General features: G+C 41.2%; 106 protein-coding genes (1 of these 106 running past the window's edge). 24 read left to right on the top strand and 82 right to left on the bottom strand.

Translation table 11 applies throughout. The annotated features are described in order from the left end of the window. The 16 genes from ACYQ2C_RS06330 to ACYQ2C_RS06255 form a co-directional block, all read right to left on the bottom strand. Positions 1 to 143, bottom strand: the beginning of a protein-coding gene (locus ACYQ2C_RS06330) for a DegT/DnrJ/EryC1/StrS family aminotransferase (protein ID WP_460100873.1). The gene continues 1009 nt to the left of window position 1, outside the view; only the first 143 of its 1152 coding nucleotides appear in the window; the start codon lies at positions 141 to 143; its stop codon lies beyond the left edge, outside the window. Positions 144 to 835: 692 nt separating this feature from the next. After that, positions 836 to 2203, bottom strand: a complete 1368-nt coding sequence (gene flgL / locus ACYQ2C_RS06325) for a flagellar hook-associated protein FlgL (protein ID WP_460100871.1) — start codon at positions 2201 to 2203, stop codon at positions 836 to 838. Between the two features lie 16 nt (positions 2204 to 2219). Next, positions 2220 to 4217 carry a flagellar hook-associated protein FlgK gene (flgK, locus tag ACYQ2C_RS06320; protein ID WP_460100868.1) on the bottom strand — a complete coding sequence of 666 codons (1998 nt, stop codon included), beginning with the start codon at positions 4215 to 4217 and terminating at the stop codon, positions 2220 to 2222. 36 nt (positions 4218 to 4253) lie between these two features. Further along, the gene (gene flgJ, locus ACYQ2C_RS06315) at positions 4254 to 5186 is read right to left on the bottom strand and encodes a flagellar assembly peptidoglycan hydrolase FlgJ (protein WP_460051483.1); all 933 of its coding nucleotides are present in this window, start codon (positions 5184 to 5186) and stop codon (positions 4254 to 4256) included. A 2-nt stretch (positions 5187 to 5188) separates the two neighbouring features. Continuing rightward, positions 5189 to 6292, bottom strand: coding sequence for a flagellar basal body P-ring protein FlgI (locus ACYQ2C_RS06310; protein WP_460051481.1), 1104 nt, complete (start codon positions 6290 to 6292; stop codon positions 5189 to 5191). A gap of 11 nt (positions 6293 to 6303) precedes the next feature. Further along, positions 6304 to 7005, bottom strand: a complete 702-nt coding sequence (gene flgH / locus ACYQ2C_RS06305; protein ID WP_460051480.1) for a flagellar basal body L-ring protein FlgH — start codon at positions 7003 to 7005, stop codon at positions 6304 to 6306. Positions 7006 to 7122: 117 nt separating this feature from the next. After that, on the bottom strand, positions 7123 to 7908 hold the full coding sequence (flgG, locus tag ACYQ2C_RS06300; RefSeq protein WP_460051478.1) for a flagellar basal-body rod protein FlgG: 786 nt from the start codon (positions 7906 to 7908) through the stop codon (positions 7123 to 7125). 248 nt (positions 7909 to 8156) lie between these two features. Next, positions 8157 to 8900 carry a flagellar basal-body rod protein FlgF gene (gene flgF / locus ACYQ2C_RS06295; RefSeq protein WP_460051477.1) on the bottom strand — a complete coding sequence of 248 codons (744 nt, stop codon included), beginning with the start codon at positions 8898 to 8900 and terminating at the stop codon, positions 8157 to 8159. 172 nt (positions 8901 to 9072) lie between these two features. Next, positions 9073 to 10335, bottom strand: a complete 1263-nt coding sequence (gene flgE / locus ACYQ2C_RS06290; protein WP_460100861.1) for a flagellar hook protein FlgE — start codon at positions 10333 to 10335, stop codon at positions 9073 to 9075. A 34-nt stretch (positions 10336 to 10369) separates the two neighbouring features. Then, positions 10370 to 11083, bottom strand: a complete 714-nt coding sequence (locus ACYQ2C_RS06285; protein ID WP_460100858.1) for a flagellar hook assembly protein FlgD — start codon at positions 11081 to 11083, stop codon at positions 10370 to 10372. A gap of 22 nt (positions 11084 to 11105) precedes the next feature. After that, positions 11106 to 11546, bottom strand: a complete 441-nt coding sequence (flgC, locus tag ACYQ2C_RS06280; protein WP_460051471.1) for a flagellar basal body rod protein FlgC — start codon at positions 11544 to 11546, stop codon at positions 11106 to 11108. A gap of 15 nt (positions 11547 to 11561) precedes the next feature. Next, on the bottom strand, positions 11562 to 11966 hold the full coding sequence (gene flgB, locus ACYQ2C_RS06275; RefSeq protein WP_460051469.1) for a flagellar basal body rod protein FlgB: 405 nt from the start codon (positions 11964 to 11966) through the stop codon (positions 11562 to 11564). Between the two features lie 1154 nt (positions 11967 to 13120). Continuing rightward, positions 13121 to 13309, bottom strand: a complete 189-nt coding sequence (locus ACYQ2C_RS06270) for a PA3496 family putative envelope integrity protein (protein WP_460051467.1) — start codon at positions 13307 to 13309, stop codon at positions 13121 to 13123. Between the two features lie 926 nt (positions 13310 to 14235). Next, complete coding sequence (locus ACYQ2C_RS06265) at positions 14236 to 15951, bottom strand: sigma 54-interacting transcriptional regulator (protein ID WP_460100852.1); 1716 nt, start codon at positions 15949 to 15951, stop codon at positions 14236 to 14238. A gap of 222 nt (positions 15952 to 16173) precedes the next feature. Further along, positions 16174 to 17397 (bottom strand): sensor histidine kinase, encoded by a 1224-nt coding sequence (locus ACYQ2C_RS06260; protein ID WP_460100849.1) that lies wholly within the window; start codon positions 17395 to 17397, stop codon positions 16174 to 16176. A 708-nt stretch (positions 17398 to 18105) separates the two neighbouring features. After that, on the bottom strand, positions 18106 to 19533 hold the full coding sequence (locus ACYQ2C_RS06255; protein ID WP_460051462.1) for a sigma-54-dependent transcriptional regulator: 1428 nt from the start codon (positions 19531 to 19533) through the stop codon (positions 18106 to 18108). Between the two features lie 609 nt (positions 19534 to 20142). Between ACYQ2C_RS06255 and ACYQ2C_RS06250 the strand changes: the two genes are divergently transcribed. Next, the gene (locus ACYQ2C_RS06250) at positions 20143 to 21336 is read left to right on the top strand and encodes a hypothetical protein (RefSeq protein WP_460100845.1); all 1194 of its coding nucleotides are present in this window, start codon (positions 20143 to 20145) and stop codon (positions 21334 to 21336) included. 218 nt (positions 21337 to 21554) lie between these two features. Here the strand turns inward: ACYQ2C_RS06250 and ACYQ2C_RS06245 are convergent, their stop codons facing one another. From ACYQ2C_RS06245 to ACYQ2C_RS06190, 12 genes are all read right to left on the bottom strand, one after another. Next, entirely contained in the window at positions 21555 to 21872 is a 318-nt protein-coding gene (locus tag ACYQ2C_RS06245; RefSeq protein WP_460051459.1) for a hypothetical protein, read from the bottom strand. 5 nt (positions 21873 to 21877) lie between these two features. Further along, positions 21878 to 22279 carry a flagellar export chaperone FliS gene (gene fliS / locus ACYQ2C_RS06240; RefSeq protein ID WP_460051457.1) on the bottom strand — a complete coding sequence of 134 codons (402 nt, stop codon included), beginning with the start codon at positions 22277 to 22279 and terminating at the stop codon, positions 21878 to 21880. 131 nt (positions 22280 to 22410) lie between these two features. Further along, positions 22411 to 23871, bottom strand: a complete 1461-nt coding sequence (fliD, locus tag ACYQ2C_RS06235) for a flagellar filament capping protein FliD (RefSeq protein WP_460100841.1) — start codon at positions 23869 to 23871, stop codon at positions 22411 to 22413. 416 nt (positions 23872 to 24287) lie between these two features. Next, complete coding sequence (locus ACYQ2C_RS06230) at positions 24288 to 24665, bottom strand: flagellar protein FlaG (protein ID WP_460051454.1); 378 nt, start codon at positions 24663 to 24665, stop codon at positions 24288 to 24290. Positions 24666 to 24716: 51 nt separating this feature from the next. Further along, positions 24717 to 26252, bottom strand: coding sequence for a flagellin (locus ACYQ2C_RS06225; RefSeq protein WP_460100838.1), 1536 nt, complete (start codon positions 26250 to 26252; stop codon positions 24717 to 24719). A 796-nt stretch (positions 26253 to 27048) separates the two neighbouring features. Then, a complete protein-coding gene (locus tag ACYQ2C_RS06220; RefSeq protein ID WP_460100942.1) occupies positions 27049 to 27183 on the bottom strand; it encodes an energy transducer TonB in 135 nt (44 codons plus the stop codon). Continuing rightward, the gene (locus ACYQ2C_RS06215; protein ID WP_460100835.1) at positions 27177 to 27404 is read right to left on the bottom strand and encodes a hypothetical protein; all 228 of its coding nucleotides are present in this window, start codon (positions 27402 to 27404) and stop codon (positions 27177 to 27179) included. The genes ACYQ2C_RS06220 and ACYQ2C_RS06215 overlap by 7 nt, the downstream gene beginning before the upstream one ends. A gap of 153 nt (positions 27405 to 27557) precedes the next feature. Then, positions 27558 to 27734: a hypothetical protein gene (locus ACYQ2C_RS06210; RefSeq protein ID WP_460100832.1), complete on the bottom strand. Its 177-nt coding sequence runs from the start codon at positions 27732 to 27734 to the stop codon at positions 27558 to 27560. Next, the gene (locus tag ACYQ2C_RS06205; protein WP_460100830.1) at positions 27727 to 28155 is read right to left on the bottom strand and encodes a Tse2 family ADP-ribosyltransferase toxin; all 429 of its coding nucleotides are present in this window, start codon (positions 28153 to 28155) and stop codon (positions 27727 to 27729) included. The genes ACYQ2C_RS06210 and ACYQ2C_RS06205 overlap by 8 nt, the downstream gene beginning before the upstream one ends. A gap of 63 nt (positions 28156 to 28218) precedes the next feature. After that, the gene (locus tag ACYQ2C_RS06200) at positions 28219 to 28500 is read right to left on the bottom strand and encodes a hypothetical protein (protein ID WP_460100828.1); all 282 of its coding nucleotides are present in this window, start codon (positions 28498 to 28500) and stop codon (positions 28219 to 28221) included. Positions 28501 to 28659: 159 nt separating this feature from the next. Further along, positions 28660 to 29517 (bottom strand): hypothetical protein, encoded by an 858-nt coding sequence (locus tag ACYQ2C_RS06195; RefSeq protein WP_460100825.1) that lies wholly within the window; start codon positions 29515 to 29517, stop codon positions 28660 to 28662. A gap of 571 nt (positions 29518 to 30088) precedes the next feature. After that, positions 30089 to 31621, bottom strand: coding sequence for a flagellin (locus ACYQ2C_RS06190; protein WP_460051447.1), 1533 nt, complete (start codon positions 31619 to 31621; stop codon positions 30089 to 30091). A 439-nt stretch (positions 31622 to 32060) separates the two neighbouring features. Here ACYQ2C_RS06190 and ACYQ2C_RS06185 point away from each other — a divergent pair, with 439 nt between their 5' ends. From ACYQ2C_RS06185 to ACYQ2C_RS06165, 5 genes are all read left to right on the top strand, one after another. After that, positions 32061 to 33638: a hypothetical protein gene (locus tag ACYQ2C_RS06185; protein ID WP_460100822.1), complete on the top strand. Its 1578-nt coding sequence runs from the start codon at positions 32061 to 32063 to the stop codon at positions 33636 to 33638. 219 nt (positions 33639 to 33857) lie between these two features. After that, positions 33858 to 35780: a methyl-accepting chemotaxis protein gene (locus ACYQ2C_RS06180; protein WP_460100819.1), complete on the top strand. Its 1923-nt coding sequence runs from the start codon at positions 33858 to 33860 to the stop codon at positions 35778 to 35780. A 711-nt stretch (positions 35781 to 36491) separates the two neighbouring features. Next, positions 36492 to 37181: a CatA-like O-acetyltransferase gene (locus ACYQ2C_RS06175; RefSeq protein ID WP_460051442.1), complete on the top strand. Its 690-nt coding sequence runs from the start codon at positions 36492 to 36494 to the stop codon at positions 37179 to 37181. Between the two features lie 145 nt (positions 37182 to 37326). After that, complete coding sequence (locus tag ACYQ2C_RS06170) at positions 37327 to 38040, top strand: SDR family NAD(P)-dependent oxidoreductase (RefSeq protein ID WP_460100815.1); 714 nt, start codon at positions 37327 to 37329, stop codon at positions 38038 to 38040. A gap of 645 nt (positions 38041 to 38685) precedes the next feature. After that, on the top strand, positions 38686 to 39198 hold the full coding sequence (locus ACYQ2C_RS06165; protein ID WP_460051439.1) for a hypothetical protein: 513 nt from the start codon (positions 38686 to 38688) through the stop codon (positions 39196 to 39198). A 239-nt stretch (positions 39199 to 39437) separates the two neighbouring features. On the opposite strand, the gene cysN is transcribed toward ACYQ2C_RS06165, so the two are convergent. From cysN to gyrA, 6 genes are all read right to left on the bottom strand, one after another. Further along, positions 39438 to 40865: a sulfate adenylyltransferase subunit CysN gene (gene cysN / locus ACYQ2C_RS06160; RefSeq protein WP_460100811.1), complete on the bottom strand. Its 1428-nt coding sequence runs from the start codon at positions 40863 to 40865 to the stop codon at positions 39438 to 39440. After that, a complete protein-coding gene (gene cysD, locus ACYQ2C_RS06155; protein WP_460051435.1) occupies positions 40865 to 41776 on the bottom strand; it encodes a sulfate adenylyltransferase subunit CysD in 912 nt (303 codons plus the stop codon). Before cysD ends, cysN begins: the two co-directional genes overlap by 1 nt. A 96-nt stretch (positions 41777 to 41872) precedes the next feature. Continuing rightward, positions 41873 to 44131, bottom strand: coding sequence for a bifunctional prephenate dehydrogenase/3-phosphoshikimate 1-carboxyvinyltransferase (locus tag ACYQ2C_RS06150; protein WP_460100807.1), 2259 nt, complete (start codon positions 44129 to 44131; stop codon positions 41873 to 41875). Between the two features lie 100 nt (positions 44132 to 44231). Continuing rightward, entirely contained in the window at positions 44232 to 44840 is a 609-nt protein-coding gene (gene cysC / locus ACYQ2C_RS06145; protein ID WP_460100804.1) for an adenylyl-sulfate kinase, read from the bottom strand. Between the two features lie 136 nt (positions 44841 to 44976). Further along, positions 44977 to 46110 (bottom strand): prephenate dehydratase, encoded by a 1134-nt coding sequence (pheA, locus tag ACYQ2C_RS06140; protein ID WP_460100802.1) that lies wholly within the window; start codon positions 46108 to 46110, stop codon positions 44977 to 44979. 109 nt (positions 46111 to 46219) lie between these two features. Next, complete coding sequence (gene gyrA / locus ACYQ2C_RS06135) at positions 46220 to 48805, bottom strand: DNA gyrase subunit A (protein WP_460100799.1); 2586 nt, start codon at positions 48803 to 48805, stop codon at positions 46220 to 46222. A gap of 376 nt (positions 48806 to 49181) precedes the next feature. Here gyrA and ACYQ2C_RS06130 point away from each other — a divergent pair, with 376 nt between their 5' ends. The 4 genes from ACYQ2C_RS06130 to ACYQ2C_RS06115 all read left to right on the top strand — a co-directional run bounded on the left by ACYQ2C_RS06130 (position 49182) and on the right by ACYQ2C_RS06115 (position 52860). Further along, positions 49182 to 50525 carry a TRZ/ATZ family hydrolase gene (locus ACYQ2C_RS06130; RefSeq protein WP_460100797.1) on the top strand — a complete coding sequence of 448 codons (1344 nt, stop codon included), beginning with the start codon at positions 49182 to 49184 and terminating at the stop codon, positions 50523 to 50525. A gap of 108 nt (positions 50526 to 50633) precedes the next feature. Next, positions 50634 to 51332, top strand: coding sequence for a bifunctional 2-polyprenyl-6-hydroxyphenol methylase/3-demethylubiquinol 3-O-methyltransferase UbiG (gene ubiG / locus ACYQ2C_RS06125; RefSeq protein ID WP_460100794.1), 699 nt, complete (start codon positions 50634 to 50636; stop codon positions 51330 to 51332). Positions 51333 to 51346: 14 nt separating this feature from the next. Continuing rightward, positions 51347 to 52012: an HAD family hydrolase gene (locus ACYQ2C_RS06120; protein ID WP_460100791.1), complete on the top strand. Its 666-nt coding sequence runs from the start codon at positions 51347 to 51349 to the stop codon at positions 52010 to 52012. Positions 52013 to 52101: 89 nt separating this feature from the next. Continuing rightward, entirely contained in the window at positions 52102 to 52860 is a 759-nt protein-coding gene (locus tag ACYQ2C_RS06115) for a YciK family oxidoreductase (RefSeq protein WP_460051423.1), read from the top strand. 257 nt (positions 52861 to 53117) lie between these two features. Here ACYQ2C_RS06115 and ACYQ2C_RS06110 read toward each other — a convergent pair whose 3' ends face one another. The 15 genes from ACYQ2C_RS06110 to ACYQ2C_RS06040 all read right to left on the bottom strand — a co-directional run bounded on the left by ACYQ2C_RS06110 (position 53118) and on the right by ACYQ2C_RS06040 (position 63834). Continuing rightward, entirely contained in the window at positions 53118 to 54362 is a 1245-nt protein-coding gene (locus ACYQ2C_RS06110; RefSeq protein WP_460100940.1) for a TIGR03862 family flavoprotein, read from the bottom strand. 403 nt (positions 54363 to 54765) lie between these two features. Further along, on the bottom strand, positions 54766 to 55269 hold the full coding sequence (locus ACYQ2C_RS06105; RefSeq protein WP_460100788.1) for a GNAT family N-acetyltransferase: 504 nt from the start codon (positions 55267 to 55269) through the stop codon (positions 54766 to 54768). A 217-nt stretch (positions 55270 to 55486) separates the two neighbouring features. Beyond that, positions 55487 to 55879: a hypothetical protein gene (locus ACYQ2C_RS06100; protein WP_460100785.1), complete on the bottom strand. Its 393-nt coding sequence runs from the start codon at positions 55877 to 55879 to the stop codon at positions 55487 to 55489. After that, entirely contained in the window at positions 55876 to 56097 is a 222-nt protein-coding gene (locus ACYQ2C_RS06095; RefSeq protein WP_460100783.1) for a hypothetical protein, read from the bottom strand. Before ACYQ2C_RS06095 ends, ACYQ2C_RS06100 begins: the two co-directional genes overlap by 4 nt. Before the next feature lie 36 nt (positions 56098 to 56133). Beyond that, the gene (locus tag ACYQ2C_RS06090) at positions 56134 to 56493 is read right to left on the bottom strand and encodes a DUF4431 domain-containing protein (RefSeq protein ID WP_460100780.1); all 360 of its coding nucleotides are present in this window, start codon (positions 56491 to 56493) and stop codon (positions 56134 to 56136) included. A gap of 437 nt (positions 56494 to 56930) precedes the next feature. Further along, positions 56931 to 57368 carry a DUF695 domain-containing protein gene (locus ACYQ2C_RS06085; protein ID WP_460100778.1) on the bottom strand — a complete coding sequence of 146 codons (438 nt, stop codon included), beginning with the start codon at positions 57366 to 57368 and terminating at the stop codon, positions 56931 to 56933. Between the two features lie 527 nt (positions 57369 to 57895). Further along, complete coding sequence (locus ACYQ2C_RS06080; protein ID WP_460100775.1) at positions 57896 to 58198, bottom strand: hypothetical protein; 303 nt, start codon at positions 58196 to 58198, stop codon at positions 57896 to 57898. Between the two features lie 479 nt (positions 58199 to 58677). Further along, the gene (locus ACYQ2C_RS06075; protein ID WP_460100772.1) at positions 58678 to 59433 is read right to left on the bottom strand and encodes a class I SAM-dependent methyltransferase; all 756 of its coding nucleotides are present in this window, start codon (positions 59431 to 59433) and stop codon (positions 58678 to 58680) included. A gap of 257 nt (positions 59434 to 59690) precedes the next feature. Continuing rightward, positions 59691 to 60632 (bottom strand): hypothetical protein, encoded by a 942-nt coding sequence (locus tag ACYQ2C_RS06070; protein WP_460100769.1) that lies wholly within the window; start codon positions 60630 to 60632, stop codon positions 59691 to 59693. A 95-nt stretch (positions 60633 to 60727) separates the two neighbouring features. Continuing rightward, entirely contained in the window at positions 60728 to 60952 is a 225-nt protein-coding gene (locus ACYQ2C_RS06065) for a hypothetical protein (RefSeq protein WP_460100766.1), read from the bottom strand. Positions 60953 to 61012: 60 nt separating this feature from the next. After that, complete coding sequence (locus ACYQ2C_RS06060; RefSeq protein WP_460100763.1) at positions 61013 to 61294, bottom strand: hypothetical protein; 282 nt, start codon at positions 61292 to 61294, stop codon at positions 61013 to 61015. A 155-nt stretch (positions 61295 to 61449) separates the two neighbouring features. Continuing rightward, a complete protein-coding gene (locus tag ACYQ2C_RS06055; protein WP_460115648.1) occupies positions 61450 to 62010 on the bottom strand; it encodes a WG repeat-containing protein in 561 nt (186 codons plus the stop codon). A 114-nt stretch (positions 62011 to 62124) separates the two neighbouring features. Beyond that, a complete protein-coding gene (locus tag ACYQ2C_RS06050) occupies positions 62125 to 62514 on the bottom strand; it encodes a hypothetical protein (RefSeq protein WP_460100757.1) in 390 nt (129 codons plus the stop codon). 77 nt (positions 62515 to 62591) lie between these two features. Continuing rightward, positions 62592 to 63098 carry a hypothetical protein gene (locus ACYQ2C_RS06045; protein ID WP_460100755.1) on the bottom strand — a complete coding sequence of 169 codons (507 nt, stop codon included), beginning with the start codon at positions 63096 to 63098 and terminating at the stop codon, positions 62592 to 62594. Between the two features lie 124 nt (positions 63099 to 63222). Continuing rightward, positions 63223 to 63834, bottom strand: a complete 612-nt coding sequence (locus tag ACYQ2C_RS06040; RefSeq protein ID WP_460100752.1) for a hypothetical protein — start codon at positions 63832 to 63834, stop codon at positions 63223 to 63225. A gap of 685 nt (positions 63835 to 64519) precedes the next feature. Between ACYQ2C_RS06040 and zigA the strand changes: the two genes are divergently transcribed. The 7 genes from zigA (at position 64520) to ACYQ2C_RS06005 (ending at position 70712) form a co-directional block, all read left to right on the top strand. Beyond that, the gene (gene zigA, locus ACYQ2C_RS06035; RefSeq protein ID WP_460100750.1) at positions 64520 to 65731 is read left to right on the top strand and encodes a zinc metallochaperone GTPase ZigA; all 1212 of its coding nucleotides are present in this window, start codon (positions 64520 to 64522) and stop codon (positions 65729 to 65731) included. A gap of 74 nt (positions 65732 to 65805) precedes the next feature. Continuing rightward, positions 65806 to 66102, top strand: a complete 297-nt coding sequence (locus ACYQ2C_RS06030) for a DUF1826 domain-containing protein (protein ID WP_460100937.1) — start codon at positions 65806 to 65808, stop codon at positions 66100 to 66102. 94 nt (positions 66103 to 66196) lie between these two features. Continuing rightward, on the top strand, positions 66197 to 66403 hold the full coding sequence (locus tag ACYQ2C_RS06025; RefSeq protein ID WP_460100747.1) for a DUF1826 domain-containing protein: 207 nt from the start codon (positions 66197 to 66199) through the stop codon (positions 66401 to 66403). 252 nt (positions 66404 to 66655) lie between these two features. Then, positions 66656 to 67105, top strand: a complete 450-nt coding sequence (locus tag ACYQ2C_RS06020) for a Fur family transcriptional regulator (protein ID WP_460100744.1) — start codon at positions 66656 to 66658, stop codon at positions 67103 to 67105. A gap of 74 nt (positions 67106 to 67179) precedes the next feature. Then, positions 67180 to 68196 carry a CobW family GTP-binding protein gene (locus ACYQ2C_RS06015; RefSeq protein ID WP_460100742.1) on the top strand — a complete coding sequence of 339 codons (1017 nt, stop codon included), beginning with the start codon at positions 67180 to 67182 and terminating at the stop codon, positions 68194 to 68196. 269 nt (positions 68197 to 68465) lie between these two features. Beyond that, positions 68466 to 69449 carry a site-specific integrase gene (locus tag ACYQ2C_RS06010; protein WP_460100740.1) on the top strand — a complete coding sequence of 328 codons (984 nt, stop codon included), beginning with the start codon at positions 68466 to 68468 and terminating at the stop codon, positions 69447 to 69449. Positions 69450 to 69467: 18 nt separating this feature from the next. Beyond that, a complete protein-coding gene (locus tag ACYQ2C_RS06005; protein WP_460100738.1) occupies positions 69468 to 70712 on the top strand; it encodes a tyrosine-type recombinase/integrase in 1245 nt (414 codons plus the stop codon). Between the two features lie 154 nt (positions 70713 to 70866). On the opposite strand, the gene ACYQ2C_RS06000 is transcribed toward ACYQ2C_RS06005, so the two are convergent. The 7 genes from ACYQ2C_RS06000 to ACYQ2C_RS05970 form a co-directional block, all read right to left on the bottom strand. Continuing rightward, positions 70867 to 73044 (bottom strand): response regulator, encoded by a 2178-nt coding sequence (locus ACYQ2C_RS06000; protein WP_460100736.1) that lies wholly within the window; start codon positions 73042 to 73044, stop codon positions 70867 to 70869. A 33-nt stretch (positions 73045 to 73077) separates the two neighbouring features. Then, positions 73078 to 73278, bottom strand: a complete 201-nt coding sequence (locus tag ACYQ2C_RS05995) for a DUF2788 domain-containing protein (RefSeq protein ID WP_460051798.1) — start codon at positions 73276 to 73278, stop codon at positions 73078 to 73080. Between the two features lie 443 nt (positions 73279 to 73721). Next, the gene (trmH, locus tag ACYQ2C_RS05990) at positions 73722 to 74408 is read right to left on the bottom strand and encodes a tRNA (guanosine(18)-2'-O)-methyltransferase TrmH (protein ID WP_460100732.1); all 687 of its coding nucleotides are present in this window, start codon (positions 74406 to 74408) and stop codon (positions 73722 to 73724) included. A gap of 24 nt (positions 74409 to 74432) precedes the next feature. Then, complete coding sequence (gene sohB / locus ACYQ2C_RS05985) at positions 74433 to 75488, bottom strand: protease SohB (protein ID WP_460100730.1); 1056 nt, start codon at positions 75486 to 75488, stop codon at positions 74433 to 74435. Between the two features lie 16 nt (positions 75489 to 75504). Next, positions 75505 to 76158 (bottom strand): cation/multidrug efflux pump, encoded by a 654-nt coding sequence (locus tag ACYQ2C_RS05980; RefSeq protein ID WP_460051793.1) that lies wholly within the window; start codon positions 76156 to 76158, stop codon positions 75505 to 75507. A 10-nt stretch (positions 76159 to 76168) separates the two neighbouring features. Continuing rightward, entirely contained in the window at positions 76169 to 77038 is an 870-nt protein-coding gene (gene nudC / locus ACYQ2C_RS05975) for an NAD(+) diphosphatase (protein ID WP_460100727.1), read from the bottom strand. A gap of 15 nt (positions 77039 to 77053) precedes the next feature. Continuing rightward, a complete protein-coding gene (locus tag ACYQ2C_RS05970) occupies positions 77054 to 78751 on the bottom strand; it encodes a pilus assembly protein (protein WP_460051790.1) in 1698 nt (565 codons plus the stop codon). 609 nt (positions 78752 to 79360) lie between these two features. Between ACYQ2C_RS05970 and nhaB the strand changes: the two genes are divergently transcribed. Further along, a complete protein-coding gene (nhaB, locus tag ACYQ2C_RS05965) occupies positions 79361 to 80893 on the top strand; it encodes a sodium/proton antiporter NhaB (protein WP_460051788.1) in 1533 nt (510 codons plus the stop codon). A gap of 133 nt (positions 80894 to 81026) precedes the next feature. Here nhaB and sthA read toward each other — a convergent pair whose 3' ends face one another. The 10 genes from sthA to ACYQ2C_RS05915 form a co-directional block, all read right to left on the bottom strand. Beyond that, positions 81027 to 82430, bottom strand: coding sequence for a Si-specific NAD(P)(+) transhydrogenase (sthA, locus tag ACYQ2C_RS05960; protein WP_460051787.1), 1404 nt, complete (start codon positions 82428 to 82430; stop codon positions 81027 to 81029). 246 nt (positions 82431 to 82676) lie between these two features. Then, complete coding sequence (gene nqrM, locus ACYQ2C_RS05955; protein WP_460051785.1) at positions 82677 to 82904, bottom strand: (Na+)-NQR maturation NqrM; 228 nt, start codon at positions 82902 to 82904, stop codon at positions 82677 to 82679. Positions 82905 to 82915: 11 nt separating this feature from the next. Beyond that, positions 82916 to 83827, bottom strand: a complete 912-nt coding sequence (locus ACYQ2C_RS05950) for an FAD:protein FMN transferase (RefSeq protein ID WP_460100722.1) — start codon at positions 83825 to 83827, stop codon at positions 82916 to 82918. Positions 83828 to 83948: 121 nt separating this feature from the next. After that, positions 83949 to 85166 (bottom strand): NADH:ubiquinone reductase (Na(+)-transporting) subunit F, encoded by a 1218-nt coding sequence (gene nqrF, locus ACYQ2C_RS05945; RefSeq protein WP_460051782.1) that lies wholly within the window; start codon positions 85164 to 85166, stop codon positions 83949 to 83951. A gap of 12 nt (positions 85167 to 85178) precedes the next feature. Continuing rightward, positions 85179 to 85787 carry an NADH:ubiquinone reductase (Na(+)-transporting) subunit E gene (nqrE, locus tag ACYQ2C_RS05940; protein WP_460051780.1) on the bottom strand — a complete coding sequence of 203 codons (609 nt, stop codon included), beginning with the start codon at positions 85785 to 85787 and terminating at the stop codon, positions 85179 to 85181. Positions 85788 to 85789: 2 nt separating this feature from the next. Continuing rightward, positions 85790 to 86446, bottom strand: coding sequence for an NADH:ubiquinone reductase (Na(+)-transporting) subunit D (locus ACYQ2C_RS05935; RefSeq protein WP_460051779.1), 657 nt, complete (start codon positions 86444 to 86446; stop codon positions 85790 to 85792). A 2-nt stretch (positions 86447 to 86448) separates the two neighbouring features. Continuing rightward, positions 86449 to 87210: a Na(+)-translocating NADH-quinone reductase subunit C gene (locus ACYQ2C_RS05930; protein WP_460051778.1), complete on the bottom strand. Its 762-nt coding sequence runs from the start codon at positions 87208 to 87210 to the stop codon at positions 86449 to 86451. Next, positions 87203 to 88399: an NADH:ubiquinone reductase (Na(+)-transporting) subunit B gene (locus tag ACYQ2C_RS05925; protein WP_460100715.1), complete on the bottom strand. Its 1197-nt coding sequence runs from the start codon at positions 88397 to 88399 to the stop codon at positions 87203 to 87205. The genes ACYQ2C_RS05930 and ACYQ2C_RS05925 overlap by 8 nt, the downstream gene beginning before the upstream one ends. Before the next feature lie 4 nt (positions 88400 to 88403). Then, positions 88404 to 89747 carry a Na(+)-translocating NADH-quinone reductase subunit A gene (locus tag ACYQ2C_RS05920; protein WP_460051775.1) on the bottom strand — a complete coding sequence of 448 codons (1344 nt, stop codon included), beginning with the start codon at positions 89745 to 89747 and terminating at the stop codon, positions 88404 to 88406. 572 nt (positions 89748 to 90319) lie between these two features. Continuing rightward, positions 90320 to 91768, bottom strand: a complete 1449-nt coding sequence (locus ACYQ2C_RS05915; RefSeq protein WP_460100711.1) for a glyceraldehyde-3-phosphate dehydrogenase — start codon at positions 91766 to 91768, stop codon at positions 90320 to 90322. 266 nt (positions 91769 to 92034) lie between these two features. Between ACYQ2C_RS05915 and mfd the strand changes: the two genes are divergently transcribed. The 5 genes from mfd (at position 92035) to arsB (ending at position 99023) form a co-directional block, all read left to right on the top strand. Beyond that, positions 92035 to 95475 (top strand): transcription-repair coupling factor, encoded by a 3441-nt coding sequence (gene mfd / locus ACYQ2C_RS05910; RefSeq protein ID WP_460100708.1) that lies wholly within the window; start codon positions 92035 to 92037, stop codon positions 95473 to 95475. Positions 95476 to 95912: 437 nt separating this feature from the next. Then, entirely contained in the window at positions 95913 to 96980 is a 1068-nt protein-coding gene (locus tag ACYQ2C_RS05905; RefSeq protein WP_460100706.1) for a CsiV family protein, read from the top strand. Positions 96981 to 97105: 125 nt separating this feature from the next. After that, positions 97106 to 97453 carry a metalloregulator ArsR/SmtB family transcription factor gene (locus ACYQ2C_RS05900; protein WP_460051769.1) on the top strand — a complete coding sequence of 116 codons (348 nt, stop codon included), beginning with the start codon at positions 97106 to 97108 and terminating at the stop codon, positions 97451 to 97453. Positions 97454 to 97521: 68 nt separating this feature from the next. Further along, positions 97522 to 97995, top strand: a complete 474-nt coding sequence (locus tag ACYQ2C_RS05895) for an arsenate reductase ArsC (protein ID WP_460100703.1) — start codon at positions 97522 to 97524, stop codon at positions 97993 to 97995. Next, complete coding sequence (gene arsB / locus ACYQ2C_RS05890) at positions 97995 to 99023, top strand: ACR3 family arsenite efflux transporter (protein ID WP_460100699.1); 1029 nt, start codon at positions 97995 to 97997, stop codon at positions 99021 to 99023. The genes ACYQ2C_RS05895 and arsB overlap by 1 nt, the downstream gene beginning before the upstream one ends. A 115-nt stretch (positions 99024 to 99138) precedes the next feature. Here the strand turns inward: arsB and pepN are convergent, their stop codons facing one another. The 7 genes from pepN to ACYQ2C_RS05855 all read right to left on the bottom strand — a co-directional run bounded on the left by pepN (position 99139) and on the right by ACYQ2C_RS05855 (position 106561). Further along, complete coding sequence (gene pepN, locus ACYQ2C_RS05885; RefSeq protein ID WP_460100697.1) at positions 99139 to 101799, bottom strand: aminopeptidase N; 2661 nt, start codon at positions 101797 to 101799, stop codon at positions 99139 to 99141. Between the two features lie 132 nt (positions 101800 to 101931). Further along, on the bottom strand, positions 101932 to 102732 hold the full coding sequence (locus ACYQ2C_RS05880) for a DUF2797 domain-containing protein (RefSeq protein ID WP_460051823.1): 801 nt from the start codon (positions 102730 to 102732) through the stop codon (positions 101932 to 101934). Positions 102733 to 102770: 38 nt separating this feature from the next. Continuing rightward, positions 102771 to 103028, bottom strand: coding sequence for a YeaC family protein (locus tag ACYQ2C_RS05875; protein WP_460100695.1), 258 nt, complete (start codon positions 103026 to 103028; stop codon positions 102771 to 102773). Between the two features lie 58 nt (positions 103029 to 103086). Beyond that, a complete protein-coding gene (locus ACYQ2C_RS05870; RefSeq protein ID WP_460051761.1) occupies positions 103087 to 103995 on the bottom strand; it encodes a rhomboid family intramembrane serine protease in 909 nt (302 codons plus the stop codon). Between the two features lie 99 nt (positions 103996 to 104094). Then, positions 104095 to 105093: a metallophosphoesterase gene (locus ACYQ2C_RS05865; protein ID WP_460051760.1), complete on the bottom strand. Its 999-nt coding sequence runs from the start codon at positions 105091 to 105093 to the stop codon at positions 104095 to 104097. A gap of 398 nt (positions 105094 to 105491) precedes the next feature. After that, on the bottom strand, positions 105492 to 106403 hold the full coding sequence (locus ACYQ2C_RS05860; protein ID WP_460051758.1) for an NAD(+) kinase: 912 nt from the start codon (positions 106401 to 106403) through the stop codon (positions 105492 to 105494). Further along, on the bottom strand, positions 106400 to 106561 hold the full coding sequence (locus ACYQ2C_RS05855) for a hypothetical protein (protein WP_460100691.1): 162 nt from the start codon (positions 106559 to 106561) through the stop codon (positions 106400 to 106402). The genes ACYQ2C_RS05860 and ACYQ2C_RS05855 overlap by 4 nt, the downstream gene beginning before the upstream one ends. A gap of 99 nt (positions 106562 to 106660) precedes the next feature. Here ACYQ2C_RS05855 and ACYQ2C_RS05850 point away from each other — a divergent pair, with 99 nt between their 5' ends. Continuing rightward, positions 106661 to 107635 (top strand): DUF1853 family protein, encoded by a 975-nt coding sequence (locus ACYQ2C_RS05850; RefSeq protein WP_460100689.1) that lies wholly within the window; start codon positions 106661 to 106663, stop codon positions 107633 to 107635. Here the strand turns inward: ACYQ2C_RS05850 and ACYQ2C_RS05845 are convergent. From ACYQ2C_RS05845 to ACYQ2C_RS05805, 9 genes are all read right to left on the bottom strand, one after another. Then, positions 107596 to 108762 carry a cyclic nucleotide-binding domain-containing protein gene (locus ACYQ2C_RS05845; protein ID WP_460100688.1) on the bottom strand — a complete coding sequence of 389 codons (1167 nt, stop codon included), beginning with the start codon at positions 108760 to 108762 and terminating at the stop codon, positions 107596 to 107598. The two genes, ACYQ2C_RS05850 and ACYQ2C_RS05845, sit on opposite strands and share 40 nt — an antisense overlap. Before the next feature lie 95 nt (positions 108763 to 108857). Then, on the bottom strand, positions 108858 to 109817 hold the full coding sequence (locus tag ACYQ2C_RS05840) for a 1-aminocyclopropane-1-carboxylate deaminase/D-cysteine desulfhydrase (RefSeq protein ID WP_460100687.1): 960 nt from the start codon (positions 109815 to 109817) through the stop codon (positions 108858 to 108860). A gap of 1141 nt (positions 109818 to 110958) precedes the next feature. Beyond that, positions 110959 to 111093, bottom strand: a complete 135-nt coding sequence (locus ACYQ2C_RS05835; RefSeq protein ID WP_460100681.1) for a hypothetical protein — start codon at positions 111091 to 111093, stop codon at positions 110959 to 110961. A 92-nt stretch (positions 111094 to 111185) separates the two neighbouring features. Further along, positions 111186 to 111548: a hypothetical protein gene (locus ACYQ2C_RS05830; RefSeq protein ID WP_460100679.1), complete on the bottom strand. Its 363-nt coding sequence runs from the start codon at positions 111546 to 111548 to the stop codon at positions 111186 to 111188. Between the two features lie 65 nt (positions 111549 to 111613). Further along, the gene (locus ACYQ2C_RS05825) at positions 111614 to 111931 is read right to left on the bottom strand and encodes a hypothetical protein (protein ID WP_460100678.1); all 318 of its coding nucleotides are present in this window, start codon (positions 111929 to 111931) and stop codon (positions 111614 to 111616) included. Positions 111932 to 112260: 329 nt separating this feature from the next. Then, the gene (locus tag ACYQ2C_RS05820) at positions 112261 to 112764 is read right to left on the bottom strand and encodes a hypothetical protein (RefSeq protein WP_460100675.1); all 504 of its coding nucleotides are present in this window, start codon (positions 112762 to 112764) and stop codon (positions 112261 to 112263) included. Positions 112765 to 113157: 393 nt separating this feature from the next. Further along, on the bottom strand, positions 113158 to 113769 hold the full coding sequence (locus tag ACYQ2C_RS05815; RefSeq protein WP_460100672.1) for a LysE family translocator: 612 nt from the start codon (positions 113767 to 113769) through the stop codon (positions 113158 to 113160). 97 nt (positions 113770 to 113866) lie between these two features. Continuing rightward, positions 113867 to 114271: a hypothetical protein gene (locus ACYQ2C_RS05810; RefSeq protein WP_460100669.1), complete on the bottom strand. Its 405-nt coding sequence runs from the start codon at positions 114269 to 114271 to the stop codon at positions 113867 to 113869. Between the two features lie 83 nt (positions 114272 to 114354). After that, on the bottom strand, positions 114355 to 114756 hold the full coding sequence (locus ACYQ2C_RS05805) for a contact-dependent growth inhibition system immunity protein (RefSeq protein ID WP_460100667.1): 402 nt from the start codon (positions 114754 to 114756) through the stop codon (positions 114355 to 114357). Between the last annotated feature and the right edge of the window lie 587 nt (positions 114757 to 115343).

Genomic DNA, 115343 nt, shown 5'->3' with positions numbered 1-115343 from the left:
CTTTTTAAGAGACCGGTTATTTCGTGTTCAAATTTTTGGCACAATGGACCGTAATTAGAATACCAGCGATTTTCATCAATTTGCTTTAACCATGGCAATATATCGTGAACTGAAGGCAGATCTGGAACAAGCAAAGGTATCATAGTTATTACCTAATTTATGATAAAAATGGCTGAACTTCGATTAACAGGCACATTGGTGTCTAAAGGGAACTCTGATTAACTTTGAGTCTCCTGCGGCACAAGGATGTGTCCCCAATTTCAAGAACGGTAAGTGATTGAAATTGTGAAGAAATTGGAAATTACATTTTCAATTTCTACTCTCTGATTAGTTCATGGGTGAATTAATCAAAGGTTTCTATAGCTTTATTTCGGCAAATAATTGAAGACCTTTAGACTCTTGGCCCTACGAGTAATGTTAATAGAACTAAGAACACGTTTTGCAATTCGTAAGCTTGTTAACCGCGATAAAAACCCAGAAATACCTAGGCCAACATAAATATAACGGTATACAAGGAAAAAATAATAAGTGCCCGGACCTAAATGCTCTAAATACTAAAGAACAGCACTTGAAAAAAGAACTTCACACCCAGTTAATACAATTTGGAACTAATGCATACCTAAACAGCAATGAAAACGCCGAACACATTAGAATTTGCTATTATTTTATTCTTATAAATAATCTCTGATTAACTCTGCCATGATTTAATCCGAAAATAGACATTGAAAATAAGATTTCCAATTTTTCACAATTTCAATTATTTACCGCTCTTAAAATTGCCATCACATGTTAGTGTCGTGGCAAACCCTAGATTAATCAGAGCGTTGTAGAGTTACTACAAACGATCAAATAAGCTCAACTGGGTAACCTGTACATAGCTCGTTTGCGCGGCTTCTAAGATAGTTTGTTGTAAACTTAACTGACTTAACGCCGCCGCGTAGTCTAAGCCTTCAATTTGCGATAAGGCATCTTCATTAAAAATTTGAGAATCTTCGTGTAAAAAATCCGTAGATTCTAATATATTAATTCGTGCACCAATACTGGCGGTCACGTTGTCGATGTTTCGGCCAGCATTATTTAAATTAGAAATAATTGCACCTAATCGATCGGATAAATATTGGTTCGCCGAAGGGCTTTCTGCGGGTTGATTTAACAATTGCGTTAATTCGAACGCGGTTGCCAGTAGTCCACGCGATTCCTGACGTTGGATAGCGAATTGCGTGGTTTCGCCGACTCCAGGCCCGGCACCGTCCGCATCACCAGCACCACGAACAAATCCATCGCTGTCGGTTGGTATGTAAATGGAAAATTTTTGCCCAAAATCAGCTGTTAAATCGACTTCTATTTCGAGAAATCCATCGGCATCAACAGTGGTTTGATTCACCAAATTAAAATTTGTCACTGCCACAGGACCGCTGCCATCGGGACGGGTGTATTGCAAGGTGTAATTTAGAGGCACATCCGGGAAATTGGGATCAGTAGCATCGCGATTATCAATTAAGCTGAGATTGGTAATTTGTGGCGCTGGCAAGCCTGCAAACGCATCGTAGTAGTTATCAAACGCGGCTTCGTCGATCAATTCACCCGCGCCAATTTGAGCAAGCGCAGCATTACTGGATGAAGTAACGACTCGACTTTCATTACGGATATTTTGAAAAACATTGTAGCCGCTATCCCGAATTGAAATAAAACTGCCACCGGCAATTTCTACGTCTCTGCCGCTTTGGTCGCCTAAATAAAGAACGCTTCCGTCTGGTTGAATACGAAAGGGTTGTTGATCTGCTTGACTACCGGCAAATAGATATTCGCCTCTGGCGTTTTGGCTATTTGCGATCGCAGTTAATTGCTCGTAGATCTCTTGCGTTTCTAGAGCGATGGCGAGTCGATCTTGATTACTTAAAATACCGTCACCCGATTGAATAGCCAGTTCTTCCAGCCGTTGCGTTGCAATGGTGACTGAATTTAATAACGCTTCTTCTTCAGATAAATTGTTAATACCCAATGTAATATTAGATCGATATCGGTCAAGTAAGGCATTATCCTGCTGAATATTTAAAATACGTGTAGCTGCCACGGGGTCATCAGCCGGTGTTAAAACTCGCTTGCCAGTACTTATTTGTTCTTGTGTACGTAATAGATCCGAATAGACATCTTGAATACTGTTGATGCCACCGCTAAATGCTAAATTTGTTGAGACACGCATCTGATGATCGCCTCAGTTATATTTGTAGAATTCGATCGAACAATTGTCGAGCGACCGAAATAACTTGTGTAGCGGCGTTATAAGCTTGTTCAAAGCGAATTAGGTTTGACGCTTCTTCGTCTAGATTAACACCGGATATTTCTTCACGATTTGTAAATGATTGATCAAAAATACTTTGGTTTGCTTCCACTTCGATGGATTTTTGCGAAGTCACAACACCAATATTTTCGACAAGCTGCCCGTAACTATCGACCAGACTTTGAGAAACGGTGGTACTCGCTGCGGTTCCTCGAATAAGATTGGATGTTTGTAACGCAACCTGCGCTAATGCATTGCGGTTATCGGCAACGCCGTTTTCATTAAAACTGATGGTAAGTGTGTCTGCGTTTTCAGGTCGTCCTGAAATATCAATTTCAAAATCAACAGAATTACCGCCTGTGTCTGTAATATTAAACGTAAGTAAATTGCCAATTCCGCTGACAAATGGTGCGGCGGCCGGTGTTACGGTAAAACCAGCAGCAACGCCGGTAACATTGAATGTATTTGCAGCTTCATCAAATACAAGAGTTAACGGGAAGGTACCCGATGCCGTAGTTAAGATACTTTGATTTGATGGATCTAAGTCACTGACAATTCTTGGATCACTAATGGTGAATTCACCGCGATTATCTTCAGAAATTGTAGATCTTAAGGGCGCTGCAAATGCCAGTTGTGAGGTTTCGTTAAGTACCCTTTGAATATCATCAGCGGCGCGTCGTGTGGGTGAAATAAAAAATATGTCGCCATCACTTACGGCACCTGAATTTAATTGTATATCAAAACCTTCTCCGGCAATGGTCAAGGTACCCGGTAGAGGAGTTGCTCCCGAAGCAACCAGGGTTTCGTCTTCAAGTCGTAATAACTCATAGGTGCCGCCAATTATGCGTAGCTCATAATCACTGGCGGTAAGCTGTCCGGTCTCGGTGATATTAACCTGCAACCGAGCGGTACCTAGATTATCGGCACTGGCAGTCACACGATTTTCTGCCGATCTTTGGGTATTAATATCGTTGAAAATATTCACACCAAAATTGCCGTCTAAATCTAAACCACGGGCCTGTTGTTGATTTAATGCGTCGGCGGTCACTAATGCAAGACGCCCTAATTCATTTAACGATGTAGTAATTAGTCCGCGTTGAAAATCCAGCAAACCACCCAACTCGCCGCCGGTAATAATGCTGGTTAGAACCGTTCCGGACGTTGGTTGTATAACATCTAATTGAAAGTTGGAATCCAATGCCGGTCTTATCGCTAACTCGGTCACCTGTTCGCCAACAACCAAGGGTTGGCCGGTGCCAATAAATAAATTAACGACGCCATTACTCTGCTCTACCACACTTAAGCCAACCAAATTGCTTAAATCTCGAATAGCCTGATCGCGGCTATCTAAAAGATCATTGGGTTGTCTTCCATTGGCGAATGAAGTGGCAACCGCAGCGTTAATTCCCGATATATTATTAGCCAGCTGATTAACCTGTTCTATAATCGCCTCGGTTTGGTTATTTACAAAACTGTTCTGCTCATTGAGCTCTTGATACAAGATATTAAATCGCTCGGCCAAACCACTAGCTTCGCTCAAGACTAACTGACGAGTGGTTGTACTTTGAGGGTCTTCTGCGGCGGTAGATAAAGAACCAAAAAATCGTTCTAAGCTTGACGTTAAACTGGTATTGGAAGAAGCCAGCAACGAATCTAATTGTTGGACTTGATCTAAAAATGCTTCTGATTCTGCTAAATTCTCGCCAGCAGATCGCAATTCTTCGTTGATAAATTCATTGCTTAAGCGGTCGACCGATACTATACGTGTGCCTGTGCCCACAAAACCGCCGCCAGTAAAACGGGGTTGCTGTGTTTCTTGTTCGGTACGCTGACGGCTATAACCTTCTGTGTTGGTATTTGAGATGTTATGGCCTGTCGTTGCAAGAGATGTTTGCGACGATCGCAAGCCGGATAACGCAATGTTAATTAGCGACATAATTAACCTCTACCAATACCATTAACGTGAATTTTTTCATTTAAATTCGGGTTGATCCAACAACTGAATAATTTTTTCTGCGTAGTTAGGATCGGTTGCATAACCTGCTTTCTGTAACTCTTCTACGTATTGTTTTGGGTTTTCTGCAACTGCCAGTGCATTTTGATAACGTGGATTGCTTTGAATAAAACTTACATAGTCTTCAAAACTTTCTGAAAAACTCTGATACGATCGAAAATCTGCCTGTTCTTGATAAGCAACATTGCCGTTAAATTCTAACGTGTTAACACGAACAGCTTGTCCATTCCAGCGCGAGTCACTTTTAATATTAAAAAGGTTATAACTGTAGCCAGACTGATCTTGCGCTATGTGTTTTCCCCAACCGGTCTCTAAAGCTGCCTGCGCCAGTAAAACGTCTTCATTTATATTGAGTTGGCTTGCCGCCTTTTTCGCGTAGGGCTTTAGGGTTTCTATAAAATCGGCTTTGTTAGTAAAATCCGAAAAATCATTTTGCTTAATAGAATCCTGTGTGATTCCGTGAAAATTATTGGCCGGTATTATTTTTCGATACGCCAAAGAATCATTATTTAGCTGACGAGGTTCTAACCCAGCAGTCGTTGGTTGTTCTTTACCCCAATCCAACTGAAACTGATTGTTTAATTGCTGCTCCAGAATTTTTGCGATACCAACGCCGCCATTTTTAGAAAGCGCCAACGACAATTGTTGATCAAACATTTGTTGATGGTATTTCATCTCGTTACTGTTTAAAAAATTATCTTCACCCAAGGTGTCTGTAGTTTTTCGCATTTCTTTTAGCAGTTGGCTAATAAAAAACGATTCAAATTGTTTAGCGACCTCGGCGATTGCTTTTGGGTCTTGATCACGACCCAATGATTTTATGGAGTTTAATGAGTTCAAATCTGTATAAGCATTTGAATCTAAATTGGTTCGGCCTATTGAATATTCCATAATCAAATCACAATTAACTCGGCACGCAAGGCACCGGCTTGTTTAAGCGCTTCTAATATGGCCATTAAATCACCGGGTGCTGCGCCAACTTCATTAACGGCACGAACAATGTCATCCAATGAAGGGCCTGGTGAAAATCGAAACATTTGTCGCGGGCCGTCTTCCACAATAATCTCTGACTGTGGAATTACTACGGTTTGGCCTTGGGCTAACGGATTGGGTTGCACAGCGTCTGGAGTTTCACGCACAGTGACCGTTAAGCTGCCGTGGGTAATGGCAACAGGCTCTATACTCACGTGACTACCAACAACAATTGTACCGGTACGAGAATTAATAACGACTCGCGCGGGCGCTTCGCCGGGTTCTATTTCAAGATTTTCGATAAGTGATAAAAACTCAACTTTTTGCGCTGGATTTACCGGTGAACGCACCGATACCGATGCAGCATCCAACGGAAATGCGGTTTCTGGCCCAAGAGTAAAATTAATAATCTCGGCCATACGCTTGGCAGAGGTAAAATCTGGATGATGTAAGTTCAATACAATGGGGCCACCGTCGGTAAAACTTACCGCGACTTCGCGCTCAACCGATGCGCCATCGGGAATACGACCAACACTAGGCACGTTTACGGTTAAACGTGATCCGTCTGCACCTTCTACACCTAAACCACCCACCACTAAATTGCCTTGTGCAATGGCATATACTTGACCATCGATACCTCTTAAAGGAGTTAGCAATAAGCTTCCACCGCGTAGTGAACTCGAATTACCAATAGAAGAAACTGTTACGTCTATGGCGCTGCCGGGTTTTGCAAACGGCGGCAGTTGGGCGTGCACGGCCACAGCGGCGACATTCGCCAATTGAAATCGAGCACCTTCGGGTATGGCAATTCCGAATTGTTTTAACATTGAGCTAAAAGACTGCGCAGTAAAAGGTGTTTGGTTGGTTTGATCACCGGTGCCGTCTAGACCAACGACAAGACCGTAGCCAATTAATTGATTCGAACGAACACCCTGGATACTGGTTATGTCTTTTATGCGTTCAGCCACAGACACGTTGGATATTAAGATAAATAAACCGAAAATAATGCAACGTAAAATAATCATAATTACGCTCGCTAAAATGGCCAGAGAGGGCCGTTAAAAAATCGAGACAACCAACCTTGCCGATTAGTATTGGCAAGCTCACCTGTACCGCTGTAAGAAATTCGAGCGTTGGCGATACGCGTTGATACAACCGTATTATCGGTGGCAATATCACCCGGACGAATAATACCGCTCAAGCGAATGTATTCATCGCCACGATTAATGGTGATCCATTTTTCACCGCGAATCACAAGATTACCATTGGGCAGAATATCTGCCACAGTTACCGTGATATCACCAATTAAACTGTTACTTTGGTCTGCATCTGCTTCTCCGGTAAATTCTCTTTCTGCGACCAGATCGGTTAATAAACTCAGATTTTTTACACTTACTCCAGAACCTAATACCGTGCCCTCTTCTATATTAACGTCGTCATCTTTTACCAACGATACATTGGATGATTTACTGGAACTGGTTTCTTCCTCAAGAATAACGGTGATGATATCCCCAATGCGCATGGCTTTAGCATCGGTGTATAGAGAGATCGAATAATTTTCGCTGTACAAAGATCCATTACTCGGCGGAATTACCGGCGGCGGTGGTGCGATAACTGGCGCATAAAACGGATCAGAATCCGGTGTCGGCATTCTGGATTGACCCGCGCAGCCCGCCAGACTTATTAATGGAATTACGCAGAGAGATAAACGCTTGTAGAAATTAAATAATTGAGTCATTTTTTGTACTTCTTTGCTTTAGCATCCACAAACAGTCGCACCGTTATTCGTTATTATTTTCTGTTGTTTGCGAGAATGATGAATGCAACTATTTACTGCACGGTTATTAATGCCAAATTAAAGATTTTGACTAATAAACTGCAACATTTGATCGGCCGTAGTCACAACCTTTGAATTTAATTCGTAAACACGTTGCGTAGTAATCATATTTACCATTTCTTCGACAATATCCACGTTAGAGTTTTCGAGTGTACCTTGTAATAAATCCCCTAAACCATTTTGACCCGGCGTACCTGTTAGGGGATTACCACTTGCGGCGGTTTCATAAAATAAGTTGCCGCCAAAGGCTTCTAAACCCGATGGATTAATAAAGTCGACAATTTCAATCGTGCCAATTTGAGTTGGGTTAGTTTGCCCTCTGATATTGGCGGTCACAATTCCGTCTGTACCAATAGTTAATGTACTGGTATTTTCTGGAACGGTAATAGCAGGATCGAGTAATAAACCATTGGCATTTACCAAGTCACCATCGGAATTTAAATGAAATTGGCCGTTACGTGTGTATGCAGTTGTACCATCGGGTAACGCTATTTGAAAAAAACCGCGACCGCTAATGGCTACATCCAATGCTTGATCGGTAACTTGTAAACTGCCTTCTGTAAATTGTTTTTGCGTACTTACCACGCGCACACCAGTACCTAGCTGCAAACCCGACGGTAAGGTTGTATCTTGGGTTGATTGCGCACCGGGTTGACGAGTAATTTGATAAATTAGATCTTCAAATACTGCGGCATCACGCTTATAACCAACGGTCGATGCATTAGCCAGATTATTTGAAATGGTTGTTAGTTGGGTGTCTTGAGCACTTAAACCCGTTTTACTTACATACAGTGCTGCGTGCATAAATACCTCTGATGTTCAATATTTTTAATAAAAAATTGGGTCCGTTAAATTAGCTGGTATTTTTTGACAAAAAACTACCGAATTACTTTTTGGAACCTCTGATTAACTCATCCATGATTTAATCAGAGGACAGAAATTGAAAATGCGATTTCCAATTTCTTCACAATTTCGATCACTTATAGTTCTTGAAATTGGTGACACATCCTTGTGTCACCGGAAACTCTAGGTTAACCAGAGTTTCTTTTTATTTAAGAAAGCTGCAAAAGTTTAAGATTTGCATCGGCATTCTCTTCTACGGTTGACATTAATTTTATTTGTGTCTCGTATTGTCGAGCCAAAGCAATAACCGAGGTTAATTCACTGATGGTATTAACATTACTGGTTTCTAAAAATCCGGCAATTACCGTGACGGAAGGATCATCAACAAATTCACCACCATCTCGTAATCTAAATAAACCGTCTTCACCTTTTTCTACATTTTCAAGATCAGGATTAACCAATCGCAAACGATTAATATTGGCAAGCGCTTCTGGCCCTTGCCCCTGAATTTGCACACTGAGCGTACCATCCTTTGCAATTTGTAGTTTCTCAAGCGGTGGTAGAATAATTGGACCACCCTCGCCTAAAACCGGTAAACCATTACCGGTATGCAAAATACCTTCTGGGCTAATGACAAAATTACCGGCTCTTGTTAACGCCTCAGAACCGTCTGCCGTAGCAACCACCAAAAAACCATCACCCTCAATAGCAACGTCAAGATCGCGTCCGGTTAAATTTAAGGAGCCATGACTAAAATCGGTTGCGGGCCGCTCTGTTTGCGAATAGGCGCGAGTTGGAATGCCGTCACCGTAATAAACGCCCATGCTGCGCGCTTGCTCAAAGTCGGCTCTAAAGCCTGTTGTGTTGGCGTTCGCCAAATTATTGGCTCTGGCGGTTTGTGCTAACATATTATTTTTTGCACCCGTCATGGCGATATAAATTGCTCTATCCATATTCAAGGGCTCTCACAATACTAAAGAAAAAACATAAGCTGTCGAAAACATTAAAACCGGCTTATGACAAAAAATTACCGCTTTTTATTAAGTGAGCAAAGCCGATGCCATAGAAAAATAAAAACAAAAAAAAGGCGACTTTCGTCGCCCAAATCGCACAGTCAATTCTTTTTTAACGGATATTAATAATGGTTTGCGTGACCTGATCAGCCGTCTCAACCGTTTTAGAGTTTGCTTGATAATTACGTTGCGCAATAATCAATTGCACAAGCTGCTCGGTTAAATCGGTATTTGATTCCTCTAATACACCCGAGTTAACTAAGCCTAGCGCGGCAGAACCTGGAGCGCCAATATTTGCTTCGCCCGATTGAAAAGTTTGTGCCCAAGAATTATTGCCTACCGGTTGTAATCCTTGGTTGTTGGTGAATTCCGCGAGCGCAACTTGACCCACAACACTAGATTGTCCGTTGGTAAATCGGGCAAATATGATTCCAAACTCGTCAATTTCTAATCCCGATAATCGACCGGTGGTAAATCCGTCTTGTGAAACATCGGCAACACCAAAATTAGAGCCAAATTGAGTAGAACCGCGATAATTAATCGTCAGTGTTGCACGTGCAGGGTCCGTTGCCTGAGGGTCAGACCAATTTAGAATGTCAAATTCGGTTGCTCCGGCAACACCATCTACCGCGCTTAAATTACCGGTAGAATCAAACGTTAATAGGTTGGGAACTGGATTACCGGTGGCATCAACCGAAGCTGCGGCTCCGTCGATATAAGTGTAGGCTTGCCATTGTGAAGGGCCACCGGCTGGCGAGTTTTGTACGTAATATTGTGTCAGCGTATGCGATACGCCTAATGAATCAAATATTGTCACTGACGTAACGCTGTTATAGCTGGCCGCATCTGTTGAATCAAACGTAGTTACCAGCGGTGGTAATTCACCGGCATCGAGATTAATTCGCCAATCAACATCGACGGTTTGTTGGGGCGCAATATTATCGGTTGATAATTGAAGATCGGTTAATACACCGATGATGTTATTGTCATCGTCGGCTCCAAAACCTTGAACAATAGATCCTGAGTTATTGACCAAAAAACCACTCTCGTTAACACCGAAGGTTCCGTCGCGGGTATAATTTAATTCACCACCGGCATCAACAATAAAAAACCCTTCACCACTTATAGCAAGGTCTAATTCATTTTCGGTGTAAGCCAGATTACCTTGGTCAAATGATTGCGCCACCTCGGTGACTCGTACACCATCGCCAACTTCTAAAGAGCCTGATCCAAATAATGAGTTTGCGTAAATATCACCAAATTCGGTTCGACTTTCCTTAAACCCTATGGTTGAAGCGTTCGAAATATTATTACCCGTCACTTCAAGGTCAATATTTGCCGCACGAATTCCACTGAGACCAATATTAAATGACATAATTTACTCCATCGAACCGAATAAAACGGTGTTTTTATTGTTCATTAAACTGAATAACATCGTTAATGCTGTATGCGCCTATACCGGCAAGGTTTAGCGTGAGCTCTCCGTTTCCACCAACGGTGACACTGTTAACATTTGCGCTTAAGCCAGTATCCAATTGTGTCGTACTGCCATTAATATCTGCGGTTACCGTAATTCGGTATTCACCGCTGTCGATGTTAGATCTTGATGATTGCCAGTCGATAAGCTCGCCGTTAACTTCGGCAAAACTGCCATCCCAGCGGAAAACCAATTCCCCAGCGGCTTGAGTTCCTAATGGAATTCGATCGACAAAACTGCCTGCGCTGTCGAATATATCGATATTAACGTCGTTGCTGGAAGCAGGTAATTGCACTTGTCCAGAAACCACGCCACCGGGTGCTAATAAGGCGGTATTGGAAGGAACGGTTACCGAAGTTCCAACCAGCGACGAAGCGGCCAAAGCTTGGTTAGATAAAAATGAACTGCTAAAGTCTGTAAAATTATTGTTTAATTCACCCAGGCTTTCTAATTGTGAAAATTGCGCAAGTTGTGCGACGAATTCACTGTTTTCTTGGGGTTCTAATGGGTTTTGATTTTGCAATTGCGTTGTTAATAATTGCAAAAAAACATCTCTACCTAGATCGTCGCCGTCATCCGTTTCTTCTGTAGCGCGGTTTTCAAGTGAGAAACGACTTAGTACCGATTCAACATTGGAAATATCCATTATTTAATCTCCGCAAAAAGCCCTACTGACCAAGCGTTAATATTCTTTGCATCATTGATTTCGCTGAATTAAGCACTTCAACGTTCATTTGATAGGCCTTTGAGCTTGAGATCATGTTCGTCAATTCTTCTACGGCATTTACATTGGGGTAAAATACGTAACCGTCTTCGTTGGCGAGAGGATGGCCCGGCTCGTAACGTTGCTGCAACGGCGCATTTGATTCGACAACACCTAAAACTTGAACACCACTGGTTTCACTGGGTCCTGCATCAAGAGTATCAAAATTAATATCCAAGGCCTCCTTCGCCACCGCGGCAAAAACTGGGTGGCGAGCGCGATAGGTTTCGTCAATACTCGATGCAGCGGACTCAGCGTTAGCCAAATTACTTGCCGTGGTATTAATTCGAACCGTATTTGCGCTCAGTGCCGACGCAGATGTTCTAAAGACATCGCCTAATGACATAATTTTTTACCTCTATTATTCACCGCGTAATGCAGTTAACAGGCCGCTAAACCGACTTTTTAAGAATAAAAAACTGGATTCAAACGCTAATGAATTTTTCATAAACTCGGCATGTTCAATGTGCTCTTCTACGGTATTGCCATCAATAGAAGGCTGCAAAGGATTTCGATACAAAAGTTCGTCATCGTTTATAACTACAGCGCCGCCGGGTCTGTGACCGGATTGAGTGACGTCCATATTCAAACCTTCAGTTTGGTTTGAAAGATGCTGTTCAAAAACAGCCTGAAAATTAAGATCTCGTGCTTTGAACCCAGGTGTTTCTGCATTGGCAATATTATTTGCCAATATATTTGCACGCTCGGTACGTTTTTGTAATGCAAGTGGGTGGATACCTAATGCAGTGTCAAAATTAATAGCCACGATAATTACTCATTTCACAGATTGATTTTTTTGCAGAACAACCATCAACTCGTTAAAAATTCCAGCTTTATGGATAAACTAAAAATCTCTGCAATTTCATCCTTAGGAACCTCTGATTAAATCAGGGATAAGTTAATCGGAGGTTCCTTTGGTAAATCTATTTATTGCCGCTTTAACGGCAATGCATTCTCACAAATGGGTTAAAGCGAGAACTAGGCCAACAGCGTTATTGATTGAACATTTTGTGTTAGTCGCAGAATTTGATACAACATTCTGAAGAGTTATCAAAAACCATGGAATATGAGAATTTTTGATTCTCTCTAGAAAACTATGATCAAGTCTGAAAAAATTCCGCAAACCTAAAGCTTATTAGCGTTTACTTAATAAAACGCTGATTAACTCCGCCATATTTAAATAACGGTAAGAAATAGAAATATAATTTCTGAACTCTTCACAAACTCAAACAATTTCCGCTGATCAAGTCAGGGATGAGTTAAGCAGTGGTTCCAAAAGTCATTCGAGAGGAAATAGTTTGCCGTGTAATTTTACTTCAGCAAAAATTAGTGAAAAACACTCGTACTACAAAACGTAGAATTCAGGGGAATTTATCAATTGGAAGAGTTTATTAATTAGAAGAATCTATAGGAACCTCTGATTAACTCATCCATGATTTAATCAGAGGACAGAAATTGAAAATGCGATTTCCAATTTCTTCACAATTTCAATCACTTACCGTTCTTGAAATTGGCAACACATCCTTGTGTCGCGAGAAACTCTAGGTTAATCAGAGTTTCCTATAAATTATAAGATTTTGGAGATTAGAAGGCGTTGTAATTTAAAACAGTTTACGAATTGAAGGCATTTACTAATGAGACAGACAAACAACGAATGTTACCGCGTGGAGCGAAAGCAAATAAAAGCCTAGTAATACAGTGAGATATCAATCGAATCAATACCGAATATGCGGTATTCATAAAGATACAAGAGTAACGAAGGTTACCGTTTAAAGATCGCAATATTAAGCTAGAGCACTGATACAGGTACTCTGATTAATTCGCAAAGAGTTAACCAGAGTCCAATGCTGTTCGTGCTCTAACGAATTAGATGATGAGGATAATGTTCACCCGCGAACACCACAAATACAGCGGGCTCTATTAATCGTCTATGTCATCAAAATCAAATTCGCGCAGCTCTCGACTAAGCCTACGCTCTTCTAACGCGTCTTCTAATCTTCTACGGGCATCAATTTGCAAGTTTTTAGCGGTGAAGTTGTCCAGCTCATCACCGATGCTGTTAAGCACATCACTTGAATTGAAGTCGTCATTGGTTAGTTCGTCACGCATAAAATCATCCTCAACAATTCCAACAAAATTAATCGCTTGTAAGAATCACTGTGTTCTACCCGCAACTAGGAGGCTACAACAACCAGCCACCTTATTGGGATCGTTCCAACAGCTGACAATTGCAAAAATAACTATAGAATACCTTTTTCGTCAAGAATATTTTTTCACTAATGTGTGCTGCGCTTTTAAAGTGAGTCAAAATATACTTTACCGAAGCCGACACTTTTGCGGATTCAAACACAACCGACGCTGAACACAATTCCCACAAGGGTATAGATTGGTGTTTTTTAGTAAGCTCTTTTGCGTTTTGAATGCACCGGCATCATCGAGCTACTTGCTGCATTCAGCAAACCTCAAGCCAAAAAATGACCACGGTAGAAACTAAGGTTAACGAATAGTTGCTAATGCTACGAAAGTCTATAAAACAAGGTAAAAGCGGCCGTTATCTACTCTAATTGGATTAAAAACTCAGCGCGTTACAGGGGCTTTCAATCGCGGAACTGGTTAAAAATTGTTTGGTAATTATTAACCGTAATTTTTAATCCTGTTTGCACTAATCAGTAATGTTCGAAAACAAACAATCTTTCAAGCATTTTTTAATCAGCTGAATATCATATCGCCATGTACGAATCTCTAGGAACCCCTAAGTTAACGCATCCATGATTTAGTTAGAGGTTTCTGTAATTTAAACGGCTCGTTAAATATAGCAGGTGAACAAAATAAAGAATGGAATGGATACCTATCAGCTTAACCGAGAAACTTAAAAAATGTATCTATAAAGAACGTATCTATAAAGGCATTGTGTTTATAAAAGCACCGCGCTTTAGGGAGAAACCTCGGCAAGGCCCTATTTAATTAAACGTCAATTAACTCAAACTTCAATCAGCGTCATAAATACAATTTAATGTGTAAACTCAAAGTACGCTTTAAAGCTGTTCTTCAACAATTAATCCAACTTCACGAAATTTGGCAATTTTATACCTCAGTGTTCGCGGGCTAATTCCCAAACGCGCCGCGGCTCGCTTGCGGCTGCCACGCTCATCGCGAATGGTATCAACTATAAGCTCGAACTCGCGCTGCTTTAAATCGTTCCCCAGACTGCCTTTACCCATATCCGGTGTAGCTGGTGGTGTTTTTACGGTATCAACGGTGTCGAGATTAGCCTCACTAAACAGCTCAGAGACCGGCGAATACCGAACTGTGGGTGTACTTGGGGCAGATAGACTGGAATTCTGATCATCATGCCACAGTGAAGTTGACGACTCCGGTTGTGAGTGCGCAACAGTAGTTTCGTTTTGCATCCAACTCTCGAACACGTTTTCGTGGGAGCCGGAAACATTTGCTCGAAAACAATCTGTATTTTCATTCAAATTGGTTTTAGGGATAGTTATGGATGTAGTCATTACCTCAGGTGCTGAACTGTTTACCGTCGTGCTAGGTAACACATTATTTGAAGCTTCGTTGTAACTCAACGCCGATATCACCGGCAAGGCCATAGCTACGCCTTTTTCGTTTGGTAAGCCCAGATCACATGCATTGATGGTAAGCCCTTCCTGTAAGATCAACGCTCGTTGTATTACGTTGTCTAATTCCCGAACATTTCCCGGCCAAGAATAGTTAATTAGACCTTGCTTTGCGTCTATCGATAAACGCACGCCATTTCGATGTTGTTTTCTTGCATGTTTGCGTAAAAGCTTTTCAGCCAAAGGCACTATGTCGTCACGTCGCTCGCGTAAAGGTAACCAAGACAACGGTAAAACGCTAAGACGGTAGTAGAGATCTTCGCGAAAGCGCCCCGCCTTCACTTCATCCAGCATAGTGCGGTTAGACGTTGCAATAACGCGTACATCCAGACGGATGGTTTTACGCCCACCCAAACGCTCAACTTCGCGCTCTTGTAACACACGTAATAGCTTTGCCTGTAGCGCCATATCCATTTCAGAAATTTCATCAAGTAAAATGGTGCCGCCATTGGCCTGCTCAAATTTACCGGGCATACTGGCCGTAGCACCGGTAAATGCACCCTTCTCGTGGCCGAATAGAATAGACTCCAGCATGGTTTCAGGAATGGCGGCACAATTGATTGCCACAAAGGGCCCTTGGCTACGGTTAGAACAGTCGTGAACATAACGCGCTAAAACTTCTTTCCCGGTTCCCGATTCGCCTAAAATTAACGCCGTGGAATCCGACTTTGCAACGCGTTTTGCCAACTCCAACAATTGTAAACTGGAGCTCGCCACCGCAACCGGTGCATTTTTAAATTCTTCAGAAATACCTCCGGTATAGCGTTGTACCAGTTCTTGCAAAAGTGCCGGTTCAAAGGGTTTTACGAGGTAATCAACCGCACCTTCTTGCATCGCCTTTACCGATTGATGAATGGTACCGTAGGCGGTCATCAATACTACGGGAATGTGCGGGAAACGTTCTTTGGAAATTTTTAGCAGTTCGTAGCCATCAAGATTAGGCATGTTTACATCCGATACAACAATGCCAATATCATTACGCGATTGCAAAACTTGCAGGGCTTGATTACCGTCGGCAACCGCTTCAACCTCTAGATTGGCTATTTCTAATGTATCGACAATAGCTTCTCTTAAAGAAGGATCATCTTCTGCAACTAAGACTCGTAATTTAGATTTCATAGGACACTACTCACTGGCCAAAAATCATCAAATTGTTAACGCCACTTGAGAGATGAATAACTCAAAGACATCAATAACCAAAAGATTTTGCGTTAAATTAATTACCCGAATTTTTTGTGTATAACTTTTAGAATCCGTTGATTAGCTCATTCATGATTTAATCAGCGGTCAGAAGTTGACAATGCGATGTCCAACTTCTTCATAATTTTAATCACCTACCGTTCATGAAATTGGCAGCGTGATAACTGCCTCTACTCCCGGATTAGCGTTTTTCAAAATAAACTGCCCACCGTGAGCTTTAACCAGTGTACGTACAACGGCCAAACCCAACCCAGTGCCTTGGGGCTTGGTGGTAACAAAAGGCTCATCGATGCGAGCGAGAACTTCAGGCGTTATTCCAGGCCCAAAATCTCGAAAGACAATATTTAAAACACCTGAGTTATTTAAATGAATTAACATCTCTAAGCGAGTGCAATTTTTTGACTGTTTTTTTGAATCAAGCTCGTGTTCAATGGCTTGAATAGAATTATTAACAATATTAAGAAAAGCATTAATTAAAGCATCTTTATTGCAACGAATAAAATGAGGAGTAAATTCTTGCGCATTTGTTTTATAGACAATATCTAAGGTAAAACCACTGGCTGTAAGCGGTGCTTCAGCGGCTTCATAAAATTCGTTGATAAACTGTTGTACCGAAATACGATCCGTTAAAGGTAAATCCCCTTTAACGAACAGCAACATATCTTGAATTTGTTTTTCTAAATGGCGTAAACGCGATCTTAACTTTTCTGCAAATTTCTTCCGAACGGATAACGTTTGTTGCGTTGCGAGATCATTTTCGTCATTTGAAGAATATTTAAGATCTTCACACAAATGACCGGAATACAATAACGCGGCCGATAAAGGTGTTCGTAGTTGATGAGCTAATGCAGAAACCATTTTTCCCAGAGAAGATAAACGCTTCTGATGACTAAGCTGATCTTGCAGTTTTCGAGTTTCAGTTAAATCGGACAACAAAATAATTTGCCCTTCTTGGCCGCCACTTAAACCTTTGGTCGATACCGAAATTCGTCGTCCCTGTTTTGTTGATATTTCATGTCCGTCATCGAATCGGCGAACAAAACAATCCGTCATAACTTCACGCCAAAGTCGGTGTAACAAGGGTATACCCAATAAAAACTCTGCGGCCTCATTCGCGTAAATAATCTTGCCCTGTTCGTTCAATACCAATACCGCAGCAGGGACCTTTTCAAGAATTAAATCGAAAGGAATATGAGACCGTGTTAATGTGTTGTTAAGATCATTTTTAACGTTTACTTTTTCAAACGATTTTATAGAATCAAAGGCAACGACGCTATTTTTAGCGATTAACGCATTGAAGATTGCAGCTTTTTTATCGGATACGGCGGCATTTTTTTCTGCACCCAAGATCGCATTAAAAACCATAGCATACACCCTTTAATTTCCGTCAAAAAATCATGTAAATAAGGTTAAACGTTTTATACACATAGAATAATGCAACCTTAATACCAAAATTTTATCCATAGTTTTCAAGGTGTTACGAAAGTCTCCGTGTCAAATAATCGACCCATTTTAATGAACGTGCAGGAATATTTGTCGGTCGTACTGAAAAATCATAGCAATAAAATTCAAAAAATTTATTCATACTATTCATATAATGCACAAATTCTCGAATTTAACGTTTTTCAAAAACCGCATTTACTAGGAAACTCTGATTAACCTAATGTTGCTCGCAACACTAGGAAGTGTCACCAACGTCAAGAACGGCAAATGATTGAAGTTGTGAAAAAACTGAGAAATCGCATTATCAATGTCTGCCTTCCGATTAAATCATGAATGATTTAATCAGAGGTTCCATTAGTTAACATCAATATAAAAATGGCAAAGAGATTGTTCTAGGAATCGTTAGGTTAATGGCGGTTTGCGATGAATTATTGAGAGAGGACTCGAAGTAACAGACTTTACAGAGTACACGAATTCAGTAACACCTGATTTTGGTGCCACCCTAGATGTTTACATAAACATGAGTTTATACACGTTCACTTATATAAAAAAAGCCTTTTAAAAAGGCTAATAGAGGAAGCTTTTAGAAAATGACTCTTTAAAGGAGGAGCGACAAATAGCCGTCGAAATTTAAACTCGATGCAAACCGTACTTACGCATTTTCTCTACCAAAGTAGTTCGTCGTATTGCCAAGCGTGATGCGGCTCTAGCAACAACACCTCCGCAATCGTCTAATGCTTGTTGAATTAAATTACGCTCTAAATTGGTTAAATATTCTTTAAGGTCAATTCCATCATCGGGCAACAAGGTGGTATCACCCATTTTCACCATGGTGGTCTTAGCGTCGATGTCGTCGGTATCGGGCTCGAACTCTTCATCAATATCAACATGACGATATTTTTCAGGCAGGTCTTGAGCGCCAATAACACCGTAGGGATGCACAATTGCCATACGTTCAACTAAATTCGCCAACTCTCTTACATTACCTGGCCAAAGATGACGAGATAGCGAGAATATTGCTGCCGAATTAAATCGAATGGAACCGCGCTTTTCGCTCTCTAACCGAGCCACCAATTCATTAATCAATATTGGTATATCTTCGCAGCGTTCGCTCAAAGAAGGCATTTCAATGGGGAAAACGTTTAATCGATAAAACAAATCTTCACGAAAAGTACCGTCTTCTATCATTTGTTCAAGATTGCGATGCGTAGCCGCAATAACTCTGACATTGGTCGGTTGAGGACGGTTAGATCCTACGCGTTCGAATACTTTTTCCTGCAACACTCTGAGTAATTTAACTTGCATATTCAACGGCATATCGCCGATTTCATCTAAGAATAATGTGCCGCCCTCAGCCAACTCGAATCTTCCCGCGCGCGAATTAATGGCGCCGGTAAATGCGCCCTTCTCGTGCCCAAACAATTCACTTTCTAATAATTCCGCTGGAATAGCGCCACAATTAACTGGCACGAAAGGACCATTTCTACGTGCAGAACCGTAGTGAAGATTACGTGCTACAACTTCTTTACCCGTACCGGATTCTCCGGTTATTAACACGCTAACTTCTTTATCGGCAACCTGAGTCATGGCTTCGCGAACATGAACAATTTTACGACTGGTACCGACCAAACTTCTGAATAAATGCACAGGACGCTTTTGATTAATGCTACCGTGGGTTTTCGCTTCGCGGTATCGCTGTGCGCGGTGCAAAGTGTCCATTAAGGTGGCGTAAGACGGTGGCATTGAAAGTTGACCAATAACCGATTCACGTTGCAATAATTCAAGATCGATAGATTCATTTCTCGACATTAGGATAAACGGTAAAGATTTATCCCAATTTAGAACCTCGTCAATTAATCCATCTACAGAACAATTTACATCGCCAATAATGACGGCAACAAAATCTTGAGACTCAAATTGTGTATCGTGAATTACCTGTTTCCAGCTATCAGAGTTATAGACAACCGCAGGCTCACCCATAAAATCGAGAACAATTTTTAGATCGTGCTGCCTTTGCTGATTATCGTCTATCACTAAAACTTTTAATTCTGCCCACATATTAACAACCTAGCTATACACCTTGATATTTCAATCCGATATCAATATCAAACGATTATTGGTAAATGAGATCAATTATTACCTGCAAATTATTAATACAACTTCAGTATAATATTAGCAATTAATAATGGATTTTCGTTTTACGTTAATTGCATTCTCATCGTTGATAAAAAGATATAAACCGCGCAAATATAATAAGTCGTCAAAATCTTGGTTATTTGCCCAGCCAATACTCCGTCTATACTTAAAAAAAATTAGACTAGGTTAAAATCAAAGTCAATTTATTGTCTGGTGAAGGTGAAAGAAAACTGACAAATAAGAACGCTCTTATGCAGATCGTTAGAAAATTTCACAGTAAAAATTTAAAAAAGCTAAGTTTTATAGAACTAAAGCGCCTTTTTAAATTATGCGAATGCTTATCAAACAGATAGAAACGCCTATATTCAACAATTTTTGTAAGTTATTTTTACCTCAATACCGAAATCATCTGAAGCCATATAAGAGAATTTGAAGATGAATTTTACGGGATTTTACAATTAAGCGGATATGATTTCTCAAGACCCTACAGTGCCGTTAGTCGGTTTAAAAAACTATTGAATTCGGTAAGAAATGAATCAAATACACCCTTTCGCAATTGTTAGTAAAAAACTCACAACGTTAACGTATCTGCTAACGGCTACTTGTTTGATGGCAACTATCTCCTGTACTCATACCATGGTTTCATCCGTTGAAGTTGATCCTAGAAATTCATCAGATGATGAAATTAAGGTGATTGATAATTCAGAAATGATGCTGAAACAAGAAGATTCGGCAATGGATTCCATGAAACCTATTTCCGACGGTTCCAATGAAAAAGTTGTGGGATTATCGAATCAAGATCACTTAATGAGTGATTCACTAGAACATGAGTCCCAAATGCAGGAAAATACAAAAACCGACAATGTAATGGCTCCGCAAAATTCGTGTAAAAACGCCATTAATGAGCGTGTAAATAAGAAAGTTTCTGTTTTAGGTTTTAGTATTCAATCGCCTGCCAATGCCGTTGATTTATCGCCACTACACACATTGTTACCGAAAGAGTTAACCGGTAAATTATCCGAGTTAAATAGCTTGGTTGCTATTGATAGCACTACAACTCAACTACCCGGAAAATCTCATAGACAGGGTTTTGCAATCGCATTAAAAGATTTGCAGCTGAAAGATAACAGTCAATATTCTGTTATTGGTAATATTGTAAGTACCGCTTACAACACAGATGAGTCTATTTTCGACAAATTGAAAAACAAACAAATTCCCTGGAAACAAATTCGCGGTCAAAAACCACGAATTTTTTCCATCAGCTTAACCGTTATTGATAACTTTACCGGACTTGAAGTTGCGCACAAACAATTCTCTGGCAGTGCCTACGACAGCACTAGCCTTAAAAATAAACCTCAAGCCTTCTCAGCGGCTTTTTACGATACGGACTATGGTCAGGTTGTTTCTGAGATTGTTACACAAGCTGCGCACTGGATTAATGACTCATTGCTGTGCTTACCCACGAAAGCACGCATCACTCAAATCAGTAATAATGGGGTAACGCTCAATATTGGTCGCGATGTTAATGTTGAAACAGGTATGATTTTTAAAGTAGATAGCCGAGGAGAACAAAGCTTACCGGACTTTATACAGCAAACTGACCCACACAACGGTGCGGAGATTGTGATAACGCAAGTATATGAGAATCAGTCTTTTGCGAGATACATCGAAAACTTGGCAAACTTTCAGGTCTACATTAACGACCAAGCACAACTGATTCGTTAATTGCTTAACCCTTACTTTTCACGAAATCCTAATCAATCCGGAATTTCAAACAATACAAAAAATATTTCATCAACTTCAAGAACCATAAGTTAATGACGATAAATTAATGACAATAAAATGAAAACAGAAATTGCGCAGGCAACTTCTGCTGCGTGACTCGTTCACGAACTAACTGATCGAAGGTTCTTTTAGTTGTTTTGAGATTAATGATTTTGAAATTAATAGTTTTGAGCCAGGTAGGCTTGATGTACTTTTTTCTCTAAACCTAGAGAGTGAATTTTATCTTGAACATCAACCTTTTGTTGTTCAAGAAAATAAATAACACGTCGGTACATTCTAACAATTCTTTCAATTTTAAGCGCAACACTTTGAAATTCAATTGCTCTTAATTCAACACACACTTGAACCAATTCATTTATTTGACGATCAAGATTATCGAATGCACTACTGTCTTCTTGCTCTAAGGCCATATCCAAACCCATCGCCAATTTGGATAAGCTGTTTTCTATTTCGATCAATGTCATTGTTTTATTCATAATGATTATTTGTGCTCTTCAATTGCTTTAAGATCTAATCCATTCCAACCATCACGAATAACGCGCATTAAATCTGTGGCTTCATCGCATTTTTTTAAATCGTTATTAAGATTTGCCGAAATTAAAAGATGCGTCATGTATTCATATAAGTCATCTAAATTTGTCGCTACTTTACCGCCTTTTTCAAAATCAAGAGCCGCGCGTAAACCCGCTAATATATCAATCGCCTTAGATATTCGATTGCCCTTCATTTCTATCTTGTTGTTTAAAATTGCTACACGGGCCTGAGCTACGCGCTCTAAAAAGCCTAATAACAACAGATCAATAAGTTTATGAGGTGACGCATCAGTAACGGATGTATGCAAACTTACCTGATTGTACTGACTTAACGCATGATTTTGATTCATAATATTTCCTCGCCTGCTCCTGTTAGCTATCGACAAAAGCAAAAGGGACTTGAGCCTAATATATTTTATTCGCAATATTTTACATATTGAATCCTATGATTAACTCCGTCACGATTTAATCAAAGGGTCTGTTAGTTATCTCTGCGATTATTTATAGGAGTATTTTGTAATGAGCTGGTTAAAAAGCTTAAGGTATTATTGAGCTGGCCCACTAGGGCATCTGTCGCTCGATATTGAGCGAATAATCGCTCTTGCGTTAATTCAATTCGTCTTTCTAATGCTTCTCGCTGGTCATCAATACCGTTAAGCGTATTTTGTAAACTGTCTCTTCGTGACTGTAGTATACCGCTAGAACCTGTGTACCCATCCAAAGACTCCGATAGACGATTCGATAATCCGTTATCACCCGAAAACAAATTAGCAATCGCATCAAAATCTGTCGAAAACGCATTGTTTAAACGGGTGTTATCAATGGTTAACCGTCCTTCTTGATCGGTTGATACACCAATATTTACTAAAAACTGTAAACCTTGGGGATTGTCAGAAACACCGGTAGAAAATTGGCTTCGTATATTAGAAAGCAAACCTCTTACCGTTGAGTCGCCGGTTAAGGCTCCGGTTACGTTACCGGTATTACCATCATTTACGACAACAACGGTGAGTTGTTCTACGACGTCTAAAAAGCTGTTATAGACATTTACAAAATTTTCGATCGCACCGCGTGCACTGGCGGTGTCATTGCCAACCGTTAAATTGATCGTATCTCCGCTGGCAAAATCATCGGCATCTTGAGCGTCTAATAAATTGAAGGTCACGCCTTCAATGGCATTTTCAAAGGTATTGTTTGAACCCGTAATTCTCAGTCCATCAATGTAGGCAATAGCATTTTGTGCGGAATCTAATTCTCGGCCATCTTGCACCACTCCGCCATCACCGGTGGTTTCGATATCGGTAGGGTCATAAACAAGCTGAGACAAGCCTACAGACGCATCTCTGTTATCGCCGTCATTATCGTTTACTGTCAAAGAAATGGTGTTATCTAAACCGGTCTCATTACTGGTTAATACTAATCGCGCCCCGGTTTCGTCGTTAATAATGGAGGCTGTTACACCAAGATTATTTTCCGATTCATTAATAGCGGTACGGATTTGTTGCAGTGTGTTGTTGTTTTCATCAATGTCGATACTGAACGATTCTGAGCCCAAATAAATGTTTAAGGTACCGGTGCCAACCTCGGTACCGGCGGTTGCAACGGCTTGAGTTGCAATTTTTTGAGCCGTGGCTATTTGCTCAATTTGGATTTGATAACTTCCGGCCTGGGCACTTTCATCGGCGGTAGCACTGATTAAGCTACGATCACCAATACTCACCGATCGCCCTCGAAATAAAGACTCATCGGATAGATCATCGACAGCATCTAAGAAAGCGGTTAATGCCGAGTTTAATTGACCCACCGCCGACAATTCTTCGGTAACATTTGACTCTAGGCGATTTAATCGTCCTTCTGTTGGTGCACGCTCTGCATCGACAATCGCGCCAACAATGGCATCGATATCAAGCCCTGATCCAATACCGTTAAATGTGATGGTCATTAAAAATCCGCCGTATACACGTTAGATGAAAACTGTTTAAAAATCACAACTCTGCAAGTGTTAAAAATTCTGGATGCTTAACTACTGGAGCTATTTATCCTTCGATGATTATGCACAGTTATTGTTATTGATTAGCAAGAATATCGGCTAATTATTGCCGCACTTAAGTTTTTGGTTAGACCACTATTTTCTAGAAATCAAGACAAACGCAAATAGTAAGCCTAAGCGTTGTGAAAGTGCCAATGCGTAAAAATACTAAATAAAAAAACCGGTAAACAGAAGATGAGTTACATCGAATTTAAGTAACAAAAAAACAGGGCCATACATGCGATAGAGAAATACATCAGATAAATATAGTCTAGTAAAAACTAATATAATAAGCGCAACAACACTCTGTGAAGTTAAATCTTAAAAATTTAAACCTTCACAGAGGGAAGTAAACTTCTTGTCTCAGATATGCGTTCTGCTATTTGCAAAGCTTCATCCGAAGGAATTTTACGAATTAATTCACCAGTTTCAGAGTCGGTAACCTCTACTACAACACGGCCAGTTTCATTTTGTAAACTAAACGATAGATTTCTGCGAATCGATTGCGAGAACTCGTTTAAATTTGAAACCGCTTCGCGAATATTCTCAGAAACACTAGGCTCGGTATTTTCTTGTTCAACCCGCACAGCGCGAATCTGTTCTTGCGGAACGCGATCAGAGATTGCCACTTCTGCTCTGGTATTATTGCGTGAAGCTGAAGGGCTGGCGGCTGTGGGGCGAATATTTTGTACGCTATTAATATCCATTTTTCACCCTCTATATTATCGGCGGAGTAAACCCCGCCGATAAATCACGTTTTAACCTAGAAGACTCAATACAGCCTGTGGAAGCTGGTTAGCCTGCGCTAGCACCGAAGTACCGGCCTGTTGCAAAATTTGCTGACGTGTTAATTCAGCAGTTTCAGCCGCAAAATCGGTGTCTCTAATTCGGCTTCGTGCTGCAGAAACGTTCTCAGAAATATTTTGCAAGTTGGCAATGGTATTTTCGAATCGGTTTTGCACCGCACCTAACTGCGCTCGCTGGGAGTCAATATTGGCAATGGCACCATCGACTACAGCAATAGCATCCTGTGCACCACTGGCGCTGGTAATATCGATGCCTTCAACGCTTTGTAAAACACCAATTGACGAGCTGGTAATTTCGGCAATGTTAGTGCCCCCAACAGTAAACGGCTCACTGGAATCGAAGGTAATAGTACCTACTGCTTCGAACGCGTTTGCAGTGGCATCGACAGTTTGGTTAGCTGTGCCGATAGTACCGTCTGCGTTTACCGCGGTTAATACAATGCTCGAACTGTTGTTAGCACCGGCTCCGTTAACTTCGGTGAAGTTTTGAATTTCAATATTATCGCCATCTTGAGCCGACAAAATTAAATTCCCGTTTTCATCGAGTGCCGCAGATATACCGTTACTACCGGAGTCTGCGTTAATCGCATCACGGAGGTTTTCTAAATCTTGCGCTACATCACCGCTGGCCGTTAAGGTGACCGCAGTTGTAGTTGAACTGGTTCCGCCGTCACCATTATTAGTACCAATGGTGAATGTTACCGAGTCCGCTGTACCGTTCGCAGTATCGGTTGATAACACAAAATCACCCGCGTTAATTGCCACTTGAGTAATGGCCCGCGCAGAGACACCGGTGGTATCACCCAGTGCGTTAATAGCATCGGCAACCTCGCCTGCGGTATCTGTATTTGACGTTGTAAAACTACCGGTACCAAATGCACCTGTAATTGTAACGGTAGCGCCATCGGTAAACTGTGTACCACCCACCGAGTTAGATACGCTACCTGCGGTTGTACCCGCCGATTGCACACGGTAGTTACCTAAACGTTCGGCAGAGGCATTCGTTAAAGAAACCTCAATGGTTTGGTTTGCATTGGCACCCACTTGGAAAGAGGCTGTACCAAATGTACCATCAAGAACTGTTCGACCACCAAACGTTGTCGTATCGGCGATACGTGTTAATTCTTGTTGTAACTGATTCACTTCTTCTTGTAACGCTTGACGTTCAGACGATGAGTTACTGCCGTTAGCAGATTGCAAGGCCAAGTCACGAATACGTTGTAAAATATCCGTGGATTGTTGCAACGCACCTTCAGCAACTTGCGCCAAAGAAATACCATCGTTCGCATTTCGAGAGGCAATGTTTAGCCCATTAATTTGCGAAGTTAGTCGGTCTGAAATTTGCAAACCTGCAGCATCGTCGGCAGCACTATTAATTCTAAAGCCCGTAGAGAGGCGTTGTAGAGAGACATTAAGTGCTGACGTCGAGCTATTCAAGTTGCGTTGCGTATTTAAAGACGCAACGTTTGTATTGACTGTTAATGTCATTTGAATGACTCCTGGCCCTCTAACGGGGCTAATTGACTGTGAGATAAGATTGTGCACTAAGGCTATCGGCCGATAGCGTAAAAACTTTAAAAATGAAAATTTTTAGGGGAGGTACCGGTTTGTCTAGCGTTTAAGCAAACTCGGTGGAGTAAAAAGAAGAGAACTTAAGAACCGTTAGAGATAGATAAATTAAAAACGTAAAAATTGAGCTCTATGAGAGTATTAACAATCATAGAACGGCAAATACCTGACCTGCCGCGCATTAGCTTTTGCATATGCTTACTTTTATATTAGCGGCCAATTTGGGTTTGTAAACTAAAAAGCGGCAAAAAATCACCGACCGAGTCCACGCAAATATCATTTTCAAACTCTAGCCTCCGATTAAATCAAAGGTGAATTAACCAAAAGGTTCTAAAAGCTACTACAAGGACTTGAAAGAATTAGAAGCCACTAATAACAAGAAAAGCTTTATTAGCGCTCGTCATTTATAGTGGTTAATTAATCAGCGTGACATATTAAAAATACTCGGCATTTGGTTGCCAGAAATGCAAGTATAAGGTATACGGAAGTTCTGATTTACCTGGAATTCACTTGGACACAAGAATATATCGCTAAGATCAAGCACTGAGAATGCTTAAAATTATGAAGGAAGTAGAAATCGCATTTTCAAGATCTGCTCTCTGATTAAATCACGGATGATTTAATCAGAGAATAATATAAATGCACAGATTTAAACAAAGTCGATACTGTATTTAATCTTGATACAACCAATCTAAGTTGGCCGTTAGGCATTTCGTTACTTAGCAATCAAAAACTCAACCAATGCCTTTGTTTTGGTTTCTTGACCCAAAGAGCCTGGCTTATATACCCACTTATTTACCGCATTTAATGCAGCTTCATTAAAACCAGACTCAGGGCTTGCCTCTAAAATCTTTGAAGAAACGACTTTACCATCTCAGCGACTTCTACTTCTATTAGTACCCAACCTTCTATACCGCGATTAAGAAGGTCTTTAGGATAAAACGGAGCTACTTTAATCAACGGCTTTTGGGTAATTTGCTGGTAAGGAGCATCTACAGGAGCAGAAGTGATTGGCGTCGCGCCACAACCCATTAAAATTGAAACCAATATGCATAAAACTGCGTATCTCACAAAAACTCCTAATAATTTAACACTAAATAAACGTGTATATTATCACGGAGTTTATTGTTGACTACATGAAATTTAGAAAACATGCTCAAAATATATACATTAAAATTTTCGCGCATATTTTAAATGATACAACTTGCTGTACTTCTTAATGGTTTAAACTTCTTCAACATTTGCTATTTTCTCCAGAATGACTCTTAACAACATCGAGTCATTACCTATTTCTATAGAATCATCGCTATCAGGGTCTAATATTTTTAGCTTTTTTTCACAATCATCTAATTCTTTACTAACGGCGTGACGAATTAAACGTAATTCTTGAACATTAAACATTTGAATCTTTGACTCCGGTAAACGTATTTACATGGACAGCATGTGTTTCAGCCCATTTTCCTAATTTTTCTTTCCAAACATCTAATTCAATATCCTCTTTAGCACGAATACTGTAATGTCCATGAAATTTTCCAAATGTTAAATCTTTTGTAATCGTAAATCCAGGTGGCAATACCGTTCCTTTAGGTATTAACCACCAATCTTTGCCACTTCTAAAGTCTGGTTTATTAAACAAACTAAGACCACCACTGCGATGGTTTATTATTATCTTTCCAAACTGCTCGTCTACTTTTAGATCAAATTTTTCCGGTGTTTCTCGTGGAGGGCTAGTTCTTATGTAATCAAATCTCGGTTTTTTCGCTCCACCTCTTCGAAATAAATCCACTGGTGTTCTTAGATAAAACTCTACTGGAGTATGCATATTACTCCTTCTCCCCAAACATTATAAAGACAAAATGAATTATAAAGGTGACTCATCGAACCGTTAAGAAATTACCTTACGCATTATATAATGATAAACATTTTGATCTTTTAACGTGATACTGTAGGCATTAACGAATAACCACCCATCTTTAGCCATATGGTTTAACGCATCTATCATAGAATTAAACTGAATTATCTTTCCAAAAGAGTCTTTCATGGGATTTCCACCAGTCAATCTTTCAATCCATCCGATAGATTCACCAAAATCTACGTTTATTTCAATTTTCTTTTTAATTAAACCAACGCTTCTACCAACAACTTCACAATACACTTCTTGCATCATTTAAGCCTCTTGTTAATTTGTTTAAAACTCATCGACCATCACTATCATACACAAATAGATCTACCAACGCGTCTAGACATAGAGTCGGAATTAAATTAAAAACAAGAAATTTTTTCACTAGCGCGAAATATCGATTTAAAATAATCAACCATTAAAATTCTATTTATCTTCACTGGAATCTATTCCTTCACTTAATTGTCGACTATATTTATTTAATAGATTATTTTTTACTAAATACGCCCTCCCAGAAGGTGAAAGCATATATAAAATATCATTCTCCTCAGTATCGCCATCCATATAAATAAACCCTTTTTCTCTAAGATGCTCAAAAAAATCTCTAACAACATCGATATGCAATTCTAAACTTTGTGCAACATCCTCGGAAGTTCTACCATGCCCATCTTTTAAACCTGAAAAAGTAGCCAAGATTTTTGCAGCTTCATCAGGAACTTCATTACTTTGAGAATCCGTATAAACGTCTTTTTGATCGCCTTCAGTTAAAATATTATTCTGTGAAATTAAAGATTCTTTTTGTAACCTATTTATGTCTTCCGTTAACGTTTCGACTTGTCTTCTATAAGATAATATTTCATTATCATATTCCACCTGCAACTTAGCTAACTTCCTGTTAATTTGTCGAGATTCTTCAATGGTTAAAAGTCGCCGATCTTCAATATTAACTTTTATATCCCTTAATTTTTTTTGCCATCTCAAACTGTATCTATAAACAGGTGCAGACAAACAGGGATAAATAAAAATATAAAACAAGGAAAAAAGAAAAGGAATGAGTAAGCCATCTAGTATCGAACCAGGAATATCAATCCCTAAAAAAATCAAGTCACTCTCTTTAAAAATTTGATTAATTATTAACAGCTTTAACTGCAGCTTTTCAGCTGAAAAAATCGTAAGAACTATTTTGTAATTCCAAAATAACGACGCAATACAAATTGTCCCAAAAAGAGGGCTTACCGACCGATCATATAGAGAGGCTTTTATAGAATTTAATATATCTTCCATTTTAACATCCTGTTACCTGCGCACTAGATAATGAAATTCTGAAAACAATCAAAAAAACTTTACAAAAAACATACCGATTATTTTTTAAACAACTTATTCTCCCAAACTATCTCGAAATATTAAAACCGTCAACAAATTCTAGACTCTGGCACAAAACTCATTAAATTGCTTTTTTACGTTATTTGATACGCCGAGAAATATATACAAATTTATTTTTAAGAGGTACTTTGTAACACTTGTAAAACAAGGTTTAGACAAATCGTTAAGACCAACTTCAAAAGAGAATTAGTTGAATTAAATTTCGAGAGCACAAAAAATGATTCAACCACCGTTCGAATCATATAACAGCAGCCACTACACTAAAAATACCGAAAACCAGTCGCATATTAATAAAAAAACTAAAATTTTCTAACTCGGGTATCTAAATACTGAAAATCAAATACTTAATACTCAAACTAACGCCCCAAATTATGCATTCAGTGTGTTTTTTAATTTTCAAACACGAAAAAAAGCCGCTCAATGGCGGCCAAGATCGTGAGATTGCAGAGATTAAAGAACCTATTTTTTATTGTTATCCACCCAACAAGCTGAGGACTGCTTGGGGAATTTGGTTTGCCTGCGCAAGAATTGTGGTGCCAGCTTGTTGTAGAATTTGGCTTCTTGTTAATTGCGCGGTCTCTGCGGCAAAGTCTGTGTCGCGAATTCGGCTACGTGCAGCCGATACGTTTTCAACAATGTTATTTAAGTTGGCAATGGTGTTTTCAAACCGGTTTTGCACCGCACCTAAAATCGCCCTTTGACTATCGATGGACGATATTGCCCCATCGACAATGGCGATGGCATCTTGCGCTCCATCGGCGGTGGTAACATCAATATCTGCAACTGTTTGTAAAACCCCAATGGTCGCCGCCGTAATTTCTCCAATGTTGGTACCGCTAAGCGTGAAGGGTTCATTGGAGTCAAACGTAACTGTACCAATCGCCTCAAAGGTATTTGAAGTTGCACCAGATAAGGCGACGTTTGCGGTACTAATGGTATCATCGGGTAATACAACACTGAATGTTACCGACGAATCGTTTGCGCTATTGTTGCCGTCAATTTCGGTAAAACCCGTAATCTGAATATTGTCGCCGTCTTTTGCAGTAACAATTAAATTACCGGTTTCGTCAATTTGTGCCGACAAACCATTGGTACCCGAATCTGCGTTAATCGCATCACGAAGATTTTCTAAATCTTGCGCAGCATCGCCGGTTGCGGTTAATACAATATCGGTTGTGTTAGCAACGCCGTCACCATTATTGGTTCCAATCGAGAAACTTACCGAATCGGCAACTCCGTTGGCGCCATCAAAGGCTATAGATATGTCGCTTGCGTTAACGGCAATTCTATTAATTGCACTAGCACTAACTCCGGTTGATTGCGTAGATGCATTAATGGCATCGGCAATGTCTCCGGCGGTATCGGTTGTTTCTACTGTAAAGGTCGAAATACCAAACGGGCCAACAACACCTACTGTACCCGCGGTAAAGTTAGCACCGCCAATGGCATTACTAATACTTCCCGCTACCGTCCCTTCGCTATCAACTCGATAATTACCAAGTCTAGAAGATGACGCATTGGTTAATGTTACTTCGATGGTTTGGTTTGCTTCGGCACCCACTTGGAATGACGAGGTTCCAAAAGTGCCGTCTAGAATTCTTCGACCACCAAATGTAGTGGTGTCAGCAATTCGAGTGAGCTCTTGTTTAAGCTGATTAACTTCTTCTTGCAGCGCTTGGCGTTCACCGGCAGAGTTACTACCGTTGGCCGATTGCAACGCAAGATCACGAATACGTTGTAAAATATCTGTTGACTGTTGCAATGCGCCCTCTGCAACTTGAGATAAAGAAATACCATCACTGGCATTTCTTGCGGCAACGGTTAAACCGTTTACCTGGGATGTTAAGCGGTTTGAAATTTGTAAACCGGCTGCATCATCACGAGCGCTATTGATACGAAATCCTGTTGATAAACGTTGTAAAGCTACGTTTAGGTCACCAGAAGATTGGTTTAAATTACGCTGAGTATTCAGCGAAGCGATATTGGTATTTACAGTTAAAGTCATGGTTCTACTCCTAGCCCCCTAGGGGATTAAGATCCTCGTTACAATCATTCACAACCGGGACATCGGCTCTAAAAAATTTTACTTTAGGGAGGAATTTGTAGAAAAAGATTATTTTTTGCTCACCGACCGAAATTAATTTTCATTAATAGAATTTAATTATGATCAAATTGGTTTCTATCGAAAATTAATTGCTCAAGTTTTTAAATTTACGTCGAGCGATTTAAGAAACCATTTGTGTGCTTTTACATGTATTTTAGAAAAGCTGGAGAAAAATTACCGTCGAAGCTAGGTTTCTACACCTAAATTTAGACTGGCTAAATAATTGCTCTGTTGCCTTTATTAATAATTTATCAATAAATCAAGGCTAAAGATGATTGAGCAACTGCAAAAAGCGGTAGAAAGCGGCAACACAGCGGAAATGCGGCAAATTATTGCCGCTTTGAGTGAAAAAAATCACTCCGTTGTAGTATTAATCCCGCTTATTAATATCTGTATGAAAGAGCAGCAATTTGATTTGGCTCTTAAAATTTTTAAGCAGGCTATTCAGCAAAATCTACATCCGAAGCAAATCGTACGACTTTTAAATGAAGAATTTTTCAAAGGGCATTCCCGTTTAGCCATCGATTTTTTAACCATCGCCTACAATGAACTTCCAAATAATAACGTTATTTGTGAATATTATGTAGACCGCCTGATGTCGCTTGAGCATTACACTCAAGCAGAAGATGTATTAAGTCAGATTATACAACAACGTCCTGAGCCTATTTATCTGGCTAAGCTGAGCGAATGTTATTACCGTCAAGCAAAATTGCATGAGGCAAAAGCAACCGCTGTAATCGTGCAACAAATGTGTCCACAATTGGCAAAAAGTTATATCAATTTAGCAGTAGTTGAAAAAGCGCTTGGTAACTTGAGTACCACGGCGCAACTGCTGCAAAAAGCCATTGAAATTGAGCCGAATAATTTTTACGCGCACATAAATTTTGCGCATTTAGCACTCTTGTCTCATGAATTTGAGCTTGGTTGGCAAGAATACGAGTATCGCTGGCAGGATAGTCATTGTATTCAATTGGATTTACCACTACCCAGCTGGAACGGTGAGCAAGAGGGACATTTGTTATTGTGGGCCGATCAAGGGTTGGGTGATCAAATCATGTTTCTGAATTTAATGGCTAAATTGCAGACCGAAATCACGCTAAAAATAGATCCTAGATTAAGAACATTAATTGAACCACTATTGCACGAACGGGTTCACTTTATAACTGATGAATACCAAGGTGATTACAGTGAATTTGATTTCTGCATATCGCTTGGATCACTCGGTCGATACCTTGTACATAGCATTGACGATATACAACCACAAACGATCTTAGCCAAAGTACCTCATAGCATAAATTCGAAAGCTCAATTAGAAAGCGAACTTAAAGCAAAAATTTACCACTTCTTTGATATAAATGATGACGCCGAGCAGCCTCTTTTTATTGGCATCAGTTGGCGTGGCGGAAACTACCGGACAAATGCATTAGGAAGAAATATACCGCTAGAAATACTCTCGGATTTACTGGAAGCATTTGTTGGAGATCAATCTATAAAGTTCATTAATCTTCAATACGATGCAACAAGTGACGAAATAGAATTGCTTGCAAAGAAAGGTGTCTATACACCCGATTTTGATTTAAAAAATGACTTGGTTCATCTATCCATACTAATGACTTCATTTTTAACCAAGTTTATCAGCGTAGATAATTCAACCGTGCATTTAGCTGGCGCTCTGGGTGTTAACACCGATTTATTACTGTCATCTTTAGCCGATTGGCGCTGGTTTTACGAGTCCGACTGTTGTCGATGGTATGAGTCAGTGAAAATCTGTAGAAACCTGCCACTTATCGGTTGTAACTCTTTTGACTGCTTAAATTCAGAAAATCAAACATTATCGAATCAACAAAAAATAGCATTAACACAATTAAAACATGACTTTTATGCGTTAATATTGGATGTAAAAAATATCCATCAATAACTGTTGAAAATCCAATGTTACTTCATAGTTTCCTAACTCTTCTAAAAATACGCAGTTAATGATTATCTCTTTGTACAGACATAACGGATTAAATCAAAGTTAATTAGATCACGGACGCTTATATTATAAACATTTTTAATAACAGCAGTTTTGTTAAAGTGCGTAAATCGTAGATCGCTAACTATACCGCATGTGATACAGACAAACTTGAGATTAACAATGTCTATTCAAAAAAAGTTTATAACGGCGCTGACTATTGCTACCTTAATTATAGGTTTGTTATTGATAGTGTTTTCTTGGGAGAACGAGGTTTCTAAAACAGAGAAATTCGTTGCGGATCTTGAGCAAGACATTATACACGATATTCGCACCGTATTAGATATAACCAACTCAATTATGTCTGAACGTGTCGCTAGCAGTATGAAACTGCTAAAAGAACGCGGCGCTGAACTTGGCGCTGCTAGATCTGGTGAAGAGGTAAATGTTTCAGGAACTCCGTCTACCAACTTGTACCTTGGTAATAGACCCATCGCCAATAATTACGATCTCGTGGATGGATTGACAGACATAATGGGAGGCACTGCGACCATCTTCAGCAAACGTGGTGAAGATTTTATTCGTATTTCAACCAACGTCATGAAAGATAACGCTCGTGCTACGGGCACAAAATTAGCCGAAAATAGTAAAGCAATGACGGCTATTAAAGCAGGTCAGACCTATTACGGTGAAGTCGATATTTTGGGTAAACCTTATTTGACGGCATACGAACCCTTAAAAAATATATTTAACGAAACTATTGGTATATGGTATGTCGGTTATTCGGCGAATCTTGGCGCTATGAATAACGCCATAGAAAGCACACGCATATTGGAAAATGGCTTTGCCGCGTTAAGAGACGCTAAAGATACAGTCACTATCTCTTCGTCAAACGTCACAAATGATCAGGTACAACAAATTATATCAAACCAGTCCACTGAATATAACCTCAAAATAATACCGTATGAACCCTGGGGCTACGACATTATTGTTGCAACAAAAAAATCCGATATCCGTTCAAGAGCATTTGATGCCGCCATCGTAACGATTATAGAAATCATTGGTGTGCTTGCCGTTATTATTACCGTTGTGATGTTTTTAACGTCGAATTTGGTCAGTAAACCCTTGAGATCACAAATTAAAGCCATCAAAAATCTTGCCGATGGCGGTGGTGATTTAACCGTACGATTTGCGTCAACACGCCAAGACGAAATTGGTGTTATGGCGAAAGAGTTTGATCGACTTCTGGCCAGCTTACAGTCAACCATGAAAGAAGTAAGTGATCAAACCCGTGCGGTATCGGCAACATCTGAGAGCCTCACTGAATATTCCAGTAATATGTCAGCTGTTCAAGATGAACAAAATGAGAAGACCAAATTACTGGCTTCAGCGGTGCATCAGCTTTCGATATCAGCAAATCAGGTTGCGGAGAATACCGAGGGCGCTAAGAAAATTACTGAAGGAGCCTACGGCAACGTTAAAGTGGGTTCTGATTCATTACGTCAAACTTCTCAAAAAATTAGGCAACAGGCTCGTAACATTGAAGAATCCGAAGCTGTAGTATCAAAATTAGCGGAACAAAGTACGAATATTTCAACGGTATTGGATGTTATTCGAAACATTGCCGAGCAGACCAATCTTCTTGCTTTAAATGCTGCCATTGAAGCTGCACGAGCTGGCGAACAAGGACGCGGCTTCGCCGTAGTTGCCGACGAGGTGCGTTCGTTGGCGAGTAGAACGCAGGCTTCTACTCAAGAAATTAACGACATGATTGAGAAACTACAACAACAAGGGAAACACGCTACCGATTTAATGCAGGAAAATCGTCAACAGGCAACTCAAAATGCAGAATTAACCGAAGAAGTTAGTAAGAATTTTATAAATGTACTGAGCTCAATGGAACAAATAAATCAATTAAATTCCGAAATTGCCCTGGCAGCCGACGAACAAAAAACTGTGTCCCACCATATATCTCACAATGTTGAAATCATACACTCTTCAACCGCCCGAAATAATGAAATTGCGCAATCAACACAGTATGCCTGCAATGATTTATTTGGCGCTATTTCTCAATTGAAAAATCTGATAGAACGATACAAACTGTAAAATAACTATTAGATGCCGAACGCTAGCATTAACCCCTAGTTGCTGTAGGTTTAATTTGTATCTGATATAACGCGCGTTTAGAACACTATTTTTTACAAAGTTCATAAATAATCTATTTAAAATTTTTCGATATTGGAAACTATAGGAAGCTCTGATTAACTCATCCATGATTTAATCAGAGCACAGAAATTGAAAATGCGATTTCCAATTTCTTCACAATTTCAATCACTTACGGTTCTTGAAATTGGCGACACATCCTTGTGTCGCTGGAAACTCTAGGTTAATCAGAGTTTCCAATAAATTCTTTAGAACATAACTAATGTCGAAAAATGGGTACCGCACTTAACGGTCTATTATAGATTCAATTAGAGTCACCTAAAGAACAACAGTTATTTCATTATCTGTTAACGAAAGCATTTTTTTAAAACCTTGCCTAATTATTTATTCTTTTAGAGAAAGAACCCCATCAAAAACCCTTCTAAACAATAATTTATCATTATTAAAAGATCGTATATTGTCGATAAAATCACAGTACTGACGATCAATAGATGACAAGAAAAGCGCGCAAACAAATAAAATCTTGTCGCATTTTTTGATAGTGTATTTGATGTAAACCTCTTTCAAAAATATACCTTTATCACTAATATACCGTTCATTAATGATTATCAGTCAGCGATACTCATTCTATCGGTAATCAAAAGGAAATATAGATTGAACACTAGAGAAGTCATCACTACCCTACCCGAAAAAAGGTTAGTCGATTTAAATACCTATAAGCGTAGAGAATTGCTTGAAGTATTTTTGCAATACGATGTCCCTTTTCTGAGTGCAACCGTAGAAGTTGATATTACAACAGTAAGGGAATGCGCCAAAAATAACGATCTTAATTTGTTTACCTGCCTACTTTATTGCCTGACAAAAACGGTGAATAGCATACCCGAATTAAAGCATCGCTATATAAATAATCACCTTTACGAATTTGACTACATAGAACCAGGGTATACAGTATCGCAAGCTGATGGAACTTTTAGCTTTTGCGATTCTAAATATGTTTCACGCTTCGAACGTTTTCATCAAACTATTTTAAACGATATAGCTCAAGCCAAAGAAAGTCCCGATACCGGCGTTAAAGACAAATCTCATATGTTTTTTGTTTCTAACATTCCTTGGATTTCATTTACACATTTTCAGCAACCGTTTTTTCGCCCCTATGGGTTCAATCCGGTGGTTACTATTGGTAAACATATTGATCGTGATGGCAGACGTTATGCCCCCGTTGCTTTGCAATGCCATCACGGCACCGTCGACGGATTGCATATTGGTTTGTTTTTTAACCGTTTAGAAGCCTGTATTTCTCAATTTGAACAGCTTATAGACAATGTTGAGCCAGTATTCGACTGAAAAACACCAACTGCGTGCATTTAGTTGTAACTCGTTAACGATTTGGCTCTTACATCTTTTTAATCCCAGCTAAGAAGTTGAAGCCAACTTCTTAGACGTTTACACTGCTGCGAACTATTTTTGTGAACATAATTCGGAGTATTTTGTGAACCCAGCTAATAACAGCAAACTCGTCGTAATCAGTGGTGGTTCTAAAGGTATAGGTCGTGCCTTAGTGGATAAATTCTACAATGCAGGCTTTACCATCGCGACCTGCTCTAGAAACATCAACGAACTAGAATCGTTGAAATCTGAATTAGATTTAGAAAAACGTTTGCATATATTTCAGGCTGATCTCGCCAATAAAAGCGATGTTTGCGCTTTTGCAGATTATGTTTTGAGCTTAAACCTGCCAATTCAGGTATTAATCAACAACGCGGGTAAATTTTTACCCGGCGAAGTTCATTCAGAAGAAGAAGGCGTGTTGGAATCGCAAATAGAAACTAACTTATATTCCGCCTATTATTTAACACGTCATTTAATCGAAAATATCAAATCTCAAAAAGGTAGCCATATTTTCAATGTATGCTCTATTGCCTCATTAATAGCCTATGCAAATGGCGGCTCGTATACCATCAGTAAATTCGCACTGTATGGTTTTTCAAAAGCTTTAAGAGAAGAGATGAAAAACCATCATGTAAAAGTAACATCTGTCTTACCGGGAGCAACCCTAACCAGCAGCTGGGACGGTGTTGATATTCCAGAAGAAAGATTTATACCCGCAGAAGACGTGGCCGCATTAATGTTTAATTGCTTTGAAGTCAGTGACAGAACCGTTGTTGAAGATTTACTTATTAGGCCACAACTGGGCGACATCTAGCATTTATACATTTTGCTAAAATCTGCCTAATTGCTTAGAAAATTGAATCAAGTAAAAGAGTAATCACTAAATACAAATTATATTAGCGATTACTCTTTCATCGTTTTTTGTAAATCCAAGATATTTAGCCTCTCGTTAGTGATCATTTTTATAACTTTAAAAAGATAGTATTTTTCTACTCACAATTTTTATCAATAGACTTTTTATAATCCCACCACAATAAAAACCGTGTAAATTTTTAATTTAGTCAAATATTGACAGATCTCCTCATTGCTTCGCTCCTATTAATCCGGAATACAATTTTTGATTGACATAATTACTACATTTAAAAAATTAAACTTAATAACGAGCTTGAACATCCGAAATTCATTCAATTAAAAAGTCAATACAAGTACTAACACTTTGGTGTTAAATTCTTTAGAAAAAATATGTAAAGTTAGAACAGCAAAGGAAAACAGCTATTTATTTTTCTTTAAATAAAAATTATTTACTTTTTATAAAAATAATACACTTAAATAAGTTACTTATTTGGCGCGAAAATCATCCTATACAAATAATTTTTAGAGCGACTTTTATAATTTTGAGATAGAATTCACACCTCCTTATTTTTACCAATCCATTTGCAGACAATAAAGGAATACCTGCATGAAATTTACTTCATACTCTTTAATTTTGTCATTTTTTGTTGCACTTTCAGGCTGCGCCACTATTGTTGGTGAATCGACTCAAACACTACCAATTATGAGTTCACCAGATGGTGCATCTATTGTTATTACCGACGAGAAAGGCGCTGAAATTTTTAAAGGCACTACTCCTACTACAGTAACACTAGAGAAAAGTGATGGTTCATACTGGGGTGGAAAATCATTCAACTTAGTATTATCAAAAGACGGCTATGACACCGTTGAGATTCCAGTAAAAACTTCTGCTAACGGTTGGTACATTGGCGGTAATATTTTATTCGGCGGTTTAATTGGATGGTTTATTGTTGATCCACTAAATGGCAACATGTACACATTGTCTGCGAAAGAAATTAACACTACTTTATCTAAAAGCGCTTCAGCCAACGCTACTAAATTTAACGAAAACATTTCTATTGTTATGTTAGACGAAGTACCTGAAGAATTACGCTCTAAACTGGTAAAAGTATCTAAATAAGTTTACTTAGTTAGTTCAGGTGGCGGAAATTTCTGCCACCGAATTCTAGTATGTTATCTGTATATCTTCTCATAAAACCCATCTAGATTTTCCCATCCTAACGTTTAGCCACTCCAATAGTCTTTTTAAAGGTTTCATCAAAATAAAACTGTAATAGCATCCTATCAAGTACTATAAAAGTTGAAATTCAGGCATAAAAAAGGCCTCTATAAAAGAGGCCTTTTTAAAATAATACTCGATTATTTTTTGAAGCTACTTAAGTCCAACGCATTCCAGTGTGGGAAATGTTTGCGAACCAGAGCATTTAACTCAAGTTCAAATTCAGAGAATTGACTGTTACTTAAAGAAGATTCATCTTCGCTTAACGCTTCGGTTACCATACCGGCGCCAACGGTGATATTGGTCAGGCGATCAATAATAATAAAAGCACCAGTTGCACGATTAATATTGTATGGATCGATAGCCACATCGGAGTTTAGCGAAACCTCTGCCAAGGCAATATCGTTTAACTCTAATTGTTGTGCTTCACGAGTTTCTTGTGTGTTCACGTCAATCAAATGAGCGATGGAATTAACTTGGCCGATGACTGCCTTACTAGCGAACTTAAATTCGTATTGTTTTTTGGGTGTAAGATTTTGCTCAGACATCCATACAATGTGTGCATTTAAGTGATTTGTTTTTGAGACTTTATTATCGTCCGCATTAACAATCATATCGCCGCGACTAATATCAATTTCATCGGCTAATGTAAGGGTAACAGCTTGATCAACGAAAGCTAAATCCAGATTACCGTCAAAGGTAACAATGCTTTTAACAGTGCTGGTTTTGCCGGAAGGTAAGGTTTTAATCTTATCGCCAACACGAACGACACCGGATGCAACTGTGCCACAAAAACCGCGAAAATCTAAATTCGGACGATTAACGTATTGCACCGGAAAACGGAAATCTTCGGTGTTTTTATCTTCTGCAATTTCTACAGTTTCGAGAATTTGCATCAACGTTTGGCCTTTATACCAAGGCGTGTGTTCGCTGACGTTTACAACATTGTCGCCATCTAGCGCCGAAATAGGAACGCAGCGAATATCTTGTAAACCTAGGTCTTCGGCAAAAGGTACGTAGGCTTTTTGAATTTCGTTGAAACGCTCTTCGCTGAATTCAACTAAATCCATTTTATTAATAGCAACAACAATGTGTTTAATGCCTAACAAAGATGCAATATAACTGTGGCGACGAGTTTGCGTCATCACGCCATGACGGGCATCAATTAAAATAATGGCAAGGTCACAGGTAGAAGCACCGGTTGCCATGTTGCGGGTATATTGCTCATGCCCCGGAGTATCGGCAATGATGAATTTACGTTTTTCGGTTGAGAAATAACGATAAGCAACATCAATCGTAATACCCTGCTCGCGTTCAGCGGCCAAACCATCAACCAGTAACGCAAGGTCAATTTTGCCGCCTGTGGTACCGTGTTTTTGGGTATCGGACTGAATAGCCGCTAGCTGATCTTCATAGATCATCTTTGAGTCGTGAAGAAGTCGGCCAATTAAGGTGCTTTTGCCGTCATCAACACTGCCGCAGGTTAAAAAGCGTAATAGCTCTTTATGTTCATGCTGCTCTAAATAAGCATTGATATCGGTAGCGATTAAATCTGACTGGTGTGACATTAGAAATACCCCTCTTGCTTTTTCTTCTCCATGGAACCTGAACTGTCGTGATCAATAACTCGACCTTGACGTTCCGAGGTAGTGGTAAGTAGCATTTCTTGGATAATTTCAGGTAATGTTGTTGCTTCTGATTCGACAGCACCGGTTAATGGATAGCAACCTAGGGTACGGAATCGAACCATTTTTTCTTGGATTTCTTCGCCATCTTCGATTGGCATACGATCATCATCAACCATGATCAATGTGCCATCGCGCTCGACAACTGGACGCTTCGCGGCAAAATAAAGCGGTACAAGCGGAATACTTTCTAAGTGAATGTATTGCCAGATATCAAGTTCGGTCCAGTTTGACAGCGGGAAAACTCGAATGCTTTCGCCCTTGTTAACTCGACCATTATAGATATTCCACAATTCAGGACGCTGATTTTTCGGGTCCCAACGGTGGTTTTTATCGCGGAAAGAATAAACGCGCTCTTTAGCACGGGATTTTTCTTCATCTCGGCGAGCGCCCCCAAAGGCGGCATCAAAACCGTATTTATCAAGCGCTTGTTTTAACGCTGCGGTCTTCATGATGTCGGTGTGTTTGGCACTGCCGTGAGTAAATGGACCAACACCCATATCCACACCTTCTTGGTTGGTGTGAACAATTAAGTCCCAACCCAATTTTTCCGCCATTTCGTCGCGGAAGGTAATCATTTCTTTAAACTTCCACGTGGTATCGACGTGCATTAAAGGAAATGGTGGCTTACCTGGGTAGAATGCTTTTTGAGCAAGATGCAACATTACGGCAGAATCTTTACCGATGGAGTAAAGCATTACTGGATTGTCGAACTCTGCAGCAACTTCACGAATGATGTGAATACTCTCAGCTTCCAACTGCTTTAGGTGGGTGAGATTGAAATCTATGGTCATGGGTAGGTTTATCCCGGTTTATCTCTCTATTGCGGTATGGATTAACTTTTACGATAAAAACGGGCGGCATTATAATCATTTACCGCCCTACTTTGCCTAACTTTGTACTTCTATCGATATACCCACTTGTTTGGCAAGCTCTGCAAACCCTGGGAACGAAGTTGCAACGGTCGCACAGTCATGGATACGAATTTCTTCGGTAGCGATCAAAGACGCTACTGCAAATGACATAGCAATTCGATGGTCGTGGTGGGTTTGAATATCGCCGCCAAGCAGTGGCTTGCCGCCATTGATCACCATACCATCAGGCGTTGGTGTTGCGTCAGCGCCAATGGCGTTTAAGCCATCGGCCATAACCTGAATGCGATCGCTTTCTTTCACACGAAGCTCTTCAGCACCGCTCAAAATCGTAGTGCCGTCAGCACTTGCGGCAGCAATAAATAACACCGGAAACTCATCGATCGCTAAAGGTACTTGGTCTTCTGGAATATGAATTCCTTTAAGTGGGGCGTACTGAACTTGAATGTCGGCAACTGGTTCGCCACCCACTTCTCGCTCGTTGAGCAAGGTAATGTTAGCGCCCATTTCTCGCAAAATATTGATAACTCCAACCCGAGTTGGATTAATGCCAACGTGCTGTAATGTTAGGTTCGAACCCGGAGTGATTGCAGCGGCAACCATAAAGAATGCCGACGAAGAGATGTCTGCGGGAACTTCGATATTCGCAGCCGTAAGTTTACCACCACCGGTCAAAGTCACTTTATTGCCTTCGGTTTTTACATCGTAACCGAAACCGCGCAGCATACGTTCGGTATGATCGCGAGTCGGAGCAGGCTCGGTGACACTGGTTGTGCCATCGGCGTATAAACCAGCTAACAACACACAGGATTTCACCTGTGCACTCGCCATCGGCATATCGTAATGAATGGCTTGTGGCTTAGTTGAACCGGAAATTCTCAATGGCGGGCAACCACCCTCTTCTGTTCCTACCTTTACGCCCATTTCTGCCAAGGGTTTAGCCACGCGCCCCATGGGTCGTTTTGAAAGAGACACATCGCCAATTAAGGTTGAATCGAACTCTTGTCCTGCCAATAAACCGGCCATTAAGCGCATGGCAGTGCCTGAATTTCCCATATCAAGCGCATTTTTGGGTGCTTTTAGTCCGTGCAGACCAACGCCGTGAATAGTTACCTCACCGTTGGTCGGCCCTTCAATATTGACACCCATGTCTTTAAAAGCCTGTAATGTGGCCAATGCATCTTCGCCTTCGAGAAATCCGGTAACGTGCGTCACGCCTTCGGCTAAAGAGCCCAACATAATCGATCGATGAGAAATCGATTTATCACCGGGAACTCGGATACTACCGGAGACAAAACCACCGGGCTTTAATACATAATTGATTTTGTTAGACATGGATGACTCTTGTTCTTGGGTAGTCGTTGACGACTGACTGCTGTTACTCGAATGCGAGCGTAAAAATGCTTCGCGAGACTCTTTAGCTCGACAAAACAAACTCATAATTGTATCACTGTCGCGCCGCTCTACGGCATCCCTCAGTAGGTGCAAATTTTTGGTGAACAGATCAAGAGAACGCACGACCGCTTCGCTGTTCGCGCACATAATATCGTGCCACATTTTTGGGCTACTTGACGCTATGCGAGTGAAATCCCGAAAACCACCGGCGGCATAATTGAATATATCATCGTGATCAGGATCGTTCGCGAGAGTATCTACTAAGGAATAAGCAAGCGCATGAGGAAGATGACTGGTGGACGCCAGAACTTGATCGTGTGCTTCTACCGACATGGTTAATACTTGGGCACCAACGGCTTCCCATAGCGCTTTTACTCTGACAAAGCTCGGAGATTGCTCAGATTGACTTGCTAATTCCGGAGTTAATATGACTTTGTGATGGGCAAATAAAGTGTCTAAACCAGCACCAACTCCGCTTTTTTCAGATCCCGCGATTGGGTGGCCTAAAATTAGCTGCTCGGGAAAGTTGCCATAAATTTCCACCGCGGCTTCGCGTACCGATCCTTTCACGCTGGCCGCATCAGTAATTGTCACACTGGGACTCAAATAACGGTGACAGTCTTTTAGTACAGTGTTTACTGACAAAGTAGGAACAGCGATAAAGACTAGATCCCTCTCATCCAGTTCGGGCGCGAGGATCTCAAGGGATACTGCGAACCGATCTACCGCGCCGGTTTTAAGCGCTTTTTGCGCAAGATTTGTATTCGCCTCAACACCAATAATTTCTTCACAGACACCCACACGCTTTACACTTTTTGCAAAGCTACCACCGATAAGACCAACGCCAACAACCACTATTTTTCGAACTAATTTTGGTGACACGGCGCTCTGAATCCTCTCAATCGGGCAACTAAACAAGACGAATGTGAAAAATTGTTATAGGAAACTCTGATTAAATCATGGATGAGTTAATCAAAGATTCTTATAACGGGTTTTTAGGGATATAGCCCTGCATCTCCAAATATGATATGACTTGATTTTTAGCGTCTTCAAGGCTGTATTTGGATGTATCTATTTTAATTTCTGGTGATTCAGGAGCTTCATAGGGAGAATCAATACCCGTAAAATGCTTAATTTCACCGTTACGAGCACGCTTGTACAAGCCTTTAGGATCTCGATCCTCACAGACCTCAATAGGTGTAGCGACGTAAACTTCAACAAATTGTCTTTTTTCAACCAAATGACGAACCATGTCTCGATCTTGGCGAAACGGTGAAATAAAAGCACTCAATACGATTAATCCGGCATCAACAAACAGTTTTGAGGCTTCGCCAATGCGCCGGATATTTTCAACGCGGTCTTCGTCGCTAAAACTGAGGTCTTTATTTAGACCATGGCGAATATTATCGCCATCGAGTACATAAGTGTGATGACTTCTTGTATACAGCTCGAAATCTACAGCATTTGCAAGCGTTGACTTACCCGCACCGCTCAAGCCTGTAAACCAAATAATACAAGGTCTTTGATTTTTTTGGGCCACTCGCTGTGCATGGGATACTTGGGTATCATGCCACTTAATATTCAAACTCATCAGAGTCTTAACCTTACGCTCGGCAAAAATCACAAGCGATAAAAAAGGACTTAATGATGACTAAGTCCTTTTTACCGTTTACTAAATTTTAAGCGCGGTATAGTAGCGCTTTCAGTTAAACATTCAAAATAGTGATTTATAAAACCGCTTTAGGATATGAACCTAAGACTTTGATATCGGCAGCATGTTCATCGACAACTTTTAAAGCTTCCTGCACGGAATAATCGGAAATATGCCCAGAGAAATCGATAAAAAATACGTAGTTCCAAGCACCCATCTTTGAAGGCCTTGTCTCAATACGTGTTAGGTCGATATGGAATTGATGGAAAGGTTGCAACAGACTGTGTAAGGCACCAGGCTGGTTTTTCATCGCCACCATAATTGAGGTTTTATCAATCCCAGAAACAGGTACTGATTCGGTACCGATAATCAAAAACCGAGTTGAATTATCGGGCTGATCTTCGATTTTTTCGTTGAGGATATTTAAACCGTATTTACGTGCAGCCAATTCACCCGCAATCGCTGCCGAATTCCATTCACTTTTTACACGTTTTGCAGCCTCAGAATTACTGTTAACCGCAATACGTTCAACGCCCGGATAATGAGTATCAAGCCATTTACGACACTGTGCTAGGGATTGCGAATGCGAATAAACCCGTGTAATTGAATCGATTTTAGTGACATCAGAAACCATTAGGTTTTGGTGGATGCGCAATTCAACTTCACCGCAAATTTTTAAACCCGATGTCATAAAGTTGTCTAGCGTGTGATTGATAACGCCTTCTGTTGAGTTCTCAACAGGTACGACACCATAATTGACACTGCCGGATTCCACTTCACGGAACACATCATCAATAGCAGGAAGACTTTTAGTAACCGCAGAATGACCAAAATGCTTTAATGCGGCTTGTTGAGTAAATGTGCCTTCAGGGCCTAAATAGGCAACAGAGATTGGTCTCTCTAAAGCCAAACACGCCGACATGATCTCGCGAAACAATCGAGCCATCTCTTCATCGCCCAATGGTCCCTGATTTTTTTCCATTACGCGAGAGAGAACTTGGGCTTCTCGTTCAGGGCGATAAAACACAACCGGTTCATTACCTTCACGAAATTGGTGCTTGATTGCAGCAACTTCTTGAGCAAGTGTAGCGCGCTCATTAATTAACTGCGCTAACCGAGAATCGACTCCGTCAATTTTTTCCCGAAGCTCACCGAGCTTAAGTTCTTCTTGAGAAGTTCGAGTATCAGAATTGGTATTGTTGGTAGTCATTCCAATATATCTCTCTCTACAACCACCACTTCCCGTGTGATGGCCATTTAAATGTATGAAATTTTGCGCCTGTACGCGAGTTACCAAACTCGTTCAGGCGCTAATTGATTTATTCTTCGCCGGAAGAAGAGTCTTCTTCAACGTTAGATTCTGCATCATTTTCTGATTCAGACTCCTCAATACGTTGCAAGCCAACCAAACTTTCGCCTTCTTTCAATTTAATAACGCGTACACCTTGTGTGTTGCGTCCAGAAAGGGAAATTTCATCTGCGCGTGTACGTACTAAAGTACCTTGATCTGAGATCAACATCAGCTCATCACCCTGGAACAATTGCACTGCGCCGACCACCGAGCCGTTGCGTTCAGATACCGCCATGGCAATGACACCTTGGCCACCCCGACCTTTGGTTGGATACTCGCTGGTTAAGGTACGTTTTCCATAACCATTTTCACTAACGGTTAAAACCATGCCATCTTCTTTAGGGATCACCATAGAGATCACTTTATGGCCTTCGGGCATTCTGATACCACGTACACCTCGAGAACTGCGGCCCATGGGGCGAACATCAGACTCTTTAAAGCGGGCAGCTTTACCGGCAGAGCTCAATAATAAGACGTCACATTCGCCATTGGTAATGGCGGTTTCAACCAAACGGTCGCCTTCATCCAAAACTAGCGCAATTAGGCCAGAATTTCTTGGTCTGGAAAATTGCGACAAAGGAGTCTTCTTAACGGTACCGTTCGCCGTTGCCATAAAGATGAAGTGATCTTCATCAAACTCTTTAACCGGCAAGATGGAGGTAATACGTTCGTCTTCATCAAGAGACAGCAGGTTCACCATTGGACGGCCACGCGATTGACGACCGGCCACTGGAATTTGATAGACCTTCAACCAATACACTTTGCCAGCGCTGGTAAAGCACAACAGCGTATCGTGAGTGTTAGCAACCAATAAATGTTCTACAAAGTCTTCATCTTTAACCGATGTTGCTGCCTTACCCATGCCGCCTCGGCGCTGGGCTTGGTAGGCATCGAGAGGTTGACTCTTGGCATAGCCGCCATGGGAAATCGTAACAACACGATCTTCCTCATTAATCAAATCTTCGATGTTTAAATCGGTTTGAGAATGTTGGATTTCGGTGCGACGCTCGTCACCGAAGTTTTCCAAAATTTCGGTCAGTTCTTCACGAATAACCTCCATCAAACGCATAGGATCGTTAAGAATGTGAAGGTACTCGGTAATTTGTTTGAGTTTTTCTTCGTATTCCGCAAGCAGCTTTTCGTGCTCCATGCCGGTTAAACGATGCAATCGCAACTCTAGAATGGCCGTTGCCTGCTCAGGAGACAGATAGTAGGCGTTATCAACAACACCGTATTGGCTACCAAGACCTTCTGGTCGACAGGCATCATCACCGGCACGCTCTAAAAACTGCGCAACGTTACCAATTTCCCAACCTCGGGCCATCAAGGCAACCTTGGCTTCCGCCGGCGTAGCCGAGCTTTTGATCAGCTCGATCAGCGGGTCAATGTTGGCAATGGCAACCGCTTGCCCTTCTAGGATGTGGCCACGCTCGCGCGCTTTGCGCAACAAATAGACGGTTCTTCGAGTGACAACAGATCTACGATGCAACAAGAAGTAATCAAGAAGTTGACGAAGGTTCAGCACTTTGGGCTGACCGTCAACCAATGCGACAATATTAATGCCGAACACCGTTTGCATTTGCGTTTGAGCAAACAAGTTGTTCAAAACTATGTCGCCAGATTCGCCACGCTTGAGTTCAATAACCACACGCAGACCATCCTTATCGGATTCATCGCGCAGTTCAGAAATTCCTTCAAGCTTTTTATCCTTAACCAACTCGGCAATTTTTTCAATTAAACGTGCTTTGTTAAGTTGATAAGGAATTTCGGTAACAATGATGGTTTCGCGATTGGTTTTTTCATCTTTTTCAACATGAGCGCGAGCACGTACATAAATTCGACCACGCCCCGTTCGGTAGGCTTGCAGAATGCCACCACGACCGTTGATGATTGCTCCGGTGGGGAAATCGGGGCCAGGAATGATCTCCATTAACTGATCGATGGTTAACGTAGAATCATCGATTAATGCTAAACACGCCTTAATAACTTCGCGTAAATTGTGTGGAGGTATGTTAGTTGCCATACCCACCGCAATACCAGACGAGCCATTAACCAGCAAATTGGGTACGCGAGTTGGCAAGACTTCTGGAATTAATTCGTTGCCGTCGTAGTTTTCAACAAAATTAACAGTCTCTTTATCGAGATCCGACAGCAATTCATGGGAGATTTTAGCCATGCGAATTTCGGTATAACGCATGGCAGCGGCGCTATCGCCGTCAATGGAACCGAAGTTACCTTGACCATCAACCAGCATATAACGCATGGAGAACGGCTGAGCTAAACGCACAATGGTGTCATATACAGCCGAATCACCGTGAGGATGGTATTTACCGATAACATCACCCACGACACGAGCAGACTTTTTGTAGGGTTTATTCCAGTCATTTTTAAGTTCGCTCATGGCGTAAAGAACACGCCTATGAACGGGTTTGAGACCATCGCGAACATCAGGAAGTGCACGACCTACGATGACGCTCATTGCGTAATCAAGGTAGGACTGCTTGAGTTCGTCTTCAATATTTACGGGTTGAATTTCTTTTGCGATTTCGGCCATATATGTGTGCTTGCCTAACGTGCAGTACGATCAATGTGGATTAGTCCAGCGCGGGAAATATTGGAAGAAAATGGTCATGTCTTTAAACTTTAAAAAGCAATTTGATGACTAGATAAAAGAGTTACCCGTTCACAATTCGCACAACCAGCCTCAATCCAAATGACATTGATTGAACACACCGGCAAAGTCTATTTTTAGCAGACCTGTTGAATACCATTTTCAGCCGCGTACAGCTTATTCTCAATGCGCTGATAAGCCGGTTATTCTATCATAGAAATCAGTAAGATACGTATTTTTGTTGATGCGCTTGTATATGCCTTGGGGCTATACTGGAATCAGGGTTTTAATAAATTTTTAAACAAGTGGCTTTCCATCAATGAACCAACAAATCGCCAGCAGCAGTAATGCCGATTTATTAATCTACTCGCGATGGATTGCGACTGTTGATGACAATAACACTCTGCTCGAAAATTCCGCCGTCGCTATCAAAAATGGCAAAATCATCGCGGTAATGAACGCCGTAGAAGCAAAAGCATTATTTCCAGATAGCCAAGCCATTCATTTGAATGATCACCTGTTGATACCGGGGCTCATCAATGCGCATGGCCACACGGGTATGACGTTGTTACGCGGTTACGCTGACGACTTGCCTTTGCAAACCTGGTTAGGTGAACATATTTGGCCGGCGGAACACGCTTTTGTGAGCCCAGATTTCGTCAAAACCAGCAGCCAATTAGCTTTCGCCGAAATGTTAAAATCGGGCACTACCTGTTTTGCGGACATGTATTTTTTCCCGGAAGCGACCCTTCAGGCTGTGGAAGAAACCGGAATTCGCGCACACCTTGTACCCCCAGTATTCGATTTTCCGAGCAATTGGCAGCAGAAACCCGGTGATTACCTATCAGCAATTGTAGAATTAATCACCAACCATAAACCAAACACTCTGGTCTCGTTCGGCTTTGGTCCTCACGCGCCCTACACGGTCTCTGACGACACTTTTCTAGCCGTACTAGACGCCAACAAAGCACTGAATCTCGGCCTGCACATTCACCTTCATGAGACTGCTCAAGAAATTACCGACAGCCTCGCTCAGTTTGGCAAACGACCGGTAAAACGTCTTTATGATCTTGGCGTACTTACCGACAAGACCCAATGCGTGCACATGACGCAAATCGATGACGAAGACATTTCATTGCTCCAAGAAACCGGAGCTTCGGTCATACATTGCCCACGCTCTAACATGAAGCTCGCCAGCGGCGGTTGTCCGGTTGATCGACTCCTAGAGGCCGGTATTAACGTAGGCCTAGGCACCGATAGTGCTGCCAGTAACAACGCTCTCAATATGATTTCTGAAATGACACAAGCGGCGATGCTTGCCAAAATTGTAAGTGCAAAAGCAGATGCGGTAAGTGCAGTACAAGCATTGCGTATGGCAACCATAAACTCAGCAAAAGCCCTAGGGCTGGCAAGCAATATCGGTAGTATCGAAATAGGTAAAGATGCAGATTTATGCGCTGTTGATTTGAGTGACCTACATCATCAGCCTGTTTATTCGCCACTCAGCGCTTTGATTTACGGAGAAACTCAACACAAAGTCAGCGATGTTTGGGTTGCCGGCCAGCAATTGTTAGAATCGGGCAAACTCACGCAAATAAATGAACAGAGCTTGCGAACAGACGTGAACCAATGGCGAGATAAAATTTCGAAATCGTCTCGCTAATCTATAAACCGATAAGAGCACTTGATGTTAATCGTTCATCTTATTGAATAACTGCTCTTATAAAAACGCTTGGCATAATCCACCGTTTAGACAGAAGTGAAAATTGATATGACAAACGCCGATTTATCTGAAATCGCCAAATTTGACGCCAGTGCTTCTCGTTGGTGGGACCGAAACAGTGAATTCAAGCCACTGCACGATATCAACCCATTACGCTGCAACTATATAGAAGAAACACAACCTGTAGCGGGTAAAAAAGTCTTAGATGTCGGCTGTGGCGGTGGAATTTTAAGTGAAGCTCTCGCTTTTCGAGGTGCTGAAGTTACAGCCATAGACCTGAGCCCAGCAGCCCTTGAAGTCGCTCGATTACACGCCTTAGAAAGTGGTGTGACCATAGATTATCGAAAAATTACTGCTGAAGAATTGGTAGAAACTCACAAAGAAACTTTCGACGTGGTTACCTGCATGGAAATGCTGGAGCATGTTCCAAACCCTGCGTCGGTAGTTCAAGCCTGTGCCGATTTGGTTAAACCGGGTGGATTTTTATTTTTATCAACCATTAACCGCAACCCGAAAAGTTACGGTGCCATGGTTGTTGCTGCCGAGTACTTGCTAAAAATGGTCCCCAAAGGCACTCATGATTACGGCAAGTTTATTAAGCCTTCAGAGCTTGGCACCATGGTTCGCAAAGCAGACTTAACCATCCAAGACATTACCGGTTTGGTGTATAACCCTTTGACGCAGTCTTACAAATTGTCTGATCGCGATGTGGACGTAAATTATTTTATGACTGCGGTAAAAGGCTGAACACCTTCTCGATCATGACCGACTCTAATCGCATCAGCTGTGTATTATTTGATCTAGACGGTACTCTACTCGACACCGCTCCAGATTTTATACGCGTGCTCCATACCATGAGAGCGGTAAAACAGCTGCCACCTCTTAACGAACAAGATATTCGCAACACGGTTTCTGGGGGCGCTCGCCAAATGGTTAAACTCGCCTTTGGCGGTCAACCGGGTGAGACCGAATTCGATAGAAATTTGGTTGATTTTCTCGCCAACTACAACGACCTACTCGAATCGAACAAAAGCCAATCCTGTTTATTTGAGGGTATTCAAACCGTCATAGAACAACTGGAAAGCAACCAGCGTAAATGGGGAATCGTTACCAACAAGCCTGAAAAATATTCCCTCCCCTTAATGGAACAACTTTCACTCAATCCTCCGGTACTTGTGTGTCCTGAGCACGTGAAAGAGGCAAAACCAAGTCCAGAGGCGCTATTTTTAGCGTGTTCAAAACTTAACGCGAATCCTGAAAACAGTATTTATATTGGCGATCACGAGCGAGATATTATTGCCGGTCGTGCCGCCAGTATGAAAACCGTTGTGGCTGGATGGGGATATTTTTCAGAAACAAACCCCACACAAGCTTGGCAAGCAGACTTCTACGCCGAAAACCCTTTAGACTTACTTGAATATTGCTAAGCAAATTTCTTCTCTCTGATTAAATCATGGATGAGTTGATCAAAGGTTCCTAAAACATAAACCAACATAATTTAAGCAGTACTTTTACTATGCAACTACCAGAAAACTTCAATATCACTCCAAACCTTCTCGAAAATAAAATCATCGTGGTAACTGGTGCGGGCGATGGTATCGGTAAAGTTGCTGCAAAATATTTTGCACAACACGGCGCCACAGTCGTTTTAATGGGTAGAACAATTGCAAAATTAGAAATGGTTTATGATGAAATAGAAGCATTGGGCAATCACAAAACAGCCATTTACCCAATGAATTTTGAAGGCGCTATCGAGAAAGACTACGAAGACCTAGCCATTAAATTAAATGAAGAATATGGCCGCCTCGACGGATTACTAATTAACGCAGCGGAGCTAGGTACAAAAACACCCATTTCAAATTATGATACCGAAATCTGGTTTAAGCTCTTTCAGGTAAATTTGCATTCACCATTTATGATGATAAAAGCACTAACACCGTTATTAGAAAATAGCGAGAATGCAAGCGTGATTACCACCAGTTCAAGTGTGGCAAACCAAGGACGAGCATTTTGGGGAGCTTATGCGGCATCAAAAGCTGCGTTAAAAAATCTAACTGAAATTCTTGCCAACGAGTGGGATGGCGTAAATAACATTCGCATTAACTCGGTTAATCCCGGAGCCACTCGCACCAATATGCGAGCACGTGCCTACCCGGCCGAAAATCCAGAAACCGTTACCGCACCACAAGACCATATGCCAACTTATCTGTATTTAATGAGTGACGCGAGCGTGGCTGTAAGCGGTGAAAACTTAAATCTGTCAGCGTCTAAATAACTTGTAGACGCCTACAGCAACGCCTGAAAAAGGAACCTCTGATAATGCCATCGTAATTTTATCAGAAGTTCTTTTATCACAGATTCTTCTAACCTCTAGTCCCAATACCCACAAATCTTGCCTTCCGTTGGCGTTCCCTTTTTTAGCCCATAGGTTATTAATTTCAAGAATGGTTAGTGATTAAAATTGAAAAGAAATTGGAAAGAAATTGGAAATCACATTTTCAATTTCTGTCATCTGATTAAACTAGGAATGACTTAATTAGATGTTCCTATAGTCTTTGACCTTTGGCTTAAATATTTCACTGCCGCCTCACCCGCAACAACGCCACTGGCAAAACAAGCTGTAAGAAGGTAACCACCTGTTGGTGCATCCCAATCCAACATTTCACCCACACAAAAAATACCTGGCGCGGATTTAAGCATCAAACCTTCGGTGAGTTGCTCAAAATCGACACCGCCTGCCGTACTAATGGCTTCACTAATAGGACGGCAACTGGGCAAAATTTGAGGCAGATTTTTTATAAGTTCCGCAAGTGCATCTATGTTTTGCATTTGCTCTTTAGACGTCAGCTCTTTTAACAACGCTAATTTACTTCCAGAAATACCCAATTGTTTTCTTAACATATTACTGAGCGAATCTTTAGAGCGACGATTTTGTAATTTACCGCGAATATCAGTAACAGAACGATCGGGTAATAAATCCCAATAAACAATCGCCTGACCTTTATTGCTTATTTGATCTTGAATTGATGCCGATAGCCCGTAAATTAAACTGCCCTCAAGGCCATAGGCAGAAATTGTCGCATCACCCTTTTTAGAAGAGATTTGGCTGGTGAGGCAAACATTTTTTAATGGCTGCCCTTGTTGTTCTCTCTGAAAGTTATCACTCCAAGAATAATTAAAGCCACAATTACTCGAACGAAACGGCTGGCAATTAATACCCCGCTGCCGAAAAATCTCCATCCAACGACCATCTGAGCCCAAACGCGGCCAACTTCCACCACCCAGCGCAAAAATAACAACTTCAGACCTAACCGTTAGCTCACCTTCTGAGTTTTGAAATCTTAAATTGCCATGCTCATCCCACCCTAACCAACGATGTCGAGTTTCAATATTAACGCCGGAGTCTTTCAAGCGCTTCAACCACGCCCTGAGCAATGGCGCCGCTTTTTTTTGCATAGGAAAAATACGCCCAGAACTACCAACAAAGGTATCAATACCAAGCTCTTTCGCCCAGCTGATTAAAGCGTCGGCATCAAAACGTTTTAGCCAAGGCTCAATTTGGTGTACAGGAGTATAACGTTTCAAAAAATCAGACTTATTCTCCGAGTGTGTTAGATTAAGACCACCTATGCCTGCTCGCAGAAATTTTCTTCCAACAGATGGCATAGCGTCAAAAATTGTCACGAGAATGTTGTGCCTAGCTAACTGCTCCGCCGCCATCAAACCTGCAGGACCGGCGCCGATAATCACGGCATTTAAAGAAATATTTGCAGACATAAAAGACAATAATCAAAACCTAAATAACGCCAATCTAACGGGTTAAAGAGAAAGGAATAGAGTAATGTTCTGTCAATAACATACCAACCGACAGCACATCGATCAAACAATGCCCAACAACTGCATCTACTGCCTCAAACCTTTAGATTGGCAACATCAATTTACTGTATCTATTATTGTAGCGTCTTCAAGAGTAAAGATTAAACACCTCAGTGGTATCTATACGCACCAGTCCATGTTAGATAGAAGTGCACTCGCATGAATGGTTTGTAGATGATTTTGATTGGCCCCATCAAAGTCAAGCGTGAGATTTCCTTCAAGGGTTTTCTCAATCCCAACCTTCTTAACAAACAGTATTTCAATTATTTCTACAGACTATCCTTTTTGAAACCTAACGCTTCAATCACGTATATGTTGCGTGCATGGGTTTGTTATCTTCTAGTAACTTCTCAATTTGAGGTTGATTTAACCGAAATACTGAGATTACATCCAATTCTTGAGCTCCTACATTCAAATAAAACTGAATTGCAGAGTCATTTGTTTTAAGTGCCCACCACTCAAACCGGGCACAATCATTTTCTCTAGCTATTTGAGCCAGATACACAAGGGCCTTCTTGCCAACTCCCCTTCCCTGACATTCCGGTTCTACATACAAATCATCCAGATGCAGACCTCGCTTTCCTGTTGTAGTTGAAAATGTAAAGTAATAAACAGCAAATCCGCATGGTTTCTCATCTAGATAAAAAATAATGGCTTTTGCTATAGCATCGTTACCTAGTAGGTTCGTCTCTATATCCGATAGAGTAACAGAAATAGGAAAAGGAAATTTTTCGCAAATAGCCAAATCATTAATGTATTTCAAGATCAGTTTCGAATCACTATCTTGAGCCGGTACAAATTTCAACATTCAATTTTCGCTCAGAAAGATAACTCTGCAAAATAGCCTGCCATTTTTTTCATAACTTTCATTTACGCAGTCACATTGTTTTTCTACTTCACTTGCCAATTTTGATACAGCTACGCATACGGTCATTTTCGATTTCGCGATCCGCATTTAACGCCGCCAGCAAAGGCAGAAAAAACACGCTAAGATTTGGCTATCCCGATGACAGATCTTGTTAATTTTACAGTGCATCGACTGTGTAAAAATATTCATCGTTAATTAATTTACCCTCGTCATCGAAGTAATAATGCGCCGAGAACCATGTTTCGAAGAAGAAAGCACTCATCGGATGGCATTGCTTCAATATGACATTCAATCTTGATTTTACACCCGATAAACGACCTTTACGGTTATTTAAAGCTAAGGGAATTTCATATGTATGTTGTGCAATTTGGGCGGGCTCAATTCCGTAACTATCTATAAGCACCTCCCTAACCTCTTCATTCGATAGACCGGTATCTATTTGTTCGTCAATTTCGGCACTGAATTTTTTCAGAGAGCATGGGATTTTCCCAGCACTTGCTAGCTCTGAAGAAATCCACATAAAAATAAAAACAGCTATTCTGAGGTTCATAACTTATCGAAAGTTAGCGGTCCATAAATAGCGAGCCACTGAAAGTCCTTATGATCTAATCCAAACGCTAGATTGTGAGCATTTAGCGCATTAATAATGCCACCAAGATCTTTCGCTGTAAGCATATTTGGCGAAACCTCTTGGGCGATTGCATGAAGCCTATCCGCCACTTCGTTCTCAATAGGATTAACCACAACAATTAATAAGTGAATACGCAAGAAAATGCAGGCCGCTGTACCAAATGGAGTAATTTGTTAAAGTTTTTCCACATTTTTCACGCTTAATACAACTCCAGTAAAATGATGACCCGTATGCCAATGAAAAACTGTACCACGAACTGTATATTTCTTACCAATCTCTATTTTCAGTTCTTCCGGAATAATAAGTTGAACTTGAGATAAAGAAACTTCGCTGTCTGAAAACTCTCCATCCGGGGAAAAGCATTCCGCTTTATCAAACTTCAACGCTCTATAGTGCGCCAATGAATCTTCTGTTTTATACAAAGCAGGAACAATTTCTCCAGAAATTTCGAATTCTTTCCCGTTGGCAGGAAAACACGCTAAACAATTACTAGAAAGCTGAAAAAACAGTGTTGAAAGTAGGATATTCTTCATTGGAGCTCTAACACTTTGCTTTGTGGCGCGCTAGCGTGTCCGGTGAAGCCAGAGCTTTTTAGTGACCAGAACGAATAGGTATTTCTCGGTGCTATAAGCGTACTACCAAACATTTAAGCTACCTTATTTTCTGCCACCAAGTTTGCCAATTTGAGCTACAAAGAACGAAACTACTCAATCTTACGCAACTATATTATTAATTAAAGCTACGAAGAGCAAAACTGGTCAACATAAACCTACTTTTTACTAAAAATTAATTACCACAATTTTGTAGCTGATAACATTTTGCACTCTACATAAGCACCCCAAGAAAGAGAACTTACAGCATAAGTAACGCCTAACATTTAACACTAATAAAACGCTAGAATAATTCTAACACCACAATAACCAGCAACTGTTATCGTATCCAGCACCAAGGGACGCGCAGTAAATTGTTATCAATCTGCACGTACCTGATTAAAGAAATAACTCCACTTCGGGTCCTGTTCGGTCTCTATTTCTATTGGGTATGGGTCAGCTTCTTGAGGCATATTCTGCAGTCTTTCCACGAATACTTCAGTCGATAGACAATACCAGACCCATTCGCGATAACCATCAGTTGTAATTACTGCAGACAATACACCTGATAAATCAGCTTCTAGTGCATCCACTAGACGATTTTCGAAAACCTCCATACTTTGACTTTCATCAGTGGAAGGCATACCTGATTCATGCTGTGTGTAATCCCAATAAATACGAATAAGCTGAGAGTGATTAAAAATACCCGAATCTGGGGTTAACTCATTTCGGAAACGAATTATTAGAAGAAGATCATTATGCATTTCCTCTGCAACTGACCATTGATCGTTTTTTATAATGTCTCTCAATGCTTCCATATTTCCCTCAAAGTATGTCGGTGCAGCTATTAATGAATGTTAATCAAAAAAAGTACTCTGATTACTACGTAAAGCTAACGCAGCCACGAGCTGTAGCTTTGTTAGGAATATGATTGGCGAATTTTTGCCGATTGCACCAAATTCTATTCGTTTAAATGATTACTCTCTTTGTCTATTTCTGTAATGACTTTTAGTAACGAAAGTTTTGAGTTTGTTAACTCATAAAGAAGCTACGACGACTTACGTTGCTCCTTGCACTCTGCTTCAAAAGCATCTATTACTTCACAATTGCTATTTTTATTTTACTTCAAATTTTATTTCTTAAAACTTCACTTTCTTGAGCGAGTGAAACTTGCTCATCAAAGTTTTTCATTCCCAAAAAATCGTCACTATCCATTTTCTCTGCCTTTAATGGATAACACCCTGCGCAGTGGAAAAACAGAACAGAGCTAATTTACGGTAAAGTGTGCGCAACGAACCCAAATTAGTGTCGCGTAGTTTTTCCGTTACTGTTGATTATTAAATAATTACAGCTCACATTTATTGATGGAATCATTAAAACGGCCTCCGGCATCAATACAACGATCTATTTCGATCTGCCCAAGGACGTATTGATAAACAATATATCCCGTGAACAATAAGATAATCCAGGCGACAAAACCAACCAGAACAACCACAATTCCATCTGGATCGATTGATTTTAAGAAAGGCCGACAAATGAGATAGCCAAGCCCTTTAACTAATATCTCGAAGATCACATCAACAATAAAGCTTCCTATTAGCCGAAAGACCCCTACAACCATATCTCCTGCAATTTCACCGATTGGCATGGAATTATCCTAACACTTAACACCTTTATTACAGGTGAATTGTAGTTGATTATTTTTTGTTCCAATCAGTACAAAAAACAAGTGACGAAAATGGAGTCCAGTAGATAAACTTGTTAGAACGTTTCTGCCTCAAGAATAGATATAAATTCTTCACATTATTCTCTGTACAGATTAATTCCAAAACATCCACCAAAAATAGTCGTTCACTTGTTAATGATAATTGAAACAAGAGAGTTTGCGTTATCCCTCTCTATACTTAAGTACTCTCTATAGATGCCCTTGGATTTATCAGCCTTAGTCTTCCTAATAAGTCTATCTTTAATTAATTTCTTCAGTTCGCTGATATCACTTTTTACACAGTGACATTCCCATTTCTTCAAATATCATTTTCGACAACTCTGTAGTGGTCACTGAAAAGTTGGGAGCGAACGAGCAATTTTTCTGTGTGCAGCAATTTGCTATGCTGCGGCACGACAATTTCACCCTTTTACACCCTTAGAACAGAAACGCATTCCGCTAACGAATACAGATGTCGGCTGCCTCTCAATTTCAATTTGTGCTATCAGCTCATCAATTTCAAAAGCGGCGGCAACATTCGATGACTCCATTCTTGGTTTAAGCAACTCCAAAAGCTCTCCAAGCGTATATTGGTCGCCTTGACCATCAATAACCGCCTCAGCCCAGATTGCCTCAAACTTTAGTCCAGCTTTAGAAAAAGTTACGGGTAAATGGAATCCCATAGATTGATCAACACCCTCTTCGGCAAGCATTTTCTCGAGCAAAGAAACGCCTCTTTCGTGTGCCGGCATTGCATCGACAAACCCAGGACAAATAGTAGAGTCATGTTCTTCAAATACGACCAGACCACCCTTTCGTAGCCAGGGTAGCAGACTGGATAGAACTCTATCAGGGCTAGGTAAATACATTAAAACCCGACGACCAACCACTGCATCGAAAGACAAAAGTTCAATGCCTTCCAGATACTTCGGAGCTTCATTCAAATCAACTTGTAAAAAACGTACATTACTCTTTCCTGATTTGTCGAGTCTATCTGAGGCAGAAGATAACATCTCTTTACTGCGATCGATGGCTAACACACTGCCAGTAGAACCGACAATGTCACTCAAAACTTCAGAGACCTCTCCGGAGCCACATCCTAACTCAAGAACTGCCATGCCCTCAGAAATCCCTGCAGACTTAAAAAGTCTTTCTGTTGTTGAATTACTTCGTTTCACATATCGCTCCTTTGAGCACTAAATGCATAACATTTTGCTAGCGCGTCCGCTGTAGGCCACACTTTGTGACCGGAATGAATAAGAGCAACTTGTTAAGTCGCGCTCCCCAAATATTGCAAGACACTATGCTAACTTGGATATTCAGTGCTATCAAAATGGATTAATTTACCTTCGAAACTTTCTTGCCCGGTGCGCGCATTTTGCGCACGTAGTTGACTTGTTTGTTAGCTTTTTACTTACCATTTATTTTCCTGAAATTACATTGCTTCAATTAGAGGTGCGGCGTGAATATTAAGAGGAATGAAATTGTCATATATTTTATTTGCACCACTATAATATACGGTTTGTATATTCTTAAAATCCAGCTTGCAATTTTTAACGCCGATATCTGACAACCCTATACAAATCGCATTTTTCGCATGCATTTTGCTGTTGGCTGTAAAATAACAAGGGTTATTGCCGTCCGACATATCATCAATAGACGTGACATTGGGAATAGCTCCTTGTTCATTGAAGAGTTTTATAATTTCATTAGTGTCGCCATAATTGACTCGCAAGTGGGAACTACTTCCTTGGTACGTGGAGTCATTGATATTTACATGAACTTCGCCAGTAGACCCAAGTGATCCATGAGGGTGTAATACCATATAAAGGTGTGCTTCAAACACCTCTTGGTGGTATTTCTTATAGTTTCGGCCATGCCCTTCTAGTCCTGCTCTGAACTTTTCAACGACAGTTAATCCAAATCGTCGATTGAAGCTACGATCATAGTTAAGAGTTATTGCAGTAAAATTTGTAACCGCCTGATTGATCTTGTCTCTGTCTCGTATGCGGAGGAGCATTTCTGCAAATTTGGTTGCGAAACTTTCTACCCAGCCAGTGTTGTTATCTAAAGACTCATAACGAGCAACAATAAGTGCAAGGGCTAAACGGAAGCGATCGAAGTATTCATCGGGAGCGTCCGGCGCCAGTGTATCGACGGTCTGCGTTTCGTCCATGTTATTTAGTTTGTCAATCCACCAATTCGCGGATCCATCAGCGCTGACTTCGGGTACACTGGGACTTCTAAAAATATCTAGTAACTCCTCTTTGAGCTTAGCCCAAAGAGGAAATCCATAATCTTTTGATGCCCCGGCCCCTAAAATCAGGACTGTTTTATTTTCGAATAATTCTTCTAGTTTTGGGATATTGAGCGTCATTAATAAATCTCATTTTTACTCTGAATGGGCCGGCTTGTGAAAGCTAACGCCGCCAGCAGAGGCGCAGCTGTGCTTCTGACTGGCCTTGTTAGCATTTATTTTTGATTTAGTTTTCTTGCTCTTTTTGCAAATTTAGAATTGATTATAGGGGCATCGGGGTCTTTTTTTGCTCTTTCCTCAGTTTCCTGGTCTTTGCGGGGTTTTTGTCGGTGTGCTTTGTGTTTTTGCACGGCCTCGGAGTTTTTAAACAGCGGGTCACGTTGACGAAATTGTGTATCAGGAATCACGGTGTTAATTTTTTCTTGATAGAGGTATTCCATATTGATTTCGCTGGAATATCCAGTGTCAGCTATCAGTAAGGCTCCGTGATTTAATGCATCTTAACCGAGGTTTTCTTCGATTTTTTTAATCATCGGTTTTAATAGTGTTTGATCGGGCCCTACCCCAAAACACTCTGTGGCGATGATAATTTGGCGCTTTTCATCACTCACGGTTTGGCAGTTATAACCTTGCAGCGTGCCTTTTGAAGTATTCATTTTCGCACTGTCGTTATCGGTAATATTACTTTGTATTTCTCGGTTACTTTTGCCAGTACTTTTTCGCGGTGTGGATTTCTGCAAGAACGCATCAATTTTATCAGCATTTTTTAGCAGTGTTTCCACGGTTTGTCGTCGCCGGTCTGGATCGCCGTTGTTACTATTTTTTGTATTATCGTTTCTTAAATGGTTCTCGATAATTTTTCGTGCGGATTGACGTAATTTCTTGGATTTCTTTGAATTGATTATTGAATTGATTTTTGATGTGCTTGTTAGAAGTTTTACTTGCCAGGAACATCGAAAGCTTTGTATTTGACTGGGACAACTTCTACACCCTCCTTGTTTATATACCCCCACAAGCCACCTTCTAAGGCTTTGTGACCATCCTCAGCTGGAGTTAAAACACAGCCCTTGCAGACAAGTGCCTTGCCCTCGTGAAAGGGCCACGCCCAATCGTAACCCGGCGAAAGCACAAGCTCAAAATCGGAATTGTAATATTCGATTTTGCCGCTGTTTAATGAACGGATCAGCCCCTCTTGAAAGTAATCTGCGCCGCTATCATAAAATATTACCGGAAGAAACCTACCATCCGGTTTTACGTAGAAGTATTGACCTGAAGTAAAAAAGCTAGTCATGCCAGTTTTACCAAAATTCAGATTACCCATATGGTCTTTGGATATTTGCAACACATCATCTTTGTAAGAAGCGCACTTTTCGAATACCTCCCACTCAGGATATTGGTAATGTTCGGTCCTCTTCGGAATGTACCCGCACGGACCAAAGTCCTGTGCCACCACAAAGCCAGAAGAAAGCATAACGAGTATCGCGATGTATCGATTCATAGTACTTCTAATAACGTCCGCATAACGGGCAAAAATACGCAGGCTATAATAACGAGCGAAGCGAGGGAGCCTACGTTTTTCCCCAGCTAGCGCAGCGAGTGGTTAATGCGTTTGTTAGAGCAAATCGCCTGAAACAACCATAGAGCCAATAAACCATGCCCACATAATGGCGGGTACTAACAAAAGATATAACCAAAATAACAGTTTAGTGCCGGAGTGGCGAAACAGGCTATAGATAATTGAAAGCATTGGCAAAAGGCAACTAACTTGGAAAGCATTAGTAAATGCAGAAATGCTCCAACCTGACGCAAAGAATAATAATGGAATACCGATTACAAGTAGGGTTAGAAAACCATGGCAACTGATAAATAATCGCTGACCTATATTTAAACTACTATTCGCTACCCAAAAGCTTACTGAACTACCAATACAAATTAATATGTAACTGGTAGCAAAGGCAATCTCGGCCAAGTTATTTAGGTGCTCTGAAATTGTAATCAGCATTCCTTGGCTCTAACGCTTTGCTTTGCGGCGCGCGTTAGCGCGTCCAGCCAAAGGCCACATTGATTGACTTGTTAACATTAGATATGTAGTACAATGTCATTTCCTTTAATTTTGAATTTCACTTTTTTCATATCGTCGGTTAAAGTTCCGAGGTTAGTACCATCAAGACTCCATACATTTTCGGTCGCAAGCCACTCATTCAATTCTGGATCGTGGCACTTAAAATGACTATTTGGAACAACCTTACCATTAAATATAGTGGGGCCAAAATTTTTGCACTTAGGACCCCTGCGCCACCACCTTAAATCGGGCATATCTACAAGCCCCTCTCTCAACGGAACAACAAAAACAGATATTTCTGAATTATAGTTTTTAAATATTATATATCTGACGTTCCACCAACCTTCGTAACCAGCATCTTGCGTGATTATACCTCCTGGCTCTAGCGCACTAATATTAATTCGAGGAAGATTCTCTCCCGCATTCGCTGGCGGATTTAATGCGCCGCCAAAAAGACTAAGCAGAAACCCGATTCCTACGAATGAAATTATTAAAACCGCTGACCAAAGTAATTTTTTACGCATGACTTAATGATGTTAACGCCTTGCTCACTTGCACATACTGCGGAGAGCGTTTTTGTGTAAAATTGGAGTACAGCGACAAACACAAAAACGAGCGTAGTAGTATGTGTCAACGTGAAGCAACTTGTTATGACTTTTTGCTGATATAAATAATTGAAACGTCATCTTGGAGACTACCAATATCTTGCTTTGCAAGTTTAGCTATTTCTTTAGCTGTAGTTTTTGTCGAAAGTAACAATTTCATTTCTTCTAGTTTTATATACTTAAAAAGACCATCTGAGCCAAGTAGGATCGATTTGTCTACATCCATTGGGCCAAAACCAATAGGTGTCGTGCTAGCACTTCCCAATAGGGGCTTCATGCTTTGCATAGATGATAGTTCGTAATCATATTCTCTATTAAATAACCAAGCTTCTGAGTCGCTAACACTTGCGCCTAAAACGGTTGTATCATTAAGCTTTCCGACGATTGCAGTAGCTTCGCCGCAACCAGATTCGTTCGCTAGCTCTAAATCTACTTTTCGAAGAAATGACTCAAAGTCATCTGAAGAATCAAAACTGTCGATATTTGTTAGATCCTTAAAAGCTTCAACAACATAATTGCTTGCTTGTGCTGCCCCAGCCATTCCTCCCGCTCTATCGCATATACAAAACCATATAGAGTCGCCAATTTTCGTGACATATAAGGCATCATCACCTTTTAAATTTTGTTGTTCTAAATAACTACTGAATTCGAACATGGTTTAGTTATAACAGCTTAACAGATGTATTAACGACGCTTCTTGTCGAGTTTACCACCATTGTAACATCTATCTCGGGTGAGTTTTTCTGAACGCTATCTCGAAAGTTTTGTTACGTCAATATTTCAGTCAATTTGGCACAACAATCATCACTGAGAGTCACATTGTTGTGGTGCGCACTCTTGTAAATATGGAGTGGTGCAGCTGTGCTCGCTCTATAAAAATCAACCATAAAATCGGAATTATTTAATAGAGGTATTTTTAAATGATTAAAATTTAATCGCAGGATATTCTTTACTAAGATATTTATTTTTTACGATTTATTTTAATTTTTTTTGCCAAAGCAATTTTAAAAGATAATTTCTCTATTAAAATATCAGCGATAATATTCCACAGAGATTTAGCTTCTTAATTTTATCAAAATTATTTTCTATAAGTGCTCCTTGATTACACTCCCTTTTAGCACTGAAGAAATGTTCACTACCAGCACTAACACAAACTATCGCACCGATTAGTTTTGTTCGAATGTACGGTGAGATATTGCTGGTTTTGACCTTTCCATTTATGATATGTTGTAACATATCATTCAAAACGATCATTAATCAAACAGATCTATTGTTTAAGCAACTTCTATTTGCGGTAATCTTAGTAATGCAAATGGATAATTCCAACAAGGGATGCATTCATGACAAATACCATTCGAAAACTACCAGTTACAGTACTTTCTGGCTTTCTTGGCGCTGGCAAAACTACTGTGTTAAGCCATGTTCTCAATAATCGAGACGGCTGTCGCGTTGCGGTGATTGTTAACGATATGAGCGAAATAAACATCGATGCTGCTACTGTACAAAATGAGGTAACGCTCAACCGCAGTGAAGAAAAACTAGTCGAGATGAGTAATGGTTGCATTTGTTGTACGTTACGAGAAGATCTGTTGCTAGAGGTTCGAAAACTTGCAAATGAAGGTCGATTTGATTACCTATTAATTGAATCTACCGGTATTTCTGAACCGTTACCGGTGGCAGAAACGTTTACATTTGCGGATGAAGACGGTATTAGCTTGTCTGATGTAGCCACATTAGACACCATGGTTACCGTCGTAGACGCGGTCAATTTTTTAGTGGATTACGATGAAGCTAAATATTTGCAAGAAACTGATGAGCACTTGGGTGAAGATGATGAACGCAGTGTTGCAGATTTATTGGTTGATCAAGTGGAATTCGCCGATATTATTTTAGTTAGCAAAACCGATTTAGTAGACAAAAATACGTTAGATCATTTAATTGCCGTTTTAAAAACATTAAATACTGAAGCCGAAATCATTCCAATCAGGCATGGTCAGATATCAATTACCAGTATTTTGGGTACGGGTAAATTCAGTTTTGAACGTGCCCAACAAGCGCCCGGTTGGCTTAAAGAAATGCGAGGCGAACACGTGCCGGAAACCGAAGAATACGGTATTAGTAGTTTTACTTACACAGCTCGACGCCCATTTCACCCAGAGAAATTTTTTAATTTTATTCATCAAAAAGACCTACAAGGAAAGCTAATTCGCTCGAAAGGTTATTTTTGGTTGGCGACTCGTCCCGAATTTGCATGCCAATGGAGTCAAGCTGGCGGTATTGCACGCTATGGTTTTGCAGGAATGTTTTGGAAAGCAGTGCCAGAAGATCATTGGCCAGATGATGAAGAATATCGACAATCTATTAAATCTAAATGGCAAGAACCTTTTGGCGATATGCGTCAGGAGTTGGTTTTTATTGGCCAAGGTCTTAGTAAGCATCAATTTATTGAAGCTCTTGATAGCTGCTTATTAAATAACGATGAACTATTAGCCGGGCAAGAAGTGTGGCAATCACTGCCCGATCCCTTCCCTGCTTGGGGCGAAGAAGCATGATCGAATCGCACCTTCACAACCAAGTACTATCTCGTCGAGTGGTAATTAGCGATGATTTATAGGCGCTTACCGAAATATATAGAAGCGATGTTAATTTATCGGTTTGGCAACGAATACTTTGCCCAGATGCAATATCACAAAGTCAAATATTATTGACATCTGATAATGTTAAAAGCTATTCCGGTAAGCTCGCTATAAGTCAATTAGAACATTTGCAAAAAATCATACCATCACTCATGCAATCACCAAATTTGTGTTCTGATGTTCAACTACTGGCAAATATATTCTGCTGTCTTTTTGAGTTGAAAAATGTTGGCTTGCGTTTGGGAATACTATCGAAAATAATGTGCCCGAGATTGCATGTTGCTTGAGTACTCTTTCGGTTAATTCACAGTTATTTTGGCAATGGTACCCAATGGCCTCACCATCATAACGTTCGCGTCAATATATCAATGAAAAATATCAATGAAAAACATTGAATATTCAGAGCAAGCCGTTCATACATTAAGCACGGGTGACGTTGCTCTGTTGAAGGGTGAGTGTTGGGAAGGAAATAAAAGTGCAGATTTTGTGCAGCGCTCATCTGCTGTAAACGCACGCCAAAAACGACTTTTATTAACGTTGGATTTTGTTTGTGTTGATTGTGTTAAAACCAGCGCGCACCAATATTAAATACTATTAAAACTTTGAGTAACTAATCTGCAATTAGCTTAAAGCTTATCATTCACTGCTTGCCACACAAGAGTTGTAATTTATAGAATCTACAGTACACATCGAAAATTATCTTGGCGCAGTTAACTTTCTGAGCAATTTTTATAAATTTGAACGATAAAAATTTCTTTAGAATTTACTCAATAATTTTGCAATAATGTTATAAAATAACATTTTAAAACCCAATGAAGGCAATACCTGAGTAACATAATCATGGCTTCTATCACGCAGATTATCGACCATGCTGAAAACACCTGCCGTAAAAATGGTGCCAAGTTAACCGAAAAGCGCAAGCGAGTTTTAACAGGTTTGCTTATATCTAAAAAAGCATTATCAGCTTATGAATTGATTGATTTTATGCAAAAGGAGTTCAATGAATCTCCGCCTGCAATGTCGGTTTATCGTATTCTCGATTTCCTTGAGAGTGAAAACTTGGTGCATAAACTTCATTTAGCCAACAAGTACATTGCCTGTTCACACATTAACTGCGCACATGAACACGAAGTACCACAATTTTTAATCTGTGATAAATGCGGTAACGTTAAAGAAATAGGCATCAAAAAATCATTAATCAACACGCTAAAACAGAATGTCGAGAAATCGGGTTATGTACTAAAAAGTCCTCAGTTGGAATTGCACTGCCTATGTCATGAGTGTGCGTAAATATAAATTAATTTACAAATAGAATAAGAAACTCTGATTAACTGAGAGTTTCTAGCGACACAAGGACTTCTTTCATGACAGAGTTTAAAGCGATTCCCACAAACGTTATCACCGGATTTTTGGGTGTTGGTAAAACCACAGCTATTTTAAATTTACTGAAACAAAAACCAAGCAATGAGCGTTGGGCGGTATTGGTTAATGAGTTTGGTGAAGTAGGAATTGACGGCAGTCTATTTACCGGTAATGAATCTGATAGTGAAGATATATTTATCCGCGAGGTTCCCGGTGGATGTATGTGTTGCGCAGCGGGTTTGCCCATGCAAATAGCGCTTAACAGACTGCTTATTAAAGCGAAACCTCATCGGTTGTTGATAGAACCCACGGGTCTTGGCCATCCTGAAGAGGTTCTGGCGACATTACGTTCTGAACATTACGCCGATGTTTTAGATTTACGGTCTACTATTACACTCGTTGATGCACGTAAAATAAAAGATGAGCGCTACATCAACCACCCTATTTTTAATCAGCAGTTATCCGTTGCCGATATTATTGTGGCTAATAAATCCGATTTATATCGGTCCGATGATATTTCAGCACTGCAACATTTTCTAAAAAATAAAGATGAACTCAATAAAATACCTTTACAGGTTGTGAGTCAGGGAAATCTACAATTGTCTTGGCTTGAGCAGCCATCAAGCTATACCAATAATGCTCACAAGCATCATCACCTACACGACGATAAAAATTTTTCAGCTCAATCCTTCGAAATACCCAGTTCGGGTTATTTAACAATTAATAACGAAGGCGAAGGCTTTTACAGCCAAGGATGGATATTTACACCACAGTGGATATTTGATTCACAAAAACTTTGGGTATTTTTACTGGGCGTAAATACAGAAAGAATTAAAGGTGTATTCATAACCAATGAAGGCATTGTCGCTTTCAATAAAGCCGACGGTGTTCTAACTTCTACCACTCTCGACGAATGTGAAGACAGTCGTATTGAGTTTATTAGTAGTGATAAGGAATTATTAACAACCCTTGAGGAAAAAATTATGGAATGCGTAATAAATAATTTAGATGCAAACTGAAGATTTGATGGGCATGTATTATTTATCGAAATCTCGGATGAAATTACCAAAGAGTTGATCTGAGACCCAAAATAAAAAATACGATATTCGGTTTTTTCAGAATTTTATTCATTTACGGTTCTTGATATTGGCTACGTTTTCTTATACTGCTAAAAGCACGACGTCAGTTTGAGTTTCATTTGTGTAAGTGAGGTCTTAATTGATACCTGCTGCTGAGTTATACTCAAAACAAGCATAAAATAGAAAGCTCACGAGAAGTATTCAATGAAATGAAGCACAAGCCAACGACGCACCCAAACCACTCAAATGTTGACCAATATTTGAGTGCTGCCAACCGAGTTAACACCACCAAAAGTTATCTCAGTGCCGTGGAACACTTTGAGGTTCACTGGGGCGGTATGTTGCCTTCTACTTCTGACCAAATTGCTCAATATCTCGCCGATTTTGCGCCAACACTTTCGGTTAATACGCTAAAACAGAGACTGTCTGCCCTAGCTGTTTGGCATAAAGAACATGGCTTTCCCGACCCAACCAAAGCTCCTCACGTTAAAAAAGTGCTTAAAGGCATCAATCGAATACACGCAAAACCAGCAAAACAAGCTCGCCCACTACTGCTGGAAGAACTGCAAGCGGTTATCGAATATTTGGATGATGTTATCCAAGCCGAACGTGCCTCAAGCAATACACAACAGAGTGCTGTCTTGTTACAGGCGATGCGTAACAAAGCGCTGTTGTTGCTTGGTTTTTGGCGCGCTTTCCGCAGTGACGAGCTGGTAAATTCATTCGTTGAGCATATTAATGCGCGTGCCGGTGAAGGGATGGAAATCTATCTGCCTCATTCAAAAACGGATCATAAAAATGAGGGTAAAACCTTTAAGGTGCCAGCGTTGAAAATACTCTGCCCGGTTGATGCGTATTTAGATTGGATTTATACCGCACAACTAAAAAGTGGCCCGGTATTTAGGTCAATTGATCGCTGGGGCAAAGTCTCTGAACAAAGTCTGCATTCCGCTAGCGTCATTAATATTATTAAAAACTGTTGTGCCAATGCCAATATTGAAAATGCACATTTTTTTACCAGCCATTCATTGAGACGAGGTTTTGCAACCTGGGCTAACGAGCAAAACTGGGAAATGAAAGCGTTAATGGAATACGTAGGTTGGCGTGATATTAAATCGGCATTACGATATATTGAATTGAAAGATCCATTTGGTAATTTGTCGATCAGTAATCAGCATTTGCTAGATAATTAATTCGAAATACAACCTTATATGAAATTACCCGATCCAATACCTCTGTTCCCAACTTACGCCGAACTGAAAGAGTTTGATGCTCGGCAGTACCCAGAATTAAGGAGTTTTTTAGACTCGGGCGAACAATGGTGGCTGAAGCTTTGGCACTGGGGCGAAGAGTTTTTATTGTATATTGGCCGCAATAAATCTGAGCATACGTTCACGCGTTTTCGTAACGAGGTAGAACGTTTTTTGCTGTGGAGTTTTTTAGTAAAAAAAGCACCTGTTGATCAATTAAGAAAAGCCGACATTTTAGAATATATAGATTTTGGCTGGCAGCCACCCACGCACTGGATTTGCTTTGCCAACTACGAAAAATTTTATTTTCATAACGGTGTGTTTAAAGTAAATGTCGAATGGGCGCCGTATAAATTAAAACTTCCTAAAAACTCTTCTGAGCAGCCGACAGAAAAACAAAAAGCCAAATATAAGCCATCACAACAAACTCTTTCGGCAACTTTTACCGCTTTAATTGCGTTTTATAAATATTTAATGAACGAAGAATACGCGTTTGGAAATCCCGCGCAAATTGCTAAAACGGACTGCCGATATTTTATCAAAGATGCCCAAGTTAAAGAAATTCGTCGCTTAACGCAGGAACAGTGGCAATACGTATTTGACGTTTCGTTAAAATTGGCCAATCAAAATCCAATTTACGAGCGCAGTTTATTTGTCATTTGTGCGTTAAAAACGCTGTTTTTGAGAATTTCAGAATTATCAGAACGAACTCACTGGGTTCCTATGATGAGTCATTTTTGGCAAGATGCCGATAACAATTGGTGGTTAAAGATTTTCGGTAAAGGTCGAAAACTACGTGATGTTACCGTGCCCGAGGATTTTATTGAATATTTAAAACGCTATCGAAAATATCGTGGTCTGCCGTCGCTACCCACTCACAACGAGCAAGAACCCATTGTGGAGAAAATACGCGGCCAAGGTGGCATGACGTCCCGCCAATTAATCCGAATTGTGCAGCAAATTTTTGATCAGGCTTATGATCTTATGCTTGCAGAAAAAGGCGCCGACGAAGCAAGAAAGCTTAAAGAAGCCTCAACCCATTGGTTGCGTCACACCGGCGCGAGTATGGAAGTGGAACGAGGACGGTCACTCAAAGATTTATCGGAAGACTTAGGCCACGCCAGCATGGCAACCACCGATACTATTTATATTCAAACGGAAAATCGAATTCGTGCTAAAAGTGGTAAAAATCGGAGTGTTCATTAATTGCATTAACACAACCCACCCCACTCTATTTATTTCACTCGCTTAATTCTCTCTTTTATTTTACTTTTGAATGTCGAAAACCCATTAGTAAATCGATAACTATAAGTACATCTGATTAACTCATTCCTGATTTAATCAGAGGCTCCTATCGGTATTAATGGGTTTTAACCAGCCAATGGTCTAGGCATTTTTTTAATTCTTCTTTTCGTACCGGTTTTGCAACGGTGTCGTCCATACCAGACGTTAAACATAAACGATCTTGATGATCATTTTTTAAGGTAGTTAAACCAATAATAGGTGTTCGCTTTTGATCTTCCGGCGTTTCAGCATGAGCTTTGGCAACAAACTCTAAGCTGTCGGCGGCGTCATCTCGACCATTCAGATGGCAGGTAATAAACACCATATCGTAATCGCGCTGGGCCATTTTTTTCAAACCAGCCTCAGCGGTGCTGGTTAAATCGACTGAAATACCCAGCTTTTCAAATATATTGGAAATCACCAACTGGTCGACATTACTGTCTTCAATCAATAAAACTTTAATATTGATATTATCGGTAGGATCGGGTTGATTTAATAAAATTTGGGATAATGCTAAATACAACTTATCTTGCGTAAGTGGCTTTTGCAAAATACGAATAGAATCTTTTTCGTTGCTGTGTTTTAACAGTAATTTTGATTCTGCTTGTAAATGACTCACCACAATCAACTGTGGAATTAACTTTAGGCTGTTTGATGTTAAAAACTTTTGTGAAATAGGAATTGCCGTAAGACTTTCTTTTTTCGAGAAAATAATGATGGCACTGACCATGGGATCGTTGATTTCTTGAAAGAAATCACTTTGGTCTAGATCTGATATGGCATCAAACCGATCATCAACTGCTTTAAAAATGGGAACTAAGCCCCACGAGATAAGAATATCTTTAATTTCTTCTTGAACTTTACTTGGCGTATCAACCAACAGAATTCGCTCGGTATCAAATTTACTTTCAAACTGTTTAAAGAACGACTGGGAATTAACCGGGGTTAAGGGTAAATCCAACAAGAACATCAGTTTAAAGTCGTCATTAATACCGATATTCCCGCCCATTGCTAAGGCCAAATGCTCGCTCATATTTAAGCTAAAACTTCCCGCTTTGGCTCCTAATACCTTACTCTGTCCAGCTCTTGCGCTCGATGATTCATCGACAATGCATATTTGAACAATTAATTCACTGCCGCCACTGTCTTCACAGTTGATGTTAACTTTTAAATCTGGGCCGGTACTGAGAGAAATCGATTGGTCGATAAGGCAATTAATCAGCTGCGCCGTACGCACCGAGTCGCCACGTACACGTGATGGTACATTATCACCGTAATTGATTGAAAATTCTTTACCGTTAATTTCTGCTTCAATTTCTTTTTCGTTAAAGCATTCTTCGACCAATTTTGGGAAATTAAATACGGTGTTTTCTAAAACCAATTTTTGCGACTTAATTTTCGAGTAATCAATAACGCTGTTGACTACCTGCAACTGGCGTTCACTGGATTTTTCAGCAATCGATAACAAGTAACGTTGCTTCTCGTTGATGCCGCTTTCGTGAGCAAGAACAGAAAGAGCGCCGACAGTATCGTTAAGTGCAGATCGCAATTCATCACTAAGAGAAACCAGAAATTCGTGATTAACCTGCGCCGCGGCTTGTGAATCGCGTTTTTCTATTTCTAAAGAATCGGCTCGCTGGCGTAACACATAGTTTGCTTCTAGGCGCTCCCAATAAGAGTCGCACATCATCAAACCTTGATTGCGCAGCATCCAGAATAAAAAGATAACAATAGAGCTGTGTAAAACGCCTTCAATGGTGTTGGTCGATAAACTCGCCAAAATAATCGGAACTAAACCAGAGAGAAGATAAACCGTTAGGAAACGACGATACGGTGATAAGACTCCTGTCATGCCGGAGTAAAAAACGATGGTGTACAACCACAAGAAATTGGTTTCGGTATGAAATCCGCTGGTGTAGGTGATTACAGATATGATGATTCCCCACCAAAAGGAACCTAGAATTGAGCCAAAGAAAAAAAGATTACGCCAACGTCCTGGCGCTCTGGGATAAAAAGACTCAAAGCCAAAAACCAAGTAACCCCGAAATATGGTGGTTACCAATAAGCCCGATGCTAAAAAAAATGCGATGCTTGAATTTTCTTTAAAAAAACCACCCAACCACATTGTAAAAGAAAATACCGCCAAAGTGAGCAAAAGACCACGGCGACTGTATTTTGAAATACGAGAGTCGGTCTCGTAAATAAGCTTTCGATCTTTTTGGACTTTTGATTTTGGGGTATAAAATTCGAACATGTTTTTAGTTTACATTACCGAATGGGTATTTGCTTACAGGTTAAGATACTCGACGAGCACAGTTTTAATAACAAAACCCAATAATCCAAGGCCTAGAGCCCCAAACAGAACAAACGTACCAAATTTACCCGCTTTAGATTCTTTGGCTAAATCCCACATGATGAAACCCATGAATAAAATTAACCCACCGATTCCCACATAAAGAGAAATAGTTTCGAACAGCTCTATATCCATGGATACCTCTTACATCTGTGACTTAAACGTATTCATTTTTTGATTTGATGATTATATGTGAAAACCTTTCGTGTTTCTCACATCTTTCTAACCAGAATGTTTATTACAGACCTATTAATTAGGTGTGATTTAGATTAATTCACCACAAAAACTATCAAAAAAAGCGCTTATATAAGAATGATGTATAGAAGTTTTCTCATTGAGATCAACAGCAATTATGAAGAAATTGTTTAACCTAGGCCGCCTGCACGATGGACAACTCACCAATATGGTTAATACTTAAAAAGCAGCTGGCTACATGCCCCAAAACTGTAGTCAGTCGGGTCTTGTGCCCGGTGTTAAGGATTGTTCCTTAATGTTTCACTCCTAATGGTCTTGGCCCGACGCTCTCCCCCCAGGTCGTCGGGCTTTTTTATGCGCGTAATTCTCTGAGCTTTGAATTATCACCGGTGTTCACGAACCGATTGATACCATGTCGATGCATTAATAATTTCTCCATCTTCTGAAGATACTGGAGGATAAGGTATACGGTTGTTGTCGCAAAACTCGGCCACTTTGGGATGTGCCCATTGGAAAAATCGTCTTACGCGGTGTTCTTCTGGTAAACGACGGGTGCCAATGATTCCGGCTTTATTGCGTTGAAGTAATGCTTCTTGAAGAATAATCGCGGTGGCGACAGAGACATTCAGTGACTCGACCATACCAATCATTGGGATTTGAATGAGTTGATCACAGAAGCCCTTAGCCTCGGCACTTAAGCCATTTTTTTCAGCACCTAATACCAATGCTGTGGGTTTGGTGTAATCAACATCACGATAATTGACCGAATTTGCACCAAGTCCTGCTGCAACAACTTGATAACCCAATTGCTTAAGTGTTGCTAATGGTTGACAGATGTCTGCGTGAGTTTCTACCTCAACCCATTTATTGCTGCCAGATGCGGTTCCGCGATAATCGCGATAGCCCATTTTGGGTGTCACCATGTGTATTTTATCAATACCCACGGAATCGCAGGTGCGAATGATAGCGGAGAGATTACGACCTTTATGGACTTCATCGGCAACAACGGTTAAATCCGGTTGCCGATTATTCAGAACGGTCAGCAGGGTGTGATAACGCTGTGGCGTCATAGAAACTGCTACTTTACCAACGAATTAAGCTTTTGGATGAGATTGAAAAAGTCGGCTGATCCACTTAACGGCGAGCTGATCGACACCAACGGAAACCGAGGAGCCAAAGCGCTCCATCATGTTTTTCTTGATAACGTAATCAACGGCAATGACATCACAACTATCAAGATGATCAGTAATGTAAGCATCGCTGGTGCTAAGCTCATCAATTAAACCAATTTCTTTTGCTTGCGAACCGTACCAAACTTCACCAGTAGCAACTTCTGAAATATTCACGCTAGCCCGGTGGCTAGAGACAAAGTCTTTGAATAAAACATGGGTTTTATCTAAATCTTCGAGAAACTTCTCGCGACCTTTATCGGTATTTTCACCAAACATTGTCAAAGTACGTTTGTATTCACCGGCAGTGTACATTTCAAAGTCAACATCGTGTTTTTTCAAAAGTTTATGGAAGTTAGGAAGTTGAGCAACTACACCAATAGAACCAATAATCGAAAAAGGCGCAGCGATAATTTTGTCGGCAACGCACGCCATCATGTAACCGCCACTGGCTGCTACCTTATCAACGGATACGGTCAGTGGAATACCTTTTGAGCGAATTCTGTCGAGCTGACTGGACGCCAAACCATAGGAGTGCACCATGCCGCCACCGCTTTCGAGCTTTAACAAAATCTCGTCCTGAGCAGTAGCTACGTGTAATACCGCGGAAACACAATGTTTAAGTTTTTCAACATCGGATGCTTTGATATCACCGTCGAAATCGAGAACAAAAAGGCGTTTTTTAGTGGGTAATTTATCGCCGGCTTTTAGGGCTTTTTTGTTGGATTTTGACTCTGCCTTAAGACGCTTTTGCTCTTCTTTAAATTCGTTTTTTACTTCTTCAGGCGACAATACGGTTGCTCGAATGGTTTCGAACATATCTTTGTATTGATCGTTAAGATTAGTGGTTTCAATTCTGCCTTTTGTGTGCGATTTATTTTTGCCGGTGAGCGATGCAACAATGGCAACAACTACGATAACAACAATAGCGACTGTCACAATTTTCGCTATAAATAATCCATAATAAAAAAGAAATTCCAAAATAGTCTTCTCCGACCTAATTCCAAGAGTTTATTGCATTTTCTGCGGCATTATTAAACGGTCGCGCTACTAATCCGGTATGACTTAAAGAGACTTCGTACAATGCTCCATCAGCCATAGGCAAATAAGTTGCGCTTCCGTAGGTGGCATCAACACCGATGGCGTTCAAACTCAGACGCTTACACCACTGCCAAACATCAATGGTGTAATTACTTTCATATATAGGATACACGGATCGAGGTTCGGTTTGTTCTTGTTCCCAAGAGTAGTAGCGGCCACTTATGCGCTCTAGTTTAAAGGCAGGCTTAACACCAAGTGCGGCCAAAAACCCTGGCCACTTTATGATTTTTGCGTCTAATTGCCATTGATCGCCGTTAATATCAAAGTTCATTTCTTGACCTTCGGTGGTCAGTAGACGAGCTTGAAACTTCTGACTTTCGAGCTGACGAAACTCCAGGGTACCAACCGACTTTTCTGCAATAACCTGTTTGTAACTGAAAAAATCTAAGCCAACTAATGCGATAACTATGGCCAAGCCCAAAGCAGTTAATCCGATGGTGCCTTTTATCCAGCCCATAAGCCAACTGGTTTTAAACAAATAACGTAACGATAAAAACGCTACGAACAGTGCCAGACCAACTAGGATTATGGTTAATAATGTATAGAACATAGTAAGTCCATCAACGTTGTCTTTGAACAAGAAATTCGATCATTTGCCCAGCAATAGAAGTCTTAGGTGGTGTAACCGGCAATTGTTTTAACGAAAACCATTTAGCATCAATGATTTCGTCGCCATCAATGATAATTTCACCACCATTGTAGCGAGCAAAAAAACCAATCATTAATTGATTAGGAAATGGCCACGGTTGACTGCTGAAGTATTGTAACTCATCAACATCAACGCCAACCTCTTCTTTAATTTCACGCCGTGCAGCTTGCTCTAAGGTTTCACCGGACTCCACAAAACCAGCAATACAGCTATACATGTCTGATATGTATTTACCGTGTTTCGCGAGAAGAACTTCGTCATTATTTTTATGTATAAGTACAATAACGCAAGGCTGAATACGCGGGTACCAAAATCGTTTACAGCGGGAACACATTAGGGCGGGCTCTGTGGTGTGTGAGCGAGTTTTACCTGCACAAACTCCACAATATCGATGATCTTCTAGCCAATGGTACAGCTGTATTGCGCGTGACAATAAATAAAACTGTTCGCTGAATTCTTCGACAATTAGCGAACGAAGTGTTAGCCAATTGAGAGCATTCTCAGAAGTGTTGTAATGATCAAGCAGCGATTTAGCAACCTTCTTGGAAAAGGCAACTAAACGAACTTCAAAATCGTCGTTACGGTTGACCAGCACGGATTGATCGATAGCTACCGTTAGAGATTGTGTAGTCACAATACCCTGCCCAACCGCAGTGTTTAGAGCATCTTCAATTTCTAATCGGCCAAACAACACATCGCCAGGAGACTTTGCTAAAACTTGCGCGTCACAAACCAGCAAATAATGAACGCTGTTGATTTGTGTTTTTTCTAACGGGCTCAAACTCACCAATCCTTTTTAACTGGCTAAGCCCAAAGAGGCCAAGCTTTCTTCAGCAATTTGCAAAATGCTGTCGTCGGTATTTTTATCAGACTGCAAAGCAGAAACATAGTATTCGAGACTGATGACACAATCGGCAAATGGCTCCAACAATTGCTGCAACACAGCAGGATGCTCGCCAGACATTAATTCAACTTCAACAAATCGATCACACAACTCAAGTACTTTTGCACAGCGAGTACGATGCATTAATGTCATACCGCCACGAATACTTTGAAGCGTTTTGCTGACATTGCGAATGTGGCCTTGATCGAATCCGGATTCGGCGAATGAGCTCAGCGCTCGTTTAATAAGCACTAAACCGTTTTCAGCCTCTTGGAGGACGATTTTTTCGGCTTCGGCATATTGATTATCGGCGATGGTTAATTCGGAATCGACGGATTGATAACCCGCTTGCATTTTGTACTGCGAAACGAAATTCTCTACGCCCAATAAGGCATGAGCAACTTCTGAAAGCGCATGAATATCAAGACCTGTGGAGTCGTCTTTTAAAGTCTCGATAATTTTTGCCTGTTGCTTTAAGACAATACTCGGTTGCCCCAAGCCTACCACAGAAAGAATTTCTGCAAGCTTGGCGAGTTGCTCCACTAGCTGGTCAAATTCGTCGGTTGAATGAGAGCTGGCGCTGTTTTCTAAAATGTTTTTGGCAATGGCGATTTCTTCTTCAAATACAGCAATGACCGACTGAATGGTTTTTGCACTCGGCCCTCTGAGTAATTCTGCTTCGCGGGCCAATTGTTCGTCGTCGTAACCTAATCGAGTACAACCAAACTGTTCTAAAAATAGATCAACATTTTTGGTTTGATCGCCATGCTTGCCAATCGCAGCCCAATATACAAGCTCTTTAGTCAAGGCAATTGGCACATTGGTCTTAACACCTTGAATATCAAATTTAACGAGTTGTTTGATCTGTTTTTCTACTTCCATTAATAGACGCTTGCGGTACTTAGATAAAGGCAAGGAACTATTAATGGCGGCATCGACGGCAAACTGTATGGAAAGCCAAAATGCAGCTATAGGTTTATGGGCATATATGCTCGATAAACGCTCTGCGGCGTTGTACATAATTTTCAGTGGTGCTTTTTGCGGTTTACCTTGCAAGATCGCCAATAATCCGACTTGGAACATGTGTCGAATACGTCCTACCAACGATGGATAATCTTGTTTTTCAACTGTGCTTGATCGTAACCAACTAAAACTGCTCACATCTTTAGTAAAACGTTTAATGGAGAAAAAAAAGCTATCTGGAAGTGCTGCTTGATTGGAGATTTTTCTCAAATCATTAATAAACGGCAGCAATATTTCTGGGTGATATAACTTGGTATTTTCTAAAAACTCTAAGTAACGAGGAAGTGTGAAAAATGCCGTTGTGATTGCTTGCAAATCATCGTCATCTAAGCTGTGCTCACCGGGAGTAATTTCTTGGGCCACAGAGAGCAAAGATTGAGCGAGAAGCTGTGGACCTTTTAGCTGTAATAGGTCTAAGGTGCCCGATATTTGATGTAAACCTTCGACACAGGCTTGTAAACTCTCAGCATCGGCCGTATTTTCGAAAAAATCTTCAAGTTTTTTGGCAGATTGCTCGATAGTAGAGACAAGCTCCTCTCTAACTACCTTTAAAGAGCTGATTGAATTTGCCGGTAATTGATTTTCCACGAAACGATACCTTAACTATTTGTAGGGCTTTAATCTTGAGCCACGTAGGGATCAAACCTAACGTTGTTTGAGTTAAATCTTTGTTATCTCAATAACTTTAAGCAAAGTCTGACATAAATTTTCGAAAATATGTGTGGCATAAACGACGAATAGACGAAAACCTATCGACAATGTCACTTAAAATAATCAATTGCGATCGTAATTTGCTCGCAGGTATCAAGATTGCTTTCAAGATTGCATTAGTGACTTGTCGTAACGACTATAATAAATACACCTGTATAATAATTTTATTAGCATCTATAGCCATTAAGCCAATGATTTTGGTTATAATTCATCGAAGGATCAAGATAAGATCCATACAAGTGGCATTGCCTTAATCGCCTAAGCATATACTTAAGCCATTGAAGTTGTCACTTTAAGATTAGTCGAAATGTAATTGAATTAGCTCTATTTTTTATAACTACAATAACGTGAATTGCACACGTAAAGGCTCAACTATCGAGATTTGTTTCCGGTTAGTTGGTTTTCATCATTTCACGGTTACAACTCCTGCAACTCGTACCGATGATTTTTTAAATTTAATAACTTTTTTTAAGTAAGGAAGCAGGCATGGAATTAACGCTATCCCAGGCATTTGGGAAAAACTTTCTTGGCTCGTCACCGATCTGGTACAAGCAGGCAATCATTGCTTTTTTGATTCTTAATCCATTAGTTTATTTTTTCGGCGGAGAATCCAGTGCGTTTATATGCGGCTGGTTATTGATCGCCGAGTTCATTTTCACTCTTGCAATGGCACTCAAGTGCTATCCCCTGCAACCGGGCGGCTTGCTCGCTCTCGAAGCTGTTGCGCTCGGACTAACCGACGCTCATTCCGTCTATCATGAAGTTTCTGCGAACTTACAAGTGATCTTGCTCTTGGTCTTTATGGTCGCGGGCATTTACTTCATGAAAAACCTACTGCTGTTTTTGTTCACAAAAATTCTGATTACCGTACGCTCAAAACTGGGCCTATCGCTGCTCTTTTTGTTGTCGTCAGCGTTTCTTTCAGCCTTTTTGGATGCGTTAACCGTAACCGCGGTACTTATCAGCGTTGTGGTTGGGTTTTACTCGGTCTACCACAAAGTGGCCTCTGGTAAACAAATTACACACACAGACGATCACGACCACGGCGATGACGCCACCATTGTGGATATTCACAGAGAAGATTTAGAGAGCTTCCGGTCTTTTTTACGCAGTTTAATTATGCACGGTGCCATTGGTACGGCATTAGGCGGCGTATGTACCTTGGTGGGAGAGCCACAAAACCTGTTAATTGCTGATGTAGCTGGTTGGGATTTTGCTACCTTCGCTCTTAAAATGGCGCCGGTAACTGCACCGTGTTTTGTTTTAGGTGTGTTAACTTGCGTGTTTTTAGAGAAGACCTCTATTTTGGGTTATGGCGGGAAACTTCCTGATCCAGTGCGAACAATTCTGGAAGATTTCGAGTTAAACGAAAGTAAAAAACGCAAGACCAAAGAAATTGCCGCATTAATTATTCAAGGTATTACCGCGATCTTTTTGATTGTTGCTTTGGCGATGCATTTAGCAGAAGTGGGGATTATCGGTTTAACTGTAATTGTACTGATTACCGCCTTCACAGGTATTACCGATGAACACCAAATTGGTCACGCCTTTGAAGAAGCCCTGCCATTTACAGCTTTATTGGTAGTTTTCTTTTCAGTGGTTGCCGTTATTCATGATCAACATCTGTTTTCACCCATCACTCACGCAGTCTTAAAGTTAGATGCCGATGTACAGGGACCCATGTTCTTTGTTGCCAACGGTATTCTGTCGATGATCAGTGATAATGTGTTTGTAGCGACTGTTTATATTAATGAAGTAAAAGCCGCATTGGATAACACAGATCCGAGCCAAATCACGATCACACGGGAACAATTTGATAAGCTTGCCGTGGCAATTAATACAGGTACAAACCTACCCAGTGTTGCCACACCCAATGGACAAGCAGCGTTCCTATTTTTATTGACCTCGGCGCTTGCTCCGCTGATTCGATTATCTTACGGGCGCATGGTAGTCATGGCGTTGCCCTACACCATTGTACTGTCGATTGCTGGTGTACTTTGTGTTGCTTATCTTTTGTAGCAAACTTTTGCAGAAGATTCTTGTAGGAGACTCTTGTAGGAGACTCTAACTAGCTCCCGCAAAATTTAATTGGAAGACAGAAATAAAAAAGCCCAACCAATGTTGGGCTTTTTTTGAGCTGAAAACTTGTATATTAGGTTCTCATGCGCTTAACACGGTTAATTCCGTTAAGAGCCGCCTGACGATAGGCCTCAGCCATGGTTGGGTAGTTAAACGTCGTTGAAACAAAGTAGTGAATGTTATTAGCATCACCTTTTTGTTTCATAATAGCTTGGCCAATGTGAATAATCTCGGAAGCTTCCGCTCCAAAGCAGTGGATACCAAGAATTTCGTAGGTATCTATGTGGAAGAGTATTTTCAACATACCCACATCTTCACCGGAAATTTGGCCCCGCGCGACGTGTTTAAAAAACGCTCGACCTACTTCGTAAGGGATTCGCTGCGCGGTTAATTCACGCTCGGTTTTACCTAATGAGCTGATTTCAGGTAAGGTGTAAATACCGGTTGGAACCTCAGTTGCGTAATCGGCACTTTCGCCCAACATAATTTTCGCAACCGCTCGACCTTGATCGAAAGACGCACTGGCGAGGCTTGGCCAACCGATAACGTCACCGACCGCGTAAATATTGTCGGCTTCGGTTCTGTAATCTTCATCTACGGTAAGTTGACCACGGTGATCCGCACTTAGCTCTACAGACTCAAGATTCAATAGATCGGTGTTACCAGTACGACCGTTACACCACAACAGCGCATCAGCACGTAATCGCTTGCCTGATTTCAGCGTAAGCGTTACACCGTCATCATCAGCTTTCACGCCCGCGTATTCTTCGTTATGACGTACCATAACCCCACCATCACGCAGATGATAACTAAGGGCATCGGATATTTCGTCATCCAAAAATGAGAGCAGTCTGTCACGGCTGTTGATTAGATCTACTTTTATACCCATACCCACAAAGATAGAGGCGTATTCACAACCAATCACACCCGCACCGTAAATAATTAAACTGATCGGCGAGTGTTTCATCTCAAGAACAGTGTCACTGTCGTAGATGCGTGGATGATCAAAATCAACGTCGGCTGGACGGTAAGGACGCGAGCCAGTACCGATAATAAATTTCTCAGCGGTGAATGTTTCTGTGACACCGTCTTGCAGCTTAACTTGAATGGTATGTTTGTCTATAAAATGGGCGATACCGGTAAACAGTTGAATTCGATTACGTGCATAGTGTGATGCATGCATTTCAACTTGCTTTGGGATTACGCGGTTCGCGGCTTGTAGCACTTGTGGATAGGTTAATGTCTTGTGCTCACCGATTGTTCTAAACAACGGATCGTGGTTAAAACGAATCAATTGCTTAACAACATGTCGCAACGATTTTGAAGGAATGGTGCCTTTATGAGCACAGTTACCACCAACCATAGAACGCGCTTCAATCATCGCCACGCGTTTGCCGTTTTTGGCCAAAGAAATAGCCGCGGACTCTCCTCCTGGTCCGGAGCCTATTACAATTACATCAAAGTTATAGTCACTCATAGTGATACAAAACTGCCCCTGTATTGAGTCTAACTAGGTTTATCGTTGGAGTACGGCAGTTTTTTGAGTCGATAGTAATCGAAAACCGAGTGGTCGAGTTAACAGCACACCTTGATTAGTCTCCAATACGGCTACTGATCCCTCAACTGCCTTTTAACTCGAGTTTAGAGTCGATAACACTGTTCACGGTTTTGAAAGGACAAAACCTGTTGTATTAAGCTCTCAAATTTTTATAGTTTTGTCGGATTATTTTTTTACTTCGTAGGCAAGATCTGTTTTAGCGACAGTGCCATTTTTACGCTCTTCACACTTACTTTCGTCGCCGCCACAAAAATCACAAACGTAATCTTTTTCGCCCAAAGCAGCGCCAATACCGCCACAAGAGCCAGTAATGGGTTTTCTACCCATAATTACACCAACTGACATTGCTGCAACTACAGTTAGTAGAACGAGTAACGTTACAAGAAAAGTCATGGTATTACCTTTCAGTTCATATATTGTTCAAATGTTTCGGAAGGATATTCCGCAAACTTGTCGTGTTCACGCACAATAAAAAAACAAGGAATCTGATTGTCATTACACACTTTAATAGACTTCTCATAACCCAAAACATTCAAACCAGTTGCCAGAGCATCTGCCATTGCACTGGATTTATGTAACACGGTTATAGATGCCAGATTGTGAGTAATGGGCTTACCTGTACGTGGATCTATTGTGTGAGAATAACGAACTCCGTCATCGTCGAAGTAGTTTCTATAATCTCCAGAAGTAGCCATGGCAAGATCTTCTACCTCGATGGCTTGTGCTGGATCGTTTCTGCCGAGAGTAGGAGCTTCAATACCAATACGCCAGCGAGAGCCGCGATTATTGTGGCCCTTGACACGGATCTCACCACCAATTTCTACGAGATAATTTTCAACTCCGAGCATTTCCAGATAATTCGCTACCTTGTCGACAGCGTAACCTTTCGCCACAGATGACAAATCAACGCTTACATCAGAATTGCGAGTTGCGGTGGAGTTTGTGGCGTCCAAAAGTATTTTTTCGAAACCGACCTTAGCCAGTGCATCACTAATTTCTAGATCACTGGGCACTTCTCTGCGGTTATCAGGGCCAAAGCCCCAAATATTTACTAACGGTGCAACTGTGACATCGAATGCGCCGTGTGTTAACTGATAGACATCAGAGCTTACCTGCAAGATCTCTGTTAATTCTGAAGAGAGAACCACCGGTTCGCCAATGGGCGAGCGGTTAAAACGCATAAGTTCAGAGTCTTTAATATAGGTAGATGCGGCTTGATTGATGTCGCCAAGCAAGTTCATGATTTTCATTGCCACTGTATTAGGGTCAGTCGACAACTCATCATCAATAATGGTGATGTTGTATGTCGTACCCATGGTAGGGCCAGACAAATACAGCGGAACATTCGAATCCGAACACGCAGAAATAAAACTAACTAATACGAAACAAAGTAGGGCCCGATAAACGAGCCCCACTCCATGATTCGAACTTGTCTGCTTAACCACCGAAGTCGTCAAGAAGAATGTTCTCATCCTCTACTCCAAGATTTTTCAGCATGGAGATCACAGCAGCGTTCATCACTGGAGGTCCACACATGTAGTACTCACAGTCTTCTGGTGCTGGGTGATCTTTCAAATAGTTTTCATACAACACATTATGGATGAAGCCTGTAAGACCAGTCCAATTATCTTCTGGTTGAGGATCTGAAAGAGCGATGTGCCAATCAAAATTCTCGTTCTCAGAAGCTAAAGTGTTGTAATCATCTTCATAGAAAAGTTCTCGAAGTGATCGAGCACCGTACCAGAAAGAAATCTTACGTTTAGAGTTCAATCGGCGTAGCTGATCGAAGATATGGGAGCGCATAGGCGCCATACCTGCACCACCACCGATAAATACCATTTCGTTATCGGTATCTTTCGCGAAGAATTCACCGAATGGTCCGAATACAGTAATTTTGTCGCCTGGCTTCAAACTAAATACGTATGAAGACATTTGACCCGGTGGAATACCTTGAGAGCCAGGAGGTGGAGTTGCAATACGGATATTGAACTTCACTACGCCTTTTTCTTCAGGATAGTTGGCCATCGAGTAAGCACGAATGATCGGCTCATTAACTTTCGATTCGATGTTAAAGAAGCCAAAGCGCTCCCAGTCACCACGATATTGCTCTTCGATGTCGAAGTCAGAGTATTTAACGTGATGTGGTGGCGCTTCTAACTGCACATAACCACCAGCACGGAAATCTACGTTTTCACCCTCAGGAAGACGAAGAGTCAATTCTTTAATGAAGGTAGCAACGTTCGGGTTAGATTCAACGGTACATTCCCATTGCTTAACGCCGAATACGTCTTCTTCAACGTGAATTTCCATGTCTTGCTTAACAGGAACCTGACAAGACAAACGCCAACCTTCACGAGCTTGACGCTTATTAAAATGCGCAGCTTCCGTTGGCAGCATTGAGCCGCCACCGCTGTTAACCACACATTTACACTGTGCGCAGCTACCACCGCCACCACAAGCAGAAGGCAAGAACATTCCGCTTTCGGCTAGAGTTTGTAGCAATTTACCGCCCGCTGGAACAGTAAGAGTTTTCTCACCGTTCACAACAATGTTCACATCTCCAGTACTTACAAGCTTGGAGCGTGCGCTAAGAATGACTACCACCAACACCAATACGATGGCGGTAAACATTCCTACACCAATTACGATTTCCATGCTCTACCTCACTTATAGATCGATGCCGCCGAAGGACATGAAGCCTAAAGACATCAAACCTACAGTAATGAAGGTGATGCCAAGACCTTGCAGTCCTGCTGGCACGTCGCTGTATTTAAGTTTCTCGCGAATAGCAGCAAGTACGGCAATAGCTAGAGCCCAGCCAATACCAGCGCCAATTCCGAAAACGGTACTTTCTGCAAAGTTATAATCGCGCTCAACCATGAACAATGAAGCACCCATGATGGCGCAGTTCACAGTGATCAAAGGAAGGAAAACACCAAGGGCGTTGTAAAGTGCAGGAACATACTTATCCAACACCATTTCCAAGATCTGCACAAGCGCTGCAATTACACCAATGTAAGAAATTAAGCCTAAGAAGCTTAAATCTACATTAGGTAAGCCAGCCCATGCCAAAGCACCGTCAGCAAGAAGGTAGGTATAAAGTAAGTTATTGATTGGCACAGTTAAGCCCAACACCACAACCACCGCAACACCAAGACCGATGGCAGCATCAACCTTTTTGGATACGGCCATGAAAGTACACATACCCAAGAAAAAGGTTAACGCCATATTGTCGATAAAGATCGAACGAACAAATAAGCTTAAGTAATATTCCATGACTACACCTCTTTAGGCTTAGTATTCGCTGCGATCTTGAATTCCGCTTCTTCGGCTTGTTTAGGTTTCCACGAACGTAGACCCCAAATAATTAAGCCGATTAGGAAGAATGCACTTGGCGGAAGCAACATCAAACCGTTAGAAACATACCAACCACCATCGGTAGTTAATGACAATATTTCTACACCGAATAATTTACCTGAGCCTAGCAGTTCACGAATGAATGCCAAGGTTAAAAGCAATACGCTATAGCCTAAACCGTTACCAATACCGTCTAAGAAACTTGGAATTGGTGGGTTTTTCATCGCGTAAGCTTCGGCACGACCCATTACGATACAGTTGGTGATAATCAAGCCCACGAATACCGATAACTGCTTACTGATATCGTAAGCAACAGCTTTTAGGATTTGGTCTACTACGATTACCAGAGACGCAATGATGGTCATTTGCGCGATGATGCGAATACTGCCTGGAATGAAGTTACGCACCGCAGCAACGAAGAAGTTTGAGAAAGCGGTTACCAAAGTCAGTGCAATACACATAACAATGGTTACTTTCAAACTACTGGTTACCGCCAAAGCAGAACAAATACCCAAAATTTGTAACGCAATGGGGTTGTTCTCAAAGACGGGTTTAAAGAGTAACTCTTTTACCTTCATGATTAGGCCTCCCCTTCTTTAAGGTTGGTTAAAAACTTACCAAAACCTTCATCACTCAACCAAAAACGAACTAGGTTGCTGACGCCTCGGCTGGTCAAAGTAGCACCAGACAAGCCATCAATCTGATGAGCAGCAGAATCAGCAGCTTTACCCTTGATTACGCGAACAGCAACGTCACCACTGTTGTCGAACATTTCTTTGCCAATCCAACCGGCTTTCCAAGCTGGATTATCAACTTCACCACCGAGTCCTGGAGTTTCACCATGCTCGTAGAAGCCGATACCGGCAACCGTGTTCATATCAGATTCCAAAGCAAGGAAGCCGTATAACGTTGACCAAAGACCGTAACCTCGGATTGGAAGAATCACCTTATCAACATTGCCGTCTTTCTCAACAATGTAAACTTCAGAGCGATTTTCAAGACGCGAAATTTTCGCCAGGTCTTCTTCGGTACTTAACTCACGAGATTGAGATGGATCTTTTGCGGCTGCCACAGGATCGTATGAGTCTGGATCGCCATCGGTGAACTTGCCAGTTTCTAATTGAACAATACGTGTATTGATCTGAGAAAACTGCTCTTCAACAGATTTAGAAGTATCAAGTAAACCTGCTGCCGCAAGAATATTGCGTTTAAAGTCTAATTCTTTGTTAGCAACCTGAGCCGGTTTCAGCATAACTGCTGCCGCAGAAACAATAACGGAGCAAACAATACAAAGAACCAAGGCGACTGTAATAGTGCCAGCTGTAGAGTCTTTATTAGCCACGAGCTAATCTCCTCTTAACATTGCTCTGAACAACGAAATGGTCGATCAATGGAGCAAATAGGTTCGCAAAGAGAATTGCCAACATCATACCTTCAGGGAATGCAGGGTTCACAACACGAATCACTACCACCATGAAACCAATCAACGCGCCGAAATACCATTTGCCTGTACTGGTCATAGAAGCAGAAACCGGATCGGTAGCCATGAAGACCATACCAAACGCGAAACCACCAAGAACCAAGTGCCAGTACCAAGGTACAGAGAACATTGGGTTAGTATCAGAACCGATGAAGTTAAATAAGGTAGAGGTCGCAACCATACCCAACATAACGCCGGCCATGATTCTCCAAGAAGCAATTTTGGTTAGCAGCAATACTGCACCGCCAATAAAAATTGCCAAGGTAGAAACTTCACCCATCGAACCTTGCATATGACCAATGAAAGCGTCATTCCAAGTTAGAGATAGAGAAGTTTGCATAGCCTCTAAACCATCAACAGCCGCTACCGAAAGCGCAGTAGCACCTGTAAAGCCATCTACCGCAGTCCAAACTGAATCACCCGACATAAACGCAGGGTAAGCGAAGAATAGAAATGCACGGCCAGACAATGCAGGGTTGAGGAAGTTTTTGCCGGTACCACCAAATACTTCTTTACCGATAACCACACCGAAGGAAATACCCAGCGCAGCCAACCAAAGAGGTAGAGTTGGAGGACAAACCAACGCAAAAAGAATGGAAGTTACAAAGAAACCTTCATTAACTTCGTGGCCACGTTTCATGGCGAAAAGTACTTCCCAAAAACCACCAACAACGAACGTTACTGCGTAAATGGGTAAAAAGTACAAAGCGCCGTGCCAAATACAATTAAGCACATTGCTGGCGTCAAACGTTCCAATAAAAGCATCGCGCCAGTTACCAATTTCGGTAAGGCCCATAGTTGCCATAGTGGTGTTTGCTTGCCAACCGATGTTGTACATTCCGTAAAAAACTGCTGGGAAGGTACACATCCACACAGTAATCATGATGCGCTTAAGGTCAACGCCATCACGAACGTGTGAAGTTGTCTTAGTTACTGAACCTGGACGATAGAAGATGGTATCAACTGCTTCGAACAGTGCATACCAGCCTGCCCATTTTCCACCTTTGTGGAAATTAGGCTCTATGCCATCTAAAAATTTGCGTAATGACATCAGATTAACCCTCCATCTCAATACGAGTTAAGTTGTCGCGAAGAATCGGGCCATACTCGTATTTGCCAGGGCAAACAAAGGTACAAAGAGCTAAGTCTTCTTCATCCAACTCTAAACAACCGAGTTTTTGAGCGGTATCTGTGTCACCTACGATCAAAGAACGTAATAAATGAGTCGGAAGCACATCAAGTGGCATGACTCTTTCATAGTTACCCACAGGAACCATTGCCCTTTCACTACCAGCGGTCGTGGTATCGAAGTCGAACTTTTTGCCCGAGAACAACTTCGAAATATAAATTCCCATTACCGAGAAGTAATCAAACCCAGGACGCAAGTAATGAACGGGTGGACGATCATCCCCTTCTGCCAACAGAGAAACCTGCAAATGGTAACGCCCAAGGTACGCCAATGGGCCGATCGCTGTACGTCCGCCAAAAACAGAGCCGCTGATAATACGAACTTTGGCTTTGCTGTATTCGCCAGCACACAACTCTTGCAAGTTGGCGCCAAGACGAGTTTTGATCAAACGAGGCTTTTCAACAACTGGACCACCAAGAGCAATCACGCGATCGGTAAAAACTTTACCAGTGGTAAAGAGCTTGCCAATTGCAACAACGTCTTGGTAATTAACCGTCCAAACGGTCTTCTTAACTGATACAGGATCAAGGAAGTGAATGTGTGTTCCCGCATTACCCGCTGGGTGAATGCCAGAAAACTCTTCAACTTTAACTTGGCTATTGGTACCAGTAAAAACATCGGCGCCAGCTGCTTTACAAACAAACAAAGTACCTTCAGTCAGTTTGGACAAAACGCTCAAACCGTCGGCAAAGTCTTGTTTGTACTCTTGCAAAACTACTGCTGGATCTGCTGCCAATGGATTGGTGTCCATGACATTAATGAAAATAGAATTCGGTTTCGAATCTACGGAAGGAACTTTGCTATAAGGACGTGTACGAAGAACAGTCCAGACGCCAGATTCAATGAGCGTAGAACGAACTTGTTCTTCGGTCAAAGACGCCAACTGGTCACTGGAAAATGACTCGAACGACTCACTGTCGTCACCATCTATATCAATTACGACGGATTGGAATACTCGCTTAGCACCGCGGTTAATAGCCGCTACAGTGCCCGAGGCAGGAGAGGTGTAACGAACACCTTCAGATTTCTTATCGGTGAATAATAATTGACCGACTTTAACCTTGTCACCCACTTGGACCGCCATGGTAGGCTTCATACCATGATAATCCGATCCGATTACAGCTACGGAAGTTACTCGCGATGAGCTGTCAACGATCTGCTGGGGTGCCCCTGTAATGGGTAATTCCAATCCCTTACGGATCTTTATCATACACCTTGCCTAATCACTAGTTGAACAGTGGACAGCTACCAATGTGTGCCTTTAGCAAACTAAAGACTTGGTTTGCTGCATGCTTCTTTGTTGAGGTTGCCATTTATAAAATCTATTAAAGACATTCAAGTTAAAGCTTTTCAGCTACCAGATGTCAATAAGTAAAAAGATCAATAGCAATGTTTATCGAGAAATGCTCAAAGGCAAATCTGCTTTTACCAGCACCCAGCAAAACTTATGCAATAAAAGAGCACCTGTAACGCCAATGTGGCTGGTTAGGTTAAATTGAGAACCCAACGGACACGATAAACCCGTACCGTCACCAAAAAATCCGCGCAATTATAGGATCGTATGGTTTTTCTTTCCAGCGTGGCGCGTAGTTTTTTATGAGAGATTTGAAGAAAACTATTGTAAAGTCAAAAACTTAGCTCGATATTTCGACAACTAATAAAAACTTACAGGTGAGGTATTAGGCGTTATATGAACAAGAAAGGTATATGACATCCAGCATTATCAGTGGTTTGCCCTAATAATGCTGAAGAATAAGGACTGGAATAATCAAGCTCGGCTAATTAGTTAGCGGGATAACTCAAGTACTCAGCACCTGCAACTTTTTCTAGGCAGCGAACAACTTGGCAGCTATAACCAAACTCGTTGTCATACCACAAGTAAAGTACTGCACTTTTGCCATCAACGATCGTTGCTTTAGCATCGAACACACATGCATGGCGAGAACCCACGAAATCACTCGATACTACCTCTGGAGAGTTGGTGTAATCGATTTGCTGAGCCATCGGGGAATGCAATGCGATATTGCGCATGTATTCGTTGATTTCTTCAACTGTGGTTTCTTGTCCCAACTGTAGATTCAATATAGCCATAGAAACGTTAGGCGTAGGAACTCGAATCGCATTACCGGTTAACTTACCTTTCAACTCCGGCAAAGCCTTAGCAACTGCTTTAGCTGCGCCGGTCTCAGTGATAACCATGTTCAAAGACGCTGCTCGACCGCGACGCTCACCCTTGTGATAGTTGTCGATCAAGTTTTGGTCATTCGTGTAAGAATGAACTGTTTCAACGTGACCATGAATAATGCCGTATTTCTCGTTAAGAGCTTTAAGCACAGGAACAATTGCGTTGGTAGTACAAGACGCGGCAGAAATAATCTTATCGTCTGGAGTGATATCGTTATGATTAATGCCGTAAACGATATTTTTTAGATCGCCCTTACCAGGTGCGGTTAACAACACTTTTGCAACGCCGTTGCTCTTAAGATGTTGGCTAAGACCATCTTCATCACGCCAAACACCTGTGTTATCAACGATTAGCGCATTGTTGATACCATAATCGGTGTAATCAATCGTAGCAGGGTTGTCGGCATAGATAACGCGAACTTCGTTACCATTAACAACGAGGGTATTGGTATCTTCATCGATGCGAATGGTACCTTTGAAAGAACCATGCACGGAATCACGACGCAGCAAGCTAGCACGCTTCACTAGATCGTTTTCAGCCTTACCTTTACGAACAACGATTGCGCGCAAACGCAAAGATTCGCCACTACCCGCTTTCTCAACCAATAGACGAGCAACCAAACGGCCAATTCGACCAAAACCGTATAAAACGACATCTTGCGGCTCACTCAGAGGCGCATCACCACCAACAAAGTCAGCTAACTCTTCGGCAACAAACTTATCTGCATCAATTGGCTCACCGCTCGCCATTGCTTTTACGGTTAATTTACCCAGATCAATGCGCGACGCGCTTAGATTAAGTTTTGCAAGAGCTTCAAGAATTGGGAAAGACTCAAACTCTGATAATTCGTTGTCTTCAACCTGGCGAACGAAACGGTGCGCCTTCATAATATCGATAACAGATCGGTTGATCAGCGGTTTTCCGTACATGCTGATGACGACGTTTTTCTCTCTGTACAAGGTCCCAATCGTTGGGATCATAGATTCGGCTAGAGCTTCTCGTTGTTTCCAGTCCTTGAAATAGTCATCCGGCTTTGGTCGATTCACGTGAGTACACCTTCCTGAAATTAGCTTGATGTGGCACAGGCGAGCCTGTGTTGCCCATTTGGGCGGCGATATTATCCAGACATATCTACTGGTTCGCAACAATGTGACTTTTTAAAGCGTGTAAATTTATGCAGCATTGACGTCGTCAACTGGAAACTTTGCGAACAAAAAACACGGTAATTCCAAATATTACGTCTTAAGGTGTACGCATTTACGAAACCAAACGCTACAATTGCGCGCATTTTGTCAAATGCCCGAATTTATTTATGTTTTCTGTTCTGAATCCGCCTAAATACGAAAAAAACCAGTCACTATGGAGCAACCTGACTCCATCGGCCTTCGCACTCAGTTTAGTGGCTTATGCCAGTCGTGAACCGGGCAAGTACATCGTCCTAACACCCGACACCACCTCCGCCGCCCTGCTAGAGCAAGACATTAAAAGCTTCGGCACGTCAAATCCAGACTGCCCGGCGATAATCCATTTTCCGGATTGGGAAACACTGCCCTACGATCACTTCTCTCCAAACGCCGATATTATTTCTGAACGTTTGGAAGCTTTGTACACCATAGGAACCTCAAAAGCCGTTATCGTCATTTTGCCTATTACTTCGCTAATGACGAAACTAAGCCCCAAAGGATTTCTCGAAGGCCGCAGCCTCATCATCGAACCAGGTATGGATTTGGATGTAGACGCTTGTCGCTTGCGATTGGATAGCGCCGGATACAGGCGAGTCGATACCGTACTAGAACACGGTGAATACGCTATTCGCGGCTCCATCGTTGATATTTTTGCGATGGGTGAAGACGAACCCTTTCGAATCGACCTCTTCGACTCCGAAATCGACAGCATCCGCACCTTCGATCCCGCAACGCAAATCACCGTAGAAAACGTAAATCACCTTAAGCTGCTACCTGCGCACGAATTTCCTCTCGACGCAGATGGCATTAAACTGTTTCGCGATCACTGGCACACTCGCTTTGATGTCGATCACAAGAAATGCCCAATTTACCAAGATGTTTGCGATGGCATATCGCCACCGGGCATTGAATATTACATCTCGTTATTTTTTGAGGAAATGGGCAGCTTTTTAGATTATTTCGACGAAAATAGCCACATATTCACTTTGGGAGATATTGCCAAATCGGCTCAAGCGTTTTGGCAAGAGATCAGCAGTCGTTACGAAAACTTAAACGTCGACCCTACCCGACCTCTACTAAAACCAACGTCCATATACAGCACCGTTGAAGAAGTTTTTGCCACACTCAAGCGCTTCCCAACCATCGGCGTTAATCAGAGTGCTAAATCTTTAGAAGCCAACACCAAACCAGTGTTAAACATTGCCATCAATCATCAGCTTGAAGATCCGTATGGCAATCTAAAAATTGCGATAAAAAACTCGCCTGGACGATTTATATTTTGCGCAGACACCTCAGGACGACGAGAAATTCTGAGTGAACAGCTGCAAAAAGCAGGTATAAAGCCCAAATTGGTTACGTCGTTTTGGGAGTTTTTGCACGCCAAAGCAGACGTCGCAATTGCGCTTTGCCCAATACTTTCTGGATTCGAACTGACCGATGACTCGGGAACGATAATCACACTTATCGGTGAGTCCGATCTCTACGGCTCAAGAGTTGCCGCCACGCGCCGCCGTAAAAAATCCGTCGACGCCACCGAACAAGTCATCAAGCACTTAACCGAACTAGCCATTGATGCCCCTGTGGTTCACATTGATCACGGCGTTGGTCGATACCGCGGCTTACAACTGATTGAGACGGATGGTCAGGCCAACGAGTTTTTAACGCTGGAATACGCCGATGAGGCAAAACTCTATGTTCCCGTTGCCAACCTGCATCTCATCAGCCGCTATAGCGGCGCCGATCCAGATTTAGCGCCCTTACATCGACTAGGTACCGATACCTGGAGCAAAGCCAAACATAAGGCCGCTGAAAAAGTACGCGACGCGGCAGCTGAGTTACTGGCTATCTACGCACAAAGAGCTGCCAGAAGAGGTTCCGCATTCCCAGACCCGGCAGAGCTATATCAACAGTTCGCCGCAAGCTTTCCCTACGATGAAACCGAAGACCAGCAAGCCGCCATTGATGCCGTTGTTGCCGACATGCTTACACCCAAACCCATGGATCGCTTGGTTTGTGGCGATGTTGGATTTGGTAAAACCGAAGTTGCCATGCGCGCCGCTTTTATCGCGGCAATTGCCGGTAAACAAGTCGCCGTGATGGTGCCCACCACCCTACTGGCTCAGCAACACTTTGATAACTTTAATGATCGCTTTGCCCAATGGCCCATTCAGGTTGGCCTGCTATCGCGTTTTCAAACGACCGCTCAAACCAATAAAACGCTCAAGTCTGTTGAAGCAGGTACTATCGACATCATCATCGGAACGCACAAACTGATTCAGTCCGATGTGAAATACAAAGATCTGGGATTGGTGATTATCGACGAAGAACACCGCTTTGGTGTGCGTCAAAAAGAACGTTTCAAGTCACTGCGGGCCGAAATTGATGTGCTTACATTAACGGCAACACCAATTCCAAGAACCCTGAACATGTCAATGCAAGGTGTTCGCGACCTATCCATCATCGCGACGCCTCCGGCAAAACGCTTAGCGGTAAAAACCTTTGTTCAAGAAAATCAGCCAAGTTTGGTAAAAGAAGCGGTCTTGCGGGAAATCCTTCGTGGTGGTCAGGTGTACTATCTGCATAACGAAGTGAAAACCATTGAAAAAATTGCTCAAGAACTTGAAGAGCTGGTGCCTGAAGCCCGGGTTACCTTTGGTCATGGACAAATGCGCGAGCGCGAACTCGAAGTGGTTATGAACGACTTCTACCACAAACGCTACAACGTGTTGGTCGCGACGACGATCATTGAAACAGGCTTAGACATCCCTAACGCCAACACCATTATCATTGATCGCGCCGATAAATTCGGTCTCGCACAGCTCCACCAGTTACGTGGTCGCGTGGGTCGATCACATCACCAAGCCTATGCTTATTTGCTAACACCGGGACAAAAGAAGCTCACGCAAGACGCGGTAAAGCGCCTGGAAGCCATCAGTCAGGCCACAGAGCTTGGTGCAGGCTTTACCCTCGCCACACACGATTTAGAGATTCGCGGCGCCGGAGAGTTGTTGGGCGAAGAACAAAGCGGACAGATCCAGCACGTGGGTTTCTCGCTGTACATGGACATGCTTGATCGCGCCGTAAAATCCATCAAAGCCGGAAAGCTAGAAGTTAACGCCATTGAAAATCGCGAAGAAACCGAAATTAACCTGCGCATTCCGGCACTCATTCCCGAAGATTATCTGCCAGATGTTCACCTCAGATTAATGCTGTATAAACGACTGGCGAGCACATCCAATGAGCAAGAACTTAACGACCTACAGATTGAGATTATTGATCGATTTGGTTTATTACAGGAACCGACCAAAAATCTAATACGAGTGAATCGGCTTCGCTTTAAAGCCGACCAACTTGGCATCAAAAAAATGGAAGCCAACAATCAGCAAGTTAAGGTCGAATTCAAATCCGATACCCAAGTTGATCCGTTAAAAATTGTTACGTTGGTTCAAAAATTCCCATCCAAATATCAAATGGAAGGCGCTAATAAACTCAAGTTCATTGACACAATAGAAACCTCAGAAGCAAAACTGCGAGCCGCAGAGCAGGTATTACAGATGCTTAGCCCTTAATTTTTGACGATCAAAACACAAGGGCAAGCCAACTAAAGCGTCAAAAAAATTAAACAGTGCGCTACCAATGGAATTAGTGAAAGCTCAACATAAGTAAAAATTATTTATAGAAAACTCTGATTAACCTAGAGATTCTCGCGACACACGGATGTGTCATTAATACCAAGAACGGTAAGTGATTGAAATTGTGAAGAAATTGAAAATCGCATTGTCAATTTCTGCTCTCCGATTAAATCATGGATGAGTTAATCGAAGATTCCTATTGGATAAATACACGTTAAAATATTTAGTGTTTAATGGAACACTTTTTAATTTTAATACCCTAAACCCCTGCCAATTTACTTGAAATACCGGTGAGTTGAGTACAATCGACCCATTGAAAGAATTGCTTCTACGAAAGCGTGTACAAAGTTGGCAAATAGTATCGATACGAACTTATGAATTTATCCGCAAAATTACGCGCTAACACCCAAAAAATAGCTCAGGCGACGCTACTGACTGCCGCCTTCTTCTGTGCGTCACAAGGTTTTGCACAATCCTCCGCAGATGATCGTTGGTATCAAGTCGAAATTATTGCTTTCTCGCAAACGCTTACGGCACTCGATACCAGCGAAAGCTGGCCCAACTCCATTGCGCTCGCCTATCCACCAGGAACGGTTACATTAAATTCGTCTGAATCGGGTAATCAGGATTCAACTGATTTTCAATCAGAAATTTCCTCTACCTCATCAACGCTGCAAGAGCCGAACAGTTCGTTCTCACACAATGGTGAAAATTCACCGTCGAATCTCACCGAAACCACGGCGAATATCGGTAATGATATAAGCGTAATTCATTCCGCAGAAGCGCCCAATAACTCCGCAAATCCGTATATTAAAAATCTGTTTAAAACCGTTCCAGAAGAAGAATTAAATCTTAAAGAAGAGAAAAAACGCCTCGAACAGAACAATCGCTATCGAGTACTAAGACACGTTGCCTGGCGCCAACCCATTGGCGAGCGAACTGATGCTAAAGCCGTTGTTCTTACCGGAGGCGATAAATATGATAATCACTTTGAATTAGAAGGCACCGTCTCACTCAGCGCGGCAAGATATTTACATATTCAAACAAATCTTTGGCTGACGCAGTTTTATCCAAATCTTGGCGACCAAACAGTTGCGACAATTTGGCCAAGTTTGCCAGAAATACCCAAAAGTAGTGGTATTAATAACTCTGGAACCGATATTAATCGGCAATCTGGTGCAATTAATTTTGGCTCAAATTCCGACAACTCTGCCATAAGTTTTAATTCGCAAAAATCGACAAATAGTTTCAGTCAATTTTCCGATCAATCATTTTCTCTGACAAACTTTAAACCCCAACGAAAATCCTATTCAGTGGATCAAATTGTGCTTTTGTCAGAAACTAGAAAAATGCGCAGCAATGAACTCCATTACATCGATCATCCCACCATGGGATTACTTGTAAAAGTTACACCTTGGAATCCAGTTAACAACGGCATTTAAATCTGATACAAACTCAGATTAAATGACAATTTAATGACAGAATTTTGAATAGTTGCAAAGAAATATCCGAAAAAATGCGTAAAGTACTTGCCATTGCACGGATGCGTTAGTCTAAGGAGCTAACTGTGGATAATGTAAAGTTTTTTAAATCATTGGCAGACGACACTCGTTTACGTTGTGTGTTGCTAATTCACCAAGAAAAAGAATTGTGCGTGTGTGAGTTAACAGAAGCACTCGACACTATTCAGCCAAAAATTTCTCGCCATCTTGCCCAACTAAGAAGTAGTGGTGTGTTGCTTGATCGCCGCCAAGGCCAATGGATTTTTTATCAGATCCATCCCGAACTTCCACAATGGGCAAAAGACGTTATTGAACATACTTACCAGAACTCAAAAGAATACATTGCTACCAGTAGCTCGCGATTAAAAATCATGGGTGAACGTCCAAATCGTCAAGCATCTGTTTGCTGCTAAGCCATTAGACAATATACGAAAAAACGTATACATTGGCCCAACTTTGAAAATTCAATCAGGTTGGGCCAATGAAAATTCTCTTCATATGCACTCATAATCGCTGCCGTAGTATTCTCAGTGAAGCCATAACAAATCACCTAAGCGATGGCACTGTTACCGCATACAGCGCCGGCTCCAGTCCCAGTGGCGTTGTTCACCCGCTGTCAATTAAATACCTTATTGAAAATGGTTACAGCGCAACTGGCTTACGCAGCCAATCGCTAAACGACTTCGAAGAAAACCTCCCAGATTTTGCCATTACCGTTTGTGATAACGCGGCCAACGAGCCCTGCCCGGTATGGTTCTCACCGGTACCTATGATTCATTGGGGACTATCGGATCCATCGAAGGTGGAAGGCAGTGAAGAAGAAATAGCCGAAGCGTTTAACTCGACCATCAGAATTATCGAAAATCGAGCAAAGGCGTTATTAAATCTCGATTTAAATGCAACCTCCAAAGAACAATTGAAATCCGCGCTAGAACAAATAGCCGAGATACAATAATGGGTATTTTTGAACGATATCTAAGCGTTTGGGTGGCCGCATCGATTGTTATTGGTGTAGCACTCGGAAGCTTATTCAGCCCTGTTTTCCAAATCATCGCCAAACTCGAAATCGCCCATGTAAATCTACCCGTGGCGATATTAATTTGGATCATGATTTACCCAATGATGGCTCAAATTGATTTTTCCAGCATTAAAGACGTGGGTAAAAATCCTAACGGCCTACTCTTAACCTTGGTAATCAATTGGTTAATCAAACCATTTACTATGGCCGGACTTGGCGTACTCTTCTTTCACGGTTTATTTGCCGATTGGGTAGATCCAAAAACCGCAGAAGAATACATCGCCGGAATGATACTACTCGGTACCGCGCCCTGTACCGCCATGGTGTTTGTTTGGAGTCAATTAACCAAAGGTGATCCCAATTACACGTTAATTCAGGTATCTATTAACGATGTTATTATGATTTTTGCATTTGCTCCCATCGCCGGCGTATTGTTAGGCGTTACCGATATCAGCATTCCGTGGAATACCTTAATTTTCTCGGTAGTTCTTTACGTAGTTTTACCGTTAATTGCCGGTGTAATGACGCGTAGGTACTTCAAAGATAAACCCGAAAAACTCAATGCTTGGCTTGCAACCTTAAAACCATTTTCAATCTCTGGCTTGCTATTAACAATAATCTTGTTGTTTGCATTTCAAGCAGAAATAATGCTTCAAAAACCCATCGATATTGTTTTAATTGCAATACCGCTGTTATTACAAACTTACGGAATATTTTTTATCGCGTACTTTATCGCTCGATATTTAAAACTGCGACACAACATCGCCGCACCCGCTTGCATGATTGGAACCTCAAACTTTTTTGAGTTGGCTGTCGCAGTAGCAATATCTTTATTTGGACTGAACTCCGGCGCAGCTTTGGCGACAGTTGTAGGCGTGTTAGTTGAAGTGCCTGTTATGTTATCGTTGGTCGCAATTGCCAATAAAACTAAGCATTGGTTTGAAGGTGATGCTGATACAGTCTAAAACTTATTTAAAAAATCACTTATGAATTCTTCCATAAGTTAACCAACACTTTTTAAATCTTAAAAAAAAGCCCGTTTTAAAACGGGCTTTTTTTAACCGTAACAAACTATCTAGTTTACTTAACAAGACTTTTGCTTACTACCTCAAATACATCTTTCGATAAATTGGGGGTTTCAACAATGCGTTTTAATTGCGCTTGCATTAGTTCTTGTCGATCGTCAGTTTGTTTTTTCCAGCGCGTTAACGGTGTTAATAATCGTGCGGCGATTTGCGGATTAAGTTCATTTAGCTCAATAACTCGGTCGGCTAAAAACTCGTAACCTGCCCCACTTTTATCGTGAAAACAGACCGGATTACCATTAGCAAAAGCACCAATTAATGCACGCACCTTATTTGGATTTTTAATGGTAAACGCCGGGTGCTGCATTAACGCCTTAACATTATCTAAGGTCGCGTCGTTACACACACTGGCTTGAACACCAAACCATTGATTAACAACCAAGGCTTCGTTTTGCCATTGCTCATAAAAACTTGCCAATGCTTGTTGCGCTAAACTCTGGCCGTAGTGAGTTTGCGAGTGAACAAGAATCGATAATGCACCGAATTGATCGGTCATGTTATTTGCGCGTTGGAATACCGCGTAGGCTTCATCGGCCCAGGCGTCTTCACCGCTGGTAACCAAATACGATAAGCACACATTTTTAATGGCACGCAGTGCAATCTGCTCAGCATTCGCTTGGTATTGCTTGGTTGCCGGAGTTTTTGCGTATTTTTGTTCGAACTCGGCTTTTAATTCTTGCGCTAAAGCGTTACGCAAATATTTTCGTGCAAAATGAATGGCATCGACATCAATCTTAGCGTTCAACTCTGCCAAATAACTTTCCGATGGCAAGGTCAACATATGAGCAACCATTGCAGGGTCAAGAGTGTCGTCGAGCAATAGCGATTTAAATGCTTCGATTAATTGAGGATCAACCGTAATTTCTGCATCTTGAGGTTGTTCCATAATTTCGGAAATAACCTGTACGCATAATTGTTGGCTTGCATCCCAACGATTAAAACCGTCTTCGTCGAGAGACATAATGTTAATTAATTGCTGACGAGAATACGGGTACTTTAATTTTACCGGTGCAGAAAAACCTTGTAACAAAGACGGTACCGGTTTTTCGGAAACATTATTAAAGGTAATGGTTTGAGTGGTTTCGGTAATTTCAAATACGGCGCTGGTTACACCCGAAACGTCATAATCACTTGAATTTAAGGTGATAGGACCATCACCACCTAACAAACCAATCCTCACCGGAATTAAATAAGGCTTTTTATCAATCGCTTTAGATTCTGGCGTATCGACACCGGTTTGCGTAAATATCAGCTGATAAGTTTGCGTATCGGCATCGTACTTGTCTTCTGCCGATAAAATGGGCGTACCCGCTTGGTGATACCAATTCATAAATTGGCTAAAGTCACGTCCACTGGCTTCTGCCATAGCGCCCACAAAGTCTTCAATGGTTGCCGCTTTACCGTCGTTTTTCTCGAAATAAATGTCAGAACCTTTACGGAATAATTCTGGCCCTAACAAGGTGTGAATCATTCGTACAACTTCGGCACCTTTTTCATAAACGGTTAAGGTATAAAAGTTAGAAATTTCAATAAACGATGCCGGTTGCACAGGATGAGACATTGGACCTGCATCTTCCGCAAATTGCATGGTGCGTAAAACGTTAGAATCCTCTACCCGTTTAACCGTGCGCGAACCCATGTCGGCGGAAAATTCGCTATCGCGAAATACCGTAAAGCCTTCTTTTAAACTCAACTGAAACCAATCGCGACAGGTAACACGGTTACCGCTCCAGTTGTGGAAATATTCGTGAGCAACAACGGCTTCAACACGCTGAAATCCAGCATCGGTGGTGGTTTCGGGTTTTGCGAGAACACATGAGGTATTAAAAATATTTAGACCTTTATTTTCCATCGCCCCCATGTTGAAGTCTTCAACAGCAACAATCATAAAAATATCGAGATCGTATTCACGGCCATAAACCTCTTCGTCCCATTTCATGGAATTTTTCAAAGAAGTCATAGCGTGATCGCATTTATCAAGATCTTTAGGTTCAACAAATATTTTTAACGCAACTTCTCGTCCAGAACAGGTCGTAAAAGAATCTTCTAATACCGACAAATTACCGGCGACTAGGGCAAATAAGTAGGCAGGCTTTTTAAAGGGATCGTGCCAAGTCGCAAAATGACGACCATTTCCTAAATCGCCAGACTTAACCAAATTACCGTTGCTTAAAAGCACTGGGTATAAAGATTTATCGCCGATTAATGTCGTCGTAAATTCACTCAAGACATCTGGACGATCTAAGTAATAAGTAATTTTACGAAAACCTTCTGCTTCGCATTGCGTGCAAAACATAGATTGCGACTTATACAAACCTTCTAAAGACGTGTTTTCTTGCGGATTAATTTTGCCAACGCATACAAATTCAAATTCATCCGGCACATCGGCAATGGTTAACTGCTCGTCGTCTACCTGGTACTGATCGGCACTAACAACTTCACCATTTATTGTTACGCTTTGCAGTTCTATTTCTTGGCCGTGCAAAACCAAAGGAGCTTTTTGATGCTTAGAATCTTTATTGCGGCGGAGTTTTAAAGTACTGGTAACAATGGTCGCGGTTGGTTCTAGGTCAAAATGTAATTGCGTTGATTCAATTAAAAAATCTGGAACGGTGTAATCTTGTAGACGTATCGCTCTTGGTTCTGCGTCTCTCATTTTAGCCTCCAATTAATATACGGTTGGTGCATCATACGGCTGACTATTTACAATGTTATGCGTGTTTTTTTGAGCATTTTTATCAAACAAGACAATACAAAAAATACTCAAGCTTCCATAGGGTATTTAAAATTAATTCAGCGCTATTTTAAGTTGATAGCCGGTGTATTTACGCAAATTGATAACCCCGGTATCTAACATCAAATACTGACCTTTAATGCCACGCAAAACACCTTCAGCACGCGGTATTTTATCAAGATTAAAACTGGTTATTTTTTTGGGATACTCTAAAACTGGATATTGAATATTAACGACTTCGGCCTCTAATTTTTGTACGGCCTGAAGACCAAATTGAGTTTCTAATTCGGTTAATTTTTCACTGGCTTTTGCAAATAAAGAATCGCGCAAGGCAATTAAATCGATGGGCTCGGCATTGCTTTTTAGCATGTTGCGCCAATTGGTTTTATCGGCAATATGCTCTCGCAATACATCTTCGACAAATCCAGATTGCTGTCGCGTACTGACGCGATAGATAGGCAGCGCCTGCTCGGCACCTTGGTCAATCCAGCGTGTAGGAATCTGTGAAATTCGTGTAATTCCCACTTTTGGCGCCGTAGTATTGGCCAGATAAACAACATGATCGGTCATGCAGAATTGATCGGCCCATTGTGTATCTCGGCAGGTTCCTGCGTGATAATGACATCGCTCAGGGCTCATTATGCATTGATCACACTGCGGAAGCGTTTTCATGCAACCGAAACAATAACCTTGTGAAAAGCTCTTTTTGGTTTTTTTACCACACTCAATGCAATTAATAGCACCTTCAAATTCGATGGTAATGGATTTTTCTAAGAACTCATTTAAAGGCAGCTGCTCGGCCCCTAATTTTAAACTGTAACTAACCTGCCCTTGCTCATCGAGCTGTGCGGGCATTTTCACGCACTGCCCTGTTAAGTTAACCGACATTGGCATTAAGACCATTTCAACGGCTGATCTTCGTCCACCGTGTCGTGCTTATGACTCGCACAACTGGGTTTTGGCGGTACATAGCCGGTGCGCTCTTCAGTCGGAACATTGAATTGCTCGTAGGCGATAATGGTTTGTAAACAGTTTTCTCGCTGCTCCTGAGTCACCACCTGCCCGTTTGGCCAGCGGCCAATTTCAACGGCACGCTTGAGGTTTTCGAGTACTTGAGGGGTAATGTTACTGATTAAATCTGAAATGTTCATAAAATCTACATCTGCCATATCAATAAATTTTAACTGTACGCCGCTTAGAACTTTGCCGTTATTTTAGATAATAACGTATACCACGATGAATTCCGGCAGCAATAACACCCGCGATAAAACCGCCCAGATGGGCGCCGTTGGCGATATTTGATCCCGAGATAATGTTCAAAACGGGTGTAAAACCAAGTATTAGGCTGAAAATCATCATGCCTATCAGCGGTTTGGGTATTGCAATAGCGGTTTGAGAACTTCGGTACTGCCAGACCAACACATAGCCAACAAGCGCAAAAACAACGCCCGATAAACCACCAAAGAACGCAATACCGTCCCATTGCGCTTGCACAATGTTTGAAATAATCCCGGTAAAGACCACCAAGATCAAATACGACCGCAAACCAATAGCTCTCTCAATTCTGCTACCTAAAAACCACAGCATCGTAGCGTTTAGGGCAATATGCAATCCACTAAAATGAATAAAAACAGGTGTAAATAGCCGCCAGAACTGGCCTGCCGCAATATCTTGATACACAGAGGCAATCTGGCTTTCAGGAATAAAAACCTGATGGAATGAAATGGTGTTTAAAATTCGAACCGAAAAATGGCTGGGGAACAGTACCAACAGGCACCCTAGAATGCCTAGCACCACTAAGCTTAGGGTTAATGGAGCAGCAGTAAAAGCTTTAGCGATAGAGTGCTCGATTCGGCTAAGTTGCTGAACGCCACTGGAAGTTGTCGTGCTTTTAGCTGAAGGAACGGTGTTTGGCCAAGATGCGGCACCACTAACCAGCTCGTCGATAATTGTTTTTACCTTGGGAACATCGCCTTCGTTGAACAACCACAGCACCTGCAGATTTTGGCTCTGCTCTTCTATAAAACGGTGAGTAATACCAACCTGCGTTAAATGTCGATCTAGATGACTTAAATTCTTAGATAACGGAAAACCTGCTGCAGGAAACCAAGCGCTCATAAATTAGCCAAATTCGACATTTTACAGGAAGATTTTTTTACAATAAGACTAAGGTTGCGCCTAAGTTATAGAGTTCAACCGATTCACGCAGCATTTCGATCAATCTGGCTCCGGTTCACGCCATTCAGGAGGGTTTACGTAGATCCAAGTGAATTTATCGGCCTGCAGCTTTGATTCACCGTCAAACCGATACGCAGCAAGACGCCCATATTTTACCGCACTGTAATCCATGCAGGCGATGTTCGATGTAATTGGACGAGGCTTGCCTTGCAACCAGTAGTGACCAATAAACAGTGGCGCCGCAGAGCGTGGGTAAAACAGCAGATTTTCTCGCTCGTCGTCGCTGAGCTTACGATCGACCAAGTCTTCGGGTAGCGGATCGGGCTGAAACACCACATCGCCGTAGGTTTCTGGATCTTCCGCCCAAAACTTGGTTCTGAAAAAACGGCGTTGGTATCCGTCTCGACTGGTAATCACACGCCCGGCAGGAAGTTTTAAGTCTGTACCGCGAGTGAGTCGATCCATCAACTTGCCTTCAAACGACTCGCGATCAACGGATTTGATGATGAATTCTAGTGATACTCGGTTGGAGTGATACCGCTTTAGGTATTCACTGATTAAAAAATCGTCCCAACAAGCATGAACAACCCGAAAACTGCCGAAGTCATAGAAAAGTGGCAGTGAACGAAACCACTCAATATAGTTTTTCCATTCTTCTGGATAAGCAGCAAACTGCTCTAAGGTTTCGGCAATTAAGCGATTGTGGTGGTTATTATGCTCGCGAAGGTATTCTTGGCCCATGATCGCGGGCGCGGGAGTGCAGTAACCAACAGCATTGTATTCATGGTTACCCATGATGCAAACAGCACTACCGGATTCGACCATAGAGTGAACAATCGCTAAAGCCTCACGGATATGAGGTCCACGATCGACAATATCACCGAGAAAAACAGCCAGACGAGTTTGATGGCGCCAAACCCCCGACTTAAGAGAGTAGCCCAGTTTCGCTAGCAATCGTTTCAACGTCTCGGCACATCCGTGGATATCACCGATAATATCGAAACCTTTAAAACGATCGAGTTCGTGCTCCGCCAACATGGCAACTACTTGGTTATTGAGTGTTCACAAAATGCTGTGTGTAATTTTTAGGCTAACTTAAATAGCCATCACCAGCGCGTATAAAAAAACGACAACTCTATTGGCCAGACACATTAATAGTGAATCTAACAATAAATCTAGAGTGGCCTGCGGCACACGCATGTGTCGCGATTTTCAAGAAAACGTCGCTAATTTCAAGAACAATAAGTCATTGAAATTGTGAAGAAATTGAAAATACTGTTTTCAGTTTCTGGTCTTTGCTTAACGCATAAGGGAATTAAGCAAAAATTCCTATTAGTAATTATTGACGTCAAAATTACTGAAGTCGAGCAAATAAAAGACGCTATTTTGTAAATACTTGTTTTGACACCAACAAGTGCTTACCGGTTAAGAAATCTTTACGCGTCTTCTTCGAAATCAACATCGTTATCCGTCGGTAAATGGCTACCCCACCCTAATTTTCGTCGGCAGGTTTCATAAAAATCGTGACCTAACGGATGAATCAACGTTAGTTCATGTTCATGCTTGCGAACAATGACTTCATCGCCTGGCTGAGTAACCAGATGAATCTGACCGTCACAGGTCGCGTAAGGAAAAGCGGTATTTTCAGCGCCAATCACCATCCGCACCTGACTTTTACCGGAAATAATCATCGGGCGACTGCTGAGCGTATGCGGACTGATTGGCACAATTTCGATGGCATCTAACTTAGGATGCATCAAAGGTCCGCCACCACTTAATGCATAAGCCGTAGAACCTGTGGGTGTTGAAATAATAATTCCATCCGATCTCTGGCTGTAGACAAAATATTCATCCACATAGAGTTCGAATTCGATCATACGAATAAACTTACCGGGATGTAACACCACGTCATTTAACGCAATGCCGTCGCCAACTTGCTCACCGTTACGAAGAACTTCCATTTCGAGCAGAAAACGCGTTTCCGAAAGATAAGCGCCACCAAGAACTTCCAACACCTTGGTATCAATATCGTTCGGTGAGATATCCGTAAGAAAGCCCAACCGACCCCGATTAACACCCAGCAATGGCGTTCCGTATTGACAAACCGCGCGCGCAGCGCCGAGCAAACTGCCGTCACCGCCCACAACAATAACGATATCAGCAACTTGTCCGAGCTCGTCTAAATCTTCGCATCGAACCTCTAAGCCGGGTAAACTCGCCGCCGTGTTGGTATCCAACAGAGCCGAATACCCTGCCTCAACAAGTAAGTGAAACAATCGTTTCACCGTTTGCGAAGCAAGCTCACTACCAGGACGCCCTATCAGGCCAATTGTTTTAAAGCCAGTCATTGTTTAGGGAAACCCTGAAAGCCATAATTAAATTCATTGACATTAACTACACCTGTCAAACAAGCCCATTCCACCACAGGAACCGATTTTACAGCAAAGGAATTAAAAGCCCAGTTTTTAGGACCAGCAATCGCATCAAGACATGACATAACGATCATTATTGTGTGAAATATCCTATTTTTCCGGCAAAAAAGCACTCGAAAGGTATAAATTTCATCCAACCTGAAGTTTAGGTTAAATAAAAACGGTCGTCATACATGCTACAACTTAGAATTAAACAACTTATTTGGAGCCTTACTTCACCTAACCTTTTAACGAAATGGGTTACAGATGATGCGCAACCGTTTTGCTACCCCATCAATGAAGATATCTTAATCGAACTTACCCGTACGCTATTTCTCGATGACTCAATTACTTCTCTTAAAAATCACAATCGTTTGGGTAAAACCTTTGAGCAACTTATTTTTTTCTATTTAAAACATTTAAGCCAAAGCTCACCCAAACCGGCAATTACTAACCTAAATCACGGCGTACAAATTAAAACGTTCGGTAAACACAAAAGAACATTAGGCGAAATTGACTTCTTATTTCATGATTCATTAAATAACCAATCAATACACCTAGAAACCGCCGTTAAATTTTATCTCGCCGATGTTAATCAACTCGAACAATTAAACGAGCAAAAAGCGTGGGTTGGCCCCAATCGAAAAGACCGTTTAGATTTAAAAATTAATAAGCTCTTCTCAAACCAACTCACACTAACCAAACAACAAGAGAGCGAGCAAACAATTAAAAATCTAGGGTTTGATCGTGGTGAATTTGCGCAGCAGTTTTTAGTAAAAGGCGTGCTGTATCTCCCACACTGGGTAACAAAACATCCTAAAGAAGAAATCAATAAACACCTGCCCAAAGCAATAAACACCAACAACGAATTTGGGTATTGGATTGCACAAAGCCATCTACCACAGCTATTAAACAACAGCTTTGCAGCGCGAACTTTGTGCAGAGATGAGTGGTTAACTGTACCGGTGGCACAAGATCAGCTAACCGAGTTCAACAACCGCCATCGGTTAGATTCGAACAATAAAGAAAACTTAGTGACTGAAATTCAACAACATTTCGCAACCTACGCGCGCCCGATTCAAATTATTATCAGCACAATGGATAACCCACAGAATGTGAAGATATCACGCTATTTTATTGTTGCTGACGATTGGTCCGCCACTACTTGACCGCCTCTCAACCAATACGATTGATCAGAAATTAGTTTTTGCCATTCGGGATTGACCAAGCACTTCGACAGTACTTTTTTAAATCCCCCGGCTAACGACATGGCTTTATAGCCAAGCTTAGACAATACCAGCGCAGCCGCATCGCTTCTAAATCCTGTGTCGGAGTAAAAGACATATTCTGCACTGGTGTCTAAACGTGGTAAGTGCAATGGCAATAAATCTAAAGAAATATTGACCGCATTACGCAAATGGCTCACTTCATACTCGGGTGAGGTTCTGACATCAACCAGTATTTTAGTGCTTTCTTCAGCAGATTTGGCCTCCGATAGACCGCGAATAAGAGGCAACAAATACTTTAATTCAACCTTAGGTGACGATTCTTCTTCCATCAGAGGTAGAAAGTCATCTTTAGCTAAACGCATTAATACGCCATTTTCGATCATAGTAACCGTTGCATTACGCTTGGTTTTATTAACCAAGGCGTCCTCACCAAAGCAACGTCCCGCGGCAATTTCCGCAACCGTCGCCGAAATTTGTGTCATTGGATCATAAATATCAACACGAGCACGGCCTTCTTTTATAAAAAAGCACGCATTGCCAATTTCACCTTGACGAACAATCACATCGCCGGCACTAACCACTTTTGGAGTAAGTTTTGAAAAAATATCGGCAACATTGGTGGGTGGAACTTTAAAAAATAGATTTGAATCTAGAATAAAATTAATCCACTCGGCATCTTCATCGCGGGTAGGATCACCGGCAATCTGCACACGCTGGAACTCAGCCATCTGGCTCCAGCACAGCTGTTTACGAAGATCGTCAACTGGAAAGATCAATAATTCAGAATCGCTAACCGCGGTTAACTTAACGGTAGATTGAGCTTGGTAGGCTAATGGCAATAAATTGGTATTAGCGTTTACATTTTGCAACTCACCGTTTGGGTAGGTAATTTCAACTTCACCCGAATATAAATAAACGATGACCTCAGAACCAAACTGGTCAGTTTCGACGGAAGCGCCCTTTAGCACAAAATAACTACTGGCTTTATCCAATAAGAACTCTAAGTGCTGCTGAGGAATGCCCTGAAGCGGCACAAATGAGTGAAGGCCATCGATTTTTCTGTTCATACCCTGTAGCGCCACAAACGCTTTAATGTGTTTTGCCAGCGTTAATAACTAACCAAAACTGACTAAATTAACCAACACAAAAACGGTGCTGTCCCTTAAAAAGTCGCCATCTTATCGAAATGTTTAAATCCGCGCCGCCCTTGGATTCCACCAGTGTGAACCGCAATAACATTTTCGCCGGCTTTGATTAGACCTTGATCAATCATTGCGTTAATAGCGAACAACACTTTAGCCGTGTATACAGGATCAAGCAAGACAGGAAATTGGCGTTCAAAATCATCTATAAACGACAAAAGTGCTTTTGAGACCTTGGCATAACCGCCACAATGATAATCAAAGAGGATTTTCCAGCTAGGAACCTGCTCAGCGCCCACATTTACCAACAGTTGATCAACAAATGAAGTCAGCGTATCAACGCCTTTAAGAACACTAATGCCAGTGACTTCATAACGATGTTTAGGCAAACCCGACACCAAACCCGCAAGTGTAGCCCCTGTTCCACACGCCACAAAAATCTTGGTCGGTTGCGGAAATATCGGCATCGTGCTTACCTGCCGATCAATGGATTGACCAATAAGCTGACAACCTTTAACGGCCAGCGTATTTGCACCACCTTCTGGAATTAATACATAACGCGGGAAATCTTGTTGAAATTCTAGTGCAAATTTGTCTGTATCACGCTCCTGCCAACGAGATTTATCCAAAAAAACCAAATTCATTCCCAAAGATTTACAATCTTTTAACGTAGGTGTTAGTTCAGCACCGTAATTACCCCGTACAAAACCAACCGTTGGCACAGAAAGTAGATGCCCTACGTGCCCTAAAGCGTGAAGATGATTTGAAAACCCTCCACCAAATGAGGCAACTCCTTCTAAATCGTCACAATAAAATGCGCGAATATTCTCAAGCAACTTGTACCATTTATTGCCCGAACAGTCAGAATGCACCAAATCCTCGCGCTTTAACCACACGCCCACACCTGAAGATTTCGCACTTGCCCAGGAAACATCCTCTAACGGCGTATCGGAATAAAAGTTGAAAAAATCGAGAGACATAATGCGCGTAATTTAAGTAGGTCGTAGAGTTAAAAGAACATTGAACGAAAACAATACCACAACCCTAAGAAATTACGCACAATTTAGAAGAATCAGATCAACGGATTTAAATCTCGTAAATTACAGAGAAGACATTGAAATAAGAGAACAATAAGAACAAATCTATCAGCGACAAATAACTAAGAACCGATAAATGATCGAAACGCACACAGCGACCAAGACAGGTCCCGTAAGAGAGCAGTCATTTGAAAAAAAAACGAAAACAGCCATAAAATCACAAACAACAGCCCTTTAAAACAAAAGTAAGTTTTAATAAAATTAAAAAACCAATCAAATTTCTTAACAATTAACCTTACCCAGGCAATGTTTTTGAAAATTTATCAAACTGAGGCTAGAAAATAATTTTGTAAGAATTAATGAGGACACTTTACGACCATCAATAGCGAACAGCTCGTTATCAATTAAGCCTTATTTCTGAAAAATTAAAATTATCAGCCTGAATATTTCAGCGATCTCTTTTGGATAGCAACACACAAGATTAACACCCGTTGTGAAGTGAGGAATTGAATCTTACGATAAGATTTAAAAATAATATTTTTACTGCAACACCATTCAATTCCTCAGTGTGTGGCAATTATCTTGCGGTAAGCAAACAAGATAATTTTTAATAATATTGCTGAATCTTAAACCGACCTACCGCCAGGTTCTGTCTCGTTTTTATAATCAGGATAAAAAAGGAAATACGAGCACACTATTGATTAAATAATGAAAACCGTGCACAAAATCACCTGCTGGTAATTGCCTCTTAAAATTAATATAACCCGTTTTATTGAAAGGGATGCATTGAGGGTCAAAGCCGCCAGCAACGTATTGTTAGGCTTATGCGCCGCCATACGTTGCCCTGTATTCGCTGGGAATTTCCACACAAAGCAATTTTAATCAAAACCACTAGGTGCTTGCAGTCCATCTTAAATGTTCTGAATGTGAATCTTTCGCGCGCCTACCTAAAAGAGGAAGACTCTTATGTTGCTGATAGGTTAAAGTTAACTTGAAACAAGACTTGATCGCAGTTTCAGGCAACGAGTTTGATAAAGGCAGAACTATCGCTCTATTTCCCTAGAACACCATAACTTGGCTCGCATCACTTTAGAATTTCACCGACTTCATCAAGTTTCAACTCGTAGACGACCTGAAAAACTAAATTTCGTAGGCCCTCTAGCTTAATGCGAGCATTTTTCGAATATTCATCGAAGCGTTCTCTTACTAGCTTATTCATCGGAATATCCTATCCAAATAAAGCCCCAATAACGCGTTGGAACGGAGCTCCGAGACAACTTACTGCCGGACCTTATTTAGTTTGTTTATAAACTAAATATTCAGAATTACCTCACCATTTTTTGATATGACGAAATCCGTTTGCCCTGAACGAATTTGCGAGATAATACTAGGATTCTTACCGCTATATCTTATATCGTGAATACCACAAACATTAATTGCTTCGATTACATGCGTAATTTTCAGATCTGTTTGAGGTTGCTTGAAGAAGTAGGTTTGATATCGACAATCAATAGATGTTTTAAGTAATTCCGGCGCAACTGCTTCGGGCAAACCACATCCACAATCTGCTCCAATATCTACAGTATAAAAAGGTCCATCTACGTTTTCCTTCGCTCTATCTTTATGTAAATAATATTTAATCATGAGCTCATATAATGCTTCAAAAAACAGCAAGAGAAACAACCTAGATCTGGTTCAGGATTTTTCACGCTTTTTGCAGTAAATACGCGCTTGGTTGGTTATGCTTTAAACTCAACTGATTGTAGATAGTCATCAGTGACTTGCATCTCGTAAATTGTTTTTGACGAAACTAGACATTTTCTCATCTCATTTCGAGCCGCAAGATAGTCTTCGCCAGTTAGGTTTCCGTTGTTCCATATTTCTTTACTCGGCCACTGAGCATACCCCACATAAATATTGAGTTTATTCGTTTTATGTAACCTCGAACCGAGACTCCCGCACTCTTGGTAAATACCCTGCGTCGTCTTTAACCAATATTGCCTAAAAACTTCCTCTTTTCCTTCTATAACTTCAAACTCGTAGACAGCTATAAACACTTGCATCTCCTAATAAATATAACACCGTAGTCTGGAGCACACGTTAGCGCGTCCGATAAAGATCACATTTTGTGGTCGAAACGAATAACAGCAGCTTGTTAGAACAACCACGAAAATAAATATTTAGCAGCCCCAAAGGCGCACCATCAAATACATAAGCCACCTTACCTTCTATTACTCAATTATCCAATTTAAACCACGAAGAACAAAACGGCACAACGTAAACCTAACTTTTACTAAAATTAGCAGCCACGATTTCGCGTTAGTTCTGAGGCCACAATAATTTGACAAAAAAAGCGCAGCGTATTGAAGTCAAATAAATTATTTTGTTAAGGCTTTTTTGCACGTTCAAATTTAGAAACACGGACATAGCGCCCTTTGAATTTTAGTTTTGCCAGCTCAGTTAATGCAATAATTGTTTCTTTTACCACTAATAGATCATTGGCAGTAGTTGCATATTCATTTGATTGTGGTTGTTTCTCAATTTCAACGAATTTAATCCGCAATTCTTTTTTTGAGACTTTAACGTAGCAATATATTGCGTTAGTACCAGGATATCTTAAACCTAAATTTTTTGTGTGCCCAGTAAGCGGTTGCAACCCCCAAGATATGCTTGAATTAAGCAGTTCAAAGCCTTCGCTTTTTAAAAAGTTTTCAATTTCGAGTGCGAACTGATCAACCTCTTCGTCGCTGGCCAATATTTTTGATGTGCCATCCACGCCTAAACCAGCATCAATGCGCTGGATATTTTGTTGTTTTAACATTGCACCTTTAGGTGGACAGCCACATAAAAGCAACGATGTAAGGATAATAGCTATTGCTCGACTTTTCATAGTTTCCCTAGCGCCCCACTAAACATCCAGCCAAGCGGTGGCGAGTCCAAAAAAGCCGCGCTTTTACCTGATGTTTAAAATGCTGACCAAAAATTCAACACAAATTCACGTAGACTTTGAAGAACAAACGCGATTAATTTTCAAACCGTAAAATACAAAAATATAAGTTACCACGTTAGCCGCTCAACGCTTTAGTTTACATAGGCTTCAGCTACAAAGAAGGACGAATTTCAATAATAACGCGACAGTTAAACTCGCAAAGAATAATACAAAGAGGACGTATAACACTGCCATAAATGGTGGTTTTTAATTTACACTTTTGACATAACATGAAGTGAAGCAGAATGGCAAAAGTGCAACTTAAAAGCCATCCGCTTGATTGTTTTGTTATACCTACTTGCTTGAGGCGGCAAGACCAATACCAAAGCCAATAAAAACCCCGCCACTTACTTTATTAAGAATAGAGTTTGCATTTTTAGACGATAGCTTTGATCTGGCGAAAGACGAAAAAACAGCATACAGAGTATGAATTACTACCACCAAAACACTAAACGTAGCAGCTAATAGAAAAAATTGCGGAACATATTCCTTAGACATGTCAATAAATTGAGGGAATATAGACATAAAGAAGATTACTGCTTTGGGGTTAGATACGGAAACTAAAAAGCCTTCAATAAAACATTTGATATGGGAAGTCTCTTGCTTTTTGATTACGGCCTCATTCGTGACTTTTTTAAAAAACATCTTGATGCCTAAATAAATCAAATACGCAGCGCCAGCAATTTTTATTACGTTAAATGCAAGTGCAGATGTTGCCAAAACAATTCCTAGGCTAGTGGCAGACACAAATGCAACCAGTAGAATTGCCAAAGCAATACCAAGAACCCCAGCAAAAGATTTAGAAAGCTCTCTTTGGATAGAGTTACTTATAGTTAACATTACTGCAGGGCCTGGCAATAAAATAGTTGCCATTGCGACGCTGATATAAACGAAATAATTTTCCATCTGTGTTCCTCCTGTATAACGGTGACATACAAGCCGAAGCGCTAGCGACGTCCAGCGCAACGTAGTGAAGCGATTTTTGATGTATTTGTTATGTGTTTTATACTTCCAAATCATTTAAATATTGTTCAAGGCTTGACTTTAGCAATGATAAGCCAGCTTGACTAGCTTTACCGCCAAACCTGCCGAGTGGCAACCAACCCCATAAATAACGAGTAACATAGGCGGACGTCTTATAGTCACTTTCTCTTGTATGTAATTTATAAATGCTTGCTCCTTGAACTATTTGAACCTCTGTCTTGGAGATTTGAATGATTTCCGAGTTGTTGAGGTTGATTAGATAATACTGGGAAGCACCTTCACCGCCATAGTTGAACCGGTAGATTGTAAAGTATTGAGATCTATTGTTTTCAAAGAACTCTATCTGATATGAACCAGCTGCAACAAACCTGATATTCTTCTTGTTCCTTGAATTTATTATCTTAATGGCACGAAACATGATCACAAGTTACACATAACGCCGTAGTAAGGGGCGCAAAAAGCGGGGCTTTTGGCGTCCCGCGCAGTGGCGGAGTGAACTTGACCGCCTTATGGCTCATTTTTAAACTCGAAGTGCTGTAGTGACGGCCATATGTTTTTAGACATTGTGCTAAAAACACCTTCAAATTCAATTCTGACTTCGACGAGACGATTATTGAGTTCAGGGTGCTGATTCCAGAAGCTTTCAGGAACATTAACCACGTTTTCCAAAAGGTCACCACGGTAAAAGGCACCGCTTACCAGCGGGTCGCTTTCTAGTAGGTCTAGTGCAAGGGGAATAAGAAACTCTAGCGCAATTCCTTGCCCGATTAGCATTCGTAAGTTTTCAACATTTAAGTCAGCAACAGGTGTTTTAACAAGAGAAAAACACTTTGTAGATAGAGAGTACTGTAGCTCTGGAGCGCTGAAAACGTTCCCTGTTAGTTCTTCAATCGATTTCGATTTATCCATAAATACCCGTAAAGCCATAACACTGCGTTAAGTGGTGAGCAACGCGACCAACCAACCTAAACCTTTGTGCCGTAAACACTTAAGTCAATTCAAATCGAAAATGCCTAGCGTTGTGAATCTGTCTTAAACGCTTTGTTATGGCGCTGAACCCAACGTTAGTTCTTGTATATCAACTAGGTCGACGTCCCTGCCTAATATTCGCTTGTACTCAACCGATGATGAACTGAGATAACGGGCAACTCCAGGCTGCTTTCACTTTCTCACTTATCTAGTTCCCTTAGCCAAATCTTGCCCTGCGCCATAACGTCGCTTTATTGCGCAGCATTGAGAATCTAATGGAAGCTGAGAAGCAGCTGGAATGCGTATTAAAAGTCTTGTTATGCATTACTCACCATACGCCAAGAAATTTAATTTTTCTGGCCCAGACCAAAACAACCTCGGCCAATCAATTAGATATAGACCATGTTTTTCTGTGAATTTATCAATCTTAGGAACCTCTGATTAACCTCCGAGATCTGCCATAATATCTCGTCTGCAAATAAAACGGTTTGATCATGAAACAACAAACACTGAACACCAACGGTTTT

This window comes from Sessilibacter sp. MAH3, assembly GCF_054658275.1.
Note: the sequence above shows the minus strand (reverse complement) of the source record. Positions and strands in the feature narration are given on the sequence as shown.

Bases quoted from the DNA above. Each gene is read 5' to 3' on its own strand.
- ACYQ2C_RS05835 (WP_460100681.1), bottom strand. From the start codon at position 111,093: ATGAATAAGCTAGTAAGAGAACGCTTCGATGAATATTCGAAAAATGCT.
- nqrM (WP_460051785.1), bottom strand. From the start codon at position 82,904: ATGACTTTTCTTGTAACGTTACTCGTTCTACTAACTGTAGTTGCAGCA.
- cysC (WP_460100804.1), bottom strand. From the start codon at position 44,840: ATGAGTTTGAATATTAAGTGGCATGATACCCAAGTATCCCATGCACAG.
- flgJ (WP_460051483.1), bottom strand. From the start codon at position 5,186: ATGGAATATTCAATAGGCCGAACCAATTTAGATTCAAATGCTTATACA.
- ACYQ2C_RS06040 (WP_460100752.1), bottom strand. From the start codon at position 63,834: ATGTTCGAATTCAGTAGTTATTTAGAACAACAAAATTTAAAAGGTGAT.
- ACYQ2C_RS06120 (WP_460100791.1), top strand. From the start codon at position 51,347: ATGACCGACTCTAATCGCATCAGCTGTGTATTATTTGATCTAGACGGT.
- cysN (WP_460100811.1), bottom strand. From the start codon at position 40,865: ATGTCACACCAGTCAGATTTAATCGCTACCGATATCAATGCTTATTTA.
- fliS (WP_460051457.1), bottom strand. From the start codon at position 22,279: ATGAATCAAAATCATGCGTTAAGTCAGTACAATCAGGTAAGTTTGCAT.
- ACYQ2C_RS06100 (WP_460100785.1), bottom strand. From the start codon at position 55,879: ATGAACCTCAGAATAGCTGTTTTTATTTTTATGTGGATTTCTTCAGAG.
- ACYQ2C_RS05840 (WP_460100687.1), bottom strand. From the start codon at position 109,817: ATGTCTCTCGATTTTTTCAACTTTTATTCCGATACGCCGTTAGAGGAT.
- ACYQ2C_RS06285 (WP_460100858.1), bottom strand. From the start codon at position 11,083: ATGGATATTTCCAATGTTGAATCGGTACTAAGTCGTTTCTCACTTGAA.
- ACYQ2C_RS06085 (WP_460100778.1), bottom strand. From the start codon at position 57,368: ATGGAAGCATTGAGAGACATTATAAAAAACGATCAATGGTCAGTTGCA.
- pheA (WP_460100802.1), bottom strand. From the start codon at position 46,110: ATGACTACCAACAATACCAATTCTGATACTCGAACTTCTCAAGAAGAA.
- ACYQ2C_RS06255 (WP_460051462.1), bottom strand. From the start codon at position 19,533: ATGTGGGCAGAATTAAAAGTTTTAGTGATAGACGATAATCAGCAAAGG.
- ACYQ2C_RS06130 (WP_460100797.1), top strand. From the start codon at position 49,182: ATGAACCAACAAATCGCCAGCAGCAGTAATGCCGATTTATTAATCTAC.
- ACYQ2C_RS06245 (WP_460051459.1), bottom strand. From the start codon at position 21,872: ATGAATAAAACAATGACATTGATCGAAATAGAAAACAGCTTATCCAAA.
- ACYQ2C_RS06070 (WP_460100769.1), bottom strand. From the start codon at position 60,632: ATGACGCTCAATATCCCAAAACTAGAAGAATTATTCGAAAATAAAACA.
- ACYQ2C_RS05905 (WP_460100706.1), top strand. From the start codon at position 95,913: ATGAATTTATCCGCAAAATTACGCGCTAACACCCAAAAAATAGCTCAG.
- ACYQ2C_RS06045 (WP_460100755.1), bottom strand. From the start codon at position 63,098: ATGCGTAAAAAATTACTTTGGTCAGCGGTTTTAATAATTTCATTCGTA.
- ACYQ2C_RS06110 (WP_460100940.1), bottom strand. From the start codon at position 54,362: ATGTCTGCAAATATTTCTTTAAATGCCGTGATTATCGGCGCCGGTCCT.
- ACYQ2C_RS06195 (WP_460100825.1), bottom strand. From the start codon at position 29,517: ATGGAAGATATATTAAATTCTATAAAAGCCTCTCTATATGATCGGTCG.
- ACYQ2C_RS06055 (WP_460115648.1), bottom strand. From the start codon at position 62,010: ATGAATCGATACATCGCGATACTCGTTATGCTTTCTTCTGGCTTTGTG.
- trmH (WP_460100732.1), bottom strand. From the start codon at position 74,408: ATGACGCCACAGCGTTATCACACCCTGCTGACCGTTCTGAATAATCGG.
- ACYQ2C_RS06165 (WP_460051439.1), top strand. From the start codon at position 38,686: ATGAAATTTACTTCATACTCTTTAATTTTGTCATTTTTTGTTGCACTT.
- nqrE (WP_460051780.1), bottom strand. From the start codon at position 85,787: ATGGAATATTACTTAAGCTTATTTGTTCGTTCGATCTTTATCGACAAT.
- ACYQ2C_RS06250 (WP_460100845.1), top strand. From the start codon at position 20,143: ATGAATCAAATACACCCTTTCGCAATTGTTAGTAAAAAACTCACAACG.
- ACYQ2C_RS05845 (WP_460100688.1), bottom strand. From the start codon at position 108,762: ATGAACAGAAAAATCGATGGCCTTCACTCATTTGTGCCGCTTCAGGGC.
- ACYQ2C_RS06105 (WP_460100788.1), bottom strand. From the start codon at position 55,269: ATGTTGAAATTTGTACCGGCTCAAGATAGTGATTCGAAACTGATCTTG.
- ACYQ2C_RS06180 (WP_460100819.1), top strand. From the start codon at position 33,858: ATGTCTATTCAAAAAAAGTTTATAACGGCGCTGACTATTGCTACCTTA.
- ACYQ2C_RS06225 (WP_460100838.1), bottom strand. From the start codon at position 26,252: ATGACATTAACAGTCAATACAAACGTTGCGTCTTTAAATACGCAACGC.
- nqrF (WP_460051782.1), bottom strand. From the start codon at position 85,166: ATGGAAATCGTAATTGGTGTAGGAATGTTTACCGCCATCGTATTGGTG.
- ACYQ2C_RS05805 (WP_460100667.1), bottom strand. From the start codon at position 114,756: ATGGATAAATCGAAATCGATTGAAGAACTAACAGGGAACGTTTTCAGC.
- ACYQ2C_RS06200 (WP_460100828.1), bottom strand. From the start codon at position 28,500: ATGATGCAAGAAGTGTATTGTGAAGTTGTTGGTAGAAGCGTTGGTTTA.
- ACYQ2C_RS06050 (WP_460100757.1), bottom strand. From the start codon at position 62,514: ATGCTGATTACAATTTCAGAGCACCTAAATAACTTGGCCGAGATTGCC.
- ACYQ2C_RS05850 (WP_460100689.1), top strand. From the start codon at position 106,661: ATGCTACAACTTAGAATTAAACAACTTATTTGGAGCCTTACTTCACCT.
- ACYQ2C_RS05880 (WP_460051823.1), bottom strand. From the start codon at position 102,732: ATGCCCGCACAGCTCGATGAGCAAGGGCAGGTTAGTTACAGTTTAAAA.
- ACYQ2C_RS06230 (WP_460051454.1), bottom strand. From the start codon at position 24,665: ATGGATATTAATAGCGTACAAAATATTCGCCCCACAGCCGCCAGCCCT.
- ACYQ2C_RS05925 (WP_460100715.1), bottom strand. From the start codon at position 88,399: ATGTCATTACGCAAATTTTTAGATGGCATAGAGCCTAATTTCCACAAA.
- pepN (WP_460100697.1), bottom strand. From the start codon at position 101,799: ATGAGAGACGCAGAACCAAGAGCGATACGTCTACAAGATTACACCGTT.
- arsB (WP_460100699.1), top strand. From the start codon at position 97,995: ATGGGTATTTTTGAACGATATCTAAGCGTTTGGGTGGCCGCATCGATT.
- cysD (WP_460051435.1), bottom strand. From the start codon at position 41,776: ATGACCATAGATTTCAATCTCACCCACCTAAAGCAGTTGGAAGCTGAG.
- ACYQ2C_RS05995 (WP_460051798.1), bottom strand. From the start codon at position 73,278: ATGGATATAGAGCTGTTCGAAACTATTTCTCTTTATGTGGGAATCGGT.
- ACYQ2C_RS05860 (WP_460051758.1), bottom strand. From the start codon at position 106,403: ATGACTGGCTTTAAAACAATTGGCCTGATAGGGCGTCCTGGTAGTGAG.
- ACYQ2C_RS06010 (WP_460100740.1), top strand. From the start codon at position 68,466: ATGAAGCACAAGCCAACGACGCACCCAAACCACTCAAATGTTGACCAA.
- nhaB (WP_460051788.1), top strand. From the start codon at position 79,361: ATGGAATTAACGCTATCCCAGGCATTTGGGAAAAACTTTCTTGGCTCG.
- ACYQ2C_RS05855 (WP_460100691.1), bottom strand. From the start codon at position 106,561: ATGATCGTTATGTCATGTCTTGATGCGATTGCTGGTCCTAAAAACTGG.
- ubiG (WP_460100794.1), top strand. From the start codon at position 50,634: ATGACAAACGCCGATTTATCTGAAATCGCCAAATTTGACGCCAGTGCT.
- ACYQ2C_RS06190 (WP_460051447.1), bottom strand. From the start codon at position 31,621: ATGACTTTAACTGTAAATACCAATATCGCTTCGCTGAATACTCAGCGT.
- ACYQ2C_RS05820 (WP_460100675.1), bottom strand. From the start codon at position 112,764: ATGAAAAGTCGAGCAATAGCTATTATCCTTACATCGTTGCTTTTATGT.
- ACYQ2C_RS05935 (WP_460051779.1), bottom strand. From the start codon at position 86,446: ATGAAGGTAAAAGAGTTACTCTTTAAACCCGTCTTTGAGAACAACCCC.
- ACYQ2C_RS06025 (WP_460100747.1), top strand. From the start codon at position 66,197: ATGAAAAACATTGAATATTCAGAGCAAGCCGTTCATACATTAAGCACG.
- ACYQ2C_RS06310 (WP_460051481.1), bottom strand. From the start codon at position 6,292: ATGATTATTTTACGTTGCATTATTTTCGGTTTATTTATCTTAATATCC.
- flgG (WP_460051478.1), bottom strand. From the start codon at position 7,908: ATGCACGCAGCACTGTATGTAAGTAAAACGGGTTTAAGTGCTCAAGAC.
- ACYQ2C_RS05895 (WP_460100703.1), top strand. From the start codon at position 97,522: ATGAAAATTCTCTTCATATGCACTCATAATCGCTGCCGTAGTATTCTC.
- ACYQ2C_RS06065 (WP_460100766.1), bottom strand. From the start codon at position 60,952: ATGGAATACCTCTATCAAGAAAAAATTAACACCGTGATTCCTGATACA.
- flgC (WP_460051471.1), bottom strand. From the start codon at position 11,546: ATGTCATTAGGCGATGTCTTTAGAACATCTGCGTCGGCACTGAGCGCA.
- ACYQ2C_RS06210 (WP_460100832.1), bottom strand. From the start codon at position 27,734: ATGTTTAATGTTCAAGAATTACGTTTAATTCGTCACGCCGTTAGTAAA.
- ACYQ2C_RS06090 (WP_460100780.1), bottom strand. From the start codon at position 56,493: ATGAAGAATATCCTACTTTCAACACTGTTTTTTCAGCTTTCTAGTAAT.
- ACYQ2C_RS05920 (WP_460051775.1), bottom strand. From the start codon at position 89,747: ATGATAAAGATCCGTAAGGGATTGGAATTACCCATTACAGGGGCACCC.
- ACYQ2C_RS05865 (WP_460051760.1), bottom strand. From the start codon at position 105,093: ATGTTGGCGGAGCACGAACTCGATCGTTTTAAAGGTTTCGATATTATC.
- ACYQ2C_RS05875 (WP_460100695.1), bottom strand. From the start codon at position 103,028: ATGAACATTTCAGATTTAATCAGTAACATTACCCCTCAAGTACTCGAA.
- sthA (WP_460051787.1), bottom strand. From the start codon at position 82,430: ATGAGTGACTATAACTTTGATGTAATTGTAATAGGCTCCGGACCAGGA.
- flgF (WP_460051477.1), bottom strand. From the start codon at position 8,900: ATGGATAGAGCAATTTATATCGCCATGACGGGTGCAAAAAATAATATG.
- flgL (WP_460100871.1), bottom strand. From the start codon at position 2,203: ATGCGTGTCTCAACAAATTTAGCATTTAGCGGTGGCATCAACAGTATT.
- zigA (WP_460100750.1), top strand. From the start codon at position 64,520: ATGACAAATACCATTCGAAAACTACCAGTTACAGTACTTTCTGGCTTT.
- ACYQ2C_RS06000 (WP_460100736.1), bottom strand. From the start codon at position 73,044: ATGTTCGAATTTTATACCCCAAAATCAAAAGTCCAAAAAGATCGAAAG.
- flgH (WP_460051480.1), bottom strand. From the start codon at position 7,005: ATGACTCAATTATTTAATTTCTACAAGCGTTTATCTCTCTGCGTAATT.
- ACYQ2C_RS06005 (WP_460100738.1), top strand. From the start codon at position 69,468: ATGAAATTACCCGATCCAATACCTCTGTTCCCAACTTACGCCGAACTG.
- flgK (WP_460100868.1), bottom strand. From the start codon at position 4,217: ATGTCGCTAATTAACATTGCGTTATCCGGCTTGCGATCGTCGCAAACA.
- ACYQ2C_RS06205 (WP_460100830.1), bottom strand. From the start codon at position 28,155: ATGCATACTCCAGTAGAGTTTTATCTAAGAACACCAGTGGATTTATTT.
- ACYQ2C_RS06260 (WP_460100849.1), bottom strand. From the start codon at position 17,397: ATGGTTTTTAATGCGATCTTGGGTGCAGAAAAAAATGCCGCCGTATCC.
- ACYQ2C_RS05815 (WP_460100672.1), bottom strand. From the start codon at position 113,769: ATGGAAAATTATTTCGTTTATATCAGCGTCGCAATGGCAACTATTTTA.
- flgE (WP_460100861.1), bottom strand. From the start codon at position 10,335: ATGTCATTTAATATTGGTCTCAGTGGAATTCGTGCGGCAAATATTGAC.
- ACYQ2C_RS06015 (WP_460100742.1), top strand. From the start codon at position 67,180: ATGACAGAGTTTAAAGCGATTCCCACAAACGTTATCACCGGATTTTTG.
- ACYQ2C_RS06020 (WP_460100744.1), top strand. From the start codon at position 66,656: ATGGCTTCTATCACGCAGATTATCGACCATGCTGAAAACACCTGCCGT.
- fliD (WP_460100841.1), bottom strand. From the start codon at position 23,871: ATGACCATCACATTTAACGGTATTGGATCAGGGCTTGATATCGATGCC.
- ACYQ2C_RS05950 (WP_460100722.1), bottom strand. From the start codon at position 83,827: ATGGGTACGACATACAACATCACCATTATTGATGATGAGTTGTCGACT.
- gyrA (WP_460100799.1), bottom strand. From the start codon at position 48,805: ATGGCCGAAATCGCAAAAGAAATTCAACCCGTAAATATTGAAGACGAA.
- ACYQ2C_RS06270 (WP_460051467.1), bottom strand. From the start codon at position 13,309: ATGCGTGACGAACTAACCAATGACGACTTCAATTCAAGTGATGTGCTT.
- ACYQ2C_RS06115 (WP_460051423.1), top strand. From the start codon at position 52,102: ATGCAACTACCAGAAAACTTCAATATCACTCCAAACCTTCTCGAAAAT.
- mfd (WP_460100708.1), top strand. From the start codon at position 92,035: ATGTTTTCTGTTCTGAATCCGCCTAAATACGAAAAAAACCAGTCACTA.
- ACYQ2C_RS05980 (WP_460051793.1), bottom strand. From the start codon at position 76,158: ATGTTCTATACATTATTAACCATAATCCTAGTTGGTCTGGCACTGTTC.
- ACYQ2C_RS06080 (WP_460100775.1), bottom strand. From the start codon at position 58,198: ATGCCAATCGGTGAAATTGCAGGAGATATGGTTGTAGGGGTCTTTCGG.
- ACYQ2C_RS05870 (WP_460051761.1), bottom strand. From the start codon at position 103,995: ATGAGCGCTTGGTTTCCTGCAGCAGGTTTTCCGTTATCTAAGAATTTA.
- ACYQ2C_RS06265 (WP_460100852.1), bottom strand. From the start codon at position 15,951: ATGAAATCTAAATTACGAGTCTTAGTTGCAGAAGATGATCCTTCTTTA.